The sequence below is a fragment of the Bifidobacterium sp. LH_730 genome (assembly GCF_056355835.1).
This window is the reverse complement of the sequence record NZ_JBKETB010000012.1, coordinates 1-81991: the sequence shown is the minus strand read 5'-3', so window position 1 is coordinate 81991 and position 81991 is coordinate 1. Positions and strand designations below refer to the sequence as shown.

Genomic DNA, 81991 nt, shown 5'->3' with positions numbered 1-81991 from the left:
TTCCCGCTCATGCCCTACTACGCCAACGCCAGCAAACGCCTCGTCAAAACACCGAAACTGTATTTCCACGACACAGGACTGCTCTGCCACCTCCTAGGCATAGGAAGCGTCGCCGAATTGCTGCTGAGCCCCCATCTCGGCGCGGTGTTCGAGAACCTCATCGTCGCCGAAACCCTCAAGGCCCACCTCAACGCCGGCGACGAGCCGAGAATGTTCTTCTACCGGGATGACTCGAAGATCGAGGTCGACCTGCTGGACTTCACCGACAACGCACGACGCAAGCTCATCGAGATCAAATCCGGCCAGACCTACCACGACCGGTTCGCCGCGCACCTGGGCAGGGTCGGGCAATGGCTGGACATACCACCGGAGGAACAGTACGTCGTAGCCCGCGTCGAATCCAGCTACCAAGCCAAAGGCGCCAAAGTCCGCTCCGCGACGGACTGGCTACTGCAAGGGATCGCGGCAGAAAACTGACATTCGATCGCCTCGGCTAACGTTCCATCGCAACTGAGCACAATTTAGCCTCGCTCTCCAAGAAAACATCCACAGACCCCGCCCATACTGTTGCTCAGCATAGATAAGGGGTGGCGCGCCAACTGGCACGCCACCCCTTATCTTGCCTTGAAACCTGTCAGAGCTTGACGAGGCCCTTGTCAATCATGCGGCCGAGGAACGCGGCGGTGTCCTGACGGACAATCGTCTGTCCACCACGGAACGTGCCATCGGAGAAACCGGTCGTCACACCAGCCGACTTCGCCCATTCGATCGCCTCATGATGAGGCGTCGACTCAGACACATCCCCGAAGGACGCATCATCCTTCACCGCCGGGCCGCCGGCCAAACGATAGAGCATCGCAACCATATCCTGGCGCAGGATCTCACTGCCGCCAGCGAACGTGCGCGTGCCATCCGCGGCCGTGTAGCCCTGGATGACGCCCTGCTTCGCAGCCCACAGAATCTCCCTGTAATGCGGAGTGTCCACGGTCACATCGGCGAACACAAAATCCGCCTTGGCAGGCTCGAAGTCCGGCTCGCCGGCCAACCGGTAGAGGAACGCAGCCAAATCCTGACGCTTCAGAGTCGACATTCCCTGGAACGTGCCATCATCGAAGCCCCGCGTGATGTCGTGCTCGAGGATCGTCTTGATCTCCTCATGGTGAGGCGTGGAATCGTCGACATCCTTGAACATCACCAACACCTCAATGGTCACCTTCTTGGACGGATCGTCCTTCGAGGTGAGCGTGACCTTCTGCACACCCGGCTTGTCCGCGTCATAACCGGACACTGTCAGGTCCTCGGCGCCGACCTGCCTGCCGTCACCGAAATCGACCTTGACGCCTCCCAGATCGAGATCCTCGCCAAAACCGAGCTCGGTATCAGCAGGAGGCACGACAACCTCAGGCTCCGACGGCTTGACGGACCCACCATTGCCACCAGGAGTTGGATCTGGAGTGGGCTCAGGATCCGGGTTAGGATCGGGATTGTCGTCCGAGGTCACTGTGACGGCCACGTTGGCAGACACATCGCCAGCAGTTGCAGTGATTGTGGCATTGCCCTCGGCCTTGGCCGTGACCTTGCCGTTTTTTACCGTCGCAATCTTCGTGTCGGAAGACGACCACGTCACGGTCTTGTCGGTGGCGTTCTTCGGAGCAATGGTGGCAGTCAACGCGGAGGTCTCGCCGACCTTCAGTGTCAGCGCACCATCAACCACGCCGTCGCCGGCAATCGTCACAGACTCCACCGGAACGATAACCGGGGCCTTCTGTTCCAACGTGACCTTATAGGTCTTGGTCGTGGTGCCGTTCTCGGCGGTCACCGTGACAGTGACCACGTTATTCTTCACCTCGACCTTCGGATCGGCGGCCTTGTCATCGTTCTTGACAGCCTTGACGTCCTTGGCCGTCACGTTGGCGATACCGTCCACCGTCAGCTTGGCACCCGCCTCGGAGGCCGCAGCCTCCAAGTCCACGGACTGGTTAAGAACGGTCAGCGACTTCAACGTGGCGTCGTCGGACTTGGCGGGCGGCTCAGGCTCCTCGGACTTCGAGATCACGAGAATGTTGTCGTAAACGCCATTCTGCACGAAGCTCGTGTTGTAACCGTGGCCGATGAACGCCTTCGTGCCCTGCTGCTCGCTGAGCTTGAAGCCGATATCAGTGGCAGCCAACACCTCCGCGCCATTGAGCTTCACCGACACCTTGCCATTGCCGCCATCGGTTTCCTCATAGGACACTTCGAAGGAAGCCCACTGGCCGACCGTCGCTTTGCTCGACAGGTTCACCGAATGCTGGCTGTTGCCATCAGTGGTGTTGCCATAGCCAAGCTTGCCTTGGCCAAGCTGCAGGTTAATTGCCTGATTAGCGGTACCAATCGTCAACGTGGAGGCCTTCACGTCACCGACTTCCGCCAGCTTGACATCAGCCTTGAACGACCACTTGGTGGTGTTGAACACACTCGGGTCCGCAATCGTGGCCACTGCCTTGGAAGGACCATCAGCACTGGCAGTGCCACCGACCCAACCGCCGCTTAGTGTCACCACGTTGCCGCGATTGGCATCAGCACCCTCAGCCTTGGTGATGGTGGCATTGGCATCGCCGCTAGGCACCTTGATACCGCTGACTTCGTCCAACGCACCGTTGACGATTTGCTCAGGCACCTCGGCATCGCCCTTGACGATGATGACCATGTATCGCTTTGTGGTCCGATGATCCTGGGCCACTGAAGTGATGTTAAGGGCAGTCACATCCTGGTCGAGCGCAATCTCACGAGAATCGTTTTCGCCATCCTTAACCACGATGCCATTGGCCATCACATAGGCACCCGGATCGGCAACCGTAAAGGTGGCCTTCACGAACTTGGCGTCAGCAGGCACCTTCAGCATGTAGTCAGTGGTGGCGGGCTTGAACGGCTGTTCCTTGTCGCCGGCTTTGTTGAACCATTCGCCGTTGTCGAACGTAAGGTTCTTCAGCTTGGCATTGGCGGAATAGTCCTCCGCCGTGGTGGTGCGCACGCCATAGACGCCGCCAACCACGACCTGAGTTGAGCTATTCGCCACGAACTTCACGCGCACCTTGCCATCCTTGACTTGTTTCATCAGATCAGCAGGGATCTCGGTATTCACCCAATAGAATCCGCTCTTGGAGGCAGAGTACTTGACCGTGAACTTCTTCGCTGCAGAACTCATCTCGCCAGCCGCCTGCTGACCCTGATCGGTCACGGGCGTCGGGTCGATCCACATATCGAAACTGTCGCGACCGTTATCGGCGTCAACAAGGCGAACTCCCACATAATTCTTCGCGGCCTTTGAATCGACCTTGAGATCGTAGGAGAACCAGCCGTCCTTAAGTTCGGCTTGGCGATATTGTTCACCGTTATATTCACCGGCAGTGGAATTGTTGCGGCGGAAGTTATACAGGCCCTCGTTCTGTTCCTGATTGTCGAATTGCGTAACAGCTTCTGTATTGAAAGCATTGTCGCGCTCTTCGGTCTTGCTTGACAGAATTTGCTGTTGATAGGCCTCGGAATCCACCTCAGCCAAATCCCAGTAGATCGCATATGTGGTCTCGTACAGCGTCTTGTATGGCTGGAGCTTGATTGAAGCCGCCTCGCCCTCGACATTGCGGAACTCGAAGCTCAAGTCCTTACCGTCGTTGGGATCGTCAGTTCGCACAAGATTCTGTTCGATATTCTTCACCCATTCGGCAGGAGTCTGAGCCGCCGGGAAAATCTGGGCCATCGCATTCGACGCAGCGTCATAGGCCGCCGAACGCACCAGCACACCGCCATAGCCCCAATTATTCTCCGGGTTGGTTTTACGCAGGGAACCCGCCAACACATAGGGGCCATAGGTGAATGCCACCCAGTTAGCATTATCTTGCGCGGCATGCGCCTGCAGCTTGGCGGGCAGCTCATAGCTGAGCTTGTCGCCAGCCTGCACCGGCACAGACACCCAACCCTGGGCGTTCTTCTCAAGCGTCACCGACTGGCCATTCTTCGTGAGCTTGGCGGCATCAGTGGTCCATTCGGGCACGCGCAGCATCAGATTCGCCGAACCGGACGCGCCTGCCGCTGCGCCCTTGTCGAGCTTGGCGACCTCGAACGTCACCATCGTCTGCTTCGGCACATTCGCGTTCTGCGTAATCTTCAGACCGTGTCGCTTGTCGGTGAACGTGGACGAAAGGAACATGTTCACATACACGTCGTTCTCGTCGGTGAACCACATCGAATCATTGAGCTTCGCGAAGTTCTCGATGCCCGTTCCCTGGCAGCACCAGAACTCGCCGTACTCCGTGCCGAACACCTTCGGATAGCCGGCCTTCATAGGCTGGAAATAGGTGGTCATACCGGTTTCCGGATTCTGTGACGGCAGAATCGAGTTGATGAACGTGTGCTCGTAATACTCGGAGTACTTCGCCTCATGCGTCACTTGGAAGAGCAAACGCGCCAGCTTGAGCATGTTGTGCTCATTGCAGGTTTCCACCGTGGAGTTGTTGGTATAGCCGCCGCCGTTCACGGGGTCGCCGTTCTGCGTCGCATCCTTCCATAGCTGGTCGGCCACGTGGAAATGCTCGGACTGCGAGTTTCCACCATTGACATAGGTGTGGTGATTCACCACGATGTCAAAGAAGTTCTTGGCCGCAGCCAGATACAGGCTAGTCAGCTTGCCCTGCTCATCTTCAGACAGGGAATCATAAAGCTCCTGGTCCTCGGTATAGGCCACATAACGCTGCATTGCGCCCACAAGCTTGGGGATGGTGGTGTTCGCGTGCAACTTATTCAATGGATCTTGACCCGCAGCCAACTTTTCAAACAACGTGGTCTCGTCGAACATATGCGCTGCGGTCAGTACTGTCTGCTTATCAGCCGGATCGGCAATTTCTGCAACCTGATACAGGGCATCGTTCATGCCACCATATTCAGTGCTCAGCATATTGACGTTTTTGTGAGCGTTCTTCCACGCCACTATCCATTTAGCGAAATCAACGGCAGCTGCCTTAGCCTGCTCGCGCGTTTCGTCATCAGTGGAATACAGGTAGGCGTGAACCAATCCTTGTTCGATCTTGTGCAGGTTATAGAACGGCACAACCAACGTAGGCCAGGAACCGTTGGGCACGAATTTCACTTCGAATGCAGGTAGATAACCAGCATTCGCAGAATCCTTCTTAGCATATGCCTGCTGAGCGGCACGAATGCCTTTCACCAGCTCGGTCTGCTTCTTGGCAAGCTGCGCTTTCTGCTCTGGGGTAGCAAACGTGGCACGCTGCGCCTCAGAGATAGCCGAAAGATAGTGGCCAATAAAATGACCCGTAAACTTACCGTGGTCACAACCCTTGGGGTCTTCGTCACCGTTATATTTCGCCTCTTGGCCGCATTCCCAGCCACCGTAGTTCTTCGTGCCTTCCTTAATCGGCAAACCAGAAACACGATTAAACTCCACTAGCAAACGGTCAGTCTCAAAGGAGTCAAGATAAGTAATCTCCTTCTTGGCAGCGTTGGTCATGTAAGCATCGGCAACCTCGACATTGGACATGTCGGATTCCGCGAGATACTTCTCAGAGAATGTCTGATCTTCCTGCTTGCCAGCGGCCGGCACGGTGACGGTGAAGGTCTTGGTGACCTTCTTGGAACCATAGACGCCGGTGGCGGTCAGAGTCACTGTGGCATCTTCCTCACCCTCGGCCGGGCGAGTCACTGTGCCCGTGGAGGAGATGACACCTTGGGTATCGGTGGCCCACGTGATGGTAGTGCCGTTGGCGGCCTCGGCCGGCAGCGTGAGGTTGCTGGTGGCGTTGGCGGGGATGCTCAGCTTGTTCAGCGCGTCGGTAGCCACGTCGGCCGCATCGAAATCAGTATCGCCGACCTTAACCTCGCGTTCCACGTCGGTGGTGTTGGCCACGACGTTCCACAGCTCCACCTCGTCGAGCACACCGTTGAGGGTGCCGGCGTTGTTATGCGCGCCGTTCCAGCCGATATACTTGGTGTCGGCGGTGGGGTTGACGGTTTTGCCGGCGTTCTGGTCGCCGTCGGTGTGCGATGACTGCTTGATGCCGTTGATATAGAAGGCCGCGGTCTTCGCAGCGTCGTCCCAGGTGACCATCACATGCGTCCACTGGCCGGCCTTGAAGATCTCGGAACGCTTGCCGTCCATCACGAATTCGGCGGGCTGCGTGCCGGTGCCTTTAGCGCCGATGGACAGCACCAGCGGCTTAGCTTCGGCGTTGGCGGAAAGGTACCAGCCGTCCTGGTTGTATTCGCCCTTGGTCCACATCAGAATCTGCTCAGTGGTGATCGCAGCGTTCGGCTTGTACCAGAACGATAGCGTCAAATCCTTGGGCTGCAACGTATCGGATGCGCCGAGGGAAACAGCGGCGTCAGCGAAGTTCGCACCATTGCCACTCACACCGTCGGGATAAGTAATCTCACCTTTGGTTTTTTCAACCTTGTTCTCGCCTGTGCTGGAATCAGTCAGGTTGTCGTTATCGAACGTCAGTCCCAGCACCTTATTGTCATCGGCGGTGACGGCGGTCATGCCGCTATCCCCCACCTGCAGCTCCGCCGCAACCGCAGTGGTCGCAGGCATCACCGCAAGAACCATAGGCAGCACGGCGGCAATCGCAACCAAGCGTTTGCCCACTGCATGTCTTTTTTGGGGCTTCATCCGAACCTCCTTTGAAAGCCCCGATGCCGCCAAGTCGGCGTACAGCACCGCACGCCATCCAAGCACCATCGTTATTCGATATGTCGAGCCCACCGCCAGAACAGCCGAAAAGTTATCGAACTGTTATCAGAAGCCCCCCCCCCGAACAACTTTTATCCGAGGAAGGAACCGCCGCATCGTCTCGCCGTCGCGACTGACGAGACAACCATTTTGGCGGCTTTTCAGCATTCCTACGAGCCGATGCGTCAACGCATCCAACCCGCGGAACACCTACCGAGCTGCCATCAATATACCCGAAACGAACACTGTTGATGTTCGCTCCCACCCCGTAAGCAACAATCTTTCAAACAAGGATGACGCACTACGGAAAAGGCCGGTTGGAGAGCACCAACATAGTGCCCTCCAACCGGCCTTCGGCCTTCAATTCCCTCGCGCCATTACTTGATGTCGACGAGGTCCTTGTCGATTACGCGGCCGAGGAACGCTGCCGTGTCCTGGCGCACGATCGTGTTGCCGCCCTTGAACGTGCCATCAGAGAAGCCGGTCGTCACACCGGCCGACTTCGCCCACGCGATCGCCTCATGATGCGGGGTGTCAGCGGACACGTCGGAGAACGACGCGCCATCCTCCACCCGCGGACTGCCAGCCAGGCGATACAGCATCGCAATTAAATCCTGACGCTTGATGTCAGCGCCACCGGCATACGTGCGCGTGCCATCCGCGGCCGTGTAGCCCTGGATGACGCCCTGCTTCGCGGCCCATAGGATCTCCCTGTAATGCGGAGTGTCCTTGGTCACGTCGGCGAACACGAAATCCGCCTCCGCAGGCTCATAATCAGGCTGACCGGCAAGACGATACAGGAACGCGGCCAAATCCTGACGCTTCAGAGTCGACATACCCTGGAACGTGCCATCCGCGAAACCACGCGTGATGCCATGCTCAAGGATCGCCTTGATCTCCTCATGGTGAGGCGTGGAGTCATCGACGTCCCTGAACATCACCAACACCTCAATGGTCACCTTTTTGGACGTATCGTCCTTCGAGGTCAAAGTCACGGTCTGTTTTCCCGGCTTGGACGCGTCGTAACCCGACACCGTCACATCCTCAGCCCCCACGGTCTTGCCGTCACCGAAATCAACCTTGACGCCACCCAGATCAAGATTCTCGCCAAAACCAAGCTCGGTGTTAGACGGAGGAACAACAACCTCAGGCTCCGACGGCGTCACAGTGCCACCACCATTGCCACCAGGAGTCGGATCAGGAGTCGGTCCGGGCTCTTCAACCTTCAAACCAGCCTTGGCGGTTGTGAGCGCCTCCAGAGCCGCGTCGACCTCAATCTGATAGGCGGTGACCTTCTCACCCTTAGTGACGAGGGTCTTCTCAGCTGTGGCAAGCACGCCGGAATCCTTAAAGGCCTTCCACGACTCAGCCGTGTAGTCCGATTCCTTGAGCGCCTTGGCGTCCTTGACGGCCGCTTCTAGCTTCGAGTAATCGGTCTTGGCCATCTGCACGGGCTCGATGTCCTTGGTCACATCGACCTTTTGCATCAGACCATCCTTGAAGGCGATCTCGCTGATGGCGGTCTCGCGGTGATAGCCAAGTCCATCGGTGTAGACGCCCACCGGTGTGTAATGGCGGTGGTAAGCCATGAACGTGCGTTCGCGACCGGTGCCATCGGTGAAGGTCACGTCGGACTGATGCCCAGTGCCCTGGATGCCGTTGGCCTTGTCCTTGCCGACCAGCCATTCCGTTTTCACGGTGATGTTGCCTTCCAGCGAATCGGAGACACCGTAGTTGACGTGGTAGTTCTCGCTGTTGGCATCATCGCAGGTCCAAGTCCAGTGATACTTGCCGTCACGCTTCATCACGACCACGGACTCGCGGAAGCCCGTAAGGCCGTTGATATAGCGTACGGTGTCCGGCACGATGGACATCATGTCCTCACCCAGCTCGGCGATGGCGGCAGAACCGTTGCCATAGAGAATGTACGACTTACCGGTGTCCGGATCGGTGAAAATCGACGGATCGATGGCCTGACCGACCGTCACGTCGCCAGTCTTGCCGTTCTTCATAGTCCGATTGACCAGAGGCTGTTCGGCCGGCTTGAACGGACCCGCAGGATTATCGGCAACGGCCACACCGATGGCGGACTCGCCGCCCGGCTTCTTGGCGCAGTAATAATAGAAGTACTGCATCTTGCCGTTGATCTTCTTGGCCTCGATGGTCGGTGCCCACGCGGAGCCAACGGACCACTTGGAGAAAGCAATGTTGTCGACCTTAGAACCATCATAGTCGACTTTATTGTTTTCGTTCTCCTTATTGACGTCAAGAATCACACCCTCATCCGTCCAGTTCACCATATCGGTGGAGCTGAAAGCGTGGAAGTAGTTGCCGCTCCAACTCTTAAAACCGTCGGTGGTCGGATAGAGCCAGAACTTGCCGGTCTCCGGGAAGTAGTCGATGTCGGGATCGGCATACTGGCCGGGCAGCACCGGGTTGTTCGAGATCTCGGCCGCCTTCAGCGTCCACTCCTTGGCGACCTGAGTGCCATCTTCCTCAGTAGAGGAAACCACAAGCTTGTGGTCCTTTGTGGCATCAATCTCGCCAGAGACGGTGTACTTATCAGCCGACAAGGCGCCGAAACGCTGTCCATCCAGCGTGACATTTGTCGCCACGTCATTGCGGTTGAGCTTGATGGCCACTGGCGTGTTAGCCAGCTTGCCTTCAGCGCGTCGGTTCAGCGTCGGCGTGATAGTGCCCGTAGCAGCATCCACCTTGGCATACAGCGCCGTATGGCCATCAGTGCCGACTTCCCCGGAAGGATTAGCCGGAACCGTGCCCATCACAGCAGACTTCACCGTGACATCGCCGAGCATATCGCGCATGGAGCGGGCATAGTTGTAAACCTTAATCTTGTCCACGCCGCCGTTCCAATATCCATCCGCCGCATAGACCGACTTGCCGATGTACGCCTTGAGGTTCTTGCCAAGATCGGAGACGTTCACCGTGATGTTGGTGTTCTCACCAACCAGCTGGTTGTCTGCATACACTGCAATGCGATGCGGCTCAACGGTGATGACATACTTATGCCAATTCAAGGTATTCACATTGGCGGTGGCACCCTGTTCAGCCGAATATGTCTGATCGGTGATGGCAGTGTACAACTGCGCACCACGCAAACGGATGATGATGTACTTCTGATCGCTGTTGCCAATGGCGAAGGAGAAGAAGTTGCCATTGGAGGCACGCGACTTCGACTCGAACTCCAGCGTGAAGGAATCACGGCCATCGAACATGCCGGTCGGGAACTGCGCGTAGGACTTCTTGTTCGGACGCAGCTGCATCACATTGGTGTTCCAATCGCCCGGCACACCGAACTCAGGCTCACCGGAGAAGGTCAAATTGTTGTCGCCCTTGGTGTCCTCACCGCGGCTCTCGGCATTTTCGAAGTCATACTGAGCAATAGGTTCGGAACCAGCTTGGTCCGGAATCTTCGCATCAGCAGCATCGTCGTAGGCCTTGAGCACCGTCTGCTTTTCAGCAGCCGTCAACGGCACAATGGTTCCATGACGGAAGCGCTTCGGGAAGTGCGTGGTCATCGTCTTCGGCGCAACGCCCTTTTTCAGGTCAGAAAGATTGGCGATAGTACGGGCCTTATAGCCTTGGTTATCGCCCATGATGACCCAGGAACCGTCGGGCTTCTGGAACACGGTCAAGCCCTCGATGCCACCGAGACCAGCCTTGGACGTGTTCATCGTCACCTTGTCGCCGGTGATACGAGAGGTACCGTCGTCCTTCACATCGGAGTCACGCTCGACGATACGTGTCCACTTGCCATCCAAAGTCTTGGCGGTGTCGACCACAGTGCTCCAGTCGGAGGTGGAGAAGCGGTAATAGTCGCCGTCATCGCCCTTGACGATGGTGGAGTCGATGATGTTCTCCTTGGTGTTCGCACCGTCAGTGGTGGTGCCTTGATACACCCACGGCTTCGGATCGCCCGTGGTTCCCTCGGGCTGGGTGAAGGTCTTGAAGTCCTTGGTGCGCACAGCATACACACCCAGCAGATCGCCACCCTTCGGCTTGGAGGAATAGTAGACCAAGTAATCGTCAGTCTCGGGATCATAGATGGCTTCAGGCGCCCACATACGGTCGGCATTATCCCAGCCACCCTTGACGGCTTCAGCAGCGGTCCAAGTCACCAAATCCTTGGAACGGGAAACGATGAGGTTCTGGGACTGCTGGCTCCAGCCCTTGCCGCCCGCCGAACCTTCGGCATGCAGGTCGGTGCCGATCATCACATACTTATAGCCATCAGCATCTGGTGTCTGCAACTTGATGAGGTGCGGATCACGAATGCCCTTATTGGCGACGTTGGAGGTGATCAACGGCTGGTTGTTGTTCAGCTTGCGCCAGCTCGCACCATCGGAGCTGTAGCCATAATAGATTTTCTCGTAATCTGTGGCCTCGAAATGCAGCCACAGATACCCGTTGCTGCCGTCAGCCTCATCAGCCGCGGCGACGGGTGAAGCAAGGGGCGACACTGTCGCATCGCCCAACATGTTAGGTGTGGTTTCTTCTGCACTGGCAGACGCAACTATTGCGCCCGAGAGTAAGGTGGCCGCAGCGACAGTCATAGCCGCTAAACGTCTACCCCCTCCCCTCGTGAATAATGACCTCATCGACACTCCTCCTCAAGAGTCTCAAAAGCGGAGTGCTTTCTCCGCTTGGCCACTCTGCCCGCCAAACATCTGCCTGTCCTAGGGCATAGGAAGCCCTAAGGGGGGGGGGCAACCTCCATCGGATTGCATCACTGCGCCGTTTGGAGGGTTCGACGAACAAACCTACTATCTGTTTCGCTTGTCACTCAACTCCATGACAGAGCCGGGTTCCCAACGGATGTTAGGGTTAACAAACGTATATCTAGGCTATCGTAAGCGAACATGAAGAATGTGCGCTCAGTCCTCCAAAATCACGCAACCACCCCACCTATCAGCACTTTAATTACCCCTAATTTATGCCAATGGTAACGCAACCATCTATGACCGCTCAACCAATATAACTTTTCCATAACATATCGGCGACGAATATAACGAAACAATAACTAGCCAGAGAAATCAGCGCTACGCAACCACTTTAGATATTCCTCGCCGTTCAGCATGCGGGCAAAAAGTTCAACGCCCCAGACCCCTTCTGAGGATGCCCATTCTCAAACCAGCCAGCACAACCTACAGCATGGCGCGCGACGCACGAGTACCATTATCGGTATCCGTTCAGCATATTTTGAGAACTTGCTGAGGCGGCGTTCAATCTCTCGGCAAAGGAGTCTATATGAACGTTCGATCGCACATGACGAAACTAATTGCCGTTGCAGCGGCGACACTAGCCATGATTGCACCGGTCTCGACCGCCAACGCTGCACCAGCGCAGCCAACCGCACCGGAAGGCGGCACCGGCTGGGTCGAGTCCAACGGCAACAAATACTGGTTCGACGACGGCGTCATGGCCCAGTCCAAGGAGATCTTCGACCCGGGCTTGAACGCATGGTATTGGATTGACGCCGACGGCACCATGGCGCGCAACAAAGACGTGTTCCAACACAGCAACGGCGGCAAGTGGGTGCGCTACGACGCCAACGGGCACATGATCAAGGGCGAGGACTTCCGCAACGGCGGCTGGTACTACTTCGATCCGGTCACCGGCGCGATGGCCAAAGGCATGAAATTCGTTCCCAGCAATGGCGGCAAGTGGGTGTATTACGACTGGATCACCGGTCAGATGGCCCATGGCGAACGCTGGGTGGATTACGATGCCGAGCACACCGGCTGGTATCTGTTCGATGAACACACCGGTGCGATGTTCCACGGCGACACTTTCGTGCGCTCCTCCGGCGGCAAGTGGGTGCGCTACGACCGCACCACCGGCAAGATGGTCAAGGGACTCGACTATCAGGACGGGGCTTGGTACTACTTCGATCAGAACACCGGCGCGATGGCACACGGCAGAACGTGGGTACCCGACTGGAACCGTTGGGTCAACTTCGACCAGGTGACGGGACGGCACGCGGAGGGGAACGTCGGCAACGGCAACGGCGGCAACGTCGTGCCGGAGAATCCGACGGTGACGGGGACCGTGTGGTGGGTCACAACCAGCCATGCGGGCGTGTATCACACGCATGAAAATTGCCCCTCATTGAGAAGCGCAACCTGGACGCATGTTCGCAGCGGCTCGTTGGCAGACGCGCAGCGGGCCGGATATAACCGTCTCTGCAGGAATTGCGAGCATCTGTAATTAGGACATAGCAATCCATATTTGCGTTTCAGTCCGGCTTACATCATATGTATGTCGGACTTTTTGTATACGGATAGCTTCACTACGCGTTTGGACTCATTTCCGAAGACGCTAAGCGCAAACTGTTGGCTGTTTTGGGCTTCTGTTGGTAAATATCTCCCTCCCTAAGATTGAAAGCCTGACAAGAACCGCAGGATTTCGTCGTTTTCCGATTCGTCGGTTACGCGTTGCTATCCTTGCCTACCAACAGAAGCCCCAAACAGCCAACAGAACCTACACAATGGATGTTCTACGGCGCTCGAACACTCGGGGTCCCCCTCCGACAACTTCATAATTCACGATCTTTCCTTCGCTATCTGGCGCTTGAGTCCTTACACGTTTCCAAAGATGCCCCGCACCGCCCTTTTCCAGCAAAAATCCTCGATAAACGTTTTCTCAGCCGGCTTCACGGCATCGTGTCTGACACGTGTCCATGCCATCGGGCTTTGCGTTTTCTCACTATGAACTGTTTTCCGCACAATTCCAGCCATCAGCAGCTGCCAGCACCATCGCTATCGTGTCCATACGTGCTCACGACAGCCGATGACAATTAGCCTCATCCTAACGTCTAGTTTTTCCAAGCTCTCCAGCCACACATCACTTATGAAACCTATGTCCCTAGAAGAAAGGTTCCAGGAACATGACTGGAAACAAGAATGCATGGCGCGCGCCGCTCGCGGGTCTTGCCTCTCTCGCGATGATCGCGACGATGGGCGTGACCGCTTTGAGCGCAAACGCCGCGATGCCTGACGTGAAGGCCACGCTGAACGCGAACGGCGGACAGGTCGACGGCGTCGCGACCAAGCTCTACGACGACAGCACCGCCGGCGACGGCGCTAACGACGGCAAGCTCGCCTGGCTGTACGACACCGCGCACTTCAATGTGACCGCTCCCGCGGGCAAGGTGTTCACCGGCTGGTACGAGGCTGATTCCAAGCAGGCCGTGGGCCCGGACACCGAGCTCGAGGGCGACGTGACCCTGACCGCCCACTACGCCTCCGCGGACAACGACAAGTACGAGGTCGTGTTCGAGAACGCCGATAAGTACACGACCGGATGGACGTCTGCGTCCCAAATCATCACCACCAATGGCAATGACAAGGTCGTGAAGCTGGCGCCGGGCGACCAGCTTGCCTCGTGGCAGTATTCCATCACCAGCGCCGGCACGGGCCTGTTCGCCGGCTGGACCAACAAGGGCGTCGCCGTGACCGACTTCGCCACCGTGCAGCCCGGCGACTCCCTGCGCCCGGATTACGCCGAGCATGTGAAGACCTATACCTTCACCCCCGCGGGCAGCGTGGACGACGTCCAGTGGAGCGAGGGCGCGACCGCGGTCACCACCACCAGCGTGAAGGTCGCCGCCGACGCGGAGGCCCCGACCGTCTACTACACCGACGGCAACGGCCCGCAGCAGATCTCCAAGTGGAAGACCACTGACAACGTGAACTACACGCCCGACGGCAACGCCACCGAGGTGTACAAGGCCGACGTCTTCGCCTACGACGGCACGACCTCGCTGACCTATGCCGGCTACACCGCCGTGTACTTCGCGAAGTCCGACGTCGATCTGGCGAAGGGCTTCGACCTGTCCGCGCTCAAGGGCTTCGAGACCGTCAAGGAGAAGGACGAGCAGTTCGCCGGCTGGTACGCCCAGTACGACACGATCTCCGGCAAGTTCGCCAAGCCGCTCGAGTACGTGAGCAACTACGACTTCTACGAGACCTATGGCAACAACCGCGAGGGCAACGCCTACGCGAAGTTCGAAGCCGCCGCCGATTCCATCAAGGTCACCTACGACCCGAACTACGCCGGCTCCGAGAAGGCCACCGTCTCCCTGTCCGACGGCGCCTACCTGGGCGACACCCTGCCGGCCCCGACGCGCGACGGATACACGTTCCGCGGCTGGTACGCCAACAAGAACAACGGCGGCTCCGTGCTGGACGTGCAGGTGAGCAAGGACACCAAGGTCGCCTTCACCACCGGCACCGCATCCGTCACCAAGAAGAAGGTCGAGACCGCCAACGGCAAGGTCACGTTCTACGCGAAGTGGGAGTCGACCCTGTACGCCGAACTCAATGATCTGCTCAACCTGAAGAACACCCGCGTCAACGAAGGACTCAACGCCATCTTCGGCGCCCGCATGTACACCGACGCCTCCTGGGCCAAGTACAAGGCCGCGCGCGAGGCCGTCCTCGATAAGTCCGGCGTCACGCCCGACAGCGACGGCAAGTACGCGGTGAGCGACGAGGACATGTCCGAGGCCGAGGCCAAGGCGTACGTCGACACCCTGTCGGCTGCGAAGGCCGCTCTGGTGGTCGTGCCCGAATTGGCTGGCGCGTACACGGACGTGGACGCGCTGACCCCGCACTACACGGACATCCTGAGCCTGACCGCCCAGGGCGTGATCAAGGGCTACGCCGACGGCACGTTCCGCGGCATGAACCAGATCAAGCGCCAGGACTTCGCCGCGTTCATGTACCGTCTGGCCGGCGAGCCCGCCTTCGACGAGGCCAAGGCCACCAAGACGTTCACCGACGTGACCGCCGGCGACGAGGCCAACCACTCCAAGGCCGTGCTGTGGGCCGCGTCCAACGGCATCATCGGCGGCTTCGCGGACGGCACGTTCCGCGGCTTGGACAACATCAAGCGCCAGGACGCCGCCGCCATGCTCTACCGCCTGGCCGGCAGCCCGACCTTCAAGGCCACCACGTCCAGCTTCTCCGACGTGACCGCCGGCGACGAGGCCAACCACGCGACCGCGGTCCTGTGGGCCGCCAGCAAGGGCATCGTGCGCGGCTACGCCGACGGCACCTTCCGTGGCATGAAGAACATCGTGCGCCAGGACGCCGCCGCGTTCCTCAACCGCACCACCGTCGCCAAGTACCTCCAGTGAGTCCCGCGACTCCCGTGAAGTAGCCTAAGACATAGCAAGAGGGAGGCTCCTCCAACCCAAACGGGTTGGAGGAGCCTCTCTCTTGCTATGTCTACGCTATCTCAGCGAATAGAGACTGTTTCTCACTTGTTGAGGTAGGCGTACATGCGGGCGATGAACGCGGCGCCGTCCTGGCGAAGCAGGGTGTTCGTGCCGGCGAACACGCCGTTCGGATAGCCCTGGGCGATCGCGCCGTCATACGTGAAGCCGTCCTCGTTGATGCTGACGACGGTGTTGGCGGCCCACAGTACTTCCTTCTCGTGGTTCGCGTTCGAGGCCGGGTCCACGTCGGAGAAGGTCTTGCCGGCCTTCGCGACGTCGAACTCGGGCTCGCCGGCCAGACGGTAGAAGAACGCGGCCGCGTCCTGGCGGTTGACCAGGCTCATGCCGCGGAACGTGCCGTCCGCGAAGCCCTTGATGATGCCGTTCTTCGCGGCCCACAGGATCTCCTTGTAATGCGGGGTCGACTCGTTCACATCCGCGAAGATGTTGTCGGAGGCGGCCGGCGTGTACTCCGGGCTGCCGGCCAGACGGTACAGGAACGCGGCGAAGTCCTGACGCTTCATCGTGGACTGCGGGTGGAACGTGCCGTCGGCGAAGCCGCCGACCAGTCCCCTCACGGCTGCGAAATTGATCGCGTCGGCGTGCGGGGTGGCGATGCCGGCGCCGTACTCGCCGCCGAACACGTCGGAGAACTGCTGGCCTTCGACGGACAGCTTGGACTTCAGCTCGGTCAGTTCCTTGGTCCATGCGGCGACGGTCTTGTCGGACTTCCTGGACAGGCTGTCAACGAATGCCACGGAATCGCTCGTGCCGATGGCGCTCTTGATTTCGCCGACTTTGTTAAAATAGTTGGTCTTCGCCTGATTGTCGAGATAAGCATTCTCAGGCAGGTTGAGCAGCTGGTTGAGCTGGTCCTGGGCATTGTTGAGCCACTTCGCGGTCCACGTGTTGTAGCCGGTGACGGCCTTGAGCGGGGAGTTGGTCTTGTTGGCCTCGTTCCAGGCGTTCTTGTCGTACAGCTTGTTCTTGGCCAGGTCGGTGTTGTCCTTGCCGGCCCAGCCTTGGAACACGTAGCCGTCGCGGGCGGGGGCGTCCTGCCAGACGAGCACGCTTCCCGGCTTGACCTTCACCACGATCGGCTTGGAGCCGCTGTAATCCGGTGTGTAAGTGATGTCGGTGGTTGTGTTCGCCCAAGTCAGTGCGGCATGCAGGGCCACGTGTCCATTGCCATCGTTGGTCAGGTCCTTGACGGCCTCGTCGTTGTAGGGGTTCTGCAGGCTGGCGTCCTTCTTCCAGCCGGAGAACTCGAACAGACCATCCTGGGTGTCGACTTCGGGGGTCGGCGCGGACTCGTCCTCGGACACGAACACACTGGCGGGGTTCTCGGCGCCGTTCAGCGTGTAGTCGACCATGATGGCCTTCGGTGCATCAACGGACGATGTGCCGGTCAAGGTGACGTCCTTGACGTCCTCGCCGTTCTTGTCAGTGGGAATGCTGTCGCCGGAGAAGAATTCCGCGTCCGCGGGTAGCGTGGCGGTCTTGTTGGCATCCACAAGCGTCATCGCGGTCACATTCCACGTGTCGACGAGCTTCTTGTCGTTACCATGCCCGGTCACCGCGGACGGCAGGTCGACGGGGTCTCCGAAGGGTACATCGAAGGACGCCGCGGGATCGGCGTATCCAGTCACACCGGTTGCGCCGGCCAAGGTGACCTTCTGCGCGTCGGACGCGGTCACGGTCACTCGCGTGGTCTTCGCGCCCGGCACCAGCGCGGTCAGGTCGCCGGCATCCTTGCGGTCGATTTCGAAGCCCTCGAGGATTGCGTTGTTCGCTGCCTTGTTGTCGACCGGAACCTCCCAAGAGGCCAGCTTGTCGCCCGGAGCGAGACTCACGGACTTATCGCCGCTACCATTGGCGATGCCATCTTGGTCAGAGTCTCCGAACGCGGCCACTCCGGACGGATCGTTGAAACGCACGGTCTTCACGTCACCGGACTTCGCCCAGTGCGCGTACACAGTCGTATCGGTATAGAACGGCTTGGTGAAGTCGACCTTCTCGCCCTGGCCCAGATCGGCGGACGTGTACCAGCCCGTGAACACCCAGCCCGCGGGAGCCCCGTTCTGGGCATTCATCGTATAAGGGGAGAATACCTTGTAGCCATCGGCCGCAGTGACTTCGGTCTTGCCGCCATTGCTAAGGTCCGTACCGTATCCGTTCTTGTCGAACGTAACCGTGGCCTTGTCCGGGCCAGCCACAACGCCCGCGGCGTTCGCGGTTCCCGCGGCCACGCCCATCGTCGCGATCATCGCGAGAGAGGCAAGACCCGCGAGCGGCGCGCGCCATGCATTCTTGTTTCCAGTCATGTTCCTGGAACCTTTCTTCTAGGGACAGAAACCGGAAGAAAAGCATGGCTTGGGAAAAACAAAGAGTCAAGGAGCGTGCGAGACGAATGGAAGTCGGCTGGCCTCTCGGTGGGTAATAAAGAGCAAGCAAGCGGAAAGCAAGAACATGCCGTCCGTTCCCTCACCGCGTTCACATGGTCAGGCTGTCGGGGTTCAGGAGAAAGTCGTAGACGCTCATGGTCAGGATGCCGCGTTCGTCGCGGGTGGGCTTGACCACGTCCCGCACGAGCACGATCTTGGAGAAGCTGTCGTCGATGCCACGCAGGGAGGCCTTCTCCTGGGCGACCTTCTCCTCGTCGGGTAGCTGGTAGGCGGACTGGATGTAATAGCGCCTCGAGCCGAGGTTGGCGACGAAATCGACCTCGAGCTGCACGCGCCGCGCGTGTCCGTCCACGAGGGGCCGCTGCTCGACCACGCCCACGTCCACCGAGTAGCCGCGCATGCGCAGCTCGTTGTAGATGACGTTCTCCATGATGTGGGTCTGCTCGACCTGGCGGAACCCCAGCCGCGCGTTGCGCAGGCCCATGTCCTCGAAATAGTATTTCTTCGGGCTGCCGATGTATTTGCGGCCCTTGACGTCGTAGCGGCGCGCCTCCTCGATGACGAACGCGTCCTGCAGGTGGCGGATGTACGAGGCGATGGTGTTCACGCTGACCGACGAATGCAGCCGGCTTTTGAAGGTCGCCTCTATCTTGGCGGGATTGCTCAGTGCGCCGATGGATGACGCCAGCACATCCACGAGGTCGTCCAGCTCCTGCGTGCGGCGGATCCGGTTGCGTGCGACGATGTCCTTCAGATACGTCTCCTCGAACAGGTTCTCCAAATAGCGGGTCTTCTGCTCGTCCGTGCGCATTGACACGGTCAGGGGCATGCCGCCGAACACCACGTACTCCGCCCACCCGTGCTGCGCGTCGCCGTCGTACGCCTGCATGAACTCAGCGAACGACAGGGGGCGGACCCGCACCTCGTCGCCGCGTCCGCGGAACTCGGTCATCACGTCAGTCGAGAGCATCTTCGAGTTGCTGCCGGTCACGTACACGTCCACGTTGCGCAGGCGCAGCAGTCCGTTGAGCACCCCATACAGGCGGGGCGGCGTCGTCCCCCTGAGCTCGTCGTCCGATATCGCGTACTGCACCTCGTCGAGCAGCACGTAGTATTGCTTGTCCCCGTCCGTGATGAGCGAACGCAAATGCTCGGCGAGCCTGGCCGGGTCTCGATAGGCGGCGTTGAGCTCGTCGTCCAGAGCGACCTCGACGATGCACTCGTCCGGCACCCCGTGGCCGCGCAGCCAACCCGAGAACAGGTCGAACAGCAGGAACGTCTTGCCGCACCGGCGTGCTCCCGTGACGACCTTGACCATGCCGTTGCCCATCCGCGCCACCAAGGCGTCGAGGTACCAGTCGCGTTTGATCAGCATGGCGTCGTTCCTTCCACCGCACCCAAGGTACTGAATTATATTGCCATATATGCCGAGAAAATTCAACAGCAGTGCTCCGGAGCACGGGACAAAGGTGCGGTCCGCCGGTTTTCTGCCCCCTAGAAGAACATCCTTTCTTTCTAGGGACAGGAAACAAGGCGTCGATGGATGGTTCCGTTGGCGTGTAGCGTTCTTGGAAGTTATTGCGGCGACGAGGATAAGGAGGCGTCTGCGATGACGATGATTGAGCCTTTGGCCAGGCTGTGCATCTGTCCGCTAGGGATATTGCCGCGGAGCGCGCGCCCATCGAGTCGCGCTATGGCAACCGAGACCGTCTGGCTTCCTGCACAATCTCATCGGACCGTCCTTGGAACAGCGCTACGCATCGCACTGCCTTGAGGATTCGGATTCCCTCGGGACTCGCGGTGAGCGGACCTTCGCATTGTCGCCGGTAATCTGGGATTCGCGGACCTCGCAAGCCTCCGGTTCATCCAGCATAGCCGGAGAACCTGTTGACGGGAGTTTCGGAAACATCGAGGATCGGACGCGGCTGTGTCGGTGGCTCCGGCAGAACATCAACGCCGACATGTCCGCCTAGGACCGCCGCATGCCGGCTATACCCTACCGTTTCCTGGATCCACCATGAACGATGAGTCCCGCGACAGTCGCAAACCTTTTGGAACGGGAATGCTCAAAATGCCGATGCCTTGGCATGCGCCATGGAACAATGCGTCCGGTCGGGGATGCGACCAGAGTTTTGAGGATGCGTGACGTTCAGTCTTCCAAGTCTCCGTCGGCGGCGAGGAATTCCATGAGGTTGAGGTGGCGCACGCCATCGCGCTGGTCGGGCAGGGGGTCGAGGGTGAACAGGTAGCAAGGATAGCTGTCTTGGATATGGCGGAAGGGCCGGTACTCGCGCTCCTCGACGGCCGGGTCCTGCACGCTCAGGGACACTTGGATGTAGGCGTAGCGTTCGTTGCGTCGGGCGATGAAATCGCATTCAAGCTTGCCGATCCTGCCGACGGACACTTGGTATCCCTTGGATATCAGGTGCGTGTACAGGGCGTTCTCCAACGCTGGCCCGTAGCCGAGACGGGCGTCGGCGTTGCGCGCGCGGTATATTCCCAAATCGGCGAGATAGTATTTCTCTCCTCCGCGCAGCGACCGACGGCTCTTGAGATCGAATCGCGGGCAGCGACACAGGATCTTGGCGTTCTCCAATAGCCGGATGTAGGTGGCGAGCGTCTCCCGTTTAATCCGCACGCCCTGGGTGTGCTCCAGGTAGGCGATGATGCCGGCCAGGTTCGTGGGCGAGGCGTAATTGTTGATCAGATAGGTCTGCACGCGTTCGAAGGTGTCGCGGTTGGTTACCCGGCGGCGGGCGGTGATGTCCTTGTCGAAGATCTGGCGAATCACATCGCCCACGTAGCGTTCCCGAGCTTCCGGCGCGTCGTATTCCACGGACTTGGGGAACCCGCCGAAGGACAGCCAGTCTCGGAAACTGGCCGCCATCGGCTCGTCCGGCTTGCCTAGGAACCGGCGCATGCCAAGGTATTCGGCGAACGAGAACGTGAACATGCCGACCTCAATGTAACGGCCCGTCAGCTTGGTGGCCAGCTCCCCCGACAGCAGATACGAGTTCGAGCCGGCCAGGAAGATGGACACATCTCCTTCCTCCCGCCACGCGTTGACCACCGGCTCGAACCCGGGAACGTTCTGCACCTCGTCGATGAACAGATATCGCATGCCATGCGTGCCGCGCAGCCGCTCCTCGATCAACGCGTCCAGTTGGTCCGCCTCGCGCACGCGCCGGTATTCTCGGCGGTCGAGGTTCAGCTCGGCAACATTGCCTGCGGGCACGCCTTGGGACAGCAGGTCGCCGGCCACCGTGCGCAGCAGGCTCGACTTGCCGCAGCGCCTCACCCCGGTGACCACCTTGATCAGCCCGGCATCGTCACGGAACGGACGCAGCTGCTCCAGATAGCGTTCGCGACGATAGAGGGATGCCGCGGCTTCCTCCGAAACCACGTCGTCCATCTCTTTCCCGGTGGCATTTATCATCATTCATATGAAAATACCCCCCGGAAGAGACGTTCGGGCTTGCGGGCGGCCATGCTTTTGTTGACTTACCGCAAGTGATATGGCGCTGCGTTTATCCGAGGCGGTTGTTTCGAGAATCCTTCTCGCGATGAGTTTCGGCGTCACCGCGGCCGCGAGGTCGCATCGACGTACCCGGCACGACTCGCCGAAGTAGGCGACCGCCTGTTCCCACATGACGATTGCATCCACTTTAGATCCGCAACCCAAGGCGTCTCTCTTCTCCATGACCATGAGCGGCAGACGACCGATTCCTCCGTCACGTTCTTTCGACAACCATCCCGGCGAGGGCGCGTGCGCAAGCTTGGCCTCGATACCCACGGCCGTTTCAATGCCCCGCCTCATCACGTAACGCGACCGAGATATCCTGGGGCCGGACGCCCGCACTGAACATTGAAATATGTCCGAAATCTTCTCTCGGCACATTGCGAAGAAAGACCTCGAATGCGGTCGGCGTCTCTCTGATCTCCGCTGCGAACGCGCGTGTCAGCGACGGCTCGCTTCCCAGCACCGGCATATCAGTCAAATTGTCCATATTCATTCCGCCCCAATTCCGTACGCAGCGACCTTGCGGCTCATGGACCGATTGCACACACATAACGCCGGCGAATCAGTCTCTCTACGCCCACGCGCATGATTGACGGCACGGCAACGACGAACTCAGCACATCCGCAATTACGTGATTCCCTGACGCAAAACATGCTTGCTCTTTCCGGTCTCTGCGTTCTCTGCGTCCCTAGAGGACAGGAAACAAGGCGATCCTGGCCGGCTGGGTTTTGGGACATTCATGCCCGATTTAGGACACGGTGTCCTATAATGTGTCCGGAAATGGAGAATGATTCGGGGTGGAATCGAGGGACGCGATGGATATCCGGGGGTTCGAGGAGATCCTGCGGTCGGGCGAGAGCTCGACCGTGGAGTTCAAGCGGTGCGGAGGCAACCCAGGTTCGGACACGTTCGAGACGGTGTGCTCGTTCGCCAACCATGCGGGTGGCTCGATATTCCTCGGCGTGACCGACGACGGCGAAGTGACGGGCGTGCCGGAGGGAGCGGCACTGAGCATCGAGCGTAACGTGGCGAACGTGACGGGCCAGCACCAGTCGTTCAGCCCGACCCTGGCCGTGGAGACCGAACGGTTCGAATACGAGGGACGGACGGTCGTGCGCGTGTGGGTGCCGCCCACCTCGTCGGTGTTCCGCTACAAGGGACAGGTGTGGGACCGGGTGGCCGACGCGGACAAACGGATCGATGGGGAGATGCAGATCACCCAGATGTACATCCGCAAGCAGGGCATCTTCACCGAGCGGCGCGTCTACCCGGGCCTGTGCATGGCCGACCTGGACCCGACGTTGATGACACGCGTGCGCACGATGGCATCCAACAAAACCCCGGGACACCCGTGGTTGGCCATGGGCGACGAGGAGCTGCTGCGCAGCGCCAGGCTGGTCGCGCGCGACTATGGGGCGCGCTCGGAGGGGCTCACGCTCGCGGCGGCTCTCCTGCTGGGCCGCGACGACGTGATCGCGGACCTACTGCCCGCGTACAAGACCGACGCGGTGGCCCGCTTGGAGGACCGGGACCGCCATGACGACCGGCTGGTCGTGCGCACGAACCTGATCGACGCGTACGACCAGCTCGCAGGGTTCCTGCGCAGGCATCTGCCCGACCGCTTCCATCTGGAGAGGGACGTGGCCGTCAGTCCGCGCGACAGGATCGTGCGCGAGCTGGTGTCGAACACGCTCGTGCACCGCGAGTACTCCAGCCCCATCCCCGCCCAGATCACCGTCACCCCCGATGGCGTCGAGACGCGCAACGCCAGCCGCCCCGCGTTCGAGGGGGAACTTGACCTGGGGTGCTTCACCCCGGTGCCCAAGAACCCGGTCATCGCGGACGTGTTCGTCCAGATCGGACTGGCCGAGGAACTTGGCAGCGGGGTCCGCAACCTCGTCAAATACACGCGCGTCTACTCGGGCGGGCGGCCCGAGCTCAGGGACGGGCTCGTGTTCACCGCGTTCGTGCCGACCGGCGCCATTCGGGACGAACGGACGCATTATTCCCCGGCCGGACGGGAGCCGGACGGGAGCATGGAATCGAACGGCCCCGTCGGCGCCATCGGATCCGCCCATGACCTCGAGGAGGTCGTGCGGCGTATGCTCGACGCCACCGGCGAGGCCACAGTGGCGGCCGCGGCCCGAGAGGCGGGCGTCAGCGTCCGGACCGCGCGCCGCTACTTCTCCCAGCAGGTCGCCCAAGGTGCTTTAATCGCGCTCGGCCGCACACGCGACCGCCGGTACGTAAGGGCGTGACGCCCCGGCCCAATTATCCGAGGCTGGCGCGGCAGTCGTTTCTTCCACGCGTCGTTTCCTACCATCCTTCGTTCCTGTCCCTAGAAGAAAGGTTCCAGGAACATGACTGGAAACAAGAATGCATGGCGCGCGCCGCTCGCGGGTCTTGCCTCTCTCGCGATGATCGCGACGATGGGCATGGCCGCGGGAACCGCGAACGCCACGTCTAGTCTGAAGCCCAATGAGGGTGATCAGTATTTCAAGGTTGGTGTGTATCGTGCGGACAAGCCTTATGCGGCGCTTCAGAGCACTCCGATCGATAGCTACGTCTATGGCCAGACCTTCGATCTGGACAGCCTCACCGATCCGTATGTTGCCAACGACGATGGCAAGGTCCTGACCGGTTACTCCTATGATTTGGCGGGTAAGAACGTGGTCAAGGACGCGTTCGCGGTCAAGGGCGATACCAAGCTGTACGCCCAGTACGCCGACGCCGTCAAGGTTACCTTCAAGGGTGCTGGTACGGCCGGCTCCGATGCAGTGCTTGAAATTGCGAAGGGCTCCGGCGTGACCGAGGCTGATTACGCGAAGCACATCACCGAGCCGACGGCCCCCGCTGGCCAGGTGTTTGCCGGCTGGAAGCTGACGAACAACGAGGATGCCGAGGACCTGTACACCGGCGAGGCGCTGAACTCGGACACTGTTCTGTACCCGGTGTTCCGCGTCTACTCCTCCGAGGAGGATCAGAACAACGCTTCTCAGGTGTTCTTCCATGTGTCGGACAGGAACGACAAGGATGTGACCCTTTACACGCTGGACGGCAAGCCGTTCCCGGCGTACCGCGCCCCGGAGGGCACGTGGCTGGACAAGGCAGGCAACTCCTACGACTTCGCCACTCCGACCGATTCCGATGCGAACATCCACTACGATCCGTCCAACAGCCCCAAGGGCGCCGATTTGGTGCTGACCGAGGTTGAAGCAGCTTCCGACAAGAACTGGACCGTGACCTATAAGTTCAACGCTGATGGTGTGAAGAACGCCGACGCGACGAACAATGGCAACAGCAAGGGTGCGACGGTCGTTAAGCACTACGCCGCCGACGACCAGGCCGAGCAGCCCGCCGACCCGGCCGTGAAGAATGCCGTGTTCACTGGCTGGTACGGCGTCAACGGTGCCGACGTTGATTTCAACACCCCGGTCTCCCAGCTTCCCGGTGCCGACAAGTCCACCCGCACGGTGAGCATCGAAGCTGGCTGGGATACCAAGAACGTCGCTCCGGTTGCCTACTACTACAACTACAAGGCCCAGGCTTGGCAGCTGCCCGTCGCAGGTGAGGCCGCCGGCAGGGTGACTCCGAAGACCGGCAAGGCCCTCGACTACGTGACCGTGGGCAACAAGCTCCCGGAGCCGACCGGCCTTGAGGACTACTTCCAGACTTCCGCCGACAAGGATCACGGCACCTATACCTCCAGCAAGGTGTCGGCTTGGCTGTCCGTGGCGGACAACGCTCCGATTTCCACGGTGAACGCCGCTACCTCTGTGTACGCGAAGTGGGATTCGGCCGAGGCCATCCTCCTGAACGGCAACGGTGGCTCGTTCTCCAACGGCAACAACAAGATCTACGCGTCCAAGACCGATTCGCAGAAGTGGCAGGACGTCGTGGAGACCCCGATGCGCGACGGCTTCACCTTCACGTTCTGGACCAACCCCCAGAAGACCCTGCGCGCCAACCTGTTCGACGGCTACTACTACAACAACGCCGGCGACAAGGTCGCCAAGATCGTCGACGGCAACGAGATCCTCGCCAACTGGGTCGAGAACAACGCCGACCAGCTGGGCGCCAAGGTCTACCAGTACGGCCTGTCCTTCACCAACAAGGCCAAGGACGTCGCCGACCTCGTCAACAAGGGCTACACCGAGGACTCCTCCAAGGCGTTCGTGGACGCCATGTACAAGGTCGAGGACGAGTACCAGTCCTACCTGCGTCTGACCGACCCCGAGGCCAAGCGTGCCGCGGCTGAGAAGATCAACGCCTCTATCGCGTCTGCTGAGGCTCTTCTGGTGAAGGCTGGCAACCCGGTGGATCCGCCGTTCTCCTCCCCGTTCGCTGATGTGACGGTGGACACGCCGCACGCTCAGGACATCAACAAGCTGTTCGAGATGGGCATCACGACCGGCTGGACCGAGCAGAACGGCACGCTCACGTTCCGTCCGACGCTGAACATGACCCGCCAGGATTACGCGGCGTTCCTGTACCGCTTGGCCGGCAGCCCGGAGTTCGACCCGGCGAAGGCGACCAAGACGTTCGCCGACGTTAACGCGACGACCCCGCACTACAAGGCCATCCTGTGGGCCGCCTCCAACGGCGTGATCACCGGCTTCGCCGACAACACGTTCCGCGGCCTGGCCTCCATTCAGCGCCAGGACGCCCTGCAGATGCTCTACAAGCTGGCCGGCAGCCCCGAGGTCGCCGACGACGCCGCGAACTTCACCGACGCCGCGAAGACCCCGTTCAAGGCCGCTCTGGCTTGGGCGAAGGCGACGGGTGTGTCCACTGGCTATCCGGACGGCTCGTTCGGCGTGGGCCTGAACATCATCCGTCAGGACATGGCTGCGTTCCTTGTGCGCGCTGCCGCCGTCCTCGACAAGTGAGGCCTAGTTCCTTTCAGGATTTGGTTCCGCTGATGTGATTAAGGAAAGCCCCTGGGGATCCGTTAGAGGTTTCCGGGGGCTTTCCCCTACCTGCACCGCCGTTGGCTTATCCGACGCGTGCGGGGTGTTGATGCCAGTCCGGCCCCGGGCCTGGGCGGGTGGTTTTCGGATTCTTTCCTACGCGAGAAAGCGATTGGGATGAGGGAACATAGATTTTTCAGAAGGCTCGCGGCGCTGGCCGCGGGCGTGGCGATGCTCGCCACGGGCGGCATCGTGACCGCCACCGCCAACGCGGCGGAAACCGAGCCGCGCGCCGGTTCGGATACGAGTTCGTGCGTGTGGGGCGAGACGGCTGCCGGCCTGCCGAAGGTCTGTTGGCTCGACATGAGCGGTTTCCAGGGCCAGACCGGCTGGAATGGCAAAGCCGTCAATGGCACGATGGATGTGAACATCGGCAACGGCTACAAGCTGTCGTTCGACACGAAGACCACGGGACGCAAGGTCGAGGCGAGCACTGTGCCGACTTGGATCGACAAGGAGACCGGCGAACTCAAGTCGTGGTTCGGCCGCGAGGGTTACAAGGGCTTCGGCGACGCGAAGCTCGCCCTCTACCAGCCCACGGTGAACAGGTGGAGCAAGCAGAACACCACGACGATTGAACTGACCAACATCAGCCTCACCTATAACGGGCAGAAGGTCACGGGCGATTGGTCGCTGGTCATGGGTGATGGCGAGAGCTCGAACGAGAGCGAGGCCATCGCCTACAAGGCAAAGCCGAGCCAGGTGTCCGAGTGCACGACCCTGCCCACCAGTTCCAAGTTCGAGTGCGACCTGCAGGAAGACAACGGGTGGATGGTCGCGCATGGCGACGATAAGTCAGGGTCGGTTAATGGCGTGCCGTACACCACCATCGCCAAGGCCAAGACGCCGACGAGCGTGAGCGTGCAGTTGCGCGCCAGCAGCTATAGCTCGCGTCAGGCGATTGTGTTCGGCGTGCAGTTCGTGACCGCGACCGCCAAGCGAATCACGGACGCCGACTACACGAATCCCGTGCCGGGGGTGAAGGCGAACGCGACGGTGTCCGCCGATGGTTTCGGAAGCGTCGTGGCCAAGGACGGCGACGCGGTCCTGCCGATTATCGCCTCCGACAAGCAAGTGAAGGCCACATACGGACTCGAGGCTGCGAACGAAGCATCCAAGGACTTCGCCAAGTGGTACCAGATTTGCTACGCGGACAACAATGGCCAAGCGCAGTGCGACGACAAGTACGATAAGCCGGTCACGCTCGACGCGGACTCGAACGCGTCGCACACGCGCAAGTTCACGCTCAAGGGCATCACGCCGACGCTCAACGGCGTCAAGAACCTCACCGTCACGCCCGACGGCTCTCAGCTGGCCGAAAGCCAGAGGATTGACCGTACGTTCCGCTTCAACATCAAGCGCACCGACTCCAACGGCGCGCAGGTTAAGTACACGACCTCCGACAAGAAGACCAGCGGCGACATCAACTCCGACGACACCCTCACGGGTGCCGCGGAAGCGACCGTGGAGAAGGACAAGACCAGTGCGGACATCAAGCTGCCGAAGCTGTTCTTCCAGCGCGATTCAAAGCAGAAGCTCACGTACACGTTCGACATCATTGAGCAGGAGAGTGACTACGATGGCGTGACCACCGACACGGCCAAGCACACTCTCACGGTGAACGTCGACACGGACGGCTCGGTCACGTACTCCACGAAGAACGACGACACGGAGCAGACCAACGGCAAGATCGAGTTCAACAACACAATCGAGGCCCGCAGCAAGATCGACGTGACGTTCATCAACCCGACCGTCTACGACGGCACCAACCCGGTCGAGACCCGTGAATACTGGTCTGGCGAAGAGTTCGGCGCACTGCCCGACGTCTCGAAGCTGACGGCCCCCGAGGGCAAGGTCTTCGACCACTGGGCTGTGTACACGTACGACGGCAAGAAGCCCACCGGCACCAAGGCCGTCGATTCGTCGGACAAGGTCACCAAGGATTACTGGGGCGAGAACAACCCGCATTACGTGTACGCCCTGTTCAAGGACGCTCCCGCGCCGGAGAACGCCAACGTAAACTTCATCGACACGCTGGACAACGGGCAGACCGGCAACATCATCGGCACCCGCACCTATAAGGTCAACACCACTCTGAGCGAGTGGCCCACGGATTTGCAGATGCCCGTGCACGAGGGCTATGAGTTCGTCGGCTGGTCCCTGAACAAGGACGACAAGACGACCATCGCTCCCGGCGACGTGACCGTGCCCGCGGAGGGCGTGAACCTGTACGCGGTGTGGAAGAGGCAGGCGCCCCAGCCCGTCTCGAAGGTCACAATCGTGTACTTTGATCAAGATGCCAAGGATCCGTTCAAGACCGCGGACTACAAGGCCGGCGACGCAATCGCCGACGAGCAGGGCGGATGGGCTGAGAAGCCCGATGCCCGCAAGGACTCGAGGTTCTTGGGCTACCGGTACCGTGTCGAGGGCAACGTCAACGAGCCGTTGGCCAAGCCGTCCGAGAAGGGCGGGCCTGCCGATGAGAACGGCAATGTCACCGAGGACTTCGCTAATGCCCATAACGGGGCGAAGCTGATGCTCGAGGCGGTGTGGCAGAAGGCCGAGCCCGCTAAGGCGAACGCCGGGGACAGCCTGAAGGTCGTCAAGAAGCTCACCGGTGACATGACGACCCGCGCCTTCGAGTTCGTCCTCAAGGACCAGAACGGCACTCAGGTCGCCACGACCGGACGCCAGGACGTGACCACCGGCGAGGAGAAGTCCTTCCCGCTGGAGGGCACGCTGGAGTTCACGTCGTCGGGCGAGCACAAGTACACTCTCTCCGAGGTCGAGGATGGTCAGCCCGGTGTGTCCTACGACCGCAACACGTACACCGTGACCTACAACGTGAAGTACGACGCGGCTTCCAACAAGCTCGAGGTGGCCGGCGATCCGACGATCACCGACAAGGACGGCAAGCCAGTCGAGGCGCCCGTGCCGTTCAACAACGGCTATGACGCGTCCGCGGCCACGCTCGACCTGACCAACGCGCTCAAGGGCACCAAGACCCTTAAGGGCGATCCGTGGCAGGGCGAGTTCGTGTTCGGCCTGTACGAGACCGAAGACGGGCACACCGCCTCCGAGCCACTCGACACCGCGAACGTGGATGCCAGCACGGATGGCAAGCCCGAGGGCGGCGTGTTCGCGTGGCACTTCGACAAGACCCTGACCTTCGACGAGCCTGGCGTGCACGAATACGTCGTCAAGGAGCACAACGACGGCGTGGAGGGCATGGACTATGACAACACGCAGTACAAGGTCGTCGTCAACGTCGTCAACAACGACAAGACCGGCGGCCTAGTCCCGCAGGTCACCATCGAGAAGGACGGCGTGAAGGTCGACTCCCTCGACTTCACGAACACGTACGCCGAGCCCGCGGTCCCGCCCACCCCGGATCCGGATCCTGATCCGAGCCCGGAGCCCGATCCCAGCCCGGACCCGGACCCGACGCCGGTGCCGCCGGCCTGCTCGGAGCCGTTCGTGGACGTGGACGAGACGACCCCGCACTACGCGGAGATCGAGTGGGTGTACTGCAACAGGATCGCCGAAGGCTGGAAGGAAGCCGACGGCACCATCACCTACCGTCCCCGCAACGAGGTGACCCGCCAGGACTACGCGGCGTTCCTGTACCGCTTGGCCGGACGCCCCGACTACACGCCTTCCGCGTCGGATTTCAGGTTCTCCGACGTGACCCGGTTCACGCCGCATTACAAGGAGATCCTGTGGGCCGCGAGCCATGGCTACATCACCGGCTTTGAGGATGGCACGTTCCGCGGCATGGCCTCGATCCAACGCCAGGATGCGGTGCAGATGCTGTGGCGTCTGGCCGGCAGCCCGGAGCCGAAGGATGTGTCGGATAACTTCACCGACGTGGCCCTGACCCCGTTCAAGCAAGCCTTGGCATGGGCGAAGGAGACCGGCGTATCCGTCGGCTTCCCGAACCCCGATGGGACCGCCAGCTTCGGCGTGGGCAAGACGATCATCCGTCAGGACATGGCGTTCTTCCTGAAGAACGCCAAGGCGACGCTCGGCTGATGCGCCGCCACCGCTCTCCAGGAGTCATCCCGGGGAGCAATACGGCGGGCATGACCAGGGAAGTTCCCCGGCCATGCCCGCCCGCCATATCCGTTTTCCTTTCATAAGTGAGGAGTGCTGGCCTATGGGAACGCATACGAGCGCGTTCGATGAGGCAACCCGCGCCTATTTGTCGCGCCTGCCCGCGGTGAGCCGGGTGGGTGAGAGCCGAATTTTCTACGCGGACAGGTTTCGCGAACAGGCATTGCGTGAATACATGGCCGGCGGCTCGCCGGTCGAGATCTTCCGGAGGGCGGGCATGGGACCCGAGCTGATCGGATACAAGCGCATCGAGCGCGCTTTCGCCCGATGGCGGCAATCCGCGCGTCTTGCCTCCCCGCGCCCGAACCCGGGACGCCCCCGGCGCGACGCGCAAACCTACGACACGAACACGGACACGATGCCCGTAGCGAGCATGGACCCGCGCGACCGACTCATCGCCAGCCAAGCCCTGACCATCGCCCAACTCCAACAACAAATCCAGGAACTCCAGCAGCCTCAGTAACCGCAACAGATCACAACGCGAACAAGCTCATCGCTCCGCAGATCCAAACGCCACGCACTACAATGCAAGGTGTTGGTCTATGAAAGTCCAAGGAGAAGGAGAGCCCCGATGGGCAGAAAAGCATATGCCAGTTTGGCGGCACTTGCGTTGGCGGCAGGCATGTTGGCTCCCATGGCAGCGCCGGCCATGGCCAAGGAAACAGAACCATCGCAGCCCGCCGCGCCAGAGGCCGGTCATAACGGCTGGTGGGAGGCCGACGGCAAGAAGTACTGGTACGACCATGGCACCATGGCCCGATCCAAGCAGGTCTACGACCCCGCTTCCGACGCGTGGTATTGGTTCGACGCCGACGGCACGATGGCGAAGAACAAGGATGTCTACATCCCCAACCAGTACAAGTGGGTGCGCTATGATGCCAACGGCCATATGCGCAAAGGCGAGGACTACCGGTATGGCAACTGGTATTACTTCGATCCCATCACCGGCGCCATGACCAAGGGCATGGTCTATCTGCGCGACGGCAATAAGTGGGTGTATTACGATCCGGTCACCGGCGCCATGCATCATGACCTGAGCTACATCGACGGCGCTTGGTATTACTTCGACCATCACACCGGCAAAATGGCGCACAAGATGACCTATGTGCCCGAATGGAACGCCTACAAATATTTTGACGACGTCGACGGTCGCTGGAATCAGGGGCAGGAAACCGCCGCATGGACCGAGCCTTCGCAGGAAAGCCCCTATCCGAATCTGCGCACGACGCCGAATCTCAACATCCAGGTGTCCATTGCGAACCAGCAGACCTATGTGCGTTCCGGCAACACCGTGATCTACACGATGATTTCCTCCACCGGTCTCAACGATTGGACGCCGCGCGGCGATTACACGGTCAATGGCCGCGGCCGCTCGTTCATGAACCCGGATGGCATGGGAGCGAACAATTGGGTGCGCTGGCGCGGTCCCTATCTGTTCCATTCCGTGCCGATCAACCGTTTCGGCCAATACATCCCGTCCGAGGCCGACAAGCTGGGTCGTCCGGCCTCGCACGGCTGCGTGCGTCTGACCATCCCGGACTCCCAATGGTTGTTCGACCAGCTGCCCGATGGCACGCCGGTGCACATTTACTGAATTACCGAATCCAATAAAACTTGGAGCGGCCCCGTCGAGGGGGCCGCCCCAAGTTTTATCTGTGTTCTGCTAACGATCAGCCGAAATAATACGGGCGCGCATATCCGACCAGACCACCGCCATACACGCGGGTTGCGTTGCGCTCGGCGATGCTGCTGTATGCGGCGTCGGCGATCCACACCGCACCGCGTTCGACGCGCACGACGATGCCGGCATGCGAGGCGGACTTGTCCCGCGCCCAGGTGCTCGAGGCCGGGGAGAAGCGATAGAACGCGATGTCGCCGACATGCGGCGTCATCGACACGCGGCCGCGCGCACGATACCAGTCGAAGTTGTGGTGGGGCCATCCGCTGGTCGCCCCATCACTGAAGAACAGACCCAGACCGGCCTGATTGAACACCCACCAAATCCATTCCGTGCACGGGCCCCAGGGGCACAGCAGACCGCCCGCGTTGCGCAGCGCGCCAGCCGCGTCGATGTTCTTGCCGTAGGAGGACCGGGCGGTGGCGAGAACCTTGTTGATGATCTCGTCACCGGACCACTGGCGGCCGGTGGCAGGGTCGAAGTAGAGATGACGGCCGTTGACCATATGGGCGCCGTATTGCATGCGGCCGGTGGTGGGATCGTAATAGACCCACTTGTTGCCCTTCTTCAGATAGGTCATGCCCTTGGCCATCGCGCCGGTGGTGGCGTCGAAATAGTACCAGCCATCGTCCTTGAAGTCCTCGCGGCCTTTGACCATGCGCCCAGTGACGTCGTAGCGCACCCATTTGTCGGCCTTGGGCATGTAGACGTCCTTGCCCTTCGCCTGCGTGCCGTCGGCGTCGAACCACATCCATGCGTTGGCCGCCGGGTCGTAGACCTCCTTGGAACGGGCCATGACGCCATGGTCATACCAATGACGCACAGCAACACCATTGACTGTCTCCTCGACCCAGCCGTTCTTTGGTTGTTCCGGTTCGGTCGGATCGTTGGGCGTGCTAGGTTCGGTCGGCTCGGAGGGAACCGACGGCTGCTCGGCATCATTGGAATACGTCGCAGGCGCGGAGCCATCGGGCGAGACGCTGGACTGTGCATCATCGATATGGGTGCCGTCCTGAGCGACCACATCCTGCATGATCGTTTGCTCCGTCGTATTTAGCGGCAGCTCGTCGCCGAGCGCAATGGCCGGATACGCCACGCCCTGCACTAAGGTAACGGCGAAGAATCCCGCCGCAATGGCGGACGCTGCTGAGTGCCTAGACATAGTAGATACCCTCTTTCATTTCCCTCGTCATGGCGTCGCCATACGCAAAACGGTCAGCATACTATTCCGCTGCATACATGTCGTCAACTTGCCATCCCGATAGCGAACAGAATCATGCGCGCACCCCGTACTATACCCCCAAGCAGAAAGGCGGCATATGCTCGATATATGATGTTGCCGACTTGTTGCAGGGAATCCTGAGAAGATAGGCGACACCGATGGATACACACGCCGCGATGCAGGACGGCAGCCGTAGACCACGTATGCACCGGATGCCATGGTGGCTGGCATCGGCGCTTGCTGCATTGCTGCTTGCGCTGGTGGTCGACTGTCTGGTGTTCAACTTGCCGCACTGGCAGACCATAGGTATCCGCCATGATGTGCCGATGACCATGAGCTTGGGCAATGGGTTGGAACGCGGATCGGACGGCATGCTGACCATACGCAGCCAGAAGGACGCCACTCTCACCATCGCCGCTGAAGACCATGTGCCGGTGCGGTACGTGCGTCTCGACGGTCCTCAACTTGCGCCCGAACGATATAACCCCACTCAAGCCGGTACAACCGGCGCCTCCACACAACGCGTGGAATTCACCCTCGCTTATCACGCGCAGGACAACGACGGATGGCTGACTGGCTCCGATCGTTTCCTCCACCCGTCCTCACCACGCACACGGCTTGTCCACGTTGGTGGCGGATTCTCCGATGTGCGCATCACCTTCACTGGAGCCACAGGCACCAGGCTGCCGGTGACTGGATTGACAGTCAACCCTGACATTCCCTATGAAATCAGCCCACTGCGGCTGTTCCTGCTGTTGATTTTCTTCTTTGCTGCTGTGATGCTGCGCCCCGGATCGAGACTGTATCGCATTAGCCTTGACACCACACGTGTCGCTCAAATCGCAGTACTATCCGGCATGACATTGCTTCAGCTGCTCATCATCATCGGTATCTGGCGTTCCGGTGCCGCAGCCGATGGGTTCGCCGGCACCTATCATCCGGCATCCACCAACCGCCCGTATTGGGTGGATTACGAACAATACGCACGCTTGGGGGATGCGCTGATTCACGGACGAACCAACCTCGACCTGCCCGTGCCGGATGAGCTTGCGGCCATGGACAATCCCTATGACACCGCCGCCCGCAATGCCATCGGTGTCAACGGGACGGTTCCCATCTACTGGGACCACGCATTTTATCAGGGCAAGTACTACTGCTATTTCGGCGTCATTCCCGCGGTGCTGCTGTTCGTCCCCTACCAACTGCTGACTGGCGCATGGCTGCCGACCGGCTGGGCAGTGCTGATTATGGCTTGCGCCGCGGTGGTGTTGGGCACGTTGTTCGTTGTGCGCGTGGCCGGAACCTACTTCCGCGGCACGGCCAGCCTGGGCGCGGCAGTGCTGTCGATCTGCGCCATCAATCTGGGATCGGGGATGTGCTATCAGCTGGTGACCCCGAATTTCTATGCGTTGCCAGGCATCTCCTCCTATGCCTTCACGCTCGCGGGTCTGTGCTGTTGGCTCACCGCCAAGCGAACCGACGGACTGTCCAAAATCTGGCTTGCCCTAGGCTCGCTCTGCATCGCGGCGAATCTCGGTTGCCGTCCCCAGTTCATCTTCAGTGCCTTGCTCGCCCTGCCGATGTTCTGGGATGAACTGGTTCATCGACATCTGTTCCTCTCGCGCAAAGAATGGCCGAATCTCCTTGCAGCATTGGCGCCCTTCGCCGTGGTGTTCGCGCCGCTGATGGCCTACAATCACGCGCGCTTCGGCTCGTTCCTCGACTTCGGCAACGACTACAATCTCACCGGATTCGATCTGACGAGTCTGCAACGCTCCATGAATCTGACGCCGCCAGTCGTTCTGTCCTTCCTCTTCCAGCCGGTTGACCTGAGCATGCAGTTCCCGTTTCTTGCCACGCAACGACTGCAGTTCCCCGCATGGTCGCCGGCCGAAGGCATCGTGGGCGGATTCTTCGCATTCATGCCGGTGATGGCGCTGGTTTTGGCCGCTCCATTCCTAGCGAAGCGTGCCAGGTCAGGCAAAGCCGTGATATGGTGCGCTTTTGCGCTGGCATTGGGCACAATGATCGTTGACATTCAGCTGGGGTCGCTGGCATGGCGCTATTTCATTGATTTCGGTTATGCGCTGGTTGTGGCTTTCATAATCGCGGCATTCCATATCGACGCCAGTCGTGCCCCATTGGATACCGATGCGAATAGCAGCGCCGCATCCCTACTACCACGTTGGGATCATGGCTCGCGCGTCATCATCGGGCTGGTGCTCATTGCCTTGTTGCTGACCTATGTGATCCAGTTCTTCGGCATGCTGGGAGACCGGTATCATCCGCAAGCGTATTACGACATTGCCGGATGGTTCATTCCATTGTGGTGACCAACGGCGCATAGAGACCCTCCACGCTAGCCCGGATGCTGCGCGCGTATTTGAATCGTGTGTTCGGATCATCGAATCCACTCCCTGCCTCGGGAATCGCCCCGCCAATCGGCGCGGCGGACCAGTGCGAGCCCATGCGCAGCACCGCCGCATGCTTGACGTCGTAATACGCCGCATCAACGGAGACAAACGCGCCACGGCAGCCAAGTGCCGCTGCCAGAATATGTGGATGGTAACGCGTGGATATCCACCGTTGGCCGGCGCATGCGGGGAAGCCGCGTTCGAGGACCTCGGCGACCGGGAAGAACCTCAGCCGGTTGTATCCCCGTTCGCCCAGATAGTCGAAAATGGGACGGTCGATGCGCGGATTGCATTCCACCACGCCAATCGGGTCGTCATGGGCCACGCCCCACGATTCAAGCATCCGCTCCACATGCGCGTGCAACGCTTCGGCCGCATCGACGAAATCGGATTGGATGCATAGCATGATGCCCGGCAGCGCCTCGCCCTCCATATAACAGCCTTCGAGACCGTTAACGAAACAGTCGTCGGGAGCGAGAGATGCGATCATCCCGGCCGGACCTGCGTTCAGCGTCTCCATCGTGCGCTCATCACGCACGGTGAACGTCCGGAATGCTGCGGCCGATCGGCGGGCGAAATCCAACGATCCGCCGGTTAGGGGCATCAGTCCCAAACCGGTAGCCACGGCGGGAATGCCGCGGCCCTCCGCCCATGGGCCGATGGACAGACGCGACAGATTGCAGGTCCAATCGCCGCGCATATAACCGCCTCCGAGCATATGCACGGCGGCGACGTCCCGATGCAACGCGCGGATGCCAGCCGCATACTGCGGCGCCATGCCCTCGTCGTCAAGCGCTTCGGCGACGAAACCGGCGATATCGTCGATGGGTCCGTCATAGGGGAAAGGATTTTCGGTGCCCAGCCGGCGCAGGGTGTCGGTGAAGGTCACATGCGGGTGAACGCCACGCAAGACCATAGCGGCCGGGCCGGGCCTCGCACAGTCGAGGATGATTTCGCGTCCGGGGCAGCGCTTCGCCAGATAGCGCAGCCATTCGCGAGCAATAAGCTCGTCGCCGAAATTAGGGTATCCAGGCTCTCCGATCAGATATATCGCGCGGTTGTCCGACTGACGTTCCATTGCTTGGCTGCCACGGCGCAGCCGCCTGCCCAATGCCGATGCCAAGCCCATGCGCTTTCCTCCCGAGTCTTCCAACCTTGTCTCCTGCGGCGTTCCGGCGACCCGTTGCTGTCGGCCGCACAGACGATGATGGACTTCATTATAAACAGGCGCGTTTGCGCGCCATGGCGCGCCCGACGCGATGCGCCGCGAAGCATGCGGATACGGAGGAAGAGGAAGTGCTCGTTGACCTGACGCGATCGGTGCTGGAAACCACGACGGCAAGCTGCGCCATTGGCCCACTCTATGTACGTTCCCCGTATTTCAGCGGACTGTCGTCCGACCGGGGGCAAATCACCATCGGCGCGCACGGATACGCCGACTTCATGACGTATTTCGGCTCCTTTTCACTGAACAAATGGCGGCAATACACCGGACGGGCCGATCTAACGCCCATGTTGTGTTTCGAATCCAGCGAGCCGGTCGACGTCACGCTGACGCAGATGCAATACCATCGCGTCGAAAAACGAGCGATTGCGCACGTTGAAAAAGAACCATCCGAACGCGCCGACGATGGATGGCTGCGCTATGAGATCGCCTATCCAAATGGGCTGGATGCCGAGGTCGTCGCATTCACGGCGCTCGCGGGCGACAAACCGACGACAATTCGCAACGTGCGATATGCCGCCGATCTGCCCGAGGGACGCGATGTGCGCATCGAAATCATCACCACGACTTTCCGCAAGGAAGCACAGGTGACCGGCAATATCAACGCCTTGCGCACCACGCTGCTCGACGACCCCGAATGGGCGCCCCACTTCCGCCTGACAGTCGTGGACAACGGGCGCACCCTGGATCCCTCCGTCACTGGAAACGACCCTGCGGTGACGCTGATCCCCAACGGCAATGTCGGCGGCGCCGGCGGTTTCGCCGCCGGCATGCTGCACGCGCTCGACGAAGGCTGGGCCACGCATGTGCTCATGATGGACGACGACGTGACCGTGTGCCCGGAATCTTATAAGCGCACCGTGCAGCTGCTGGCGCACGCCTCCGGCGAATACGAACAGGCCATTGTGGCCGGCGCGATGCTGTCGAATGCGAACTTCGAATTGCAGCAGGAGGACCTTGGCGTCATCCAGCCCGGGCGATACCTCAACCCGCTCAAGCCGCGTCTGCTGCTCGACCGCGAATACGACATCACGCTCAACGAACAGCTGCAACCTGCCACCGGCCAGCAGGGTGTGTATTCAGCATGGTGGTATTCGTGTGTGCCCGTCAGCACCGTGCGCCGCACCGGACTGCCGATTCCATTGTTCTACCGCCGTGATGACGTGGAATACGCCACCCGTATCCAGGAACGTGAGACGTTGCGATTCATGACGCTTAACGGCGTGTGCGTGTGGCATGACACCTTCGATTTGCGATGGAATCCGGCCGTGGAGGTCTACCTATCAGTGCGCAACTTGCTCATTCAGCAGGCCTTCACCCCCGATCCAATGAACAGCACCGAAGCCCTCATCGGATATCTGAACGGTCTGTTCGACAACCATGCCCGGCGTCTCGACTATCGCTCGATGGAACAGATGTGCGACGGTATCGATGACTATTTCAAGGGGCCCGACCACTACCGTCATCCGGTCGGCGAGGCGATGCTGCAGCATGAACTCAGGAAGAACGAGCCTCTTACACCTCTCAAGGAGCTGGACGGCGCCCCGGACCACGTGAATCTTCGTGTGCTCGAGGACTCCGCCAACGACACCAACGTGCCTCCGGATCCGGCAGCGCCCACGCCCTCCTTCGCCCGCCGCGTAACCAACAAGCTGCTCCGCATAGCAGGCCGCGCTCCGCTGCCTGCGACGACCTCTCCTAGGGCGTGGGACGATTCCCTCGGCATCATCCCGGTGGACGGCAACTGCACGCCTTGGCGGGTGATGCATAACCGCCGCCGAGTGTTGGCTGTCAATCCCGCCGGCACCAAGGGCGCGATCCGCACATATGACGCACGGCGCGAGGCGAGTCTGCGTTCACGTTTCCATGCACAGATTGCGCGTCTACGCCAAGACAAGGCGTTGCCCGCCCGCTATCACCAGGCACGTGCTTCGATGACATCGGTGGAGTTCTGGCGTGAATATCTGGCCGAGGCGATGCGCGGGGAATAAGCCCGTTATCATCGTCGTGACATATACTTGCGGATGTTTTTGAGATGTCCCGACCTAACCGAAGGTAACCAGAGGTACATATGACGCAGTTCAAGTTCGCCAACATCTTGATGGAAACGAACCCCCGCTCGCTGAGCTATCCCTCCCTCTACTGCGTGTCCGACGCCCCGCTTGTCCATGATGGAGACCGTGACGAATGGTGGATGCTGGATCAGGGCACCTATGATTTCAGCACGTATTTCAATGGTCTGTCGGTGGCCAAGCTACGCCGATACACCACAGCCACCCGTTTCTTCCTACATCTGGAGCTCAAGGGAGCGGCCTGCGCAGTGACGCAGACTCGCGGTGGATCCTTCTCCACCCATCCGGAGCGGGTCGAAACCGTGCATGCCGCGACTGATGCCTCCGAGGACTGGCAGAGCGTGGATCTGGAGCTCGAGGTCACTGACCTTGACGTGCTTGTCGGCTTTGTCATCGAAACCGAGGGGCGCGTCGCCATCCGCAACGGCTATTATTCGCTCGAACTGGCGTCCGAGCCGCGTGACATCGAACTGGCGCTGGCCACCACCACCTTCAAGAAGGAAGCGTTCATCCAGCGCAACATTGAGCTGGTGCGTTCCGCCATCGTCGAATCCGATGATGTCATCGCCGGCCACTTCCACATGTATGTGATTGACAACGGACGCACCCTCGACGCCGAGGCACTGAGCTCGGATCGCATCACCGTCACTCCGAACCAGAACGTCGGCGGCGCCGGCGGCTTCACACGCGGCATGATCACCGCGATGGAGCAGACGCCCGTCGCCACGCATATTCTGCTCATGGACGACGACGTGGCCGTCTCCCCGGAAAGCATCAAGCGCACCTACAACCTGCTGCGCATCCTTAAGGACGAATACGCCGAGGCCTTCATCTCCGGCGCCATGCTCAACTATGAGATCGGCGAGGACCAGTGGGAGGACATGGGTCACATGACCCCCGAGGGCACCTTCGCCCCGATCAAGCCGCCGCTGCGTATGACGCAATACGTCGACCTCATTTACAATGAGGAGTTCAAGCCGACCGCCGACATGGGCGGACAGATGTACGCCGCATGGTGGTATTGCTGCATCCCGATCTCCGCGATCAAGCGCAACGGACTGCCGCTGCCGGTGTTCGTGCGCTGCGATGACGCCGAATACGGCATCCGCTGCAATCCGACCTTCATCACGATGAACAGCCTGTGCATTTGGCATATGTCGTTCCATGAGCGCTACAACGCCGCCGTGGAACGTTACCAGACCACACGCAACACCATGATCGCGCAGGCGACCTGCGGCATGGCACCCAAGTCGGACTTCATGAAGGAACTGCACAACAACATCCGTCTCGAGCTCAAGAAATTCGGCTACGAGAACGCCGAGCTGTGCCTCGACGCCTTCGAGGACTTCCTCAAGGGGCCGAAGTTCATCGCCCAGCCGGTCGCCGAGCAGCGTTTCATGGATGCCAACCGCAACAAGGAACAGTTGGTCGGATTCGATGAATTGCAACGCATGGCCGACGCCGATCCCGAACTCGCCGGCTTCGATCTGCGCAACGTGGACCGCCAGCTCATCGACGGCGACAAGCAGCGCACACTGGTGCAGCGCCTCGACGACTATCTGACGAACAACGGCCAGCGCCTCGTCAAGAGCCAGGGCAAGGGGTACGCTGTGATTCCGCTTGTCGGCTGGGCCTATCCCGCCGGCGTCATCCGCGGCAAGAACAAGCTCATCGTCATCGATTGGTACAACTCCAAGGGCGCGATTCGCACGAAGGACGTCAAGCGCTACGAGCGGATCATCGCGCGCTATAAGAAGGACCTCAGGTATTACAAGAACCATATCGAGCGTCTGCGCAAGGAATATGCCGCTGCCCGCGCGACCCTCACCTCGGTCGAGTATTGGAAGAACTATCTGGGGATGGAATAAAGGTCTGACGATGACTTTTTTCGAACGGCTCAAGCAGCACTATAGCTATGCGCTCGTCGTGCTGCGCGGACTGGTCAAAACCGATTTCAAGCTGCGCTACCAAGGCTCCTTCCTGGGCGTGGCTTGGTCGGTGTTGAAACCGTTGATGATGTTCTGCGTGATGTACGTCGTCTTCGGCAAGTTCCTGCGCATGTCCGACGGCACACCCACCTATCCGGTGGTGCTGCTGCTCGGCATCTGCTCCTGGCAGTTCTTCCAGGAGGCCACGACCATCGGTCTGCGCTCGGTGGTGGACCGCGGCGATCTGCTGCGCAAGATTCACTTCCCGAATGCCATCGTGGTCGTCTCCGCCACGGTCGGCTCGATGATCAGCTATGCGATCAATCTGCTAGTCGTGCTGGTGTTCGCGTTGTTCGCGCATGTCGAGTTCACTTGGCGCGTGGCGTTGGTGCCGTTGAGCATCATCCAGCTCTATGTGCTTGCCTTGGGCACGACGTTGCTGTTCGCGACAATGTATGTCTATTTCCGGGACATCGCGCATATCTGGGATGTGCTCTCCCAGCTTATCTTCTATGCGATGCCGATTATCTATCCGTTGAGCTATGTCATCGACCGAGGCGAGCCCTATGCCTCGCTGGCGCGTCTGGAGTTGCTCAATCCGATCGCCCAGACCATCCAGGATATCCGGCATAACCTCATCGCCCCGGCCACGCAGCCGACGGTCTGGAACCAGTTCGGCGGGGTCGCGCCCAAAATCGTGCCTCTGGCGCTCACCGTCATCATCCTCGTGCTTGGCGTGACCTTGTTCCGGCGCAACAGCCGCAAGTTCGCGGAGGTCATGTGATGAACGAGAAGACGAACAGCTATGACAACGCTCCCGTCGTGCTGGCGGTGGACCATGTCGCCAAATCCTTCAAACTGCCCACCGAGCAGGCCACGGGGCTGAAGCAGGCCTTCATCAACTGGACCAAGGGCATCAAGGGATACAAGGAACAGAAGGTCCTCAAGGATGTGAGCTTCAAAGTCCATCAAGGCGAGTTCTTCGGCATCGTCGGGCGCAACGGCGGCGGCAAATCCACGCTGCTCAAGCTCATTTCGCAGATCTACGTGCCTGACCGCGGTTCGATCGATGTGGAGGGCAAGCTGGTGCCCTTCATTGAGCTGGGTGTGGGCTTCAATCCCGAGCTGACCGGCCGCGAGAACGTCTATCTCAACGGTTCGCTGCTGGGATTCACCCACGAGCAGGTCGATGAGATGTATGACGACATCGTCGAGTTCGCCGAACTGGGCGAGTTCATGGACCAGAAGCTCAAGAACTACTCCTCGGGCATGCAGGTGCGTCTCGCTTTCTCCGTGGCCATCAAGGCACAAGGCGATATCTTGGTGCTTGACGAGGTGCTGGCCGTCGGCGACGAGGCATTCCAGCGCAAATGCGACACCTATTTCTCGCAGGTGCGCGAGGATCCGAGCAAGACGGTGATTCTGGTCACGCACGACATGGCCTCGGTGAAGAAATACTGCAACCGTGCCATCCTTATCCGCGACGGCGAGATCGCCGTGGAAGGCGACAGCGGCACCGTGGCCGAGCAATACACGCTCGACAACCTCGCCGCCGAGAAGAAGGCGCAGGAGCAGGACCGCGAGCGCGAGGCGGCGAAGCGCAAAGACGGGCACGAGGAGAAGAAATATCCCAACGGCCTCAACGCCCGTTGTCCGTTGCTGCGGACGATTCCGGTCTCCTCGCCGGTGTGTACGCTCGACAAGCCCTTCGTCTTCGATGTCGAATACCAGTTTGACGAAGACACCGAGTTTTATCTGGCGGTTGCCGTGCATGACCTGCGCCGCGGTGGCATTCCCTATGACACTGGTTCCAAGACCTTCCGTATGAAACGCCACGGACATCAGAAAGTGCGCTTCGAACTGCCGCTTGATCTGTTCAACAACGGCGAGTTCCGTCTGCTCACCTCACTACGCGTGCCGAATCCGAACAACGACGAGATCACCGATGCCGTGGCCGTGGCGTTGGACGACAACGCCTGCGAATTTGCCATCCGCGACCCGGAGAACACGAAGAACTACGCGTTGCTCTCAGACCGCGCCATGCACCTGACTCAAGTCGAGGAATAATCGGCCGTATCAGGCCACGACCTGAATAGGGTGGGGCATGCTGTATACAATTGCCCCATCTTATCGGCTATTTATTCTCGAATTACAGTGAATATCAGATACAATCCCCCCCCCCCCGATATATAATTACCGCCGATAGGGGGCGTCTTCCGCATATTCGTGCGGTCCTCCTACGAGAGAAATCAGGAGGATGGGCATGAAGAAACATGTCATCAGCATGGTTGCAGGCGCGGTTGCCGCAGCCGCTATGCTGTTCTCGGGGGCGAGTGTCGCGAACGCCGCCACTGCGAGCGATCATTATGACGCTATCAGCGTCAGCAACGCACGTGTGAGCGATGTCGGTGCGCATAGCGTGGGCGTGTCGTTCGACTATTCGATTAAGCCCGAAGTCTTGGACCAGATTTCAGGTGTCTGCGTCATCGTTGATGTGCAGCGTATCATCAGCCTGACCAGGACCGGCGAAGTTCCTCCCTTTGGCACCGCACCCTACGATATGGACTGCACGGGCACGGATGACGAGGATCTGGACCCGAGCGCATACGAGCGCATCTATGGCATTCATACCGCGTCCGAGCCATTCGGGGTCTCCGATGAGAACGGAGTCTATACGTCCTATGCCACTGGCACTTACCAGTCCTTCTACCGGTATTACACTAACCTGTGGGATGGGTCGGCCACCGGCACCTTCGACACGACCGTCATCGGCCTGACGCCGAGCACCACGTATGGCAATAACACGGGCAATACCTATCCTCTGAACTATGGAGCCAACGGACTGTTCAAGGCCCAGAGCCTTCCCTTCAACACCCCTACGCCGGTGAATCTGCTACAGACCTTCGCAGGTGTCAAGCTGACGTTCAAGGACGGCAGCTCGACCTTCTTCGAAGACCACGCCGTCCCGGTGAATGGTTTCACCACTACCGCCGAGCCCACAGCTCCCAGTGAGGGGGATCTGACCGATGCGAACAAGGGAAACATCGGTGGCAATGACACGGCAGCTTCCAAGAGCGTTTACCGCGCCTATATCGACGATCTCAAGGCTGAGTGCAAGGCCAAGGTCGATGCCGGCGAGGACTGCTTCTGGAATGGCTATATCTATTCCTCCCCGCGTGCACTGACCGATAAGTCTGGCTCCCCGCTGCTTGCGGTGCAGAAGGACGATGCCGGCAGGTACTACGTCGATGCCTATATCCCCGCCATCGCCGGCGGCGACCACAAGATCGTGCTGACCGACGAAACCGGTGCCGTGCAGGGCTGGAAGTCTGTGTCCGTCACCGCGCCGCTGTTCACCGATGTGACGGAGGGCGACAACGCCAACCATGCCGACGATGTGCTGGCTTTGGCCAAGAAGGGCGTCATCGGTGGCTTCAACAACGCTGACGGCACCAAGTCCTTCCGCGGTCTTGAGCAGATCAAGCGTCAGGACTTCGTCGCGTTCCTGTACCGCTTGGCCGGCAGCCCGGAGTTCGACGAGGCGAAGGCCACCAAGACCTTCACGGACGTGAAGGCCGGCGACAACGCCAACCACTCCAAGGCCGTGCTGTGGGCTGCTTCCAAGGGTATTGTCGGTGGCTTCGGGGACAACACCTTCCGCGGCACCCAGCAGATCAAGCGCCAGGACGCCGCCGCGTTCCTGTATCGTCTGGCCGGCAATCCGGAGTTCGACGAGGCGAAGGCCACCAAGACCTTCACGGACGTGAAGGCCGGCGACAACGCCAACCACTCCAAGGAAATTCTCTGGGCTGCCTCCAACGGTATCGTCGGCGGCTTCGGCGACAACACGTTCCGTGGCACCCAGCAGATCAAGCGCCAGGACGCCGCCGCGTTCCTCAACCGTCTTGATGGGCGCGTGGACATTCCCGCGATCTACAAGTGAGTGAGAAAGCCTGACGCGGCTATCAAATAATAAAATGGCGGATCCGGATTATCTGGATCCGCCATTTTATTACATGACAACGAACTGCACTCAACGGATTGTGCTCAGATAGATATCACACCGGAAACCCGGAGCATAGATGCGCGTCTGATCTTGGGTCGCGTTTGGAGAAGAGACCGCGCCGATATGGCGGAAACTGCGGTCGACAGCGAACTGGTCTTCAACCGCGGTTTCGCCATAGGCGCCGCAGCCGATGACAATGGCCTGTTGTGCGCCTGATTCCCCGATGGCATCCACCGTACGGGCGACTAGATTATCCGTGGAGCGCACCTCGTTATGCAGCGCCACCCGGAAATCATCGGTCGCGTAGGTCATGTCACGGTGGGTCATCGCGTTCCATAGTCTGACGTCTCGATCCAGATATGGCAGTGCGTTACTCGCCGCGTAAATGCTGGCGCTGTCGGGAACGGGCACCAGCGCGGCATTCGGAAGATTGTTGCGAGCCTTGCCGATTTCAGTCGCAAGAGAAGCACCGAGGGATACAGCGCTCCTGCTGTCAGCGATGATGGGGACCCAATACCATGTCGAGACTAGGCGTTGCGTCATCGGCACCGCCAATACAAGTGTCAATATCAGGCAGATCGCCGTGCGGAGCGAGGGACGGCGACTACCTGCGTTGCTTTTGGTATGCGCGCCAATGTTGAGGGAACGCCGTTCGATGCCGTCACGTTCGCCCAACAACGCCACAGCGAGCATCATCCAGAGAAAAGCAGCCATCTTCTGCGGAGCGTAATGCGGATAGAGCAGGTTAAGCACCAGCAGCACCCAGCCGTAGGTGGCGCAGGCCATGAGCCCGCACCGCCAGCCGGCAAGCCATGCGCAAACCATCGCCAGCGCGAAGGCCAAACCGAAAGTCACGAGCGCGGTTCCCGGGGCATGCAGCTGCACATATGCGTCACCGCCTCGCCTCGGCAACAGCTCGCAAACAGCCGCAACCATGCTGCCAAGTGGCACCAGCAGCGGCCACAATGGACGACGGGCGCGGCGAAGATCCCAGGCAAATAGCAAGAACAGCATCCCGGCAAAGCCGAACATCCACACATGGATTTGGAACGGCAACGCAAGCAGGGACGCGAATACCCACGGGTGGCGAAGCCGGTTGGGATAGCAGGCGATAATCAGCGCGCAGACAAGCGCCACCAGGCAATAGGAGCGCGACAGCACCGGCAGATAGTAGACGGTCAACGGCGTGAACGGCACCAGTGACTTGACCCATAGCGGGATGTCGGCGATGAATAGCGCGATCATCGCGATAAGCGTCACCGTCAGCGATACCGCTGTCATGGTCTGATATGGAGCACCGAGTTTGGCGAAGGGCATCAACAGCAGATACCACAGCGCCGGATGCCCTTCGTCGGCGAGCACATGGCCGAACAGATCCGGCAAAGAGGCATCGCGTGCGATCAGCCATGCCTGTGATTCATCACGCCAAGGTTCGTGCCGGAACGCCAGAAACACCTCGCCCAGTGTGTAGATCGCCAGGATGACGGACAGAAAGACCGTGGTCAGGTGTTGACGCGGCCCGAAGGTGCGCGCGGTGAGGACGGTGCGGATAACCATGGTGGAGCGAAGGACGATGGCAGGCATGAATCACCGTCCCCTGGAGTGGACGACAGGACCGTTCCAGGTGCGTGCAGAATCGCTGTCGCGATGGCGATGACGGCGCTCGATGAACAGGCCAGCAATCGTATATGTCACCAGCAATCCAGCCGCTGTTATCGCGGCCGGCACGACGAAACGCCATGTGACCGGCGCATAGCGCAATTCCAGTGTGCCCGATGCGTCTGCCGGAATCTCGACATCGACCAGCACGCCATCCGAAGAGGCTTTGACCTCAAGCGGACGGCCGTTGAGTGTGGCTGTGTAGCCTGGCCAATGCATGCGCGCGAAATGCAATGTCGCCGGTGCATCGTTGGCATTCTCTACTTGCAGATGCTCCTGTTGCTGCGACACCAGCTCGTCCGCGCTGAAGGACAGCCCTGTGTCGGCGAGCGTGGCCGTGCCCACAAGCGCCGATAGGCCACGGCGCGCATACAACGATTCCGCGTCGTTGCCATCGACTCGTTCGAAGCCACAGGTCGTAAGTGCATCGGCCGTCGGGGTGCCGCCGCTGGATTGCAGAAGGACGGAACGGATGCCGTATTGGTCGAAACGACAGATTGTCTCGCCGGCGTTTCCGGACGCGTTGTCGACCGGCTGTGACAGATGCGCCACGGCATCATTCGGCAGATTGCCCTGCGAGGTGGTTGGCTTGAGACTGTTTTGATATGCCTGCTGCACCACCGGATCGTAACCGTTGATCACACGCTGTCCGAACAGCAGATACCGCGTGCCGTAATTGAAATTCTCAAACAGATTGGCAGTGCCGCCACGCGGCAGATCGGATTCGACGGTGAGCACATATCCTTGGGCAAGTTCATCGGCATACGCATCCAATGTGGAGGCCGCCGGCATGTTCAGCGTTTGCACGAAGCTTTCCTTGGAAGTCACCGCGGTGAACGAAGACAGCGCGGTGCCTCCTAGCACCAGACAGAGCACTGCCGCCGTGGTGCGGCGCGACCGCAACAGCCACAGGGCGGCGATCAACACGGCAAGCGTTGCCAGCGGAAGCACGAGTGCATGCATCTTGTCGTTGGTTGGCATGGGAATACGCGAAGCAAGTATCACCAGCCCCACGCACAGCGCGAGGGCGGCTGCCTTCGCCCGCGTCGAAGAGAACCGCCATTCCAAACGATCGATGAGCATGAATATCAGCAGTGCCGCGAACACGGCCAGATAGCCCACATAACGGAAGGTCCAGCGCAGCGGCCCCATATAGGTCGGCAACTGCGTGGCCGCCAGCATCAGCACCGTCATCGCAGCCGTTGCGGTGATCTCAGGCGAGGCCAGACGGAACCGGTCGAAACGTTTGAAAAACAGGGCCCACACCAACATCGTGACGAAACCAATCGGGATGCCCCAGTAGACATATCCCCAGAAGGTGTTCCACCAGTCACCGCCCACCGGATTGCCGACTGACAGCACCTGGCCCAACGATGGCACGCCGAAATTGTCGGCATTGCCGACGCCGGTGCTGTTGCGGGCCAGCTGCGGCATGAGATACGCGTATTCCGAGAACACCGGCAGCGCAGCGATGAAAGCCAGCACGACTGCGAAGGCGATGCGAGCGGTGTCCAGCAAACGGCGCGGCAACCCCGTATTCCGGGCAAAGGGACGGCACCATGCCACGGCCAGCGCAATCAGTGACAGCGCCAACACCACATACACGAAGGGCCAGCCCGTGGCGAACACCACCCACGAGGCGGCGGACAAGGCGAATAATCGCAACGCGCGCGGAGATTGGAAGGCGCGGATCGCTAAGGCAAGCGCCCAAACGAACGACGACAGGCCCAGACCTGTATTCCAATGATCGGCGGTGAACAATGCGACATTCAACGGCAGGAAGGCCAATGTCATGCCCAACAGCATCGCGCTGAGATGCTTCAGCCGTACGGTGCGGCCGAGCAGGTAGCCGCCGGTCATCAGGCTAAGCATTTCCAAAGCGCCGAACAGCATCGCCAGCTTAAGTGGCTCATGGATGACCGTAGCGACCAAGGTGAGTGCCACGATGATTGGGTGGAATATGGAACGGCCGAAATCCACCAACAGATTGCCGCCTGACAGACTGTTCGTCGTCAGCACCGACCAATCGCCCTGCGCAATGAGCCGACCTCGTTCGATCAGATACGGCGTGAACTCATTGATGCCGTCATCGCGCAGCACAGTGCTCGGATCGTATCGGTATTTGAGGAAGGTGAAGCCGAAAGCGATGGCAGCGGCAATGACGAACACCAGTGCGCCGACTGCAGCGGAGGGGATGCGTTTGCTGGGTTCCGCCTGCGAGGTGGCCGCTCCGGACGGGTGGGGGTATGACGGGGAGTCCTTGTGCTCCTCCGATATGGCTTTGTCTCCGTCACCCACGATGCCAACCGTCACGCCAAAATCCTTTCCATCACGCTGTCGTCCACCTTACACAGCGCAAGGGATTGGTTAGACTGGGAGCCATGGGCCGACATCCGTATGCGATGATGATCACGAATTTCGATTCCACCGAACAGAAACGCGCGTGGGAGCAACTCACTTCGTGTCAGGAGGGGATCCCTGACGCGCCCGCATTGGAACGGTTGTGGCTGCGCAACGGCGCGAAACGCCCCTGTGAGCGGCTGCTCAACGAGCGCACCTCGATCGCGACATATTTCGCCGGCATCATTCGCACCGCCTACATGTATTGCCCCAGAATCATGCTCACGGACGCGCAGCTGTTCGACGGGCTGTTTTTCGTGGCACTCGGGCCGACGACGGTCAACGGCATCCTCGGCAAGTCTTACAAAGATGGTCCAGCCATCGTCATCTCCGGGCGGCACGAGACTCTGGAAGAGTGTCTGGTCGCGTTCACCATCTCGACAGTCGGAGAGGTACGCAAGGCTGCGAAGGATGCCGATCCATCCATACGGCCCACGGATCTGGGATGCGCTGGTGAGGATTCGCAGCATACCCTGCGGCCGCTGGAATACTGCGTATTCGGACATACGGTCACTCGTGCCGAAGCCCTTGGATTCGACCGTAAATTCTATGACGAATTGGATGCAAGACTGGCGCAGGCCAAAACCCGTGGAACCGGCATGACGCAGGTCATCGCAGAAGCCTATGCGCAGGCGTTGCATCCGGAGCATGACGCCGGAACATGGCATCGGTTCCTGGCACAGCGATGGCAGGAATGGATTGATGCGGAACGCCAAGGACTGGTGCTGTATGAGAACCAGAACGACCCCGAGGTGATTGCCCGCACGGCAAGTAAAGGATTCGGAACGTACTTCCGCGAGCATGCTGACCGATGCCTGACGACGATGCGCCGACATTACAAGTTGCCGGACGACGAGAAGCTGAAGGAATCTTCCACTGTCAACGATGAGAACGCCGCCCCGGAGGAATGTTTCGCACGGGCGCTGACAGCCATCTCGAATATGCCCAAACGTTCCGATGCGTTCATGTGTATTGACCGGACCAACCTGCCCGCCGGAATGGATTCAAACGGGAGCGACGGCGGTGACGTTGGGAACGATGTCAACGAACATAATAAGCGCCCGTTGACGCGGAGACTATTGCGCGACTGGTACCAATTCGTATACCAGCGTGCCTTGGCCAGTCATCTTGGCGCGTATCTCATCGCCGTGTCGGCACCGGAGAACTCCTTCGAGCAGATAATCGGTCGGGAAGCGAAATCCACCGGCTCGTCGCTGGTATTGGATGGCGCGATCACCGATGCCCTCGGCGCCATGCCCTTCAACCGTTTCTCCACGTTCTGCTACGAAAGCCGCTCTGCCATTGCCAAATGGCGTGCTTGCACACCGGAGACGCCGCGTCATGAACAGCGTGTCAGCACGCGCAACGTCGCCTATGCCGTGCAACAGGCCGCGGAGGAACGCAGTCTTGCTGATGACGGGAAGAACATGATGTGGGGCGCTCTGGTCGCGGGTGTATTGGCATTGATTTCGGCGTTGAGCGATAACGTATGGCTTAACGGCAACGCGCCAATATGGCTTATTGTGTTGGCCGCGTGGATCATCGCCATCGTTCCCAATATCATCGATGTAATTGGCTGGCTATGGGGCGTGCGCACATCCGCGAAGACCGTGGTCTATCTGGGATGATGGGACTTGTGAGGATTGCCGGGGAAACGATGAGGAGCGCTATGGAGAGCAAAGAGAGCATAGGCTTGTGCGAAACCGATGTGACGGACCCGCAGCCGCCGCTTGAAGTGCACGGCGAGCGCCAGGTCTTTCGCGAGCAAGGCGGCGCGGACTACACGGTTACCGCCATTGATGCGACTGTGCGGGAAACTGGTGAGCCGTTGACATTGCATGTCACTTCCGTCAAGGACGGAAAGCCCGGCGTGGTGTGCGTGGCGGTGCGTGATGGCGAAGCCGATCCAAGGAGCGTGGTTTCGAGTGAACATGTGGCGCGGAAAATCTTGCTAGCCCGTCACTGGCGTGTCTCTACCGGCGAATGGGGCTGGGAATTCCCTCGGGGCATGGGCGAGACCGGTGAGACGACCGAGGGGACCGCGGTACGTGAGTTTCGTGAGGAAACCGGCATGGAAGTCGGCGAGGACCGGGTGCGCATATTGCAAACCATCCACGCCGACACCGGTGTGCTGCGCGACGCAACCGCCGTGGCCGTGATCGACGTGCCGGATGATATTCATATTGGCCGTGCTGAGGATTGGGAACTGACTAACCTGCGTTGGATTCCCGAGGATGTTCTGTGTGAGATGATTGCTGGCGTCCAAATCACCGATGGCATCACGCTTGCAGCGTTCGCCGTGCTCATGGCGCATTGTTGATGGTCGCTATTGTCCATGCGGCACGTGGTTCAGAGAGATCGGCATGGTTATGACGAATAGACGCAGTAGAAAACCGAGGCATGTCGACTCCCACAGGAGGGCTCCCACTGGGATGGCGCTCGTTCTCCTATGCCTGGAGTTGATTGTGGCATCCCTGATTCTAGTAGCGGTGCTCTGGTTCGGCGGTCGGATACATATGGGCATCGGATATCTTCTCGTGGGAACGGCATTTGTTTTAGTGTTCCGTCCGGTCCACAGAACGTCCCGCTATATTTCGTTCACTGAAAAAACTACGTTCTATCTTGGCGGGCTATATGAATTACTGCTATCGAGTTTGATTCTTTCGAGAATGGATGGGGAATCCGCAGCGCAGATATGGAGTTGGGGTGACATCGGGGTCATGCTCGTCTGCCTAGCCATTGAATTTATGGTGCTGTGGACCGGAGCCAAAGATGTCACTAGGGGAAGAGACATGTCGTGGTTCACAAGAACGCTTCCTTTTCATGGAGCTGGCATTGTGCTGAGCTCTTGGCTGTTGTCGGGATATCTTCTTCACGAAAACGTGATGAGGGATATCGTGGGAACCGGAATAGTCATGATATGCACGTTTGAATTAGGCAAACAGTTTTGGCATGAACGGCTCTGTCCGCGCACAAGTGAAGTAGTGGATAACGGCGGCTGAGAGAGGGATTGCTGTCTTTGAAATTGTTTCTGAGACTGTTTCCGTGAGGCTGAACTAGTTCCGGTTACTTTCCGTGCATGTTCCGCGCTTCATGCATGTCACGCTGTCGTGTGTTTCTCTTCTTGTTTTCTGTCCCTAGAAGAAAGGTTCCAGGAACATGACTGGAAACAAGAATGCATGGCGCGCGCCGCTCGCGGGTCTTGCCTCTCTCGCGATGATCGCGACGATGGGCGTGGCCGCGGGAACCGCGAACGCCGCGGCCCCGAAGGTCAAGTTCGACGTGCAGGGCCATGGCACGGCCCCCACGGAGCAGACCATGAGCGGCAATCAGCTCGTCAACTTCGCCTCTGCCACCCCGTCCGCCACGGGCTGGGTGTTCACGGGTTGGTACACGGAGCCCGGTCTGGGCGACGGCGTGCGCTTCAACCCGGCGGTGCCGGTCGTGGCGGACACGACCCTGTACGCGCACTGGGCGAAGAAGGCCGACGTGGTCACCGTGTCCTATGACAAGCCCGGCGCCCTGTCGTTCGCGGATGTGAACCAGGACGGCACCGTGGACGGCGCGAAGGACCGCAAGGTCGAGCTCGCGGCGGGCGACAAGCTGGCCGAGTGGATGAAGCCCACGGACGGGGACCCGACCGACGGCAAGCTCGTGAAGGGCATCAAGAACGGCGACGCGGACGCCGACTACACCGCCGCGGTCGACGTGTCCGTCAAACTGACCGTCGACACCGAGGCCTCCAAGTACGTGAAGTTCGTCGCCGGCACCAACACTGATCTCGCCGACGCCGCCACCACCATCGAGATCCCCGAGGACGGCACCTTCAACCTGCCCGTGGCACGCATCACCGGCGGCAGCAAGAAGGCCGTCGAGCAGTGGGTCTACAACCCGAACGCCCCGACCGCAGAGAGCCACCGCACGGCGGTCTGGGACAACGCGGACAACACCGTGCCCGAGAAGGCCGACGGCCTCGTGCTGACCGCCACCGACCAGGACGACGCGGAGGTCGAGGACACCACGACCGTGAAGGTCAGCTTCGAGCTCAAGGATCCCGCCGGGTCCCCGACGACGAAGAGCTTCTACGTCGCCGACGGCTCGCCCGCCCCGGAGTACGAGCCCGACCTGCTCGGCGGCGCGTACGAGTTCGACGGCTGGACTTGGACTGTCGACGGGAAGGAGCTGCCGTACAACGGCGAGGCGCTTGACCAGGCTGCTGCTTCCGAGGTCACGCTCAAGGGCCTGCTCAAGCTCGCGAACGTTCAGCAGACTGTGACGTTCGACCCGAACTACACAGGCTCCACCGTGACGACCGTGCAGGTCGCCAACGGCGCCGCCGTGGCCAAGCCCACGGATCCGGCCAAGGCCGGCTACGTGTTCCAGGGATGGCAGGTGACCTCCCCCGCTCCCGCCGGCACCACTTTGTACGTTACCGACAAGGACTTCTCCGGCCTCAAGGCCACGTCCGACCTGACGCTGACCGCCCTGTGGCTGACCGACGCGCAGGACCAGCTCAAGCAGCTGCTCGACTACGCCGTCACCGTCAAGAACGCGAACGTCTACGATCAGGACGCCCAGGCCACCAAGGATTACCTGGACAAGGCCGACGAAGCCGCCAAGGCCGTTCGTCTGACCTACGATGCAAACAGCGCCACCGTCACCGCCAATCCCGTCGACAAGGTGACGAAGCTCGCGAACGCCAAGGCCGCAACCGTCAAGACCTACGTGGACGCCCTGACCGCCCTTAAGGCGAAGCTCGTGCCGGTGAACTCGAAGTACTTCAACGATGTGAACGTGCTGGGCTCCAACGTGACCCCGCACGCGGCCGACATCGAGTTCCTCGCCAAGAAGAACATCATCGGTGGTTTCGCCGATGGCACGTTCCGTCCGCTGAGCACGATGAAGCGCCAGGACTTCGCCGCGTTCCTGTACCGTCTGGCCGGCAGCCCGGAGTACACGCCGGCGGCCGCGGACGACATCTTCTCCGACGTGGACGCGAGCACGCCCCACTACAAGGAGATCCTGTGGGCCTCGAGCAAGGGCATCGTCAAGGGCTTCGCTGACGGCACGTTCCGCGGCATGAGCCTGGTCAACCGCCAGGACGCCGCCGCGTTCTTCTACCGCCTGGCCGGCAGCCCGGAGTTCGACGCGTCGAAGGCCGCCAAGCAGTTCGCTGACGTGGATCCGGCCGGCACGGCGAACCACGAGAAGGAGGTCCTGTGGGCTGCCAACACCGTCGTGTCCATCGACTACGACGAGGACGGCTTCGATGCCTCCGATTACGCTGGTTCGATCGTGCAGGGCTTCCCGAACAACACGTTCGCCGGCACGGCCACCCTGCTTCGCCAGGACGGCGCCGCGTTCATCGCCCGCATGTACGCCTACCTCAACAAGTGAGCCGACAGGCTTCACTCGCTGAGATAGCGTAGACACGAAAAAACGAGGGAGGTTCCTCCAATCGAATTGATTGGAGGAACCTCCCTTGTTGTGATTGTCGAGCAGAGAATTAACAGAGAGGGCTTCCGTCCCTTGCGGGATGGAAGCCCTTCCTCTGTCGGCTGTCAGCCGATCAACTCAGCGGGCATGCGGCTCACTTGTAGAGGAGCTCGATGTTCACGCCAAGGCTGTTCTGGGTGCGGTCGAGGAACGCGGCGGCGTCCTGGCGCACGATGGTCTTCGTGCCGCCGAACGTGTTGTTCGGGAAGCCCTGGATCACGCCGTACTTGGCCAGGAACATGGTCTCCTTGTACCACGGGGTGGTGGAGTCCACGTCCGCGAACTGGGGCTCGTGGCTCGGGTCGAACGTCGGATCGATGTTCTGGCCCTTGACCAGCTTGTAGAGCATGGCCGCGGCGTCCTGGCGCTTGATCTTGTCAAGGCCGCGGAACGTGCCGTCAGGGAAGCCGCCGATGATGCCGTTGGAGGCGGCCCACAGCACGGCCTTCGAGTGGTTCGCGGAATCGCCGGCGGTCACGTCGGTGAACGTCTTGGTGGCCTTGGCCTCGTCGAAGGCGGGCTCGCCGGCTAGACGGTACATGAACGCGGCGAAGTCCTGGCGCTTGATCTCCTGCATGCCACCGAAGTAGTAGGTGCCATCGGCGGCCTGGAAGCCCTTGATCACGCCCTGGAAGTACAGGTTGTTGATGTTCCTCAGGTGCGGGGTGTGCGCGTCCACGTCGGTGAACACGTCCTTCGCGGTCTCGCCCACGTACTGCAGCTTCGCGAACGCCGCCTGCAGCGTCTCGGTGATCTCCGCGACCTTCGCGTCGGTCAGATAGTCGTTGTCCCAATCAGCAACCGCATACGAATTATCGTTGAGATCGGAATCATCCTTGGGGTCAAGCGTCACAGGAGTGTTGGTGCCGCGGATGCTGCCCTCGGAGGCCTTGGCGACAGCCATGCGTGCCTTCTCGAACTTCTCCCAAGAGTTCTTGGTGAACGTCTTTGAGGAGTTGTTCAGGCCGAGCAGGTAGTTCAGGTCGTACTTCGCGGCCAGCAGCCACTTCGCGGTCAGGGTGAAGGAGCCGTTGACCGGAGCGTTGAAGTTGTAGGCAACGTCGGCGGTGGTGTACCAGCCGAGGAAGCGGTAGCCGTCGCGCACCGGGGCGGCGGGCACCGCCACGGCCTGGCCCTTGGCGACCTTGACCTCGGAGACCTTGCCATTGCCATAGCCCTCGTCGAACTTCACCGTGTACTCCTGGGAAGCGGCAGGAACCAGAACCGCGACGAGGGTGAACTCATGGTCGCCGCTGGCGGCGTTGTTGGCCTTCTCAAGCACGGCCGCGGTGGTCTTGCCATCGTACAGGTGGTCGTTGCCGTCCTGATGCGAGTAGTAGTACCAGCCGGCCACCTCGTACAGGCCGTCGTACGTGTCGACCTGATCGGTCGGGGTCGGCACCGCGGCGTTCGCGGCCACGTAGGTCGAGGCCGGGGCCGCGCCCACATACGTGCTGGCCAGGGAAGCGGCGTCCGCGTCCTTGACGGGGGCGGCCGTGTCCTTGGCCATGCGGTTGATCATGGCGTCCTGGTTGACCACGTAGTTGACCTTGTAGGACTCGGTGCTGGTGCTCGCGTCGACGTCGGCGTTCGTGGAGAACGTGGTCGAGCCGGGCACGTAGGCGGAGCCGCCGCGCACCTGCCAGGAGGTGACGACCGTGCTGGCCTTGTGCGCGACCGGCGCGGCATCGATGGTGCCGCCGACCTTGGTCTCGTACTTCTCGTCGCCGTCCGGATTGCCGTTCTTCGCGGCGGTCCAGCCGTCATAGCCGTCGTTGTTGAAGGTGACCACGACGCCGGGCGTGTAGGTCAGGTTAAAGTAGACGTCCTTGTTGACCGGAGCGGTCCAGGCGGCGTCCACGTCCAGGATCTGGCCTTCGGCGGCCTTGTCGGTCGGAACCTGCCAGGAGGCGAGCTTGTCGCCCGCCGCGAGCTCGACGACCTGCGCAGGCACGTTGGCCTTGCCCTGCTGGTCGGAGAACGTCGCCTTCACCAGGTCGCCCTCGGCCGTGCTGCTCGCGTAGTGCGCGTAATAGGTCACGTCCTGCTTGACCGCGCTCACGGAGTTGTCCTCGTCCTTACGCACGGCGGAAGCCGTTGCGGAGGAGCTGTCGAACTGGACTCGCTCGCCGCCGGTCGGCTCTGTGTACCAGCCGGTGAACTCATATCCCGCGTTCGGGGTCACCGCGGGCGAATCGACGATGTAATCGCCGGCGGCATGCACGCCGTTGTCCGCGTCCTTCTGGGACGTGGCTTCCTTCCAGCTCGCAGAGCCACGGGATCCGGCCTCGTAGGTCACCTTGAACGACGGGGTCTGGCGGACGTCATCGCCTTCATACGTCACGGCGCCGGCCGTCGACGCGGCCACGCCCATCGTGGCCAGCATGGCCACGGACGCAAGACCCGCGAGCGGCGCGCGCCATGCATTCTTGTTTCCAGTCATGTTCCTGGAACCTTTCTTCTAGGGACAGAAGCCCAAAGACGTGGGATGTTCCAGCCGCGACGCCTCGCCCACGGCCTCCTGACGCTAGATCCGAGCGCAGGGTTTGGTGATAGCATATCTATAGGTAAGTTATTTACAGGCATGTTATCAACATGGAGGTTTGTCGTGTTCGTGGGTAGGGCCGAGGAGCTGGCGGAACTCGAGGAGATGTACACGCGGGGCCGGTTCGAGATGGCGGTGATCTACGGGCGGCGGCGGATCGGCAAGACCGCGTTGATCGACGAGTTCACCAAGGGCAAGCGCACGCTGTATTTCACGGCCTTGCAGCGCAGCGGCGTGATCAACCTGCGCCGGTTCACCTCGCTCGTGGCGGGTTTCTTCGGCTACGATTCCCTGGCCGATTTCCCGGATTGGTCGGCCGCGTTGTCGTTCGTGGTCAGGCAGGCGAAGATGTCGGGCGAGCGGTTCGTGTTCGTGTTCGACGAGTTCCCGTACGCCGCGCTCATGGACGAGGCCCTGCCCTCGGAGCTGCAGATCGCCATCGACCACGGCTTCAAGGACACGGACGTCATGATGATCCTGTCCGGCAGCAACGAGGGATTCATGGAAAGCGAGGTGCTGGGCTACAAGAGCCCGCTGTACGGGCGGCGCACCGGCCAGATCCGCCTGCAGGCGTTCGACTACCTGACCGCCGCCGAGTTCCTTCCCGGCACGGAGGCCGAGGACCTCGTGAGGTATTACGCGGCGTTCGGCGGGGCCCCGTACTATCTGGCGCAGCTGGACCCATCCAAGGGATTCGAGGACAACGTGCTGTCCCTGTGCTTCGGACGGCTCGGCATGCTGCGCGAGGAGCCGTCCATGCTGCTGCGCGAGGAACTGCGCGAACCCGCGCTGTACTACTCGGTGCTCCAGTCCATCGCGGACGGCAACACCAAGCCCAAGGTGATCGCCGAGCACGCGGGCGTGGGCGTCACCGGCGTCGCCAAGTATCTGCGCACCCTGGAGGAGCTGGGCCTGGTCGAGCGCAGGGTGCCGTTCGGCGAGGACCCGGGGCACACGCGGCGCGCCCTGTACTCGATCAGGGACCCGTTCTTCGCGTACTGGTACCGGTTCGTCGCCCCCGCGCTCGACCTGATCGACAACAGGGCCGGCTCCGGGGGCATCCGGCAGGCCGCGTTCGGCGAGGAATTCTCCACCTATGTGGGCCAGCAGTTCGAGGCGATGTGCCTGCAATGGCTCGTCCGGAACAACGCCGCCGGCCGCCTGCCGTTCCTGGCGACACGGTTCGGCAAATGGTGGGGCAACGACCCGCGCAAACGCGAGCAGACCGACATCGACGTGGTAGCCGCCGACCCCAGGGGCAGGCGGATTATCCTGGGCGAATGCAAGTGGCGCAACCAGTTCGACGAGACCGGCGCCGTCGAGGCCCTGCGCGCCCGCGTCGGCCTGATCCCGGGATACGAGGACACGCGCCTCATGCTCTTCACCAAACGGCCCGTCTCCGAGGCGACCCGAACCAAATACGCCGGCCAGATCGACTTCGTGGACACGGAAGGCCTGTACGAGCGGTAGAGGGGTCACGTCGTCGGCGTAGCATTCGTGGCGTCAGAATTTTTGGTGGAGCGTTCGTACACCTTGAACTTGCCTTTTTTCGCCGCCACCACGAGTACGCCCGAAGAGACGTATTTCAAAAGGTAGCGATTGGCCGTGCGTACCGTGACATGCGCGGCCGCTGCGACCGAATGTGAAGTGACCTGAACCTTTGTGTCCAACATATCTAAAATCACGTCTTTGACGCTTCTCGCCTCATCGACACTGCCAGCTGATGCTTGACCACCATGCGTGGCAGGCCCACGAGAGCTTGGAGTGTCGACATAAGCCACGGGCACGAATGCTTTGAACTCGTCGCCGTCAATGAGTTCAGGCTCCTTCCCCGTATAGATTTTTGAGTACTTGTAGAGGTTGCGCATGCCGCTACCAAGTTCGTCCGCAAGCCCAATCTCAGTGAAGAAACCAGCGATGATTGGATTCTTTGACATTGGGTTGAACTCGTCCAGGGTCAGGCGCCCCTCGAAAAACGACCGTGAGGCGTTTTCCGTGCGTAAGCCATCAGCATCTACGATGAGCTTGCCAGGCATAGGGCTCGAATACTCCCGGTGGATTAGCAGATTGGTCACGATTTCGCGAACGATAATGTCCCTCGGGCTCACCGACATATCCCGCTCAAGATGGAACCTATCTGGAAGCTGTCGTCGCGCGAAAGATGACAGCTTCTCATAAGCCTCCACCAAATTTGTCCGGACGATGAGCCTGTCATCGTAGCGATCCAGATTAGTCCCTGTTGTCTATTTCTAAGTGCAACACTGTTGTCAGGTTTGTAAGTTTGGCAGTTCGTCGATGAAGGTCTCGGCGAGCGTGCGGTTAGTCGAGCATGCGCGCGGGCCGGTTGAGGATGATGCCTGAGGGTGTTCACACATGGGTTGCGAGACCAATCACTATAAGCCGGAAAGTTTCGTGAACACGTAACATGCAATCCAGTGAGACGTTTGCCGTTGGCATCACTTTCTGGAATAAAGGCCCGATATGTCAGGATTTTAAACTCTAGGGTCCATAGTGGATCGGTCGGACGCGCATACGAACGTCAGACTCATTGGGTTAATATATCCTTTTCTCCACTATCTTTACTTATGTCAGGTTGTCCATGTCATACGCAAACATAACGCTTGAAACGGGAGGTTGAAATGGAACCGGAAAATCGCGATCATACGTTGCCCGAGTTGGCGAATATTCTTGGAATGACTAGCGCAGCGCTAGCGAAGAGGATTCACAGAGGTACGCTCAAGGCACGTAAAGAGAAAGGGAAATGGCTCGTCTCTCAGGATGAGTTCAACCGTGTCACTGGCATGCAAAATGGGATGACTTCGCCCGTTTGCGACAGTGAAATAGCCAATGCCATGCCGAGGATGTCCGGTTTGTATTCCCGGCCACAAAACGGCGCAACCACTGCAGCCGAGTCTGATGAGTCATGGGAATCATCCAAGCTTCTGTCTCAGATTCAGAGGATTCGTGATGAGTTGAGACAAAAGGAGTCGCAGGTCATCCAAGCCGAGGAACATTTGCGGTCATTGAAGGAGTCCCTCAAGCTGTTGCACCAGCTACTTGAGACAACGGAGCGGCTGCAAAACGCCCTCGCCAAGCATTAGCTCTAGCCAGCAGTGGCGGTGGCTCCTTGACCAAGACAAGATACATCTCGATCGAGGACATTCGAGGACATTCGAGGACATTCGAGGATGCGGTTGTCCTAGAGCGTATTGCAAAGGTGGAAGAAAGCATGACCCCTGGGGAACTCGAAGCTGTGCTTCAATCGGGTGAGTCCACATCCGTGGAGTTCAAGCGGTGTGGGAAACTGCCTGACGACGATGTGTACGAAACCATCTGTTCGTTCAGTAATCGATACGGGGGAAGTATTTTCCTTGGGGTACTTGATAACGGGGAAATCGAAGGTGTCAGCCCGCATCGTGTCGATGAGATCCAGCGCAATCTCATCAATCGCGCGCACAATCCAAATCAATTCGTTCCTAATCCCATGGTCGAGACGGAAGCGTTGCGCGTGAACGACAAGACCGTGGTGAGGGTTTGGGTTCCGATGTCCGCCTCCGTGATCAAATATAAAGGAACCGCATATGACCGCCTCTTTGACGCGGATGTGAAAATTGCGGGAGACTACCAGTACTCCCAGCTCTATATGCGCAAGCAGAATTACTATTATGAACAGCGCGTCTTCCCCTCCTTGGAGTTATCCGATTTTCGTGATGACCTGATATCCATGTGCCGGGAAATGGCAATCACGAGGCGTCCCGACCATCCATGGGGAGGAATGGGCAATAAGGAACTACTGAGAAGTGCGAATCTGTGGGGGATGAATGTCTCAGACAGAACTTCCGGGTACCGCCTGGCGGCCGTGTTGTTGCTGGGAAAGGACGAAACGATCGCCTCGGTCTGCCCAGCGTACCGCACCGATGCGATCGTGAGGAAGACCCCGTTGTCTAATTGAAAGTGCAACACCCCGTTAGATTGGAGATTGTCTAGAAAACCAGTCCGGAAGGGATGTTGCACCTATGGGGGAAGTATATTCGCACCTGTCGGAAGAGGAGCGCCAGGTCATCCAGATCGAGATCGGCAACGGCGCGAGCATACGGGCGATCGCCGGCATGCTCGGGCGCAGCCCGTCCACGGTCAGCCGCGAGATCAAGCGCAACACGTGGTTCCCGTCCAACGAGAGCGAGTCGTACCGTCCCTACCGGCCCAAACGGCTCAAGACCGGACCGTGGACGAGCCGCTACTACATCGCGGGCCCCGCCCAGCGCAAGGCCGACCGGCGCAGGCTGAAGCCGCGCAAGTCCCGCCGGCTGTCATGCGACCGCTTGTGGGCGCAGGTGGCCGAATGGCTGGCTCGCGGCTGGTCGCCGCTGCTTATCAGCGGCAGGCTGCGCGTCCTGTTTCCCGACGACCCGCTCATGCGCGTGTGCCCGGAGACGATCTACCGGTGGATATACGCCGATCGCCGTCGCCGGGAACGCTGGGCGCGCTGCCTGCCGCGCGGCCACAGGCGCCGGCGCAAGCTCGGCGGGCGAAGGAAGCCGCGGTTCCCGATCCCCGGGCGCGTCCCCATCTCGCGGCGCCCGCCGGAGGCGGACGACCGGAGCGGGTTCGGCCATTGGGAGGCCGACAGCGTCATCGGGGTCGGGGCCAACCTGCACACCGAGGTCGAGAGGAAGACCCGCTACCTCATGGCGCGCATCGTCCCGGACAAGACGGCCGGCGAGAGCGTCGGGGCCCAACTGGCCATGTTCTCCCCGCTGCCGGCGGGCGCCAGGCTCAGCGTCACGCACGACAACGGCACCGAGTTCGCCCGCCACACGCGCCTGCGCGACGAGCTGGGCATGGCCACGTATTTCGCCGATCCCTATAGTTCCTGGCAGCGGGGCAGCAACGAGAACCGCAACGGCATGATCCGCCGTCACCTGCCCAAACGCACGGTCATCGAGCCCGGCATGGAGCGCGACCTGCGGGAGATCGTCGACGAGATCAACAACCGGCCCATGCGCGTGCTCGGCTACCGCACCCCGGCCGAGGCGTTCGTCGACGAACTGCTAGGATTGCTAGCCTAACGAAGGTGTTGCACTTACAAATAGACAACAGGGCATGATCTCCTCGCGCTCGGCCAAGGTAAGATGGGTGTACCGGCCCATGGACTCTCCCGGTGTCTGGTCGTCGTGAGCAAACACCATCGTATCGGGAACCCAAGGGCCCTTTTCATTCACACCCGTTGCACTTGCTCTGAAAATTCAAGGAAGAAAAAGCATGGCTTGGGAAAATAAGGCGCCGGGGAGCATACGGGGCGAGTAAAAATCACCCAGTCTCTCGGAGGGAGGGGATGAAGCGCGCACAAGCGGAAAACAAGCGGAAAACAAGCGGAAAACAAGCGGAAAGATATTAGTTCCGTGGCGTCAGCATGTAGGCGGTGTTCCTTCCCCCGCCTTGGCGTCTGATCCTACCGTCTTCGACCAGTTTGCCCAGCAGAACGCGTGTGCGCTGCGGGGACAGGCCGATCCGCTCGGCGATGCGTGGTGTCTTGAGCGCTTCGCCGGGAGACAGGAGCGCGACGATCCGTCTCTCCGTCTCCGTCAACGTGGCCCGTCCGCCATCCACGTCGGCGCCCCCGGCCGGGGGCTGGGCTCCGCCCGAAATGGTGATGGGCAGGGTCAGCGTGGTGCGGTCGGGGTCGTATTCCTCGCAGAGGAGCGGGTCGGGCAGGCCGGCGGAGCGCGCGCCCCGGCGCATGGTGTCGAAGCCGCTGCCGGCCTTCTCCCCGATGCCCAGGAGGTTGAACATCTTCATGATGGTGGGATTGCGCACGTCGGACAGGCCTCCGCGCTCGACCAGCGCCGGGTCGAGGCGCAGGCAGCCGGGGTTGCGGAACTCGATGCGCTCGTTGCCGTGGCGCACGACGGTGACGCCTATGCGGCCTAGCCAGTCCGCGTGGCACAGGGCGTTGGCCAGGGCCTCGCGCACCGCCTGGCGCAAAGGCGTGTCGTCGAGACGGGTGATGCCGTCGGGCATGGAGAAGGCCGTGGGCAGGCCGTCGACAAGTTTGGGGATGACCCGCGTCCAGAACCCGTACACATTGCCCGGCCAAGTGCCGTCCGACGACATGACCCGGTCGTCCCAACGCCGTCCGGCTGGATCGGAGACCAGCCGGAAATCCAGAGCGTAGCCCGAGAACTCGCAGGCGATATGTCGTTCGTCGCCGAACATCAGCAATCCGGCGCGGGTGGGACGCAACGCCGTACCTCCCCGCACGCGGTCGGCGGCGCCGAGCCGCCAGAGGAACTCGTCGTCCGCCATGTCCAGCCAGGGATGGTCGGGCCTGCGCGCACGTAGCATGGTTCGGTAGGCGTTCAGCGTCGGCATGTCGAGGGCGTCTAGGTCGATCTCCTCGACGATGGTCGCGTCGGCGGGCGTGTCGTCTTGGTCGCGCAGCATCGCGCGCACCTCCGCCGCCGCGCACCGGTAGTCGCCCTCGCCCCTGCGCCTCCATGTCCCCGTCATCGGGTTCCTGCCGGTGTAGACCGGGCGGAACGAGCGGGCGGCCCTCGGCACGTCTATCACCACCACTTCCCTGCCGTCCAAGGACTCCACGCGCACGTCGCCATCGACCAGAATGTTCGCGCTGACGGTGTTGCCGTCGTTGACGTTGTTCCAGAACTGCGACACCAGATCGGAGGCGTTGGGCACGCCGGCCACGCTCAGATCGCGCTTCCCGTCCTCCGCGACCCCGAGGACGATGACGCCGCCGTTCGTGTTGGCGAACGAGCTATACGTCTGCCACACGCTGGACGGGACCCGGCCATGCGCCGCGAGCTTCGCCTCGAAACGTCCGTCCTCGTGCCCCGCGAGCAACTCCATCAGCCCCATGCGATCACCACCATTCCTGCGCTCGATTTTACAGAACCGGTTCCCGCCAGACAATTCCCAGCGACGCGCGGCTTCTGTCCCTAGAAGAAAGGTTCCAGGAACATGACTGGAAACAAGAATGCATGGCGCGCGCCGCTCGCGGGTCTTGCCTCCGTCGCGATGATCGCGACGATGGGCGTGGCCGCGGGAACCGCGAACGCCGCGGCCCCGGAGTTCAAGGTCTCTTTCGACCTTGCCGGTCGAGGCAACAATTTCGAGGTGAAGGCCACCGAATCGAATGGCTATAAGCTCGTGTCCACGAATGGTTACAAGTCCCCCGCGGACGTGACCGCCGCCTACACTCCGTCCCAGACCAACGACTGGGTGAACACCGGCTGGTACACGGCCGACGGCGAGAAGTTCAATGTCGGCGATCAGATCACCGGCGACATCACCCTGAAGGCCCACTGGGCCAAGGGCAGCGACGTGAAGACCGTCTCCTTCACCGGTACCGGCTATCTGGCGTTCGCCGACACGAACCAGGATCTCACCTCCTCGACCGCCGACCAGCGGATCAAGCTTGCCCCGGGCGACACGCTCGCCGATTGGGAGAAGCCCGTCGACAAGGACCTCAAGGACGGCAGGAAGCTCGTGGGCTTCAAGACCAAGGACGGCAAGGCCGACTACGACTTCTCCAAGGCGCCGACGGCGAAGAACGAGCAGATCAAGTCCGACCTGCCCGCCTCGCAGTGGGTCAGCCTTGAGAAGGGCGGAGACCTTGGCTCGGCCAGCTTCGGCGTGAGCGGCAACGAGACGGTCCTCGAGGTCGCGGACGGCGAATCCTTTGCCCTGCCCACGGCCGCGTACCGTCAAGGCGACGGCGTGCTCAGGCTCGTGACCAATTGGAAGTACAACGAGGCCGATCCTGCCGCCGCAACTGGCGCCACGACCCCGTGGGCCGGCGACATTGTTCCGGATACGGCCGACGGTAAGCGCGTCGACCACCTGCGTCTGGCCGCGTCCGCCGACGAGGGCGACGTCGAGGCCGTGAAGGTCCAGTACTCCGTGGCCGGCGGCCCCGAGCAGTCCTTCGAGGGCAAGAACTACTTCATCGCCAAGGGCGATGGCGTCGACACCTCCGCGCTGAACGTGAACACGAGCGGTGACCTGTACTCGCTCAACGGCTGGTACACCGACGCGGCCCTGACGAACGCCTATTACGGCGACGCGCTTGAAGCCGACACGACTCTCTACGCCGCGCTGAACCTCAACGGCCAGACCGTGACCGCCACGTTTGAGCCCGACTTCACCGGTGCCGAGCCCACGGTAGTCAAGGTTGCCAAGGGCGGCGCCATCGAATGGCAGGACGCCCCGGCCCGCGACGGCTATGTGTTCCAGGCTTGGAAGGATGGATACACCAACATCGGATTCCTTTACAGCGCCAAGGACTTCGCGGACAAGCTCTCCGTCGTCAACTATGATCACACGCTGACGGCCCAGTGGCTCACCGTCGCCCAGGACCAGCTCAAGCAACTGGTCAACCTCGGGGACAAGGAGGCGTACACCGCCGACTCGTGGGACGCTTATGATAAGGCCGTCAAGGACGTCCTCAAGGATGCCAACATCGCCAACAACGATAAGTCTGACTTCCAGAAGTACGCCAAGCTGGGCGAGAAGGCCGTGGCAGCCTGGGTACAAACCCTGACCAACGCGAAGGCCAAGCTGGTGCCGGTGAACGCCTCCGCGTTCAACGACGTGTTCACCTCGGGCAATGCGACCCCGCACAACGCCGACATCGACTACATGGCCAGGAAGGGCATTGTGGGCGGCTTCTCGGATGGCACGTTCCGTCCGCTGAGCACGATGAAGCGCCAGGACTTCGCCGCGTTCCTGTACCGTCTGGCCGGCAGCCCGGAGTACACGCCGGCGGCCGCGGACGACATCTTCTCCGACGTGGACGCGAGCACGCCCCACTACAAGGAGATCCTGTGGGCCTCGAGCAAGGGCATCGTCAAGGGCTTCGCTGACGGCACGTTCCGCGGCATGAGCCTGGTCAACCGCCAGGACGCCGCCGCGTTCTTCTACCGCCTGGCCGGCAGCCCGGAGTTCGACGCGTCGAAGGCCGCCAAGCAGTTCGCTGACGTGGATCCGGCCGGCACGGCGAACCACGAGAAGGAGGTCCTGTGGGCTGCCAACACCGTCGTGTCCATCGACTACGACGAGGACGGCTTCGATGCCTCCGATTACGCTGGTTCGATCGTGCAGGGCTTCCCGAACAACACGTTCGCCGGCACGGCCACCCTGCTTCGCCAGGACGGCGCCGCGTTCATCGCCCGCATGTACGCCTACCTCAACAAGTGAGCCGACAGGCTTCACTCGCTGAGATAGCGTAGACACTTCAAAACAGGGAGCGGTCTCCCCGACCCAATGGGTCGGGGAGACCGCTCCCTTTGCTATTCCCCTAGCTCAACGAGCAAGCGTTTTCGGCTCACTTGTAGAGGTCGGCGATGTTCTTGTGGATGGTCTGCACGCGGTTGAGGAACGCGGCGGCGTCCTGGCGCACGATGGTGTTCGTGCCGCGGAACGTGTTGTCCGCGTAGCCGCGAATCACGCCCTTGGATGCCAGGTACATGGTCTCCTTGGACCAGGGGCTCGTCGCGGTCGTGTCGGAGAACTGCCCCTCCGCGGCCGGGTCGAACGCCGGGTCGGAGTTGCCGGCCTTGATCAGCTTGTAGAGCATGGCGGCGGCGTCCTGGCGCTTGATGTTGTCCATGCCTCGGAACGTGCCGTCCGAGAAGCCGCCGATGATGCCGTTGGAAGCGGCCCACAGGACCTCCTTGGCGTGGTTCGCGTTGTCGCCCGCGGTCACGTCCGAGAACGTCTTCGTGGCCTTGGCCTCGTCGAACTCCGGGCTGCCGGCCAGGCGGTAGAGCATCGCGGCGAAGTCCTGGCGCTTGATCTGGCTCATGCCGCGGAACGTGTTGTCCGCGTAGCCATTGACCACGCCTTGGGCGTACAGATCGTTGATGTCATCCACGAACGGAGTGTTCCCGTCCACGTCCGTGAACACGTCCTGCGCACGTTCTCGCACATACTGCAGCTTGGCGAACGCGGCCCGCAGGCTCTTGGTCAGTTCGGCGACCTTCTCATCGGTCAGATACACGTTCGTGTAATCCGCCTTATAGGTGCCGTCTGCCTGCTTCGTGATGCTGCCTTCGGAGGCCTTCGCCGTGTCCTCGAGGACCTTCTGCCAGGTGTTCCAAGAGCCTTCGGCGTACAGGGACTTGCCATTGGCGCCCTTGTTGGTCTTGGCGAGCAGGATGTCCAAATCATACTGGGCGGTCAGCTTCCAGTGCGCGTACACGGTGACGGGGGAAGTGATCTTGGTGTTGAAGTCGAACTTCTCATCGCCATCGGCCGTGGTGTACCAGCCGAGGAAGCGGTAGCCTTCGCGGGTCGGCGCGGCGGGCACGGCCACGGTCTGATCCTTCGTGACCTCAACCTTGGTGATCGCGCCGTTGCCGTAGTTCTCGTCGAACGTGACCGTGAACTTCGCCTCGTCCGAGGGGACCAGGGACACGTGCAGGACGATGCTGCCGGTCTTGCCCGAGGTCTCGAAGAGCTTGGAAGCGGTCATGGAACCCGGGGCGAAGGCATGGTTGCCCACGCCCTGCTCGTACCAGTACCAGCCCGAGACCTTGTACAGGCCGTCGTAAAGGTTCACGTCCGGGACGGTGACGGTGTCATTGGCCGCGAAGTAGGCGTCGGTCAACGCGAATCCATACGTGGACTTGCCGCTGCTCTGGTCAACGGGAGCGTTGACGTCCTTCACCGCTTGGTCGGCCATGTAGCCGACCTTGTAGGCGGGGGCGAAGGAGTTGGCGGCGTTGGCGGTCAGGTTCGTCGTGGTGCCCGCGGCGAAGGTGGTCGCGCCCGGGACGAACGACTTGGTGGTGTCGGAGTTCACGAACCACTGGGTGGCGATCTTCGTCTCGTCCGCGGTCACCACGGTCGGGACTTGGCCTGCGGCGATCGTGCCACCGGCCGGCAGCTCGATCTTCGCGGAGCCCTTGACGACCTTGGCGACGCCCTTGCCGAGATCGAAGGTCACCAACGCGCCCTGGGCGACGTCCTTCGGGCTGACGGTCACGCTCTTGGTGACGGGGGCGTCGAGGTCGGCGTCCCAGGAATTGATGATGCACCCATCCGCGACGTCAACCGGCTTCTGCCAATCGGCGAGCTTGTCGCCGGAGGCGAGCTTCACCTCGGAGGCCTGATACAGATTCGTCTGACCGCCGAACTTCACGGTCACCAGCTCGTCCGCGGTCTTCGCGTAATGCGCGTACAGCGTCACGTCCTTCGTGAACGCATCCGCCGACAGCCCCTGGTCGTTGTCCTCTGCCGTGAACTGGACACGGTCGCCGCCCTGCGCGGCCGTGTACCAGCCCGTGAACGTGTAGCCGGACTGCGGGGTCACGGTCGGGGCATCCACCTTGTAGTTGTCCGAATCATTCGCACCCTTATAGACGGCGGGCACCTCGGCGACGCTCGGGGTGTTGTCGGCGTCGACGGTGCCGCGGCTGCCGGCGTTGAACGTCACGGCGAAACGAGGCGTGTTGTAGATCGAACCCTTGCCATCCGGATCATACGTCACGGCGCCGGCCGTCGACGCGGCCACGCCCATCGTGGCCAGCATGGCCACGGACGCAAGACCCGCGAGCGGCGCGCGCCATGCATTCTTGTTTCCAGTCATGTTCCTGGAACCTTTCTTCTAGGGACAGAAGCCGCGGACCGCTGGGCAGGGGATGTCGTATGCTGGAAAAGCTGTACAAAACGGGCCCTGCCTGTTTACAGGGGCTGATTACTCGTAATCAGCCCTGTTTTTTACCGGGAGACGCCATGGAGATGCCTAATGCCGACGCGGCAATCTCGACACGACGACCGAAACTGTCCATCGACGGCCAGATAGAACACCTCGCCCGGCGAGGGGTGCGGTTCGAGGTGACCACGCGCGACGAGGCGAGGAAATATCTGACCGATCATGCGTATTTCTTCGAGGTCAAGGCGTATGAGAAAGACTTCCCGCGCGACGGCCGCGGTGAGTACCTGCATCTCGACTTCGCGTATCTGCAGGATCTCGTGGCCATTGACGCATGCATCCGCGCATTCATTCTGGATGTCTTTCCCATGCTCGAGCACCATCTGAAGGTCGACCTCAACAGACGGCTGTGCGCTGACAGGGGCGAGGACGGCTACTCGGTCGTCCGCGACTTCCTCGAGGAACGGCGTTCCAAGGGCCGAGATCTGATGGCAGACCTCGAGCGGCGGCATGTCGGACCGAACCCGCGGGTGGCGCGCAACCGGTACACGGGCGACATGTTCCGCAAGTACCAGTCCGATCCCGCGTACTGGAACTTCGCCGAGGTGCTCACGTTCGGCGACCTCAAGGACTTCTACGCGTTCTACGTGGCCCGGGCCGGCGACGCGCCGCGCACGACCGGGTTGCTGTTTGCGGCGGGACGCGCCAGGAACGCGGCCGCGCACGGCAACTGCCTGCTCGACAATGTGTACGGGAAGACGGAGAGGGGCGAGAAAAGCCGCAAGCTACGCTCGCTGGTCAAGCCGATGCTGGGGATCGACCTGACCGAGGGCCTGAAGAAGACCCTGTCCATCAGCTCGGTGCAGGACCTGACGTGTATGCTGCTGGCGTTCCTGGATTTGGTCCGCCCCGACGACGAACGGGCATCTGCCGCCAATCTCGCGACACGGCTCGCCGGTAGGCTCGAGGAGCATATCGGATATTACGCACGCAATCCCAGGCTGGAACACACCTTGGCGAACACGGCGTGCCTGCTGCGCACGTTCGCGGCCCGGTGCGTGCCGACCGACGAGTAAACCGGGGCCTCCACATCTGAACGAGCGACTTAGCACGGCAGCCGCGCCCTCACGCAACACCCGTCACTGCCAACAGGCAATGGGCGATGGCCGGGGGCAGCCAAGGCGAAGGCCGAGCCGGAACACGCGCGTATCCGGCAATCCGACCCAGTGGCCGATAGGCGCACTGCTTGACTCGTAGCATCTATAGCGCCGTCCCCCTCCTTCACATACGTCATATTGGGAGAACCGCGGCACCGGATACCAGGTCACCGACGGACGGCTGCGCGAGGCCCTCATGCCGCCGGCCCGCCCGATGAGCACGCTGCGCTTCTTCTCCGTCACCTTCGACAAACGCCGTGTCAGCGCCAGCGAACGGCAAGCCGACACGGGATTGACCACCGGGACGCGATCCTCGCGGCCCTCGGACGGAGCGCCTCGCTCAGCGCCCGCCAGCTGGCCGAGATGTCGGGACTGTCGAGGTCCGCGATCTCCAACCACCTGCGCCAGCTCATCGCCCAAGCAAGGTCGAGCCCCTCCATCCGTCGCGCAGCCTCCGCCAGCGATACCGCCTGCCCTTCTGACGACGCCCCGGCCTGCCGCCGGCTCCCGATGCCGCGTCTTCCCCCCGGCTTAACACTTGCTTCACATGTCTTAACACCACTTCGCACCCATGGCCCTCAAGAGCGAGGCCATGCCGGCATGTTTCTTTCGCGGAAAAGGGGAGGAAACATGCGAGGGGACGACCTCTCATTACTTGTCTTCTGTTCCCTAGAAGAAAGGTTCCAGGAACATGACTGGAAACAAGAATGCATGGCGCGCGCCGCTCGCGGGTCTTGCCTCTCTCGCGATGATCGCGACGATGGGCGTGGCCGCGGGGACCGCGAACGCTGTGTCGTTCGATCCGGAGACGGAGTCGAACAACGGCAGCCCGGTTTATGATGTCACCTTCGATCTCAACGGGCAGGGCTCCTGGAAGAGCGACCAGTACAAGAAGCCCGTCGCGCTGATGGACAAGGACGACCAGTACAAGCTCACCGAAGCAGAGCAGAACGACGCTAAGGATGCCATTAATGCGCCGTCGAATTACGTGTTCGCAGGCTGGTGGACGAGCCCCGAGATCGGTCAGGGCGAGCAGATTAACCCCGACGCCGCGACGACCAAGGACCTGACCCTGTACGCGCACTGGGCGAAGCAGGGCGACACGAAGACCGTGAGCTTCGAGAATCCGGTCAACCCGACCACGGGCGAAGCGTTGGCCGAGCTGCCGGGCGGAACGTCCATCGAGCTGGCGAACGGCGATAGGCTGTCCGCTTGGCAGAAGCCCGTTGATTCCGTGGTCGATGGCTATCTGGTGAGCTCTGACACGTGGTCGAAGTACGGCGTGAACAACGCCGCGACCGTGAGCCTGGACGCTCCGGTGACGGAGAGCCTGACCCTGTATCCGACGTATGTCGAGGGTCACACCGTCAGGTACTACGGGCTGGATAATGGCTGGAAGTTCGCAAACGGCACCGACTGGGAGTACGAGGTCGCCGATGGTGCCGCACTCCCGCAGCCCGTCGTCGTCAAGGGCGATGATGCCAGCGGCTACGTGCAGATCACCGGTGGTTGGGCGAATCGTTCCGACGGCAAGGACGTCGATCTGTCGAGCGTGAAGTCCGACCTCGAGCTGGTCGCCAAGAAGGACTTCCAGGGCGCGCCGATCACGACCCAGGCGTACCGCGTGGCGTTCCAGGTCAATGACTTGGCCGGCGAGAATCCGGCCCCGACTGTCTACCCGTTCTCTGCTCCGGAGGAGCAGTACGTGCTGGCCGGCAAAAGCGTCGACGTGGCGGCTGCCGAGAAGCAGCTGAACCTGTACGACGGCATGTACAAGGTCTCCTCCTGGAAGTTCAACAACAAGGCCTACAGCAATCAGTTCGTGAACTACACCGGCCAGACGACCGATGTGTTCATGGCCAACAACGGCAACGCCACGACCCTGCATGCCACGCTGGCCTTGGCCCAGGCTCCCTCCGTCGAGTACGCGATCACATTCGATCCGAACTACACCGGCGCGAAGACCACGACCGTCAAGGTCAAGAAGGGCGAATCCATTCAGGCCGCCGCCCCGGCCGACCCGTCGCGCGAAGGCTACAAGTTCCTCGGCTGGTTCCTCACCGTCGCCGCAGGCAACACCACCGATCGTCTCGACCAGTACGACGTCGCCACCGCGAAGGTGACCTACAAGGCCATGTGGCAGCGCACGAACCAGTACGAGCTCGACGCGCTCCTGGGCATCGTCAACACGGAGGTCGTCTCCGAGGGCGGCGAGTCCTACACGCTGTACACGCCGGCCTCCTACGACGCCTATGAGCGCGTGCGCGCCCAGGTCGCCAAGGACTCCGAGGGCGCCATCGTCAAGAACAATGACGGTACCTACACCGCCCATTACTCGGACGTGACCCTGACCGACGAGGAGATCAACGAGTACATCGAGACCCTGACCGCTGCCAAGGCCAAGCTCGTGTACACCCCGCAGATCAAGAACGCCTACGTGGATGTGGACGCGCAGACCCCGCACGCCGAGGACATCTACGCGCTGACCGCCACCGGCGTCATCCGCGGCTACGCGGACAACACGTTCCGCGGCGCCAGCAAGATCAAGCGCCAGGACTTCGCCGCGTTCCTGTACCGCCTGGCCGGCGAGCCCGAGTTCGACGTGAAGGACGCCACCAAGACCTTCACCGACGTGAACGAGGCGACCCCGCACTACAAGGAGATCCTGTGGGCCGCCAAGGAAGGCATCATCAAGGGCTTTGCCGACGGCACGTTCCGCGGCATGAACACCGTGGTCCGCCAGGACGCCGCCGCGTTCCTGTACCGCCTGACCAAGTCCACCTACAACGAGACCGACGCCGACAAGGCTGGCGTGTTCTCCGACGTGACCGCCGGCGACAACGCCAACCATGCCACCGAGGTCCTGTGGGCCGCCAAGGAAGGCATCGTGCGCGGCTTCACCGACGGCACGTTCCGCGGCATGGATGACATCATCCGCCAGGACGCCGCCGCGTTCCTCAACCGTGCCGACAAGGCCATGGACATCCCCTCTCTTTACAAGTGAGAGGTTGTAGCGGCTGACTAGACGATAGTGGGCCTTCCTCCGTGCGGGAGGAAGGCCCACTATCGTTGTTTTGCCGTTTGCGCTATGTCAGCGGTCCGGCTCTCAGCGCACGTCGATGAACTTGAGCTGAGCCTGCGCGCGGTAGAGGAACGCTGCGGCGTCCTGGCGGATGATGGTGTTCATGCCGCGGAAGGTGTTGTCGCCATAGCCCTTGACGATGCCCTCGCTGGCGGCCCACAGGACGGCCTTGGAGTGATTGGCCTCGTCGTTCGCGGCCACGTCCGCGAAGGTGGCGACGGTGTCCTCGTCGAACTCCGGCTCGCCGGCGGCGCGGTAAAGGAACGCTGCGGCGTCCTGGCGCTTGATGGTCGCGAGGCCACGGAAGCTGAACGTGCCGTCGCCGTTCGCATAGCCCTTGATGATGCCCTTGTCCGCGGCCCACAGCACGGCCTTGGAGTGGTTGGCCTCGTCGCCGGCGGTCACGTCGGTGAAGGTCACCTCGGCCTCGGACTCGTCGAACGCAGGCTCGCCGGCCAGGCGGTACAGGAACGCGGCGAAGTCCTGGCGCTTGATGGTCGCGAGGCCACGGAAGCTGAACGTGCCGTCGCCGTTCGCGAAGCCCTTGATGATGCCCTGGCTGCCGAGGGACAGGACGGCGGAAGCGTGGTTGTCCTCGTCGCCGATCTTCACATCGGTGAACAGCCCGGCGATCTCCGCGGTGTACTGCAGCTTCGCCTTCGCGTCCTGGAGGGCGGAGAGGTAGTCCTCGAGGTCCTCGTCGGAGAGGTTCAGCGCCTTGATGTCAGCGACGGTGTAGGAGTCCTGCACCTTGTCGGTGCCGAAGGCCTTCTTCACCACGTCCTTGCGCACGGCCTCGTAGTTGGTCCAAGACGCTTTAGTATAGACCTTCTTATCCTCGTCGCCGGGGTTGCGGAGGTTGAGCAGGTCCTTGAGGTCCGCGATGTCGGAGCTCTCCCACGCGGCGTAGAAGTAGGTGAAGTCGCCTGCGTAGATGCCGTCGGCGGACAGCGGCTTGTTGTCGGCGGTCGGGGCCGGGGTCGTATACCAGCCGATGAAGCGGTAGCCATCGCGGGTCACGGTCGGCAGCTGGTCGCCCCACTTCTCGTTCACCGCGATGTTCTTGACGATCGGGGTGGCGCCGTCGTAGTACGGGTCGAAGGTGACCTCCTTGGTCTGGGTCGCCTTGGCCGTGGAGTACTTCGCGTACAGCGTCGTCTCGTTGTGCTGGATGTCCAGCGCGTAGGAGAGGTCGAGGGTGGAGCTCAGCTTGGTCTTGAGCTCGGCGTCGGTGTACCAGCCCTCGAACGTGTAGCCGTCGACGGTCTCGAACGCCTTGAGGTTCGCCGTGTCCACGGCCGCGTTGTCCACCGCCGGGACCAGCGCGTGGCCCAGGTCGAAGGACGGGGCGGTGGCCTGGGTGCCGTCCGCGTAGAACGCCTTGGCGGTCACGTTGACCTTGTACGCCTTGGTGCCGTTCTGGAACGGCACGAGGGTCACGTCGGAGTCGGCCTTGGAGAAGTCGAACGCGGTCTTCTTGTCGTCCGGCACGCTGGAGTCGGCCCACTGGGAGACGATGCTGTAGGACTTCGGATCGCTCTTGGTGGCGCCGTAGGCGACCGGGGCCTGGCCGTAGGAGGAGTTCTTCGCGACCTTGACCGTGTTGTTGGACGCGTCCACGACCTTGCCGTCGGCGGCCCACACCATGTCGAAGTTACCGGAGGTGAACGTGGCCTTGACCGCGGCGACGCTCACCGGGTACAGGACCGTGCCCTTCTGCACCTTCGTGAAATCGGACACCACGGTGCCGTCGGCGGTCTTCCAGCCGGTCAGCAGGGTGGAGTTGGCCGCGTTGTCCTTGGACGGGACCTGCCAGTCGGCGGCGGTGTCGCCGTCGGCGAGCAGCAGCTTCGTCTGATCGTCCGCGGCGGTCCACACGACATCGGCGGCGACCTCGTCGGCGTCCGTGAACGTCACAATCTGCTTGGCATCCGTCTTCTGGTTCGTGGTCCAGTGCGCGTACAGGGTCTGCCCGTCGGTCAGCACCGTCTCCGGGCCCACGGCCTGGCCGGCCGACTTCGAGGTGTACCAACCCGTGAACGTCTTGCCCTTCGTGGCCCCGTCTTCCTTCGCGGAGGCCACGATCTGATACAGATTCGTGAACTTGCCGTCGTCGTTCTTGCCGTCGTTGTCGGCCAGCTCGAAGGTGGCGGAGTCCTGAACGGCGCCGCCGTTCGCGTCAAGCGTGACCTTGAACGCATCAGCGGCGTTCGCGGTCCCCGCGGCCACGCCCATCGTCGCGATCATCGCGACGGAGGCAAGACCCGCGAGCGGCGCGCGCCATGCATTCTTGTTTCCAGTCATGTTCCTGGAACCTTTCTTCTAGGGACATCGGGTTTGTTTATGGGGACTTTCCCCATCCCGACTGCCAACATTTTTACCTCTACCCCTCGGACATTGTCAACTCGCATGTCTTCCGCATGTCTGAATGACGGCTTAATGCCGCGCGCCCCTTCTAAGTGCCACGCGCTTCACCGTCACATACATGGGTCCATGCAAATCGCCTGTTCCGAGGTGTAACAAGCCGTTATATTACTGTCTGCCCCCCCCCCCGGAACACAACGTGTCTCTTCGTTCGCAACGTGTTTATTCATGCTCAGTATCCGTCTGCCCGCCCACTTAACCGGCTGGCGCACAGCACCACAAATATTTCATCTCTGTTACAGCCCATCTATGCTGTTTTCAGGTATGCGTCATAAATACCGGGTATCTGCATATCCTTCGCCGAAGCCGCACATTCTGATTACTCATCGAGGTGCTGACGGCGGCCAAACCTACATTTTGCCCCGCAACGAATCCTTTTTGCCCCAACGCAAACGACACTGTTGTAATTTGCCTTTGTCAAGTTCCACACATATACTTTCCGTAGGCGCAGAATTTGTGTGAAAATGAGGATTGTGTACCTAATCGTGTCACAACTATTCTGTGTCACGCTTTTTTCGGGACATCGCGGTGTCGTTGGGCCCTCGACAGCAGTATTTCTGTCGAGGGCCCAACGACATTCATGTTCTCTTCTGTCCGCGCCACGCGCTGTATTCCGTCTCCTCAAGTTAGTCATCAGATACGGAATCCATAGGGGGAAAGAAGAAAACCATGCGTTTGCGCGACCATTTGTCGACACGCCTCACCGCCATAGCCACCGCTGCACTCACCACGCTATCTTTCGGGGCAGTCCTCGCCCCATCAGCAGCAGCGGTCCAGGATCAATACCCTGATATCATGCTGGCGGCTTTCTGGAACAGCGATGAGGATCTGTCCGACACCGTTTATATGTCGTACAACGGCAAGGATTTCCAAAAGCTCTCCACCGCGTATCAGGCCGTCGGAGGCGGCAGCGACGTCGTGGCCGGCGTGCCGTCCTATGTTCACGCATTACATGACCCAGGTCTTTTCTACCGCAATGGCACTTTCTGGATGCTCTCCGGTTTCGTGCAAAAACAGGATGGACTTGGCTGGCGCTACACTCCAATGTTTGGATCCTCGAAGGATCTCATCCACTGGAGTTACCCGAACAGCGGCAGCGCTACCAACCTCAAGCCGCTCGTTATGCCAGCAGGTGCGAAAAAACTGCCCGACGGCCAATACGACACCGCCGGTACTGATGGCTTTGTCGACGACAATGGTGACGTCTACGTCGTCACCACGCTCGGATACTTCGGTTCTCGCCATGGGCATCCGCAGCAGGACCAGATGTCGCCTTATATCGTCAAAGTGACTGGTCTTGAACCTGGCGAGGACCCGGCTGTCGATCCAGGACGCCAGCCCGTGCTCGAATACGGTGATCTCAAACCCATTAATCTGCCGATGAAATCAAAGGATTGGTTGGATCCCTCTATATATAAAGAAAGCGGACGCTACTACCTGAGCATCAAAAAGGAAGGCGTGACCAATCAGATCTGGTCGATCCGCGACCTCAAGGACGCCGCTGACCCCGGCGCCTGGAAGCTCGTCAACGACAACGTGGTGACCGGCTACGAAGGACCGTATATGACTAAATACGACGGACAGTATTATTACTACGTCGACAAGCTCAAGGATTGGCCACCGGTCGGATACGACGGCACCGCAGGTGTGTTCATGATGAAATCGAACACAATGGGCAGCGGATGGACAGCTCCGACTCGCATCACCACCACCGATGTGAACGGCCGAGCCATACCAAACCGTCACGGCAGCGTCTTCACCGTCACCGATCCGAAGGCCAAGGAAATCATCTGGAAGCAGCGTGAGGCCGCGGGATACGGCGCATACCGGCCCGGAGCCAACGGCTGGGTGACCGAGAACGGACAACGATATTGGTATGACCGCGGCATCCGCGCCGTGTCCAAAGAGGTCTATGACCCCGAATCCGACGCATGGTATTGGTTCGATGCCGACGGCACCATGGCACATGACAAGGACGCCTATCTGCCCGACAGCGCCAAATGGGTGCGTTACGACCACAGCGGGCGCATGATCAAAGGCGAGGATTACCGCAACGGCGGCTGGTATTACTTCGATCCGACCACCGGCGCGATGGCCAAGGGCATGACACCGCTGCCCAACGGCGGCACGAAGAACGACCTCGGCAACACGCTGCCCAATGGCAAGCCTTCGAATGCGAACACCGGCAAAGCAAAGGGCCGCTGGGTCTACTACGACCATGCCACCGGCAAGATGATCTATGGCGAGCGATATCTCAACGAAGGCGGCTGGCGCGGCTGGTATCTGTTCGACTACGGCACGGGAGCGGCGAAAACCGGCTTCCAGCGGCGCGACAACGACACCGTGTATTACAGCCCTGTCACCGGCGCGATGCAATACGGCGAAAAGTACATTGACGATGGCACACGCCCAGCGGGATGGTACCTGTTCAACGCCACTACGGGAGCGATGTTCCACGGGGACATTCATCTGCGCGTCGGGAATAAATGGGTGCGATATGACCGCCAGACTGGTGTGATGGTCAAGGGATTGCAACGACAGGACGACGCTTGGTATTACTTCGATCCAGATACCGGCGCGATGGCCCACGGCAAGACCTGGGTGCCTGAGTGGGATGGTTGGCACGAGTTCGACGAAATCACCGGACGTGGGTGACGGTGTCGAATGGCGGTCGATAGACTCTAAGGTATGGCTGAGATGAACAACGACAGGCTGAATGACGCGTATGCGACGGATGCCAGTGCAGAGACGGACGCAGATACCGTGTCTACGACCGGCGCAACGGTGGCGGACACCATTCAGGCGACCACTGCAGCACGGGAGGAAACCACCGCGGCGCACAAAGCCAGTCGTGCCAGCTCAGTCCGTGTGCGTATCCCGGCATGGCTGGAGATCTTGGCAGCAGGCGGTCAATGCGCCATCGTATTCGCGTTGCTATTGCTCTCCGTGTTCTTCACCCCGACTTTCCTGCATCTCACCGAGGATGCTGGCGTCGAATCGTTAAGCGAAGTTATTGATTATCATCGCGCCCTCCCTTCGCTGGGATTCCTGGGCGGTCTCATCGCATTGCTGATATGCGGCGTCATCGCCACACTGTTGCTGTCCAAACTCCCGCGTCACCGACTCTTTTGGCTGCTCGTCGCTTTTGTCACCGTCTCTCAATTGGTGTGGATCGCGGCAGTGCAGCTTGTCAGCTACCTCTATTCCGATTCCGGCAGTCTGATGGATGCGGCCATCGCCATCCTGCAGGGGAACACGGCGAAATTCTCTCCTGACTATTGCACTCCGGGCAACGAGCCGGCCGGCTGCTATAACCTGCCCTCCCCCTACGCCTATTTCTCCTGGTATCCGTTCCAGAGCGGGCCTCTGCTGTGGTTCGTGCTGATGTTCAAGCTCTTCGGAGTCAACATCACAATCATTCAGGTAATCAACGCCTTCTTCGTCACCGGCATCGTGGCGATCCTGTGGCGGCTGGGTGCGACCATGGGACTGCGCCACAACGGTTTGGCCGCTTTCACCGTTCTGTGCGGGTCCTGCGCACCGCTACTGATGTATTGCTCGTTCGTCTACACGAACATCACCGGACTGTTCCTCGTGCTGCTGGGCGTGCTGCTGCTCGGCGAGGCTTTACGCTTGCGACATGCCGTCTCGTGCGTCACGCTGTCCGTAGCGGCTTTCCTGCTCTTCGGCATGGGCATGCTGTTCAAAAGCACCTATGTGATCGTGCTGTTGGCGGCACTCATTGCGGTAATGCTGGCAGTGGTGCGCCATGGTCGGCAATACTGGATGATTGTACTGGCGCTGCCACTGGCATGGCTGGCCAAGTTCATCTCAGGTCTGCCACTCAAATGGCTGGAATCATGGACCGGTCAATCCTTTGGCAAAGGCATGCCGATGCTGTCATGGGTGTCCATGGGACTGAGCGAACCGGGAGGCGGCATCGCACCCGGATGGTGGGGCACAGGTCCAATCAACACCTACCAGATGGCCAATGGAGATTATGCCGAGCAATCGCGCATTGCTAAGCAGACCATCATCGAACGACTTTCCGAGTTCTTGTCCTCCCCTGGCGAAGGCGCGTCATTCTTCGTGCGCAAAATCGTCTCCGAATGGGCGGAGCCGACCTTCATGACGACCTTCTACTCGCAATATGGCGCCTCTGCTCACGGGTTCAAGGGCGGATTGTCCGGATTCGTGATGCGATCGGACGGAGGGCTTGTGCTGCGCTATGAGAACGTGTCAATGAGCGTCGTCTATCTCATGGCCTTCATCGGTCTGGTCGCACTAGTGTGGCATATGGTCCGCACCCGCGGTGATGACGAGGCCATAGGAGTTGTCTACGCCCGCTCCTTGCTCATAGTCGCCTTCATCGGTGGCTTCCTATGCTATGTGTTCTGGGAGGCAAAGGGCATCTACACGCTGCCCTTCTACCTGATGATGCTGCCGCTGGCCGCCTATGGCGCGCAGGCCCTGCTAGGCGCGGCAGTCACGTTGCTCGAACAACGCAAGGCCGGCACAACCAGGGATTAGGCGACTGCGGACTGACGTTTGGCCTTCATCGGATAGAACCACACGCTCACCTTCGGCAGACACCACAACACCGAGGCGAGCACTGCATCCAACACTAGGCGCAACAAGAACAGAGCAATCCACAGCGGCACCGACGGCACCGCCTCATGCAGATGGGCGAGTACCGGAACCCACGGGAACAGGTTATCGTCGATTAGATGAGCGCAGAGCAACGCCAAACTCACCTGCCCTACCTTGGCCAGCCCCGTGGCAACTGGACCGGCACACCGATCCGCCAGCATCGATATCCCCACCATGCATGCCGTGCCGGCGAATCCGCCAAGAGCGGCCAGCACCGGCGTGGCGCCATACTGATTCATGGCGAGGCTGAAGCCAGAGAACTTCCAAATCGCCAACACCCATATGACCACGGGCACCACCCACGCCACCGGATGCGCGTTCATCCATCGCAGCGCATCATGCCGACGAGCCAAATAACCCACATAAACAAATAGCAGCGCGCACATGCCCGATTGGATGTCGAACGGCAGCCAAATCCACCGCGCGGAAACATATCCCACCGCAAAGCAAACGGCCACCCACACCGGCGTGAGCGGCAGACGGACCAGCAGATGCATGAGCAGATGCGCCCAGAACAACGCCAACAGGAACCAGATTGCGCCGATGCGCGCGGTCTGCGGCCATAGGGCATGCGGAGCGATGTCGCCTGCGCCATAAATCGCGGCGGACAGCCACGAGAACAACGCCTGACGACCGCCGACGTGACGCATCCATGCCAAAGCAGCGGCACCGATGACGACCACTGCGGCGGTGATGGCATAAGTGCCAATCAGTTCCCGTGATTCCTTGGCCCAGCGGAACGGTCGCTCGGGGCGCATGAAATAGCCGGAAAGCACGAAGAAGAGCGGCATATGGAATGAGAAGCACAGATTGAAGGTCCACATCGCCGCTGCTCCTTGCGGCGCGACGACGCCAGCGGTCAGAATGCTGTGCGAGAGAATGACCATAAGAATAGCCAGACCGCGGGCTATGTCGAAATAGCGGATACGCGGACGCGAGGCCGAGGCAATTCGGGAACCATTGGGATTGTTCTGCTCACTCACTGGTCAGAAGTGTAGGAAGTTGAGCCGACACGACGAACCGGGCCCACAGGCAGGGCCAGTCACAGGTCCAGCATCTGCCGCAGGGCCTCCCACATCGCATCCTGGCCCATGAGGTTCGGATGAAGGCCATCAAGCAGCAGACCCCGCACCGGTACACCCTTGGCCACGCTCAACTGTTTGAACGCGTCGTAAAGCGAAAGAAACTCCCAGCCATGACGCGCGCAAATGGAACGCAGCGTGGCATTGACCTGCGCGGTGGTGAAATGATAGGGCTCGTCTCCGGCTGGCGGTTCGGAAATCACATAGATATTGCCCTTGAATTTTCAGAGCAAGTGCAACACGGTTGAGTGGTGGACTTCGTGGGGCGTGCGGTAGCCGAGGCGTTTGCGTGGTCTGCGGTTGATAG

The 81991-nt window shown here is 60.8% G+C and carries 45 protein-coding genes and 1 pseudogene; 28 read left to right on the top strand and 18 right to left on the bottom strand.

What is annotated here, in order from left to right; all coding sequences use genetic code 11:
* Positions 1-477: DUF4143 domain-containing protein (locus AC1AUD_RS11720; protein ID WP_476574561.1), on the top strand; the 477-nt coding region annotated here is incomplete at its 5' end.
* A gap of 157 nt (positions 478-634) precedes the next feature.
* Here the strand turns inward: AC1AUD_RS11720 and AC1AUD_RS11715 are convergent.
* Together AC1AUD_RS11715 and AC1AUD_RS11710 are read right to left on the bottom strand one after the other, a co-directional pair.
* The gene (locus AC1AUD_RS11715) at positions 635-6730 is read right to left on the bottom strand and encodes a beta-L-arabinofuranosidase domain-containing protein (RefSeq protein ID WP_476574560.1); all 6096 of its coding nucleotides are present in this window, start codon (positions 6728-6730) and stop codon (positions 635-637) included.
* Between the two features lie 368 nt (positions 6731-7098).
* Complete coding sequence (locus AC1AUD_RS11710; protein ID WP_476574559.1) at positions 7099-11220, bottom strand: family 43 glycosylhydrolase; 4122 nt, start codon at positions 11218-11220, stop codon at positions 7099-7101.
* 826 nt (positions 11221-12046) lie between these two features.
* Here AC1AUD_RS11710 and AC1AUD_RS11705 point away from each other — a divergent pair.
* Together AC1AUD_RS11705 and AC1AUD_RS11700 are read left to right on the top strand one after the other, a co-directional pair.
* The gene (locus AC1AUD_RS11705) at positions 12047-12949 is read left to right on the top strand and encodes a surface protein A (protein ID WP_476574558.1); all 903 of its coding nucleotides are present in this window, start codon (positions 12047-12049) and stop codon (positions 12947-12949) included.
* 679 nt (positions 12950-13628) lie between these two features.
* A complete protein-coding gene (locus AC1AUD_RS11700) occupies positions 13629-15881 on the top strand; it encodes an S-layer homology domain-containing protein (RefSeq protein ID WP_476574557.1) in 2253 nt (750 codons plus the stop codon).
* A 122-nt stretch (positions 15882-16003) separates the two neighbouring features.
* Here AC1AUD_RS11700 and AC1AUD_RS11695 read toward each other — a convergent pair whose 3' ends face one another.
* The 5 genes from AC1AUD_RS11695 to AC1AUD_RS11675 form a co-directional block, all read right to left on the bottom strand.
* Complete coding sequence (locus AC1AUD_RS11695) at positions 16004-18286, bottom strand: S-layer homology domain-containing protein (RefSeq protein WP_476574556.1); 2283 nt, start codon at positions 18284-18286, stop codon at positions 16004-16006.
* A 169-nt stretch (positions 18287-18455) separates the two neighbouring features.
* Positions 18456-19742: an ATP-binding protein gene (locus tag AC1AUD_RS11690; RefSeq protein WP_476574555.1), complete on the bottom strand. Its 1287-nt coding sequence runs from the start codon at positions 19740-19742 to the stop codon at positions 18456-18458.
* A gap of 774 nt (positions 19743-20516) precedes the next feature.
* Positions 20517-21779, bottom strand: coding sequence for an ATP-binding protein (locus AC1AUD_RS11685; protein ID WP_476574554.1), 1263 nt, complete (start codon positions 21777-21779; stop codon positions 20517-20519).
* A gap of 27 nt (positions 21780-21806) precedes the next feature.
* Positions 21807-22160, bottom strand: a complete 354-nt coding sequence (locus tag AC1AUD_RS11680; protein WP_476574553.1) for a hypothetical protein — start codon at positions 22158-22160, stop codon at positions 21807-21809.
* Between the two features lie 7 nt (positions 22161-22167).
* Positions 22168-22374 (bottom strand): hypothetical protein, encoded by a 207-nt coding sequence (locus tag AC1AUD_RS11675; RefSeq protein WP_476574552.1) that lies wholly within the window; start codon positions 22372-22374, stop codon positions 22168-22170.
* A 328-nt stretch (positions 22375-22702) separates the two neighbouring features.
* Between AC1AUD_RS11675 and AC1AUD_RS11670 the strand changes: the two genes are divergently transcribed.
* The 5 genes from AC1AUD_RS11670 (at position 22703) to AC1AUD_RS11650 (ending at position 32564) form a co-directional block, all read left to right on the top strand.
* Positions 22703-24145: an RNA-binding domain-containing protein gene (locus AC1AUD_RS11670; protein ID WP_476574551.1), complete on the top strand. Its 1443-nt coding sequence runs from the start codon at positions 22703-22705 to the stop codon at positions 24143-24145.
* 102 nt (positions 24146-24247) lie between these two features.
* Positions 24248-26776 (top strand): S-layer homology domain-containing protein, encoded by a 2529-nt coding sequence (locus AC1AUD_RS11665; RefSeq protein WP_476574550.1) that lies wholly within the window; start codon positions 24248-24250, stop codon positions 26774-26776.
* Positions 26777-26974: 198 nt separating this feature from the next.
* Entirely contained in the window at positions 26975-30889 is a 3915-nt protein-coding gene (locus AC1AUD_RS11660) for a Spy0128 family protein (RefSeq protein WP_476574549.1), read from the top strand.
* A gap of 124 nt (positions 30890-31013) precedes the next feature.
* Complete coding sequence (locus tag AC1AUD_RS11655; RefSeq protein ID WP_476574548.1) at positions 31014-31433, top strand: hypothetical protein; 420 nt, start codon at positions 31014-31016, stop codon at positions 31431-31433.
* Positions 31434-31541: 108 nt separating this feature from the next.
* Positions 31542-32564 carry a L,D-transpeptidase gene (locus tag AC1AUD_RS11650; RefSeq protein ID WP_476574547.1) on the top strand — a complete coding sequence of 341 codons (1023 nt, stop codon included), beginning with the start codon at positions 31542-31544 and terminating at the stop codon, positions 32562-32564.
* A 76-nt stretch (positions 32565-32640) separates the two neighbouring features.
* On the opposite strand, the gene AC1AUD_RS11645 is transcribed toward AC1AUD_RS11650, so the two are convergent.
* Positions 32641-33810, bottom strand: a complete 1170-nt coding sequence (locus AC1AUD_RS11645) for a CHAP domain-containing protein (RefSeq protein WP_476574546.1) — start codon at positions 33808-33810, stop codon at positions 32641-32643.
* A gap of 218 nt (positions 33811-34028) precedes the next feature.
* On the opposite strand from AC1AUD_RS11645, the gene AC1AUD_RS11640 reads away from it, so the two are divergent.
* Positions 34029-36203, top strand: a complete 2175-nt coding sequence (locus AC1AUD_RS11640; RefSeq protein ID WP_476574545.1) for a hypothetical protein — start codon at positions 34029-34031, stop codon at positions 36201-36203.
* On the opposite strand, the gene AC1AUD_RS11635 is transcribed toward AC1AUD_RS11640, so the two are convergent.
* On the bottom strand, positions 36187-37413 hold the full coding sequence (locus AC1AUD_RS11635) for a polysaccharide pyruvyl transferase family protein (RefSeq protein WP_476574544.1): 1227 nt from the start codon (positions 37411-37413) through the stop codon (positions 36187-36189). The genes AC1AUD_RS11640 and AC1AUD_RS11635 overlap by 17 nt on opposite strands.
* A gap of 113 nt (positions 37414-37526) precedes the next feature.
* Here AC1AUD_RS11635 and AC1AUD_RS11630 point away from each other — a divergent pair, with 113 nt between their 5' ends.
* The 5 genes from AC1AUD_RS11630 (at position 37527) to AC1AUD_RS11610 (ending at position 45452) form a co-directional block, all read left to right on the top strand.
* A complete protein-coding gene (locus AC1AUD_RS11630) occupies positions 37527-39500 on the top strand; it encodes a hypothetical protein (protein WP_476574543.1) in 1974 nt (657 codons plus the stop codon).
* A gap of 80 nt (positions 39501-39580) precedes the next feature.
* Positions 39581-41449: a glycosyltransferase family protein gene (locus AC1AUD_RS11625; protein WP_476574542.1), complete on the top strand. Its 1869-nt coding sequence runs from the start codon at positions 39581-39583 to the stop codon at positions 41447-41449.
* Positions 41450-41459: 10 nt separating this feature from the next.
* Positions 41460-42293, top strand: a complete 834-nt coding sequence (locus AC1AUD_RS11620; protein WP_476574541.1) for an ABC transporter permease — start codon at positions 41460-41462, stop codon at positions 42291-42293.
* The gene (locus AC1AUD_RS11615) at positions 42293-43576 is read left to right on the top strand and encodes an ABC transporter ATP-binding protein (RefSeq protein WP_476574540.1); all 1284 of its coding nucleotides are present in this window, start codon (positions 42293-42295) and stop codon (positions 43574-43576) included. Before AC1AUD_RS11620 ends, AC1AUD_RS11615 begins: the two co-directional genes overlap by 1 nt.
* Before the next feature lie 328 nt (positions 43577-43904).
* On the top strand, positions 43905-45452 hold the full coding sequence (locus AC1AUD_RS11610; protein WP_476574539.1) for an S-layer homology domain-containing protein: 1548 nt from the start codon (positions 43905-43907) through the stop codon (positions 45450-45452).
* 90 nt (positions 45453-45542) lie between these two features.
* On the opposite strand, the gene AC1AUD_RS11605 is transcribed toward AC1AUD_RS11610, so the two are convergent.
* Together AC1AUD_RS11605 and AC1AUD_RS11600 are read right to left on the bottom strand one after the other, a co-directional pair.
* Positions 45543-47099 carry a hypothetical protein gene (locus AC1AUD_RS11605; protein ID WP_476574538.1) on the bottom strand — a complete coding sequence of 519 codons (1557 nt, stop codon included), beginning with the start codon at positions 47097-47099 and terminating at the stop codon, positions 45543-45545.
* A gap of 3 nt (positions 47100-47102) precedes the next feature.
* On the bottom strand, positions 47103-49487 hold the full coding sequence (locus AC1AUD_RS11600; RefSeq protein ID WP_476574537.1) for a DUF2339 domain-containing protein: 2385 nt from the start codon (positions 49485-49487) through the stop codon (positions 47103-47105).
* An 89-nt stretch (positions 49488-49576) separates the two neighbouring features.
* Here AC1AUD_RS11600 and AC1AUD_RS11595 point away from each other — a divergent pair, with 89 nt between their 5' ends.
* The 4 genes from AC1AUD_RS11595 to AC1AUD_RS11580 all read left to right on the top strand — a co-directional run bounded on the left by AC1AUD_RS11595 (position 49577) and on the right by AC1AUD_RS11580 (position 54971).
* A complete protein-coding gene (locus tag AC1AUD_RS11595; protein ID WP_476574536.1) occupies positions 49577-51202 on the top strand; it encodes a hypothetical protein in 1626 nt (541 codons plus the stop codon).
* A 41-nt stretch (positions 51203-51243) separates the two neighbouring features.
* Entirely contained in the window at positions 51244-51894 is a 651-nt protein-coding gene (locus AC1AUD_RS11590; RefSeq protein WP_476574535.1) for an NUDIX hydrolase, read from the top strand.
* Positions 51895-51937: 43 nt separating this feature from the next.
* Positions 51938-52576 carry a hypothetical protein gene (locus tag AC1AUD_RS11585; protein ID WP_476574534.1) on the top strand — a complete coding sequence of 213 codons (639 nt, stop codon included), beginning with the start codon at positions 51938-51940 and terminating at the stop codon, positions 52574-52576.
* A 157-nt stretch (positions 52577-52733) separates the two neighbouring features.
* On the top strand, positions 52734-54971 hold the full coding sequence (locus AC1AUD_RS11580) for an S-layer homology domain-containing protein (RefSeq protein ID WP_476574533.1): 2238 nt from the start codon (positions 52734-52736) through the stop codon (positions 54969-54971).
* A gap of 193 nt (positions 54972-55164) precedes the next feature.
* Here AC1AUD_RS11580 and AC1AUD_RS11575 read toward each other — a convergent pair whose 3' ends face one another.
* Complete coding sequence (locus AC1AUD_RS11575; RefSeq protein WP_476574532.1) at positions 55165-57513, bottom strand: S-layer homology domain-containing protein; 2349 nt, start codon at positions 57511-57513, stop codon at positions 55165-55167.
* A 165-nt stretch (positions 57514-57678) separates the two neighbouring features.
* Between AC1AUD_RS11575 and AC1AUD_RS11570 the strand changes: the two genes are divergently transcribed.
* Entirely contained in the window at positions 57679-59085 is a 1407-nt protein-coding gene (locus AC1AUD_RS11570) for an ATP-binding protein (RefSeq protein ID WP_476574531.1), read from the top strand.
* A 5-nt stretch (positions 59086-59090) separates the two neighbouring features.
* Here AC1AUD_RS11570 and AC1AUD_RS11565 read toward each other — a convergent pair whose 3' ends face one another.
* Positions 59091-59651, bottom strand: a complete 561-nt coding sequence (locus AC1AUD_RS11565; RefSeq protein ID WP_476574530.1) for a hypothetical protein — start codon at positions 59649-59651, stop codon at positions 59091-59093.
* 603 nt (positions 59652-60254) lie between these two features.
* Between AC1AUD_RS11565 and AC1AUD_RS11560 the strand changes: the two genes are divergently transcribed.
* From AC1AUD_RS11560 to AC1AUD_RS11550, 3 genes are all read left to right on the top strand, one after another.
* Positions 60255-60716, top strand: coding sequence for a helix-turn-helix domain-containing protein (locus AC1AUD_RS11560; protein ID WP_476574529.1), 462 nt, complete (start codon positions 60255-60257; stop codon positions 60714-60716).
* Between the two features lie 26 nt (positions 60717-60742).
* On the top strand, positions 60743-61567 hold the full coding sequence (locus AC1AUD_RS11555) for an AlbA family DNA-binding domain-containing protein (RefSeq protein ID WP_476574528.1): 825 nt from the start codon (positions 60743-60745) through the stop codon (positions 61565-61567).
* A gap of 64 nt (positions 61568-61631) precedes the next feature.
* Positions 61632-62684: an IS30 family transposase gene (locus tag AC1AUD_RS11550; protein WP_476574527.1), complete on the top strand. Its 1053-nt coding sequence runs from the start codon at positions 61632-61634 to the stop codon at positions 62682-62684.
* A 325-nt stretch (positions 62685-63009) separates the two neighbouring features.
* On the opposite strand, the gene AC1AUD_RS11545 is transcribed toward AC1AUD_RS11550, so the two are convergent.
* On the bottom strand, positions 63010-64491 hold the full coding sequence (locus AC1AUD_RS11545) for an ATP-binding protein (RefSeq protein ID WP_476574526.1): 1482 nt from the start codon (positions 64489-64491) through the stop codon (positions 63010-63012).
* A gap of 102 nt (positions 64492-64593) precedes the next feature.
* Between AC1AUD_RS11545 and AC1AUD_RS11540 the strand changes: the two genes are divergently transcribed.
* Positions 64594-66831, top strand: coding sequence for an S-layer homology domain-containing protein (locus AC1AUD_RS11540; RefSeq protein ID WP_476574525.1), 2238 nt, complete (start codon positions 64594-64596; stop codon positions 66829-66831).
* 127 nt (positions 66832-66958) lie between these two features.
* Here AC1AUD_RS11540 and AC1AUD_RS11535 read toward each other — a convergent pair whose 3' ends face one another.
* On the bottom strand, positions 66959-69223 hold the full coding sequence (locus tag AC1AUD_RS11535; RefSeq protein WP_476574524.1) for an S-layer homology domain-containing protein: 2265 nt from the start codon (positions 69221-69223) through the stop codon (positions 66959-66961).
* A gap of 146 nt (positions 69224-69369) precedes the next feature.
* On the opposite strand from AC1AUD_RS11535, the gene AC1AUD_RS11530 reads away from it, so the two are divergent.
* The 3 genes and pseudogenes from AC1AUD_RS11530 (at position 69370) to AC1AUD_RS11520 (ending at position 73450) form a co-directional block, all read left to right on the top strand.
* Positions 69370-70365 (top strand): Abi family protein, encoded by a 996-nt coding sequence (locus tag AC1AUD_RS11530; RefSeq protein WP_476574523.1) that lies wholly within the window; start codon positions 69370-69372, stop codon positions 70363-70365.
* A gap of 219 nt (positions 70366-70584) precedes the next feature.
* Positions 70585-70851: pseudogene (locus AC1AUD_RS11525) on the top strand (winged helix-turn-helix domain-containing protein); the annotation flags it as partial.
* Positions 70852-71137: 286 nt separating this feature from the next.
* Positions 71138-73450, top strand: a complete 2313-nt coding sequence (locus AC1AUD_RS11520) for an S-layer homology domain-containing protein (RefSeq protein WP_476574522.1) — start codon at positions 71138-71140, stop codon at positions 73448-73450.
* Between the two features lie 102 nt (positions 73451-73552).
* Here AC1AUD_RS11520 and AC1AUD_RS11515 read toward each other — a convergent pair whose 3' ends face one another.
* Positions 73553-75832, bottom strand: a complete 2280-nt coding sequence (locus tag AC1AUD_RS11515; protein ID WP_476574521.1) for an InlB B-repeat-containing protein — start codon at positions 75830-75832, stop codon at positions 73553-73555.
* Between the two features lie 915 nt (positions 75833-76747).
* Between AC1AUD_RS11515 and AC1AUD_RS11510 the strand changes: the two genes are divergently transcribed.
* Both AC1AUD_RS11510 and AC1AUD_RS11505 read left to right on the top strand, forming a co-directional pair.
* Positions 76748-78607, top strand: a complete 1860-nt coding sequence (locus tag AC1AUD_RS11510; protein WP_476574520.1) for an N-acetylmuramoyl-L-alanine amidase family protein — start codon at positions 76748-76750, stop codon at positions 78605-78607.
* 33 nt (positions 78608-78640) lie between these two features.
* Positions 78641-80482 (top strand): hypothetical protein, encoded by a 1842-nt coding sequence (locus AC1AUD_RS11505; protein ID WP_476574519.1) that lies wholly within the window; start codon positions 78641-78643, stop codon positions 80480-80482.
* Here the strand turns inward: AC1AUD_RS11505 and AC1AUD_RS11500 are convergent.
* Positions 80479-81585, bottom strand: a complete 1107-nt coding sequence (locus tag AC1AUD_RS11500; RefSeq protein ID WP_476574518.1) for an acyltransferase family protein — start codon at positions 81583-81585, stop codon at positions 80479-80481. The genes AC1AUD_RS11505 and AC1AUD_RS11500 overlap by 4 nt on opposite strands.
* A gap of 59 nt (positions 81586-81644) precedes the next feature.
* Positions 81645-81887, bottom strand: coding sequence for a hypothetical protein (locus tag AC1AUD_RS11495; protein WP_476574517.1), 243 nt, complete (start codon positions 81885-81887; stop codon positions 81645-81647).
* Between the last annotated feature and the right edge of the window lie 104 nt (positions 81888-81991).

What these genes read in the sequence shown, in the direction of transcription:
- AC1AUD_RS11715 (WP_476574560.1), bottom strand. Translation starts at nt 6,730, where the DNA reads ATGGTGCTTGGATGGCGTGCGGTGCTGTACGCCGACTTGGCGGCATCG.
- AC1AUD_RS11710 (WP_476574559.1), bottom strand. Translation starts at nt 11,220, where the DNA reads ATGTTGGGCGATGCGACAGTGTCGCCCCTTGCTTCACCCGTCGCCGCG.
- AC1AUD_RS11705 (WP_476574558.1), top strand. Translation starts at nt 12,047, where the DNA reads ATGATTGCACCGGTCTCGACCGCCAACGCTGCACCAGCGCAGCCAACC.
- AC1AUD_RS11700 (WP_476574557.1), top strand. Translation starts at nt 13,629, where the DNA reads ATGACTGGAAACAAGAATGCATGGCGCGCGCCGCTCGCGGGTCTTGCC.
- AC1AUD_RS11695 (WP_476574556.1), bottom strand. Translation starts at nt 18,286, where the DNA reads ATGACTGGAAACAAGAATGCATGGCGCGCGCCGCTCGCGGGTCTTGCC.
- AC1AUD_RS11690 (WP_476574555.1), bottom strand. Translation starts at nt 19,742, where the DNA reads ATGCTGATCAAACGCGACTGGTACCTCGACGCCTTGGTGGCGCGGATG.
- AC1AUD_RS11685 (WP_476574554.1), bottom strand. Translation starts at nt 21,779, where the DNA reads ATGGACGACGTGGTTTCGGAGGAAGCCGCGGCATCCCTCTATCGTCGC.
- AC1AUD_RS11675 (WP_476574552.1), bottom strand. Translation starts at nt 22,374, where the DNA reads ATGGACAATTTGACTGATATGCCGGTGCTGGGAAGCGAGCCGTCGCTG.
- AC1AUD_RS11670 (WP_476574551.1), top strand. Translation starts at nt 22,703, where the DNA reads ATGGATATCCGGGGGTTCGAGGAGATCCTGCGGTCGGGCGAGAGCTCG.
- AC1AUD_RS11665 (WP_476574550.1), top strand. Translation starts at nt 24,248, where the DNA reads ATGACTGGAAACAAGAATGCATGGCGCGCGCCGCTCGCGGGTCTTGCC.
- AC1AUD_RS11660 (WP_476574549.1), top strand. Translation starts at nt 26,975, where the DNA reads ATGAGGGAACATAGATTTTTCAGAAGGCTCGCGGCGCTGGCCGCGGGC.
- AC1AUD_RS11655 (WP_476574548.1), top strand. Translation starts at nt 31,014, where the DNA reads ATGGGAACGCATACGAGCGCGTTCGATGAGGCAACCCGCGCCTATTTG.
- AC1AUD_RS11650 (WP_476574547.1), top strand. Translation starts at nt 31,542, where the DNA reads ATGGGCAGAAAAGCATATGCCAGTTTGGCGGCACTTGCGTTGGCGGCA.
- AC1AUD_RS11645 (WP_476574546.1), bottom strand. Translation starts at nt 33,810, where the DNA reads ATGTCTAGGCACTCAGCAGCGTCCGCCATTGCGGCGGGATTCTTCGCC.
- AC1AUD_RS11640 (WP_476574545.1), top strand. Translation starts at nt 34,029, where the DNA reads ATGGATACACACGCCGCGATGCAGGACGGCAGCCGTAGACCACGTATG.
- AC1AUD_RS11635 (WP_476574544.1), bottom strand. Translation starts at nt 37,413, where the DNA reads ATGGGCTTGGCATCGGCATTGGGCAGGCGGCTGCGCCGTGGCAGCCAA.
- AC1AUD_RS11630 (WP_476574543.1), top strand. Translation starts at nt 37,527, where the DNA reads ATGGCGCGCCCGACGCGATGCGCCGCGAAGCATGCGGATACGGAGGAA.
- AC1AUD_RS11625 (WP_476574542.1), top strand. Translation starts at nt 39,581, where the DNA reads ATGACGCAGTTCAAGTTCGCCAACATCTTGATGGAAACGAACCCCCGC.
- AC1AUD_RS11620 (WP_476574541.1), top strand. Translation starts at nt 41,460, where the DNA reads ATGACTTTTTTCGAACGGCTCAAGCAGCACTATAGCTATGCGCTCGTC.
- AC1AUD_RS11615 (WP_476574540.1), top strand. Translation starts at nt 42,293, where the DNA reads ATGAACGAGAAGACGAACAGCTATGACAACGCTCCCGTCGTGCTGGCG.
- AC1AUD_RS11605 (WP_476574538.1), bottom strand. Translation starts at nt 47,099, where the DNA reads ATGCCTGCCATCGTCCTTCGCTCCACCATGGTTATCCGCACCGTCCTC.
- AC1AUD_RS11595 (WP_476574536.1), top strand. Translation starts at nt 49,577, where the DNA reads ATGATGATCACGAATTTCGATTCCACCGAACAGAAACGCGCGTGGGAG.
- AC1AUD_RS11590 (WP_476574535.1), top strand. Translation starts at nt 51,244, where the DNA reads ATGGAGAGCAAAGAGAGCATAGGCTTGTGCGAAACCGATGTGACGGAC.
- AC1AUD_RS11585 (WP_476574534.1), top strand. Translation starts at nt 51,938, where the DNA reads ATGGTTATGACGAATAGACGCAGTAGAAAACCGAGGCATGTCGACTCC.
- AC1AUD_RS11580 (WP_476574533.1), top strand. Translation starts at nt 52,734, where the DNA reads ATGACTGGAAACAAGAATGCATGGCGCGCGCCGCTCGCGGGTCTTGCC.
- AC1AUD_RS11575 (WP_476574532.1), bottom strand. Translation starts at nt 57,513, where the DNA reads ATGACTGGAAACAAGAATGCATGGCGCGCGCCGCTCGCGGGTCTTGCG.
- AC1AUD_RS11565 (WP_476574530.1), bottom strand. Translation starts at nt 59,651, where the DNA reads ATGCCTGGCAAGCTCATCGTAGATGCTGATGGCTTACGCACGGAAAAC.
- AC1AUD_RS11560 (WP_476574529.1), top strand. Translation starts at nt 60,255, where the DNA reads ATGGAACCGGAAAATCGCGATCATACGTTGCCCGAGTTGGCGAATATT.
- AC1AUD_RS11550 (WP_476574527.1), top strand. Translation starts at nt 61,632, where the DNA reads ATGGGGGAAGTATATTCGCACCTGTCGGAAGAGGAGCGCCAGGTCATC.
- AC1AUD_RS11545 (WP_476574526.1), bottom strand. Translation starts at nt 64,491, where the DNA reads ATGGGGCTGATGGAGTTGCTCGCGGGGCACGAGGACGGACGTTTCGAG.
- AC1AUD_RS11540 (WP_476574525.1), top strand. Translation starts at nt 64,594, where the DNA reads ATGACTGGAAACAAGAATGCATGGCGCGCGCCGCTCGCGGGTCTTGCC.
- AC1AUD_RS11535 (WP_476574524.1), bottom strand. Translation starts at nt 69,223, where the DNA reads ATGACTGGAAACAAGAATGCATGGCGCGCGCCGCTCGCGGGTCTTGCG.
- AC1AUD_RS11530 (WP_476574523.1), top strand. Translation starts at nt 69,370, where the DNA reads ATGGAGATGCCTAATGCCGACGCGGCAATCTCGACACGACGACCGAAA.
- AC1AUD_RS11520 (WP_476574522.1), top strand. Translation starts at nt 71,138, where the DNA reads ATGACTGGAAACAAGAATGCATGGCGCGCGCCGCTCGCGGGTCTTGCC.
- AC1AUD_RS11515 (WP_476574521.1), bottom strand. Translation starts at nt 75,832, where the DNA reads ATGACTGGAAACAAGAATGCATGGCGCGCGCCGCTCGCGGGTCTTGCC.
- AC1AUD_RS11510 (WP_476574520.1), top strand. Translation starts at nt 76,748, where the DNA reads ATGCTGGCGGCTTTCTGGAACAGCGATGAGGATCTGTCCGACACCGTT.
- AC1AUD_RS11505 (WP_476574519.1), top strand. Translation starts at nt 78,641, where the DNA reads ATGGCTGAGATGAACAACGACAGGCTGAATGACGCGTATGCGACGGAT.